This is a genomic window from Rhizobium sp. WYCCWR 11146 (genome assembly GCF_013591995.1).
Taxonomy (GTDB): Bacteria; Pseudomonadota; Alphaproteobacteria; order Rhizobiales; family Rhizobiaceae; genus Rhizobium; species Rhizobium indicum.
In genome coordinates this window covers 56,151-171,493 of record NZ_JACCEY010000011.1, presented here as the reverse complement: position 1 = coordinate 171,493, position 115,343 = coordinate 56,151, and the positions used below count along the sequence as shown (strand labels likewise).

The window sequence follows — 115,343 nt, the reverse complement described above, 5'->3', positions numbered from 1 at the left end:
AATCTCACCGTCGCATCGAAGGGGGAGGTGGCCGCCCTTGCCGAGACCATCAACAACATGACCAACACGCTCGCGACCTTTGCCGATCAGGTGACCACGGTTGCGCGCGAGGTGGGCGTGGAAGGCCGTCTCGGCGGTCAAGCGAATGTTCCGGGTACTGCGGGAACCTGGAAGGACTTGACCGGCAACGTCAACCTGCTTGCCGCCAACCTGACGACGCAGGTGCGGGCCATTGCCGAGGTGGCGACCGCCGTCACCAAGGGCGACCTGACGCGCTCGATCAAGGTCGACGCGCGCGGCGAAGTGGCCGAGCTCAAGGACAACATCAACACGATGATCGACAACCTCAGGCTCACCACCGAGCGCAACACTGAGCAGGACTGGCTGAAGACCAACCTGGCTCGCTTCACCAACATGCTGCAGGGGCAGCGCGACCTGACGCTGGTCGGCAAGATGCTGCTGTCGGAGCTGGCGCCTCTGGTCGGCGCCCATCAGGGGGTCATCTACCAGGTGGATTCCGACGAGCGGCAGCCGATCTTGTCGCTGCTCTCTGTCTACGCGAAAGGGGGCGAGGCGGCGCACCCGGCGCGGCTCGAATTCGGCCAGGGACTTGTCGGCCAGTGCGCCAGCGACGCCCGCCGCATCCTGGTCACCGACCTTCCCGACAATGTCGTTCCGATAAGCTCCGGCGTGTTCACGACCTTGCCGAGGAGCGCCATCGTGCTGCCTGTGCATTTCGAGGGACAGGTGAAAGCAGTGATCGAGCTAGCCTCCGTCGGCGAATTCACCGAGTTGCAGCTCTCCTTCCTTGACCAGCTGACGACATCGATCGGCATCGTCCTCAACTCGATCGAAGCAACCATGCAGACCGAAGGCCTGCTCAAGCAGTCCCAGCAGCTTGCCGCCGAGCTTCAGACCCAGCAGCGCGAGCTGCAGCAGACCAACGAGCAGCTCGGGCAGAAGGCGCAGCAACTGGAGGAGCGCAACGTCGAAGTCGAGGCGAAAAACCAGGAAATCGAGCAGGCCCGGCGCGCGCTCGAGGAAAAGGCAACCGAGCTGGCGCTGACATCGAAGTACAAATCCGAATTCCTCGCCAACATGTCGCATGAGCTGCGCACGCCTTTGAATTCGATCCTCATCCTCGGCCAGCAGCTGGGAGAAAATCCGGATGGCAACCTCTCGGGCAAACAGGTCGAGTTCGCAAAGACGATCCACGGTGCGGGAACCGATCTGTTGAACCTCATCAGCGATATCCTCGACCTGTCGAAGATCGAGTCCGGAACAGTCTCGGTCGATGCCGAGGAGATTTTTGTCAGCAACCTGCTCGAGATGATGGCGCGGCCATTCCGGCACGAGGCCGAAAACCGGGACCTGTCGTTCTCGGTCGATGTCGGCGCCGATGTTGCAAAGAGCCTCATCACCGATTCGAAGCGACTGCAGCAGATCCTCAAGAACTTGCTGTCGAATGCCTTCAAGTTCACCGCGCAGGGCGGCGTGACACTTCGCGTCGCGTCGGCAACGAGCGGCTGGTCGTCTGATCATCCCTCGTTGAGGCACGCGCCGTCTGTCATCGCCTTCGAAGTCGTCGATACCGGCATCGGCATACCGCCTGAAAAACAGCGCATCATTTTCGAGGCGTTCCAGCAGGCGGATGCTTCGACGAGCCGCAAATATGGCGGCACCGGCCTCGGCCTGGCGATCAGCCGCGAATTGGCGAACCTCTTGGGCGGCGAGATCCAGCTGCGCAGCACCCCCGGTGTCGGCAGCACCTTCGTCCTCTACCTGCCGCTCACCTATGTCGGCGCCGGCGCGGCTGCGCCCAAGACCGTTCCGTCGGCAAATGTCGTGGAATTCGCCGAGGCGGCAGCAAACCGCCGCGCCGAAAAGCCGATCGAACATGTCGAAGACGATCGCCATCAGATAGTGGCCGGCGACTCGGTGCTGCTCGTCGTCGAGGACGATGCGCATTACGCCCGCGTGCTGGTGGATCTCGCCCGCGACAATGGATTCAAGGTTTTGGTGGCGATGCGCGGCAGCGATGCGCTCGCACTCGCGCAGGACTACAGGCCGGCGGCGATCTCGCTCGACATCTTTCTGCCCGACATGCTCGGCTGGACGGTGCTGAGCCAGCTCAAACAGAATCCGCAGACGCGGCACATTCCGGTCCAGATCATCAGTCTCGACGAGGATCGCCAGCATGGGCTGACCCGCGGCGCCTTCGCTTTCATGAGCAAGCCGACGACGCCGGAAGGTCTCGGCAAGGCGCTGTCGCGATTGAAGGCCTATGCGCAGCCGCGCCGCAAGCATCTGTTGCTCGTGGAAGACAACGAGGCCGAGCGTTTGAGCGTCACCGCCCTTCTCGGACACGACGACATCGATATCACCAGCGTCGGCTCCGGATCGGAGGCTCTCGCCGCTCTTCGGCAGAATGCAGCCGACTGCGTGGTGCTCGACCTCTCCCTTCCCGACATGTCCGGCTTCGAAGTGCTGGAGCAAATACGCGACGACACTGAGATCGGCGAGGTGCCGGTGGTCGTGTTCACCGGCCGCGAGCTTTCCGCTGAGGAAGATGCGACGCTGCACAGCATGGCCCGCAGCGTCGTGGTCAAGGGGGTCGAATCGCCCGAGCGTCTGCTGGATGAGACCGCCTTGTTCCTGCACCGGGTTGTCGCCGACCTACCGGCAGCAAAACAGGCGACGCTGCAGGACCTGCACAGCTCGGACGAGGATCTGGTCGGCGAGACCGTCCTGCTCGTCGACGACGATGCCCGCAACATTTTCGCGCTGAGCAGTGTTCTCGAACGCCGGGGAATGAAAGTCCTGACCGCGACGACCGGCAGTGAAGCCATCGAGGTCATCAACAACGAACCATCCGTCGCCATCGTGCTGATGGATATCATGATGCCTGGGATGGACGGCTACGAGACGATGCAGGTCATCCGTTCGGAGCCCCGGTTCCGGCGGCTGCCGATCCTGGCGTTGACGGCAAAGGCGATGAAGGGTGACCGCGAGAAATGCCTGGAAGCGGGCGCGTCCGACTATCTGGCGAAGCCGGTCAATACCGAACAGCTTCTGTCGGCTCTTCGCATGTGGCTGCATCGCTGAGGATCTGGCCATGAACCCCGTCAACATCCTCCTCGTCGACGACCAACCGGCAAAACTCCTCAGTTACGAGGTCATTCTCGAAGAACTCCAGGAAAACCTCATCAAGGCGCAATCCGCTCGCGAAGCCTTCGAGCACCTGTTGCGCACTGAAATCGCGGTGATCCTCGTCGATGTCTGCATGCCCGAACAGGATGGATTCGAGCTCGTCAGCATGATCCGGCAGCATCCGCGCTATCAGAACACGCCGATCATCTTCGTTTCCGCCGTGATGCTGGCGGAACCGGACCGGCTGCGCGGCTATGCTGTGGGCGCGGTCGACTACGTCTCCGTCCCGATTGTCCCCGAGGTGCTGAGAGCCAAGGTGCGGGTCTTTGCCGATCTCTACAGGAAGACGAGGGAGCTCGAACGCCTGAACGCCGAGCTGGAGGCCCGCGTTCACCAGCGTACCGCCGAACTCGAGGCCTCGGCAGCGCAGTTGCGGGAGCTCAACGAAGAGCTCGAGCACCGGATCGATCAACGGACACGGGAGCGCGAAGAGGCGCTCGCACAGCTGTTCGAGGCGCAGAAGCTCGACACGATCGGCCACCTGACCGGTGGCGTGGCCCACGACTTCAATAACCTTCTGATGGCGGTTCTCGGCAGCCTGAACCTTCTGAAGAAGCGGCTTCCGGCCGATGAACGCAGTGAACGCCTGGTGACGAACGCGATCCAGGCGGCCGAACGCGGCACCGCGCTGACCCAGCGCCTGCTTGCTTTCGCACGCCGCCAGGAGCTCAAGCCGCAGGCGGTCGACTTCTTCAGGCTGTTCGAAAATGTCGAGGATCTTCTCGCCAAGGCGGTGGGGCCGCGCATCGAAATCCGCAAAAGCATCCCGGCGGATCTGGCACCCCTTCTGGTCGACAGCAACCAGTTGGAACTGGCGCTGCTCAACCTGTTCGTCAATGCCCGGGATGCGCTCGAAAGCGGCGGAGCCGTGACGGTTGCCGCGGCGGCAGCCGAAGACGCCCGCCCGGCCGGGCTCGCGGGCGGAAATTACATCCGGATATCGGTGTCGGACGATGGCGAGGGGATGGACGAGGCAACGGTCTCGCGTGCCGCCGAACCGTTTTTCACCACCAAGGGGGTCGGCAAGGGCACCGGTCTCGGCCTGTCGATGGTGCATGGCCTGGCGGCGCAATCCGGCGGCTCTATCCAGATATCGAGCGTCAGGGGCAAGGGCACGACGGTTTCGCTTTGGCTGCCCGTTGCCGAGGCATTCGTCAAGGTGCAGCCTCCTGTCGAGCTGCCGGCGACGGAGCCTTTGAAGCCGGCGTCGCGGCCGCTTGCCATTCTCGTAGTTGATGACGATGCCCTTGTCAGGACCGGGACCGTGGCGATGCTGGAGGATCTCGGGCACCTGCCGCAAGAGGCGTCTTCCGCTTCCCAGGCCTTGGAATTCTTTGCCGACGGGCAGGATTGCGATCTCGTCATCACCGATCATGCCATGCCGGGCATGACGGGCGCCGAGCTTGCGCGTCACCTTCGCTCCTCCTTTCCAGGCCTGCCCATCATCCTTGCCTCGGGATATGCCGAGTTTTCCGAGGACCATGGCCTCGGCCGGATGCTGCGGATGAAGAAGCCATTCACGCAGGAACAGCTTCAGACGGCCATGGATCAGGCGCTCTCGGGCAAAGTCGCGGTGGCCTGAGGGTCGAAGCGTAACGATGCCAAGGCGAACGGCGCGGCTATCCCGGTGATAGCGGCCGCTTTCGCGCGTCCGCGTGCGGACGAAACTTTTCGCTCCCGCAAAAGTTACCCAAATCCCATCCCATTTTCATCGAAGGCTTTCCCTTGACCAAAATGACGTTCGGACCGGCATTCACTGAAGAGGGCATTCTATTCCGCCTCTGGGCTCCGCTGCATGAAAGCGTGTCGCTGAAACTCGAAGGCGCTGATCCGCGGCCGATGCAGGCGGTCGGGAACGGCTGGCACCACTATACGGTCGCGGATGCCGGTGTCGGTACCCGCTACCGCTTCGTCCTGCCGGACGGTCTCGAAATACCCGATCCCGCCTCGCGGTTTCAGCCGCAGGATGTGCACGGACCGAGCGAAGTGGTCGACCTTTCCTTCTATCGCTGGAAGACGAGCGACTGGACGGGACGGCCTTGGGAAGAGATGGTCATCTACGAGATGCATATCGGCTGCTTCACGCCGGAGGGCACTTTCAAGGCCGCGATCGAGCGGCTCGACCATTTGCAAGCGCTGGGCGTTACGGCGCTGCAGATGATGCCGCTTAGTGAATTTCCCGGCCGTTACAGCTGGGGTTATGATGGCGTGCTTCCCTATGCTCCGGACAGCAGTTACGGCCGGCCGGAAGATTTCATGGCGCTGGTGGACGCAGCGCACCAGCGCGGCATCTCGGTTTTCCTGGACGTGGTCTACAATCACTTCGGCCCCGACGGGAACTATATCCCCTCCTATGCGCCGCTCTTTACCGACCATCACAAGACGCCCTGGGGCAACGGCATCAATTACGACGGCGACGGATCGGAGATGATCCGCGAGTTCATCATCGAGAACGCCATCTACTGGATCACCGAGTTCAGGCTCGACGGTTTCCGCTTCGATGCCGTCCACGCCATCAAGGACGACAGCGCCGAGCATCTGCTTCACGCGCTTGCCCGCCGCGTCAGGGACGCGGCCGGCGACCGGCATGTTCATCTGATCGTCGAAAACGAGGAGAACGACAGCGACCTGTTGACGCGTGACGAAAACGGGGAGGTGAGGCTGTTCACCGCCCAGTGGAACGACGACGTACACCATGTGCTGCATATCACTGCCACCGGCGAAACCTTCGGCTATTATGCCGATTACGCTGGTGATGCCGGCAAGCTCGGCCGGGCGCTGGCGGAAGGTTTCGTCTTTCAGGGGGAGCACATGCCCTATCGCGGCGGAAGCCGCGGCAAGCCCAGCGGCCATCTCCCGCCCACCGCTTTCATCTCCTTCATCCAGAACCATGACCAGATCGGCAACAGGGCGCTGGGGGATCGGGTTCTGGCTTCGAGCCCGGCTGATGTCGTCAAGGCCGTCGCCGCAATCTACCTGCTGGCGCCCGAGATCCCGATGCTGTTCATGGGGGAGGAATGGGGTGCCAAAGAGCCTTTCCCCTTCTTCTGCGATTTCGACGAGGATCTGAACGAGAAGGTCAGGAAAGGCCGTCGCGAGGAGCTTTCGCGTCTGCCAGGCTTCGACGCCGACGACCTTCTCGACCCGACGGCGCCATCAACCTTCGCCGCCGCCAAGCTGGACTGGTCGAAACTCGCCTCTTCCGAGGTCCTTGGCTTTTACGGGACGCTTCTCGACCTCCGGCACCGCAGGATCGTGCCTTTGCTGAAAGGCGCTGGCGCCGGGAACGCGGTCTATCGCTCGGCGGGAAGCGCGCTCGCGGTGGATTGGACCCTGGCACAAAACCGGCGTCTTCAGCTGCACGCCAACCTCGGCGCCGAGGCGGCGCCGCCCGTCTCGCAGCAGGACGACGGCGAGACGATCTTCCGTCTCGGCGGCAACGATGGCGGCGATCTCGCACCCTGGACGGTGATCTGGAGCATCGGCGAGGCGTGACGGCGTGCTGACAGGAAGGCGATCGAACGATGAAATCTGCTGAGCTCGACAAGCTCGCCCGCCGGCACGGCATCAGCCTGACCAGGCCCAGTCCCGACAATCGGGAGGTGGCGATATCAGCCGAGACCAAGCGCAAGATCCTCTCGGCACTGAAGATCGACTTGCCGGGAGCGGCCGATCCCAAGACCGGCGCGCAGCGGCGGGAGTCCAAGCTGGCGGCTAAGAAGATCGCCAGGTCATTTCTGCCCGATTTCCTTTCCTGCACGCGCGTCTGGGGCTTAAGCCTGCAGCTCTACGAGCTCCGTTCGGCACGCAACTGGGGCATAGGAGATTTCGAGGATCTGTCGGATATGGCGGATCTCGCGAGATCGCTGGGCGCCGATTTCATCGGCCTGACACCGCTTCACGCGCCGTTTCTCGCCGATCCCGACCGTTGCAGTCCCTACGAGCCGTCGAGCCGCCAGCATCTCAACCCGCTCTATATCGCGGTCGACCGGTTGCCGGGTTTTGCCTGCAGTCTCGAACTCGAACGGCAATTGGAAAGCCTTCGCCAAACCGATCTCGTCGACTACGTCGGCGTCGCACAGATCAAGCTGAGGGTCCTGCGCGATCTCTGGCCGGCCTGGCGACAGCGCAGCGTGATCGACGAGGCCTATGATCCGGCCGATTTCGATGCATTTATCAGGCAAGGCGGTGACAGCCTGCGGCTGCACGCGCTTTTCGAATGCCTGTCGTTTTCCATGGTCGAGCGCGGGTTGGGCGCCGGCTGGCAATGTTGGCCGTCGGATCTGCAGCGCGTCGACAGCGCTGCGATCGCCGAATTCGAGCGCGGCCACGCAGACGATGTCGCCTTCCACATGTGGCTGCAATGGCTCGCTCACCGGCAGCTGATGCAGGCGGCGGACCGGGCGCGAAAGGCCGGCCTGCGGATCGGGCTCTATCTCGATCTTGCCGTCGGGGAGGCGGTCGATGGCTCGGCGACATGGAGCGAGCCGGATACCTATGTCTCCAAGGCCACCATCGGCAGCCCACCCGATCCCTTCGCCGTGGATGGGCAGGACTGGCACCTTGCCGGATATCTGCCTTCCGCGATTGCCGCAGGAGAAATGTCGCCATTCCGGCGCATGGTGACCGCTGCCATGCGATATGCAGGCGCCATCCGCATCGACCACGCCGCAGCGCTTCGCCGCCTCTTCCTGGTGCCATTGGGCAGCAGGCCGGACGGTGGCGCCTATGTCCGCTATCCCGCGGATCGGCTTCTGCAGATCCTCGCTGAAGTGTCCGCCGAGCATCGCTGCCTCGTTATCGGAGAAGACCTGGGACTGATCCCCAAGGGATTGCAGGACGATCTGGCGGCGGCCCACATTCTCTCCTATCGCATCCTTTCCTATGAACAGGACGAGAAGGGCTTCAAGCCGGCGGACGTCTATCCCGTCCTGGCTTTGGCCTGCATTTCGACGCACGACCACCAGACCCTTGCCGGCTGGTGGCGCGGCGCCGACATTCAGGCCCGGTGCGAGCACGGCATCGTGCCGCCCGATCTCACCGAGATACATCTCGAAGACCGCAAGCGCGAGCGGAGGAACCTGAAAGCGGCGCTGAAGGCTGCCGGCCTCGAACTGCCGGCCAGGCTTTCCCAAGCGCGGGCAACCGACGAGACGCTGAGGGAATTGACCGTCAGCGCCTATCGCTTCATCGCCAGGACGCCCTCGCTTCTCGCCGCGGTCCGTCTCGCCGATCTCACCGACGAGAAAAGGCCGACCAATGTGCCAGGCACCAGCAACAGCTATCCGAACTGGAAGCCGAAGCTATCGGTTTTGCTCGCGGATCTGATGTCGAGCCCCCTGCTGAACAGCGTGACGGCGGCAATGCGGGAGGAACGGCCGCGGGAGTGATTAAGGCCGGGCGAGCCGTCCGCTTCACCATTGTCGTTCGATAGGGCCTGCCGCGCATATGGAAATCGCTTCGCGCAGGGAACGAATAGGAAGCCGGCGAATTTTGAAGGAATAGGGACAGGCATTGCCGAGATGAGGACCCGTCCGCTTTCGCCGCGTCGGATGCGGCGACTATATTGATGGAAAAAAGACCATGACCAGCGCATTCATCCTTATCGCATTGGCTCTGATCATCATCTACGCCGGTCCGACATTGCTGTTCATCTGCGTCGGATATGCCGATTATATGCTGGAGCGGCGAAGGCATATGGTGGCGTTGAAGCACGCCGTGAAGCGTCGCAGCGACGAGTTTTGAGCCTTTCGCGGGAAAACCGCTTCGCACTTCTCCTGGAGTGGCTAGAGGTGGTGGACACCTTTCGTCGGCTTGGATGTTACTCTGATTTCCCAGAAAAGGGATGCAGAGGCAGGTTGGCAAAACCCGCCTCCGGCAGCCGGCGTTCGTGAAGCGCCTCTGCGAATAGTTAGTCGTTCGCCGTGACCTTGACGCCAAGCACCGAAGGAATGGTGTTCGGTGCGCCCATGGCAGCGCCGATGATCATCGGGACGGGAACCGGCTTTTCCGGCGCGGCGCTGATCGTCAGGCTTTTCGGTCCGTCGAGATAAGTGTTGACGGCAGCCGCCACCTGGTTTTGCAGCTCGGGCATGTTGAGCTGCGCCATCATCATCGGCACTAGACCTTTCAGCGATTGCGCCAGCTGGTCGCCCGTCACGCCCTGCTGCGAGCCGGCATAATCGAGCGCCTTCTTGGTGATCGAGGCATCGTCGAAGCGGATCGAGGCGCTGTTGATCGTCAGCTGCTGCATCAGCCCCAGCATCGCAAGGCCGGTGGCCTGGTTGGCTTCTTCCTTGTTCGGATTGGCCTCGGCAGTCTTCACCGCCTCCTGCAGCGATTTGATGAAGCCCAGCGTGTAACCGGAGAAATCGACGGCGAAATTCAGCCGGCCGACATTCTTGAAGTCGAAAGCATATTCGTCGACAGCGACCTTGCCGCTTTCGATTTCCCAGATGCCCTTCATCGTCACCGTGCCGTCGAGCGTCGTCAGGCCCAGTTTCTCGATGGCCTCCTTCGCATTCGAATCCTCGACCTGCGACAGGTCGGCCTTGAGACCGGCGACATTGGCGTCATAGGCAAAGCCGCCATCCTGGCGTTCGAGGTTCGACTCGATGCTGTCGATCGCGAGCACGTCCTTGCCCTTGATGTTGAGAGCGATCGGGCCGGTGCTGACGGTTTCATAGAGGAGGATGTCGTTCAGCGTATCGCCCGTCGCATTGGCGGGAATCGTCAGGCCTGTGATCTGGATCTCGTTTGCGGAAAAACGTCCTTCCTCCTGGCTGATATCGATATCCGGGAAGGAGACGGTCTTGGCGTGATAGCCACCGCCTTCGATTTCCTCGACGCCCTCGAAGGTGAGGTCGCCGATCTTCAAAATGTCGCCGGGCAGGCTCGAGGATCCCACCTGGACACCGGTCGCCGTTACCGTGTCGCCATCGGCTTCCGCCTTTTCGAAGGTGATGACCGTACCGCCGGCACTGGTTGCGGCATTGAGCTTCTTCATCATGTCCGTGCCATCAAGGGCAAGCGCCGGGCCGGCCAGCGTCAGGAACGCGGTGCTTGCCATCATCAGGTGGAGATTACGCATATGCTTCATGGAGATGTCCTTATGTAGAAAATAGATGCGAGGATTTCGAAATTTCCAGACGGGCCGAGTCCCGCTCTCAGGTCAGAAAAGGCGGTCCACGAAGAGCGCCGCTCGATTTCACGGCTTTCATCTGGTCAGCTAATTTGGGGGCGGTGAGGTCAGGATCAGCCGGAACGCTGCGGCTGAAGAAACATAGATATCCCTCCGCCGGTGAGGGGCGGCAATATTTTCTCTAGCAGGGGTAGCGTTGAGACTCATCCATTACACAAAAATTGTATTTCTTCGATTCTTGCAACCCTTCGAAGTTCGAATGCCGAGATGGGAGTCGCTCGTCCGCGGGGCGCTGCATGATTCAATTGCGCATTTCCGACACTCGCCCGCGCAACAAGTAGGCGAGCGCAAAGACCACCAGGAAGGGGTAGACGAGCACGATGATCGGCAGACCGGCAGCCAGCGCATCGTCTTGCATATAGATGTTGAGGATGCCGGCTCCGAGCACTAAGGGGTACAGCGGCGCAAATCTGTCGAACCACATCCTGAAAGGCCCAGCCAGGAGCAGAACGAGCGCCGGCAGAATGAAAATGCCGAGATTTCTTGCAACATTCATGAGCTCGGGACCGAACGGTTCGGTGGAGGAATAAAGTCGGCCCATCTGGCGGGCCGCCCACAGAGCAGCGATTGCGGCCCCGGCATATCCGGCTGGTCTTGCTAACATCGCCGAACTTCCTTTTGTTCACGCGCCGCGTTGGTAGGGTCGTCCTCTGACTATTATGGCCGCATATTGTCTGCGGCGTCGACGCATTCAAGAATTGTCGTGCGGCAAACGCCGGCCTCCTGCTGCATGAGAGGTTGCGCGCGCCAGGCTCGGTAGGCGATCCGGAATTCGATGTCCTTGTAAAAATAGGTCTTGGCTTTTGGTCGCACGCGGCTCCTGTCCAAAGCGTCCGCCGTTACGACAACATGTGCGGCAAGCCGTTTGAATTGCCATGGCGGCGAAGCTCGCTCCTTCTCGATCACCTCGACATGGTAGTAAAGATCGTGATCGGCAGGCTCCGGATGTTTGTGGACGGTGGCCCAGCGAACGGTCCGTGGTGAGAGGGAGAGAACGACGGTGGAAACATCAGGTGGTTTCACAGCGTCGGCACGCGCGAAGACCGCTGCGCCCAAAATGGTCGCGACAGCAAGAAGGATAGCTCCAGGACTTATGCGCATGTGCGATCGCTATAGGTAGGATTTTCGCTTCGGGTCGAATATCGGCGGATAATCCTCTTCGTCCAGCATGTCGAGAAAAGGGTTCAGTCCCTTCTCCTTGATGAAGCGGTACTCCGCATCGGAAATCAAATTCACCGTGAGGATCTCGACCGGATCATTCTCGACCATAAGCGCTGCCGCAATGCGCTGGTCAGTTTCGATGATCGGCGTGAGAAAGAGAAATGTCCTGAAATCGCATCCCTCGACCGGTGGGGTCGGCATCGGCACCCGATGGCCGAAACCGAACCAGGTCGCATCCATGAATGGAAGTTCGGCAAGCCAGCGCAGATTGACGATAATTTCGGGCGTCGGCTCACGCACGTACCACATCAGTTCGGCTCTGGGCTTTTCGCCCTTTTCCCGGTGCGAGGTCGGCAGCGTCATTCGCCGATCGCTCATGCCGTTGGTCAGGAGCACGTAACCTTCGTCCGTACCGACCGGCGCGAAGTCGCGTCCGAACGCATGAATTTCAATGCCGTCCGATCGGTCGTCTGCGAAGGAATATTCCGGTTCCTCCAGTTCATTCTCATAAACGGTGCGACGGTATGCGTTGAGAGATGTCGTTTCTGCTCCTGGCATCGTCGCCGTCTCTCCATTCTTTCCATTCCACGCAGACCTGGCAGGCCGGGCCGGCGCAGCACTACAGGCCAAGGTCATGGCCAGAAAACGCCTTCGACTGCATGCTCTGAGAAGTGGGAACATATTTAGAAGCACAACCACGCTTTGAATGGATTTTTAATGCCACCGGCCTCTGAAAAATTCAACGTCAACGTGAGGGGATAGACGACTGCTTGCGCTCCGACCGAGCGACGCGATGGCGCGGTCGTTCCGGTTTCGGGCCGAGGTCTCGCCTGCACTGATGTCTCCGGCCAAATTCTGGAACAATGTCTGTCGTCCCCTGTTACATTGACGATAAAAGCGGGTGTCGCGTGAAGACGAGGCAGTTGGAGGGATCGATGAAGCGGAGCATAGCAGTTGTGCTGGTATTTGCGCTTGTGCTGACAGGCTGCACGACCAGCGCAGGCAGTTATTCGTCGGCAGGACTGGCGCCCATTCCCGGCAGCATCACGTATAGTGGCCAGCCTCGCACGAAGTTGACGAAATCACCCGTGGGCTCTTCCTTCCCCCACACCTTCACAGATCAGTGGGGACGCCAGGTCGAGGAGATCTACATCATCCAGCCCGACCGGAGCTTGCTGATCGCCGCGCGTCACTACCGGCCCGTCTTCTCGCTCGACGACGACTAGAACAGGATGATTTCAGGCCCGGTGGGCCCAAAAAATCTGAATCTTGTTCTACATTAGATAGTTAGCAGGATGTCGGCTGAAGACCGCTTACACCTTTCGGCATCAAGTTCTAGGAAGGAGAAATGATCATGCCGCGCCGCAAGAGCACTGAGACGACGACCCTCGACACCAAGGGAGCCAAGATCGGCGAGCCCGTTCCGAAAGCCGTCATCGATACGAATACGGCCTCGGTCGGCGTTCCCCGGCAGACTGATCATAACCTGGCCGAAGAGCTCGGCGCGCTGCGACAGCAGATCGGCGCGCTCCAGCAGCAGGTCCTCGATGCCGCCCGATCGGCAAAGGGAAATGCCGGGAAAGCCATGCGTCAGACGGAGGCAGCGGTGAAGCTCTACCCGGCCTCAACGCTGCTGCTCGTCGCGGCGGTCGCCGGCGCACTTGCCTTTGCCGGACGCCGCGCCGCCCTGCCGCGCCGTAGGCATCAACCGGCACTGCGGGAGTTAAGGGATCTCTACGACACGATCCGCGAACGCCTCTGACAAGATTTCAGGATTGTCAGCATCGCGATTATGGCCGACGCTTCATTATCGAAGCGAGGGGATAATCATGTTCGATATCATCTTACGCAGCGCTCTTGATATCGTTGGGCGGACTGAGCGCCTTATCGAAGCAATGAGGCGACTGCTCCAGAGCGACGACCTCGACGAAGTCGAGGTCTACGATCTCGATTATGAGATCGAGCGGCTCGGGGACGTGGTTTTCAACGTGGACGAAGCCGTTCGATCGTTGGCGCGCACGGTCGAATGCTGGCCGCAGGCCACTCTCGCACACGGGATCCGTCGGACATTGCATTGACGGTTGATGGCCGCCTTGGCAACTGACGCGCCACCAATTCCGCCCTGAGTTGGCAGTGTCGATTCTGCGTGTCACGCCGATGTCACGCGACCGTCGCAGCAATATGTGCTTGATAGGCACCGTTAGGCTCACACCAGGGCGCGGTGGGGCTAAAATTGCTTTTTTCGTTGGGGCATCGCAATGACCTTGAAAACCTCGGGGGAGAAATCTCAACCCCATGAATTCATCTTTCCGGTTCACACCCGGACGATCGCAGAGATCAGGTACAATAGTCTCAGCCGCATCATGACGGTGGTCTATCACGACGGCCATTCCTGCACGACTTCCGGCATACAAGGCCCCGCAATGCTGAGGATCCTCGCCCAGCGTCCGTTGGAGAGCTCTCCGTTTCTGTTGCAGACGGTCATCTAAGGGGAAAGACGTTGCCGGCCCTTGCCGGTACGGCGCTGCTGGGCATCGGTTTTAATCAGCATGGTCGTGCATCTATTTCCCCTGGGCTGCGTTCACTCCCAACAGCCAGACCTATGGAGGGAACGCCGATGACCTTTCCACCACCGAAGACCGAATCCCCTGCGCAGCGCTTCGAAGAGGCGACCGCAGCTGCGCGCGACGCTTTGGAAAGGCTGATTGCAGCCGCCAATGAAGCCGGCTGGGGCACCGAGGAGGTGACCGCGGCACTGCTTAAGGCCGCGCAGTTTCTGAGCGATGCCAACAAGAGAGATCCCGATCCGGCCGACGATCCCTCAATCAGCGATTTGCCTGCAAGGGAGCAGATTGGTCACGGCGAACTCTACGATTAGACGGCGTAGCACTGGTTTTCCAACGCAATGAGACAAGGGTTGCCGGAATTCATGTCGAGTGTCGCACGTCTTTGCGCTCGGAACCCGTTCGCAATATGCAAAGGCTCGCTGGCCACGCGGGCGGTAGGGACGAATTTCAAGGCGTTGGTCAGCGCATGAGCAGCGCAACCAAACCAACCCGGGAGTTCACCCCGAGCTTGGAATAGATGTTTCTGAGGTGGGTTCTGACTGTTTCGTAGCTGATGTGATCGGCTATGGCCACCTCCTTTGGAGAATGGCCCGAGGCAATGCTTGATGCGATCCGAATCTCCGTCGCAGTCAGTTTGTAGGCTTCCATTAGGAAATCTCGCCGCTCATTGAGTGGCGTGGCCACCATCGGCTCGACAATGACGGCCACGGTCGGCCCCTCCAAGAACTCAGTGAACGCATCGGACTGGAGCCGGAGGAGTGTGATGCGATAGCTAGCCTTGTCCTTCGCTTTTGCAATCGCCGTATGCGGCCTTGTTTGCATACCCCTTCTGGAAGTCAGGAAATTAAGAACGGCAGTCGACCTCTCGCATTGAAGTTCGAGCTTGCCGCTTGGAGCGACTTGCACAGGAAAGCCAGCCTCCATTAAGCCTTCCGCGCTCTTATTCCATTGACGTGCTCGCCCTTGCTCCGAAACGTAGATCAGTCCGACGCCGATGCTATCAAACAGGGTTTGCGTCGTCTGTCTTTCCGGGGCGAGTAGATCGCGCTTCCGGATGAAGTCGAAAGCTCTTTTCAAATGAGGCGCGAGTATCGTGTAACGCCCGGCTGCCTCTTTGTTGAAATCGGTGTCGGCTGACGACGTGCAGGTCGATAGCACGAAGGTGCGGGTTTCCTCCCGAATGATCGAGACACCGATGCTCGTCTCGCATTGGGCCTGTCCCTTCAGCCAATCATTGTAGAATTCCGATTTGAGCAAGTCTTCGCGTGGAAAGATTTCGTCTCCGCAGACACCTTGACCAACCGGCACAAAGCTCAATCTCGGAATCCAGGGGTTCACTGCGGCAAAGTGGCTGCTGAACTGGTCGACCTCATTCCTCGAAAACCCCGATACGTAGGGAACATGGGCCACAGGCGAGGCCAGATCGTGGTAATGGAGGGCAGCCTTTCCATTCGGCGAGGTTTGCGCAACGCGATCCAGAAAATCCTGCCAGTTGCACTCACCGAATAGACTTCCATAGATCAAATCTATCAGCTCAGATGAAGCGTCTTTTGACTGGAGCATGATCTTTCTGAAAATCCCACAGCGAGTATTTTTGGGTATTAAATAACGTTGGTCAGGCAAAGACAACAGCAACCCCATGTAATATCAAATCGGCGACGATGGACATCAGTTGCGATCGCAATGCGGTACTACTCGCTGCTTCAAGCGATGCGGGTATGGCCAACTCAATAGGTTTTACTGGCCGATCGCCGCGACGGAGCCGCGCAGGATGAGGCTGGTGCTGACGCGCAGGCGTTCGACGGCAAGAGGGGTGCGTTCGATACGGGCGATGAGCCGCTCGCCGGCGAGCTTGCCCATCTCGTAGACGCGCTGGTCGACGATGGTGATCGGCGGAACAGTGACGCTGGTCCAATCGGCGTCGAGAAACGAAATCATCGACACGTCCTTGGGGATCGACAGGCCGAGCGATTGCAGCGACTTGAAGATGCGCAAGCCGACGAGGCTGTCCGATGCCAGCAGCGCCGTCGGCGCAGCGCTGTCGGCGAGCAGGCGTTTGATCACGCCGTCCGTCTGATGCTGATCCGTGGCGCCGAGCCTGACATAATGAAGAGGGTTCGGCAAACCCGCCTCGGTCAGGACGCTGACAAAACCCTCCACGCGTTCACGCACGGCGGAATTCGAGATCCGCCCGATATCGGTGAGCCCGCCGCCCTCGGCATCCATGGCAGAGACGTAGGCGAGGCGGCGATGTCCTTGCCCGATCAGATGCCGGGTCGCCGCGATGGCCGCATCCCGGTCGTCGCCGGTCACGGCGTCGACATCGAGTTCGGGGATCGCCCGGTCGAACAGGACGAGCGGCACGCCGGCACGGCGGACGTGGTGGAGATGATCGATACTGTCGCAGCGGGCCGGCGTGACGATCAGGCCATCGACGCGTTTGCCGATCAGGAGGTCGACGGCCGATTTTTCCGCATCGAGCTCTTCGCCCGAATTGGCGATGATGACGTTGAAGCCCGCAAGACGGGCCGCATCGCTAATGCCGCGCACTGCCAGGCTGAAGAAAGCGTTCTCGATGTCGCCGACCACGACCCCGATGATGCCGGATCTTCCGGTGCTCATGCTGCGGGCGAGTTCGTTCGGGCGATATTCGAGGGCGGCGGCCGCCGCCATGACCTGATCTGTGATCTTGGCGCTGACCACGCCGTAGCCGCCGAGAACGCGGGCGGCCGTGGCCTTCGAGACCTTTGCGGCCTTCGCGACGTCGGCGACCGTGACTGAACGTTTCGGATGAGCGGAATCTTCCATGGGCCGAGGACTACAAGAGTTGTTGACGACCGGTCAATTGACGGATATCAAATATGTTGTGAGACCGGTCTCTTTATATCAGAGACCGGTATCTTGTCCATAAATCTCTACCGCAACTGCGCGGCAGGGCAGGGCGACCGACAATGCCGACAAGAGCATTCCTTTCAGAGTGGAGAACGACGATGAAGCCTTTTCTATTTTTTCCGACCATCACGGCCCCGTTGCGGGCCGGCCTTGTCACATGCCTTCTTGCGATGGGCGCAAGTTCTGCGGCCGCCGTCGACAATCCCTATAACCTGATCGAGCCCGGGACTATCAGCGTCGGCACGATGGGCGATTCCAAGCCCTATACGTTTGCCACGGCGGACGGCCAGTTCACCGGTTTCGATATCGAGCTGTTTCTCAACGTCGTCTCCCGCCTCGGCTTTCAAAAAGACAAGGTGACGTTCACGGGTCAGGAATTTTCAGCACTCCTGCCGTCGGTCGCAAACGAAAGGTTCGACGTTGCCGTTGCGGCGATCGGAACCACCGAAGCCCGCAAGAAGACCATCGACTTTTCCGACGGCTATCTTGCCGGTTATCTCTCCGTCCTGACCCCGGATGCCGGTATAAAGGATGCCGATGGCCTCAAGGGCAAGCGTCTCGGCGTCGTGCAGGGGACCTTGCAGGAGGTCTATGCAGCCAAGAATTTCGGGGGAACCGATCTGGTGAAATTTCCCGACAACAATTCCGCGGTGGCCGCCCTCAACAACGGAACGGTCGATGCGCATTTTCTCGACTACGAGGCCGCCAAGCAATATGGCGAGCGCTATCCCGCGCTGAAGGTTGCCGTGAATATCCCGTCCTTCGATGCGCCTGCTGGCTTCGTGGTCCGAAAAGGAAATGACGCCTTTCGCACGGCGCTCAACGGCGCGCTTCACGATGCGATGCAGGACGGCACCTGGAAGACCCTTTACGAAAAGTGGTTCCCCGGCTCGCCGATGCCGGAACAGTATCTTCCCAAGAAGTGACGCCGCAAGCCGCCCGCTCATCGCGGGCGGCTTACCAAGGCTCTGCCGGACGGCGGCGTCCGCGCCGGGCAAGAATTCATGGGGATCTGAATGAACTGGCTTGAAAATCTGCGCCGCAGCTTCCTGGACTGGGACGCCATGGCGGAAGTTCTGCCGAGCATGATCAGCGTCGGCTTGAAGAATACCCTGATCCTCGCCGCTGCCTCGACCGTGCTCGGCGTCATCATCGGCATGGCGCTTGCCGTGATGGGCATCTCGCAGTCCCGCTGGCTGCGGCTGCCGGCACGCATCTACACCGATGTTTTCCGCGGGCTACCGGCGATCGTCACGATCCTGATCATTGGCCAGGGTTTTGCCCGGATCGGGCGTGAGATCTTCGGTCCGTCGCCATTTCCGCTCGGCATCCTGGCGCTCAGCCTGATCGCCGGAGCCTATATCGGTGAAATCTTCCGGTCGGGCATCCAAAGCGTCGAACGCGGCCAGATGGAAGCCTGCCGGGCGCTCAGCATGAGCCACGGGCAGGGCATGCGTCTGATCGTCATTCCACAAGGCATCAGGCGCGTTCTACCGGCGCTGGTCAACCAATTCATCGGAAACGTCAAGGATTCCAGCCTTGTCTACTTCCTTGGATTGCTCGCCTCCGAGCGGGAGATCTTCCGTGTCGGCCAGGATCAGGCCGTCGTCACCGGCAATCTTTCGCCGCTGCTGCTGGCAGGCGTTTTCTATCTCGTCATCACCGTGCCGCTGACCCACTTCGTCAATTATATCGATGCGAGACTGCGGCTCGGAAAACAAGGCCGCGGCTCGGGTGCCGCGAGCGGATTGGTCGAGGTGAGCGAACTGCGGGCCGCTGCCGGCAAGCATCCCACGGTCAAGGCGGCCGAGGAGAGTACGCCGCGCTTCAAAGGCGGCGCCCTGAACATCCGGGACCTCACCATGGCCTATGGCGATCTCGACGTGCTGAAGGGTGTCGATCTCGACATCGCGGCCGGTACCGTCACCTGCATTATCGGTCCTTCCGGCTCGGGCAAATCGACGCTGCTGCGCTGCATGAACAGGCTTGTCGAACCGAAAGGCGGCGACATCCTGCTCGATGGCGAGAGCATCCTGGCGATGAAGCCGGAGAGGCTGCGCCGGCGTGTGGGCATGGTGTTCCAACACTTCAACCTGTTTCCCGACCACACGGCACTCGAGAACGTCATGCTTTCGCTGACGAAGATCAAGAAAATGCCGAGGCAGGAGGCGCGGCGCATTGCCGAGGCACGTCTGGCCGATGTCGGTTTGGCAGAGCGCAGGGATCATCGGCCGGCAGGTCTGTCGGGCGGGCAGCAGCAGCGCGTCGCCATCGCACGGGCGCTGGCCATGGATCCGGAGGTCATGCTGTTCGACGAAGTGACGAGTGCGCTCGATCCCGAACTGGTGAAGGGCGTGCTCGACCTGATGGCCGCTCTCGGGCGCCAGGGCATGACGATGGCCGTGGTGACGCATGAGATGGGATTTGCGCGCAGGGTGGCCGATCAGGTCGTCTTCATGGATGAGGGCCGCATCGTTGAGGCCGGCTGCCCGCAGCAGATCTTCGACAATCCCCGAAGCGAGCGGCTGAAGCGCTTCCTTGCGGAAGTTCTCTGAAGCGCCTGAGGCAACGCATGGTGCCCCGGTCGTCCTCACGCCGGGCGTGCCGGATTTCATTCGATCTAGCAAGAGTAGAAAAACAAGGTTATCGACATGAATGCTTCCATCAAACCGTCGAAGGTCGTCGTCATCGGAGGCGGGATCTTTGGCGTCTCGACCGCTGTCCATCTGGCACGGCTCGGGGTCCGCACCGTGCTCATCAATGACGGCCCGCTCGCCAACGGCGCCTCCGGCCGTTCGCTCGCCTGGCTCAACTCGGCGCGTAAACGCACCGACGCCTATCATCGGCTGCGGTTGGCCGGCATAGATCGCTACCGCACGCTGGCCGTCCGGTATCCCGATGCGCCGTGGCTGCGATTCGACGGCGGCGTTACCTGGGATGCGGACGACGCCGCCAACGAGATCGCCGAAATCTTCGACTATGAGCGCGATCTCGGCTATCACGCGCAATGGTTCGCCCCGGAGAGAATTGCCGCGGCGACGCCGGGTGTCGACGCAAGCGCGGTGACTCGGCAAGGCGCGATCTTCAACCCCGGGGAGGGCTGGGTCGATCTTCCGTCCTTGATCGGTAGGCTCGCGGAGGAATTCCGCACGCTGTGCGGCGAGATCGTCACGGACGCGGGTCGCGCGACGGTCGATGTCGAAGGCGGGCGTGCCCGTGGCGTGATCACGGCGGACGGCATGCGCCGGGATGCGGATGCCGTGCTGCTTGCTGCCGGCGGCGACGTTCCCGCAATCGTGGCCGAGGTCGGCCAGCATATCGAGGACGCAACACCTGTCGCGCTTCTCGTGCGGACCAAGCCGATCCGCCATCCGCTGAAGGCCGTACTCAACACCCCTCGCATCGCCATCCGCCCCACGCCCAACGGCGGCTTCGCGCTCGATTCTGCCTGGTCCGAGGAAGAGGTCAGCGTAAGGCCCGACGGCAGCTATGATGTCAGGCAATCGACGTTGGAGGGGCTGCTGCGTGAGGCCTCCAGGGTTCTCGAGGGCAATCCGGCGCTGGAGATCGAAGATTATGGCGTCGGCCCGAAGCCCATCCCAGGCGACGGCGAGCCCGTCTTCGGCGAACTGCCGTCGATCTCGGGTTATTTCGTCGCTTTCAGCCATAGCGGCGCCACTCTCGGCCTGATTGCCGGCGAACTGCTGGCGGACGAGATCGCCACCGGACACCGCCATCCGCTGCTGGCGGACTTTCGGCCGGAGCGTTTCAGCGCGTCGCGAAGATGAAGGCAGGAGCGGAGGCCGATGCATCCTTCTGAGCCGTCGAGCGTTCTATCGCCAGGAACAACTGGAGACGCATCATGTTCAAGGACGAACTCGGGGACACCGGCACAAACAAGGATATGCGCGACGGTGTGGAAACCGCGCAGGCCTCCTTCGAAGAGGCGAGCATCAACCCTGATCTTATCAGACGTGAGGGTTTCGCCAGCGAGGCCGAATATCGGGCATATATTGCGACGCTCGGTGGTCATGCTTTCGTTGGAGACACCGTCGAGGAGCCTCTCCCGATCTACGAAGGTCATGTCCTGGAAGGCCGTCTGCAAGAACTGCGAGAAGAGCTCGAAAACCTCCGCGCTCGCCTTCATGTGATCCAACATCAGGCCGCGACCGTCGTGACGGAGAACGTCCGATGGGCCGATGCCAGCGCCCATGCGCAGCTCGGCAATCAGCCTTGGCTCAAGCTGGCAGGTGCAATGGCGGCGACCTTCGTCGTCACGAGGGGCATCATGCGTTTGCCGCTGGGAGCCGTGGCGACGACGGCGCTACCGTTGGTGGCGGCGGCGATGAACCGGAAGCTTGCCCGGTGAAAGCCGTCAGACGACGGATCAGGCGAAGCCGATTTCCGCGAGCAGAGGCAGGTGGTCCGAGGCAATCCTTGTCAGGCGGTTTTCGAGGACCGCCGCCTGTTTGACGATGAGATCGTCAGTGACGAAGATGTGGTCGAGGCGCATCAGCGGGTAGCGCGAGGGAAAGGTCGCTCTCGGCGCGGCGCTGCCTGCGAGCTGGGCGTCTTTCAACGACCGCGCGGCAAGTCGGTAAGTCGCCGATGACGGAATGGCGTTGAAATCGCCGCAGAGGATGGTCGGAAGAGGTTCATCCGCCGTGCCGCGCAGCCAGCCGGGGTTCAGCAATGTCGTCATCTGCCGGATGCGCTCGCGGCCGCGAAGGCCGAGATGGGTGTTGACGACCAGCAGTTTTCTGTCGCCGACCACTATTTCGACGGAAATGGCGCCGCGCTGTTCGCCGATGGATGGCAATGGTCCGACCTTGACCGCGCCTGTCGGCAGCGAAGTGATGATCGCATCGCCATACTGCTCCTCGGCAATCGACAGCGCCGGATGGAAATGAGCCTGCATCTTCAAAAGCGAGGCGATAGCATGGGCCTGGTCGACGCCGCCGGTCCTGCGCCGGAGGACATCGACCTCCTGAAGAGCGACGATATCAGCCTCAGCCTCGGCGATGACAGAAGCGATGCGGCCGGGATCGAGCTTCCGGTCGCCGCCGATACAACTGTGCACATTATAGGTCAGGATTTTGATTGATTGATCCGGCATAGGCCCTGCTGGCTCGTTCCCCCCGGGGAGAACATAGAAGTTCCCCCGGAGAACATAGAACTTGGTCTCCAGGGAACACAAAACTCGTTTGATCGTTCCCGATTATCGAACCATCGCGCTCGCACTCCTGAGGACAATCGATGAGCTTCAAAAGCATGATATGGAATGGACTGCTCGTTGCTGCCCTTTGTCTTGCGGTCTTTCTCCTCTATCGAATCTTCCAACAATATAGCCTCGATCAGATCGTCCAATCGGTTCGCAGCATACCTCTTTCGACCTTTTGCACTGCACTTCTCTTTGCTGCGGCGTCCTATCTGTGCCTAAGCTGCTTCGATCTCCTGGCAATCCGTTCGCTCGGCAAATCCTTGCCCTATTCCAGGATTGCGCTGGTGTCCTTCATCAGTCTTTCGCTCGGCCACAATATCGGCTTTGCGGGCCTCAGCAGCGGCGCCTTTCGCTATCGTTTCTATTCGCGCTGGGGGCTGACGGCGGAGGACGTGGCGAAGATCATCCTGTTTTGTGGTGTCACGGTGGGGCTCGGGCTGATCACACTTGGCGGCATCGCCATGATCGTCAATCCCGGCGATGCCGGGCGCCTGCTGCGCATCGATCCTGCCAGCGTCCGCATCTTCGGTTTGCTGGCGCTGGTCGTGCCGGCGGTCTATGTGGGCCTGGCGTTTTTCATCCGCGGCACGTTGCGGCTGTGGCGCTGGTCGTTTCAGTTGCCGCCATTTTCGATCGCGGTCGCACAGGTTGCGGTCGGGACGATCAATTTCATGCTCGTCTCCGCCTGCCTGCACCAGATGCTCTCGGCCTTCGGCGACGTTGCCTTCTTCAGGTCGGTGACGGCTTACGTGCTTGCCAATTCGGCGATCCTCGCAACGCATGTTCCGGGAGGTCTCGGCGTGCTCGAGGCGACGGTCTCCTATGTCGTGCCGAAGGAGGCGTCGATCGGCGCGTTGATTGCGTTTCGCTGCGCCTATTTCTTCATTCCGCTGGCGCTCGGCACGACGCTTCTCGTCATCAGCGAGGTCGTTTTCCGACGGACCTCACGCGGGGCGGATGAGGAGGCGGACGAGCGCGCCGAAGCCCAGTCGGTCTAGGGGCGCGAAGGGTCGAACCGGGTCGAAGATCGCCGTGCCAAAAATCGGTGAAATGCTGCCCGACAGCTCGACGGTGAATTCCCGTAAACCCCGAGGCCCGTCATTGAGCGCGTCGACCGCCCCGATCAACGAGCCGCTTTGCATAAAGGCTGCGGCAAAGCTTTCCGGTGTGGTTCCGAGATATTCCGAAAGCAGGCGATTGCGCAGGTCCGCGATCGCGCGGCGATGCTCGTTGTTGCCGGCCTCGAACAGCATGTCGCATTCGCCATCCATCCCTTCCGAGCGATTGTTGAGGTTGGAGGAGCCGATGCGGACCAGCTCGTCATCGGCGATGATCAGTTTGGAATGGACGAGCACCTCCACGTCGCCGCTCTCTTGCGGCGTGACTGGCCCGGGCACGATTGGCCCGGGCACGACGGCATAGTAGACGCGCAGGCGATCGGCGCGATCGGCTCGTTTGAGGCGGCGGATGACCCGGTCGCGATTGCCGCCCATGACAAGCTTTTCGATCAGCCCGTGAGAGCTGCGCGTGCAGATGATGACGACTTCAGGCCCGTTCTCCTCCTGCAGCCGCGCGGCAATGGCGTCGGCGACGCGGAAGGAGGCGAGATATTGCGCCTCGATGTAAAGCTGCCGCCGCGCCCGGGCGATGACATCCAATGTCATGGCGATGCCGTCGCTGATGCCGGAGCGAAAAGCGGTCGACGGCTCCGTCAGCGCGAAGCTGACCGCGATCTCCCTCATCGAAACGGCGAGATCGTCCGGCCAGGAAAAAGGGACATCTTCGGCCAACGGCAGGTGGCTTTCACTGGTGGCGTTTTCCCAGCGCCGCCTGGCGATATCGCCGATCAACCTGGCAGCGTCTCCCGTGACCATTGCCTGAACGTCGTGCAGCGGATCATAGGAAACGCCCTTGGGGTCACGTCGCAATTTATCCTTGGCACGGTGGAGCCAGGTGTCCCACCGGCGCGACGTCAGGTCTATGCCGCCGATGAAGGCAACGGCATCGTCGATAGAGACGAGTTTCTGATGGTGGCAGCCGCGCAATGTCGGCTGAAGCTCGAAGCGCAGATCGATCTGCGCATTTCTGGGAAAGTTCTTCTTCCGCAGCGGCTGCAGGGACTTGCCGGAATAAACGGGACCGAGTGCCCAGATGAGGATGCGTATTTCGAGTTTCGGATTTGCCGCTGCCAGAGCATGCAACAGGTCGGCCAGCGTTTCGTCGGACTTATCGGGTTCCAACCGGATGTCCGGATTGAAATCCCACCCGACGATCCAGATGGTGCGCCGCGCCTGCCGCAATGCGCGCGCCAGCTCGGCGAAATAACTGTTGCCGTTGATCAGGAAGGCCGCCTTGGCAGCGCTCCCTTCCAGACACAAGGCGTTGCCCTCCTGTTTTTGGCGGGCGCCCGGCCGTTGTGATTTTGTCTGGGGCAAGCTCGGGTTATTGAAGATGGTTTCGAATGTCGTCATGATTGCCTCGGCCTCTAACTGGGAGAGCAAACGCTTGGAATATTTTTGGGTTCCATGCGGCGCCAGATGAGGCGGTCGGGTTGGTAGGGCCGGCGATACGAAGTGCAAGGATGCGAAATGTCACAACGAGCAGGCAGCGCCGATCTTCCCCTTCACGGGGGACGCGTACCGCATTGGCTGGGCGACCGGATGACGCGGTTGGGGACGCTGATCACTGAGGCGATCGTCCATCACTATGGCCGCGACGAATTCCTGCGGAGGCTCGCGCATCCCTTCTGGTTCCAGTCCTTCGGCGCGGTCATGGGCATGGACTGGCATTCTTCCGGTATCACCACCAGCGTTCTCGGCGCGCTGAAGCGCGGGCTTAAGCCGCGCGCCGGAGAGCTCGGGCTGCATGTCTGCGGCGGCCGCGGCGCGCATTCGCGCAAGACCCCACAGGAGCTCGTCTCGATCGGCGAGCGTGTCGGTCTCGACGGGGAGGGGCTCGCGACCACGAGCCGTCTTATTGCCAAGGTCGACAGCGCCGCCCTTCAGGATGGGTTCGATCTTTATCTGCACGGGTTCATCGTCGCCGATGACGGCCATTGGGTGGTCGTGCAGCAGGGCATGAACGGCGACAGGCGGCAGGCCCGGCGCTATCACTGGCTGTCCGAAGGGCTGGAGAGCTTCGTCGACTCGCCGCATGCGGCAATCGAGGGAAGGAGCCAGGGCGAGATCATCAATCTTGCCGACCGGCGCGCCGAACGCTCGCGGCGCGGTTAGCTCGATCTGCTGGCGACCCTCGGGCCCGACCGGATCATCCGCGAAGCCGCCGCCTTGCAGCGTGCCGAAGCGCCGGCGCCTGAACTGGCCGAACAGCCGATGCTGCCGCACCTGATCATGCCTGCTCATCACGATGTCCGCGAGAGCGACGTCAACATGCGGCGCTTGCATGGAAATCTCGCTGCCGCTGCCGACCGCGGGCCGGCGGATTTCGAAGAGCTGCTGCTCGTCCCAGGCGTTGGCGCCCGCACGGTTAAGGCGCTGGCTATGGTGGCGGAAGTCGTCCATGGCGCGCCCTGCCGCTTTTCCGATCCGGCGCGCTTCTCGATCGCCCATGGCGGCAAGGACCGTCATCCTTTTCCGGTTCCGCTCAAGGTCTATGACGAGACGATCGCCGTGATGAAATCGGCGGTGCAGAAGGGCAGGCTCGGGCGTGAAGAGGAGTTGCAGGCGTTACGGCGGCTGGACGACCAATCCAGGCAGTTGGAACACTACGTGACCGGTCCCGACCTCAAGGAAATCATCGCCGGTGAATTTCGCCAATCCGCCGATTTCGGCGGCCGGAGCGTCTTCGGCTGGGAGGAGCCGTCCGCAGAGTAGGGCACCCTTTTATGCCACTAGCTTAACTCGTTGTGCCAGGCAGGGCGACCTCGCCGTTTTCCTCACCATCCCAATACCGGATGGAGGACGCTGAAACCTTGATAAGAACGATCCCTGGGGTGTCCACTCCTTCAGGAAACCACCGCTCGAGATCGGGGATCCAATGTTCTTCGAGTGCCGCCTTGTCCCGTACCAGCGATGCGACGCCCTCGACAACGATGAAAATCCCGGGCTTGCCGAGGAGGCTGGGAGGCGCCGTGAAGGTCAGGGAGACGGTGTCGATGCCTTCGATCTCCGTGATTTTCCTGCTGTCCTCATAGGAAAAGAACCAGGAATCCCCGTCATATTCGACGTCGCCGTTGTTGCTCATCGGTCGGGCCGAGATGCGGCCCGACCCGGCATTTGTCGACAGCATGCAGAAATCGATCTTCTTCAGTTGCGAGGATAGGTCTTCGAGGGTCATGGACATTGCAATCTCCCAGGTTTGTACGCTCGGGAGTAGCGTGCAAGCGTCCAGATTGTTCCAAGATGAACAGCCCGGCATTCCGCTTTATGGTGCGACGACCACTTTCCAATCCTGTTTCATGCTGACGACGTGAAATCCATATTTGCTCGCTGCATTGAGTGAGTAGCCGCCAGGCTCAGCGTAGGCGAATTCCCGGTCCGCATCGTCGTGGTTTATAAGAAGCTGGAAGCTCGGACCTTTCCGGTCTTTCGACCAGCGCATCATCGCAATGTCGCCACCGCCACCTTCATTGCCTGCGACGAAGACGGGACGCATTCCGAGAGCAAGGTTGATTGTCGGCGGCTTGCCTTCGCGGTCATTGACGTGATCGACGCTGCCATCGAAGACGAGCACGGTCTTGCCGCCACGCTCGTCAAGCCTAGTGCCGGCGGTACTGCCCATGACACGCTGCGGCGGAATGCCGAGCATGGCTTCGGAAACCGCCCGGGTGAACAGGATCGGACTTCCGCTGCAGATCCAGTTCTGGAACCCGTTGGCTTCAAGATAAGCGAGCAGTTCACGCATCGGCTGATAGACAGCACGCGTGTAGGGAACGCCAAATCTCTTTTCCGGCGTCTTCTCCATCAGCGGCAATACCTCCGCAGAGAACTCTTCCGTGGTCTTTCCGTCCGTTGCCGCCGCGATGAGCTCGTTGAGGCCCTGTTCGCCGGCAGCAGCGAGTGCCGCCTCGTCCCCGCGTAAGAATGCCTGGATGCCAGGCTTTTCGGCGAGCATCGGTTTTGCGGTGATCGCGGCCTTGATATCGATGATGATCGGGATGAGTGCCGCAGGAACAGGTTTTTCGGGAATGAGTGTTCCATCCATGTCGAATACCGCCACGCGCTCTTCCTCAGGCACGAACTCGGGACCGGCGGGTGTCGTGACACGGGCGACAAAATCAATGATGGCCGCCTTGGTGGGGGTATCATTCCAGGAAGCCAGCGGATCGGACTGAGCGAACCCTTGCTGCACGGCAAAGACGCAAAAATAAGCGGCAAAGAGACTGGCCAGAACTGAACGGCGCGTCAGTGGCATTGCTCCGAAGATGGCGATAGGGTTTGCGGGAGCGACGTGGTCTTCGCCGCCGACAAGCGGCAACGATACGAGCATGGTATCGGAGGCCTGCAAACGCCTTCTCATTTCGCTTCTCCTTCGATGCGCCTGACGCAGCGGAATCCGACATGGCTGGTGGAAGTATCCTCGGGTTCGGCGTGGCGAGCGGCAGGACGGTAGCGTCTGCAGTAGTTTGGGGCGCAGAGATGGGAGCCGCCCTTCAGCACCCGCCGCGCTATCCGGATTTCCGGCTGGCGCGGATCGTAGCTTGCCTCGGCGTCACTGCCGCGCGGGTTGCTCGGAATACAGCACGAGTGTTTCGCCGGTTCGGGATGCCGGGTCGACCAGTAGTCGCTCGTCCATTCCCAGACGTTGCCGATCATATCGTAAAGGCCGAAGCCAGTCGGCGGGAACGATCGCACAGCCGAGGTGCGTTCTTGGCCTTTCGGCTTCGTCGCGTGGGTAGGGAACGTTCCGCTCCAGGTGTTTGCCATCGGGACGCCGCCCGGCGCGAACTCGTCGCCCCATGCATATTCAGCGTCATCAAGCCCGCCGCGGGCGGCAAGCTCCCATTCGGCCTCCGTCGGCAAATCGAGGCTGGCCCAGTCCGCATAGGCAGCGGCGTCCGCGTAGGCGACGTGCACAACCGGATGATCGAGCTTGCCGCGCAGATCGCTGAGGCCGCCGAGGGGGCGGCGCCAGTTCGCACCGAACTTGAATGTCCACCACTGGGAGATGTCGGCGCCGTTCACGGCTTTCGGCTGCGTGAACACCAGCGACCCCGCCCTCAGCATCTCAGGCTTCGCACCGGGATAGTGCTTCGGATCGGGAGCTTTCTCCGCGACGGTGACATATCCGGTCGCCTCGACGAATTGCTTGAATTGCCTGTTGGTAACCGGCGTCTGCGACATCCAGAAGCCGTCTACCTTGACCGGGTGGGCCGGGGCCTCCTCCGGATAGTGATGGTCGGATCCCATCGTGAACGTCCTGCCGGGAATCCACACCATGCCCTCGGACTCGCGCCGGGCTTCTGTCGCGCTGTCGAATGCCAATGCCATCGCGGCCTCCAGAACCGATGTCCCCGACCTTAGCTCCCGCGCGCTGTCAGGAAAGAATGTTACTGTTAACTCGACGTAACAACACGTTCGTCATGCCACCGGATTGAGGTCGGGCAGAGCGGATTTTCGTGCTCGTCCCTTGTTCGTCGCTGCCAAGGTGATGGCGTCGGCGAACTTGCCGCGATCCAATTGCATGTCGCGCGACCGGAAAAGGCGCCGCTCGAGAATGGTGACCTGTGCCGAAAGCCGGGGATTGCCCTGCGCTTCAGCCCAGTCGGAAACCGACCGGAATCCGAGACTTCCGCTCCAATCCTGAAGCGCCCGATAGATTGCCGGATCGGGCCCGACCCTGATGATGGTTCGAAGGCGGCGAAGTCTTCTCCGTGGAGAGTTTCGGCGGCTCATTCGACGCCGCTCCGCCCATGCGCGGATTGCCGAGCCCTTTTGCCACGCGACAATTGCCGCGAAGCAGGCGAGCACGGCCGCGCATGATAACAGCACTACCTGCCAAGCATTCTTTCCTTGATCTTCGCCAGGGGGATCGAATTTCGGATCGATGCGCTCGGTTGAGGCCGCCTTCGCCACGACGATATCGACGGCCGGAAGGGTCGCCGTCGCTCCGGCATGGGCATCGAGGTCGAACCATTGGTAGGAAACGGCCGGCGCCTGGAAGCTGCCTTCGGCCGAAGCCGTGTAGACCACCGTTTCGGTCCGGGTACTTCCGGTCTCGACGCTCCGGCCGATCCCGCGCTGTTCGACGCCGTCCGTCAGTGACGGCGGCTTCAGATATTGCGCGACCCCGGCTGCCCGTCCCAGATCGACCGGCGGGATCAGCATGGCCTGCGTGTCCTCGGCAAAGGCGACGATCGTCCGCACGACAGCGTCGCCGGCCTTCAAGGTTGACGGGCTTCTGTCGAAGGACTGGGTTACCGTCAGGTCGCGGGCGGCGAAGGGCCTGGCGGTCTGGTCGGGAGCGGCCACGACCTCGAAGGCGGGAAGGGCTACATGCAGCTGCGCCTTGATCGCGCTTCCGTTCGCCGAATAGCCAAGATCGACCGCGATTTCGGGCAGCACGAAGGATCCGGTCTTTTCCGGGACGATCACGTAGCTCCTGCGTATTCCCGAATATTGGACGTCCGCGATCGTCTGGACGAGGTTCTGGGCACGATCGTCGGGAAGCGTGACAAGGGCATCCGGGACCTCGAACAGCGGATATTGCGGCGGCGACGTGAAGAATTCCGGCGCGAAAATGTCGACGACGACGTGGACCTGCTGGCCGGGGACAATCCCATCTGCGCCTTCGATGGCGGCGCGTCCGAAGGGCTCGGCGGCGATGGCCTGTCCGCATATGAACGCCCAAAGAAGAGTGGCTGGAAGTCTCACGGAGACTGCCTCCTCGCTTCGAGGGAAAACTTACGGGCCATCAGGTCCGCCGGGCTGACATTGATGTTCTTCATCCACATCTCCGAAGTCTGCTCGGCGATATCAATCTGACCTTCCTTGCCCTCCTTTCCCTTCTCGTCGAACTGGAAGCTGTCGGGATCCTCGCTCGGCTGTTCGGGCTGTTCTTCCTGCTTTTCCTTCTGTTGCTTCAGGAGTTGCCGTGCGACGGCGAGGTTCGCCTCGGCCTCCGGCCATTCGCTTCGTTTATCGAGAGCCTTCTGATAGGCCGCGACAGCCTGCTCGAACTTCGATAGCTGGAGAAGAGCATTTCCCTGGTCGTACCAGCTCTCTGCCGTATCGATGGAGGCAAAGGCATCGACCGCCTGCTGGAATTTGCCGGCTCGATAGAGAGCGACGCCCTTCCACATCGGATCGACGAAGTGGTCTGCGGCCTCGTCGTAGTTGCCCCGTTCGAAGGCAATGCGGCCCTGCTGATCGGAAGTCAGCCACATATCGATCAGTCCCTCCGCATGGGCGTTGCCCGGCGACAGCATCCGCAGAGCGAGCAGCAGCGTGGCGATCCGTACCACCCAGCCCTTGCGGAACGACAGGGCCATCGCGACCGCGACCGGCACGACCAGCCACCAGCCGAGATCGCGCCAGCGGTCACCCTCCGTCTCCTGCTTCTGCGCGAAGTTGCTGCGGATACGCTGCATGATCCAGCGAACATCAGCGTCGTCGTCCGTGATTGTCGCGACATCTGCCCCGGTTTCATTGCCGATCGCCTCGAGCCCGGCGACGTCGAGCTTGGGAAAGAGGCGTGTGCCGGATGCATCCGAGAGAAATCCGCCATCCGGCGTCTTGACCGGCCCGCCCGCCGAAGTGCCGACCCCGAGAATGACGACGCCGTCGCCGCTCGACTTGAGTGTCTGCACGGCAGCGGCTGCCACTCCGTCGGTCAGCAGAAGGATCGTTCCGACGACACCTTCTTTGTCCAGGAGGCTTTGCCCGAGCCGCAGCGCGGCTGCCGTCTCCTTGCCCGGCATCGGCATGATGCGCGTCGCCAATGCCTCGGAGTAGCTTTCAAGCAGCGCCGCATCCTCGGTCGGCGGCAGGACCAGATGGGCGGTGCCGGCATAGGCGACGATCGCCGTGCGCGCGCCCTGTCTGGCCTCGATCACGTCCTTGATCTTGAGTTTCGCCCGCTCCAGCCTAGACGGGGTCACGTCGATGGCGTCCATTGTCTGCGACAGGTCGACGGCGATGACGAGAGGCGCCGTGTCCTCGACGAAGGGCGGCGGCTCGCGCTGCCATGTCGGCCCTGCCGCTCCAGCGATCCCGGCGGCGAGGACGGCGGCCAGCAACCAGGACGGTCGCATGCGTGAGCGCCCTGAAGTGTCGACGACGAGGCGGTCGAGCAGATGCGGCGCGATCATGCCCTTCCATTGTGCACGGATGTCGCCTGAGCGTGAAACCAGCCAGAGGATTGCGGCTGGTAGCACGAGAAGGAGCAGGAGCCAGGGACGCAGGAAATGAAAATCCGCGATCATGCCGCCGCCCTCCGCCTGAATGCGGCCGCCGTTCCTGAGGCGAGATAATAGGCCGCCAGCAATGCGACGGCGGCCAGCAGCGGCCAGTGGAACAGCTCGACCCGCGGCCGCCAGGACAGGTTCTTCTGATCCTCCGGCGTGATCTGGTCGAGCACCTCGTAGATCGCTGCCAGCTGCGACTGATCGCCCCCGAAGAAGTAGCGACCGCCGGTGCTCGCCGCGATCTTCTGCAGCGTCGCCGTGTCCAGCTTGTCCTCGCCCGTTGCAGCTGGGTCGCCGATGCCGACGGTGTGGACGATCACGCCCTTCGATTTCGCGATCTCGGCCGCCTTCAGGGGCGGCATCCTGCTGGCCGTGTCGTTGCCATCGGTCAGAACGATGAGCACCTTCTCAGGCAGCGTCATCTTCTCGAACATCTTGATCGCAAGGCCAAGAGCGTCTCCCAACGACGTCCGCGGTCCGGCCATCCCGGGAACGGTGTCGGCGATCATCGTCCGGACGAGTTGGTGATCCATCGTGAAGGGTGAGAGCGGATAGGGCGCGTCTCCGAAGACGACGAGGCCAATCCGATCGCCAGGTCTTTTCTCGACGAAGTCGGCGACCACCTGCCTGACGGCCTCGACGCGGGCGAGGGGCGCGCCATCGGCGCCAGGGAAGTCTCGTGCATCCATCGACTGCGACAGGTCGAGGGCGAGAAGGATATCGCGCTGCGGCTCGATCTTCTCGATCGGCGGCTCCACGAACTGCGGGCGTGCGAGGGCGAGCACCACCAGGCCCCAGGCCAGGGTCTCGCAGAAGAGCTGTGGCCATGTCCTGCGTGTCACCACCGATCCCTCCGTCGGACGAACGCCAGCCGCTTCGGCGACCTGCGAGAAGAAGGGCAGTCTGACAGAGGCGGACGTCTCCCGATGAGCCGGCAGCAGCCACCAGACCAGCACCGGCAACGGCAGCACAAGCAGAAGCCAGGGCAGATCAAGCTGATACATGATGTTGCTCGATCCATTTGCGGGCGGCGATGACGAGATCGCCGCAGACATTCGACGGCAGATCCGCGATGATCTCTGCGCCATGATATTCGAAGTCGTCCAGGAGGCGTCCGAGCGTGTCTCCGGCCCCATCGTCGTCATGCGCGTCGAGAAATCGAACCCAGCCGTTACCGGAAAGGGAGGCGACTTCACCGCGCGGCCAGGCTGCCAGCGCTGTGCGCTTCAGAACTTCTGCGAGATCCTTTATGGCGTCGGGGCGCGTGGCGGGGTGTCGAAGTCTGTCAGAGATCCCTGCCAGCAAGGTCAAGGCCTCGCGCCTGTAGGCGTTGGCGCGGTAACGCCTGATCCGCCGGAAGATCGCCAGGAGAACGGCGAATGCAAGCAGGGCTGCCAGCAGAGCCCAGCCCCAGGTCTGCGGCCACCATGAGACCGGCGCCGGAACCATGATGTCGTGCAGCGAACGCAGCGCCATGTCCGTCATCGGATCAAGCTTTGCTGCCGGCTCCATCAACGCCTCCGTTGCCGCCACGCAGACTGCTCCAGCAGACGTCTGAGCTGCGGAGCGGTTTCCTCGGCGGCCGATATGGGCAGCATTGGAAGCCCGAGCTGACGCTGCCACGCTCTCAACTCCCGGCCGCGGTTGCGTGCGAACGCGTCGATCGACGATCGGACGCTTGCTGTTCGCAGAACCAGCTCGGCCTGAGGGCCGCCGCCGCTGACGACGATGTCGCCCGATGTCGGCAGGTCCAATAGAAAGGGGTCGTAGACGAGCAGGCAGATCACGTCGTTGTGGATGGAGAGCCTCAGCAGGATGTCTCGTGTCGTCGCGGTATGGCCGTCGAAGTCGGAGACGACGACCACGAGATGGTCGTGGTGGGCGATATTTGCGACCGCCGACAAAACCTTGTCCAACGCTTGCGGGTCAGGTTCGCCCTTGCTGTCTGCGCGCAGGCTCGCGTTCTGCCGTGCGATTTTCTCCGCAAAGGTAATCACCGCATTGCGGCTGCGATGCGGTTTGACCTCGCTCGTTGCGCTTTCGCCGAAGACGAAGCCGCCGACCCGGTCGCCGGAACCCAGTATGCGCCAGGCGCAGAGCATCGCGGCTTCCGCTGCGGTTACCGATTTCATCGATCGCCTGCTGCCGAAGAACATATTGATCCGCTGGTCGACGATGATCAGCGCGGGCCGCTCCTTTTCCTCGGAGTAGACGCGGACCACCGGTCTGCTGGTTCGCGCCGTGACGCGCCAGTCGATGGAGCGGATGTCGTCACCGGGCAGATAGTCGCGAAGTTCTTCGAAGATCAGTCCCCGGCCGCGCATCGCCGATTGCATGCGGCCTGCAAGCTGCTGGTGGCTGCGCGCCTTCTGGACGAAGCTCAGATCTCGGGCTCTCGCTTCGAGCGCGACCAGTTCGTCCGTCGAAACATAGACGCCCGCATGGCTCATGAGACCGCCACCAGTTCGACGATGCGGTCGATCACCTTGTCCGGCGTGGTGTTCGACGCATGCGCCTCGTAGGACAGGATCAGCCTGTGGCGAAAAACATCGTGGACGATCGCCTTGACGTCATCAGGGGTGACATAATCGCGTCCCTTCAGCCAGGCATAGGATCGCGAAACCTTGTCGAGGCCGATCACACCGCGGGGGCTGGCGCCCACCTGCAGCAGCGTCGCGAGATCCTTGTCGTAGCGGTCGGGATAACGCGTGGCGAAGACGAGCGCCACCATGTACTTCTCGACGGGTTCGGAAACGGTCACAGCGCCGATCTCCTTGCGGGCGTCGAATACGGCCCGTGGGTTCAGCCTTTCCGGCGACAGCGACTTCGCGCCGCCATGCGCCTCGTTTTCTTCATTGCGGTTGAGCCGCATGATGGCTGCCTCCGACGCCTCGTCGGGATAGCCGACTTCGACATGCATGAGGAAGCGGTCGAGCTGGGCTTCGGGCAGGGGGTAGGTGCCCTCCTGCTCGATGGGATTTTGGGTCGCCATCACCATGAAGAGCGGCGGCAGGGGATAGCTCTTGCCGCCAACGGTGACCTGGCGTTCCTCCATGGCTTCGAGCAGCGCGGACTGCACCTTGGCCGGCGCGCGGTTGATCTCGTCCGCCAGAATGAGATTGGCGAAAATCGGCCCCTGCTGGAACCTGAATTCGCCCTTGCCGCCCTCGCTGAAGTAGATCTCGGAGCCGGTAATGTCGGCCGGCAGCAGGTCGGGCGTGAACTGAACGCGTGAAAGCTCTGAATCAAGGTTCTTTGCCAGGCTCTTGATTGCTCTGGTTTTTGCGAGACCGGGAAGTCCCTCGACCAGCAGATGGCCATTGGCAAGCAGCCCGAGGAGGAGCCGCTCGACCATGGTCTCCTGACCGATGATCGACCGGCCGATACGCGTGCCGAGATCGAGGATGTCGTCGCGAGCCGTCATGGGAGCCTCGGTGAGAAGGAGAGGGGCGCGCAGGCCGCCTGCGCGCCTTGGTGCGTTGCCTACTTCTCGATACCGCGGTCCTTGAAGGACTGGTCAATCGCCTTGTCCACCTCGGCGCGGACGCCTTCGATGTTGAAGCTGGCGACCCGCTGGCTGGGCGGATACTTGACGAAGGTTTCGAGGAAGGCAGCGCCCTGCAACTGACCTTTCACGAGCAGATAGTCGTTGCGGGTGAGCCAGTCATTATATTGGTCCGAAACGGTGTCTGCGCGCTCGTATGGATCCATCCGCAGGTTGAACAGCTTCGGAATACGCCAGGTGACGAATGGAGTCTGCCAGACGGCAAAGCCGCCCGGAGCCGGTTGTTCCTTGAAGACGACCTTCCAGTCGTCGTAGCGCGTCGCCACCAACCCGCCGTCGTCGTCGAAGTAGTAGAAGTCGCTGCGGGCGCTCTTATCGGTCTTGCCGGTGAGGTAGTCGAGCTGGTTATAGCCATCCAGATGGTTGCGGAAGCTGTTGTCGCTTCCATCCGGCTTCCAGCCACTCAGAAGGCGGCTTTTCACGTCGGGATCACCCGCGGCCGCAAGCAGCGTCGGGAACCAGTCGAGACCGGATATCATTCCATTCGAAACCTGGCCGGGCTGGATGTGGCCCGGCCATTTCACCATGGCCGGGACGCGGAACGCCCCCTCCCAATTGGTATCCTTCTCGCTGCGGAACGGCGTCGTCGCCGCGTCCGGCCAAGACCATTGGTTCGGCCCGTTGTCGGTGGTGTAGACGACGATGGTGTTGTCGGCGATCCCGAGTTCGTCGAGCTTTTTCAAAATCTTTCCGACCATCTCATCGTGCTCGACCATGCCATCGGCATATTCGTTTCCGACCATGCCGCTCTGGCCCCGCATCGACTCCCGCACGTGCGTAAAGACGTGCATGCGCGTCGCGTTCATCCAGGTAAAGAACGGCTTTTTCGCCTTCACCTGACGGTCCATGAAGTCCATCGCCGCAGAGCTGGTCTCGTCATCGATGGTCTCCATCCGCTTCTTGGTCAGCGGACCGCTATCCTCTATCTTGCCGTCTGCCGACGCCTTGATGACGCCGCGCGGCGAATAGGCTTTCAGAAACTCGGCGTCATCCTTCGGCCAATAGGGTGCCTCGGGTTCCTCTTCGGCGTTCAGATGATAGAGATTGCCGAAGAACTCGTCGAAGCCGTGCTTCGTCGGCAGGTATTCGTCCCTGTCGCCAAGATGGTTTTTGCCGAACTGGCCGGTCGCATAGCCAAGTGGCTTCAGCGCCTGGGCGATTGTGATGTCGCCGGCTTGCAGGCCGACCGGAGCACCGGGTGCGCCAACCTTGCAGAGACCGGTGCGCAGGCATGTCTGGCCGGTGATGAAGGTCGAGCGGCCCGCCGTGCAACTGTTCTCGGCATAGTAATCCGTGAACATCATGCCTGATTTGGCGATGCTGTCGATGTTCGGCGTCTTGAATCCGACGACACCGAAGGAGTAGGCGCTGATATTTGTCTGCCCGATGTCGTCGCCGAAGATGACAAGAATATTCGGCTTGGAGGTATCGGCTGCGGCCGGTGCTGTTGCCGCCTGCTGTGCGAATACCGGGGGTGCGATCGCGGCCGAGGTCATAGTCATCGCGACGGCGGCCGTGGCGGCAAGGAGTCGTCGATAGATGGGCGTACTCATCACGGGTTTCCTTTTTGCTTGCGGTTCGACATTTCGGTCTGCTTTTTGATCGGATGACTTGGCGGGGATACTGCTTCAGGCCCAGCCAGGTGGTAAGCTTGTAACTGTTACTTCGAGGTCGGCCGGAGGTAACAATCGCCCGCCCAAGCCGGCTATTGCGTCAGGGGCTTCGACTGGCGGTCGTTGTGCAGACTGTCTTCCAGCTCCGTTCCTGTCGGCTGCCGCTTTCTTGCCGGCTGTTCGATGATCACAAGTGGTGCTGCAACTGCAGCGCCTGCGATCGTGCCGACGGTGCGCGCTGTCCCGCCCACGACGGCGGCGACGCCCTGTCCGAGAGAAATGTTGGAATCCGTCAGCGTTTGCCCGGTCATCAGACGCTGGCCGATGAGCTGGACGATGCCGGGACTTTCGGCGAACTTGCCATGATGGAGGCTGTCGCCGGTCTCGATGTCGCCCGGGGCATGGTCGATCCTTATTGTGCTGCAATGTTCATCGGCTTGGTGATCGACAAGGGCATCGAGATCGTCAGATAGACGGCATCTCCCTCGGCGCGGTTTTCGGCGGCGAACTCGTGAAAATACTTGAGACGGGTCGATATCGGCACTTCGCCCGCTTTGAACGTCCAGCCTATGGTCGCGCCTATGGCCGCGACGCGCCCCTTGAAATCGCCGGAGGCGCCGGCGCCGCTGTCGCCGCTCACCTGGTCGTAGTAGTAGCCGATCAGGCCGGCGTCGAACTGCTCGTTGAAGTGCTGGACGGCGGCCCATTCGACATGGAACTCGTTGCCCGTGCGGTAGTCGGTGGCGGGGTTCTCGGCATTGAACGTCATGCCGACCACCGCCGACAGGTCGAGGCCGATCGTCGGATCGAGCCAGGTCACGCCGGCCGAGACGTCCGCACCCCAGTGGTGGAAGGCGATGTTCGATATCTCGCCGTCCTGATAGTCGCCGATCGGAACGTTGACCAGAAGGCTGGTCTGCCAATGGAAATTCCCGGCCTCCCAGCCAAGCAGGGCGCCAATGACCGGATCGCCCACGGTGAAGACCGGATCGGAGATCGATCCGGACGCTGTCCCACCTCGCGGTCCCGCCAATGTCACATCGGCGTCCGTATTCTTCCAGCCGACGGGGACGGTCAGCGACAGCCCGAGGTGACCGCCCGCAACATCTTCCGGAAGAATCCAGAGCACGGTCGGCACCTCGATGACTGCCTTGCCCTCCACGCCGACGGCCAGACGTCCGCCGGTCGGCAGGACTTTTCCGCCGCCGAGATCGCCCGTGTAGAAGTAAATATCGTTCGAGAAGAAGACGCCGGGCGGCGGCGTGATGGCCGCGGCGGGCCCCTTCGATCCAAGAAGATAAAAACCGGCGCCGCCCTCGGCGGCGAAGGCCAGCGAAGGCAGCAGCGTCACAGTCGCGCCTGCGAGAAAGGTGGAGGCGACTGAGAAGACAAGCAGCTTGCGCATCGTGGCGGCCCTCGACATCATCACCCGCAATCTGCGGACAGATCGAAGGAAAGCCATCGAAGGCTGCCGGACAAGGATGTTACTGTTACATCGAGCCATTGCTGGCGAGTTCGGGCGATTTTAGGCCCGCTTCCAGAATGCCTGTTCGAAGGGCAGCTTTGAGACTGCTGTCATAACGCGCTCCGGAGAACATGGCTGCGACTGTCCGGTCGAGATCGGGATGCTGCTGACGGGCTGCGGCTATCTCCTGCTCCGTCACCGGCCGGTCACCGAGGCGAGCGATCGCGGCCAGCTTCAACACGGTCGTCGGCGTATCGGCTGCCGGGACCTGTCGGGCAAGGAAGACCGCTTCGGCATAGTGCCCTTGGCGGTAGGCGTCGAGGATCATGACGAAATTCGCGTCACGTATCGTCTGGCCGACAAGGTCGGTCGCCTCTTGTGCAAGGCGGACACCCTCTTCCCAATGCCCGCTCAGGAAGAGGGCCATGGACAGCTTGGCCAGAAGTTCGGCATTTTCCGGGTTCAGGGCGACGCCGCGACGGCCGGCTGCGATCGATGCGTCGTTCTGGCCGACCTGGTATTGCGTCGCCAACTGGGCGAGCGCCGCCCTTGTCGAGGCGGGCGAGACCGTGGCAGCCCGGTTCGCGAGGTCGAGACCGCGGCCGAAGTAGCTATCGTCGCCGGTCGTGCGACCGGTCCACATGAAGACGCGCGCAAGTGTCGCCATCGCGTCGGCGTCAGCGGGATCCGCGGCGATCGTTGCCTCCAGGCAGGGGCGGGCCGCCTTCAAGGGGGCCAGATGCCGCTGTTCGACGGCGAATTCGCCCCTCAGCACGCAGATGTTGCCGGTCGTGGAGGCAGGCAGATTGCGCCGCAGCTCCATGGTGTTGACGACGCCGACCGGTCCCGCGATCCTGCGGGACACGCCGTAGACGAGCGCACGTATCGCACCATCTCGCGTCCCTGTTCCGGTTTGGCGTCGATCCTGGTCGGTCCAGACGGCCTCTCCTGTGGACGCTTCGGAAACCTGCCACCACAGGGAGACGGATGTCGCATCCTCACCATAGCGCATCCTGACGTCGTACGTCGTCTGCTCAGCCGGGTCGACGCCCGGCCTCGCCGCCCCGACATCGGACTTGAGACGGACGGTCCCAAATCGCGCAAGTGATACGGCGAGATCTTCCATGACCGCCTCTCCGGCCACCGTATCCTTCTGCGCCGCATTCAGCGACAATGAGACCAACGGCTTTTGTGTATCCAAGGGCACCGGCATCGCGGCGCGGAAGACGGCGTAGCCTCCGGCCAGGGCAATGGCGGCAAGGCCCGCCAGCGCGAGGGCAGCGTAAGGCTTTCGGCTGACGGTGGACCTTAACGAAGCGGTCGCGTCTTCGGCTGCCGGGACGACCTCCTCTTCGACATCGGAAACATCGTCGCCTTGGCATGGCGGCTGCTCCCGCTCGACGAAGACAGGAACATATCGTCCGCGGGGAATGTCCAGGCGCGCGCCAGGCTCGTTGCCGAGCTGCTCGTAATATTTCGCCAAGGTCTCACGAAGGCGCGTCGCCTCTATGCGCACGATCGGATCGGATGAGGGATCGAACGACGGAGGCCGGTTGAAGACGTCGATCGCGATGGAATAGGCCTTCACCGCGTCGCCGCGACCTTCGAAAACGGCGTCGACGATGTACCTGAGAAACGCTCTATGGCGATCGGAGACATGAAGCCGTGGGTCGGCCAGAAGCCGCTCCGCTTCCGACCTTGCCTCGCTCTCACAGACCGCCTGGCCCCCGCTGCTCACGCCGTTCGCTGCCATTACGCACCTCACGCCCGCCCGTCCATAAGCTGTCGCGAATATGCGTCATGTCACTGAAAGTTGCAATCCTGTTCCCTTGCATGGTGAACGATAAGTTAAGAATGCCGGTCCGGCCGTGTCCGCGCCATGCGTGAACGGCAGCGGAGGACAACGTCGGACTCAAGCGCCTGGCACACGCCCCGGTACTCTTCGACGAGCCCGTCCTCTCCGTCGCCGGGGCGCCGGACAAGGCGTTCCAGCGTGGCGGTCGCATCTTGATAAGCCTCGCAGAGAGCTTCGAAGGACGGATCGTTCGGCCAGAGGCGCTGAAGCTCGCCACGCAACGACGGCAGCCGCAGCATCAGCTTCAAAAGTCCGCGGTGGGCGGCATCTCTGACAGTGTCCATGGCGAGCAAGCGTTCCTTTCGGACAGGAGGCGTGCAATGAAGCGCGAGGCGCCTCGGTCCATTCTCGCGCCGGTCAACCGCAAAAATCGAGAATGTTACTGTAACAATCGTACGATAGCGCCCGCCTTCCGGATCACGGTAACCGTTACAGCCTGCGGCCGAAGACAGTTTCGTGCTGAAGTGCCTGCGGTCGATAGAGGAGGCTTCCGTGCGCCCGTATGCTCCAGCATTCCCGCTACTGCTCGCATTGGCTTGCCCCGCCGGTGCGCAGGAGGCGCACGACGCCGTCAACGAGGCCAACAACCCGCTCACGCCGAAGATCACCATCAACCTTCAGGACTATTATATTCCGAGCTTCAGCGACACGCCGGGAGAGCCCGAGGCGAACCAATTCCTGCTGCGCGGCCTCATCCCGTCGGACATGTTCGGGCTGCCGCAGCTTCTTCGCTTTACACTCCCGATCGCGACGTCCCCCGACGTTCCAAACGGATATGTCACGGGGCTCGGGGACCTCACACTGATGGATCTCTTCATCCTGCCGAAGCATGGAGACGTCACCCTCGGCGCCGGTCCGCTGCTCGTCGTTCCCACAGCCACGGACGAGTCCCTTGGAAGCGGCAAATGGCAGATCGGAGCGGCGGGCGTCGTTGTCGCACCTCAAAGCTGGGGCCTCCTCGGAGCCCTCGCGACCTATCAGACGTCCTTCGCGGGCGTGGACGACCGGGAGGATGTGAGACTTTTGACCATCCAGCCGATCCTCAACATCAACCTGTCGGACGGCTGGTATCTGCGTTCGTCGGCGACGTGGAACTTCAATCTCGAGAATGGCCACTCCTACATCCCCATGGGCGCGGGCGTCGGCAAAGTGTTCCAGCTCGACAAGGGCGTGACGATGAATGCCTTCGTCGAGCCTCAATATACGGTCTGGCACGACGGACCGGGTGCGCCTCGTTGGCAGATCCTCGCCGGCGTCAACTTCCAGTTACCGGTCGGACGGTGATCGACCGGCAAGCAGGGCGAGATGACGTTCCTGCTATTTTGATCGTTTAATGACCGTCGGGCGGGACGGCCTCAGTCGGAACCGACTCTTTCAGATTCTTCCGATGGAAGATGAAGAGCCCCGCAACGACGATGATTGCGGCGCCGACGATGATCTGCGTATCGGGAACATCGTTGAACAACAGGTAGCCGAGGACGATCGCCCAGAGCAGCAGCGTATATTGCAGCGGCGCGAGCAGTGATGCCGGTGCGAGCTTCAGCGAGCGGGTGATGAGCAGATGCGCACAGGAGGCGACGATGCCAAGCAGCAGCATGCCGGACCAATCGATGAGCGTTGCCGGCTGCCAGTGGCCGACGCTCAAGACGATGCCGGTGACGAGCGCGGCGATCGTCTGCCATGTCACCAGCGTCGTGTCGCTGGTCGAGCGCAGATAGCGGCTCATCACCAGCGACAGCGCAAAGGCAAGGCTGCCGGCAAGACCGAAGAACGATGGAAGCGACAGCATCGCCGTGGACGGACGCAACGCGATGACGACGCCGGCAAAGCCGATCAGAACGGCGAGCCACCGGCGCCAGCCGATCTTCTCTCCGAGAAAGAAATGCGAAAGCGCCGCGATATAGATCGGTCCGGCCATATAGAAGGTCATGACGTCTGCGAGCGGCAGATAGGCGACGGCAGCGTAGAATAGTGCGACATCGCAGGTCGCCATGAAAACACGGATGAACTGCAGGCCCTTCTGCTCGACGCGGAACAAGGCCATCGGCCCTTGCCTCAGGATCATTGGTCCGAGCACGATGAAGGCGCCGACCGAGCGGATCACCAGCACCTGGCCGACGGCAAAGCTCGCGACCAGCCACTTGCCCATCGCATCGTTCAGCGCAAAGAGCAGATCGCCGAGCAACATCAGCACGACGCCGGTCATGATCAGGTTTCCGGCGTTGGCGGCAGCCGTCTTGGTCTTCATCTCTCGTATCCTCGCAAAACGGCCGCGCATGCGCGGCCGAGTGCGGCTTCTGCCTTAACAATGCCAATGTCAAGCGCATCGATGATGCGATGAAGCCGCCGGTATAAGGTCAGCGGTGTCCCCGCCGCACCTTAACCAAGATACTTAGATAATTTCGAGGATTGCTGCCATAACGGGACGGCTGCTTCGCGCCAAAGGGAGATTTCAGCTAAATGAAAAAGGCATCGTGAGATGTCCATCGATCTGGCACAATTCGCCTGTTCGCCGCGAGGTGCACAGGTTCGAGTTTGAACTTCGAAAACCAGCGTCAATTGATGGTTTCGAAATCGCCTGGCTTCCAGCCGTCAAATGCCAGTGGCTGCGGACCGTAGATACGGAAGTAGACGAACCATCCTTTGCCCGGAAGCGTCTTGATCCAACGGCCTTCGCTGCCAGGCGGTCGCTCGGGGCCGAAATACAGATCGATCGTCTCGCCCTGTAGGTCCTTCAACTCAAACAGGGAGCGCAAAGCCGCATTCTCCTGATCGGTCTGTATCTGACTGCGCGTCTGGGCATCGTAAACGGTGATAGACCAGAACAGTCTGTTTGGTACCGGTAGCGGGACCGTCAACTTGTAGGTCTTGCCGCCGTCCAGATAGGCCCCCGCCTTGTCCGTCAGTCCAAGCCAGTAGAGTGAGCCGGCAGCGGGATCGCGCCGGAACATGGCAGGTGACGTGGCGATGGCCTGATAGAACCATTTGTCGAGGGCGTAGTTATCCCTGTAGTCCTTGGCGTCGAAAGTCCCGTTCTCGTAGCGCAAGGCCGCCCATTGCCATTGCCGGTCATTCCAAACAACTCGATCCGGCCTACGGTCTGCGAGTGCTTCCACCCGCATCTGTGCCGATGCCATCTTCGCCGCCTGTACCAGAATGTCCTTGATACGTTCATCGGGAGCAAAGGGCTGGCCTTTCATGATGCCGAGCGCGGCTAGATCGCCATATTGGCTTCGCGAATCCTCCAACGGCGGCTCGCTCTCGATGACGGTATGGAGCACTTCCCAAAATTTTATACTTGCCTCCCACGCCGTCGGTGTCTGGTTCTGGGGTTCGGGTGTCTGATCGTACCATGTGGGGGCGACCCAGCCGGCAGCGGGATTTAGTGGATGCACCTTGATGGTCTTCAGGCGCTCGACTGCACCCTTGACGTCGCCCCCCTGAGGGATGGCGCGCAGGCCGGCGATGACGCGATAGGATGTGGCCCGACCGACAAAATATCCGTCGGGGACTTCGCCTTCATATCCGGGAGGGAGCAGAAGATGCTTGCCGCCCTTGCCGGCGTCCGGGCCCGGCAAGCCCATGTCAATGATCCAGCGCTGGTTTATATCCAGGGCAGCACCCAGCAGCGGACCTGGAGGCACTTCGATGACAAGTGGGCCATCCTTCAGGTCGAGTATCATGCCGCCATAGGGCGTGTCGGAGTTAAGCGTGAAACCGACATGCTTAGGCATGGTTTCCAGAAAGCCAAAAGTCTGGTTGGGCTTTGCCCCAACGCGGATCATTTCTTCGTAGATCGCAGCGCTCGACACCGTCGGATAGAAAAAGCGATAGGCATGAATCGCACGGTTGAGGTCCAGTTCGTTGTAGACCTTCTCGACGGTTTCCGGTGTCGGATAGCCGCCCGTGAACTTGTACTCCTGCGCGACGGCAGTGTTGGCGAACAGGAGAGCCGCGATGGCGGAGATCGCCAGCGGTCGTCTCGTCGAGCCCATGTTGATCATAACCCATCTCCTTACGCTTTACGGCGCGCCGTCCGACGCCGCGATATTTGCGCCCCCTGTTTATTGTTCGGCAACCTTCTCGACGTCCGGCAGCACCCACGCCTTTTCGAAGAACTCCTTCTTCGGGCCGTAGGCGCGGAGCATCAGTTCGAATTCCCGCAGCGGATCGGTCGGCACCCAGTTTGCTTCCTTGCTCGCAGGCGGGGTCGGGCCGAAGTACAGGTCGACGGAGCCGTCGAGATTTTTCCGGACCTCGGCATTGTTGGAAGCCCTGCTTGCGCGCGTCATGTTTCTCACCAGACCGTGCGTCTGGCGGTCGTAGACGGTGACAGACCAATATTGGTCGACCGGAGCGTTCGCGGGTACCGTCAACTTGTAGTTTCGCGCACCATCGAGATTTTCGCCGTCCTTATCCTTCGGCGCAAGCAGGTAGAACTGGCCGGCACCGAGACGCTTTATACCGATGTAGCCCAGCGTATAAATCATGCCGCGGACATCGGTTGGATAAAGGCTCGTGTCGGCATATCCGTTCGAAACGGCCTTGGCGAGCGCCGGCACGCCAGCCGGACGCCATTGCGTTCCTTCGTAGAACGGCTCCCATCCCGCTTCATACTTCGCATCGAGAAAGGCTTTCGCCTCCACTGCGCCGGCATCCAGCAGAGACCGGGTCTCGGCATCAGGCTTGAAGGGTTTGCCTTTCTCGATGCCGAGCGACTTGAGCGTGTCGATCATCGCCATGTCGCGAGCAAGCCACGGTTCGTTCTGCACGACACGGTTCAGGTGCTCGAAGAAGGTCGAATCGAAGCGGATGGTGGAGTCGAAGAGAACATCCTGCGCGTCGGTGAACACCGTCTGTGACGGGTTGTCTGCCTTTGAGAGCGGGTAAACCTTAACCTTCTTGCCATACGCGACGGATTTGTCGACATCGTCGCTGCTATGGCTGGCTAGGTTCGACCTTACCAGCGCGTAGCCGCCAAAGGTGTCCGATTGCAGCGGCGTAAAGCCCTTCGGAACGGTCCCCAAAAAGCCTGGCGGCAGGACGACGAACTTACCACCCGCGCCCTTGTCCACGCCGAGGAGGCCCACATCTTCGAGCGGCATTTGCCACGCGGTGACGATATTGCCGTTGAGCGAACCTTCTTCCGCAGCCGGCACATCGATAACGATGGGACCATCATGCGTATCGAAGAAGGTCATGAAATATATCGTGTCGGGATTGGGCGTGAGCGTCTGATTCATCCAGTCGAGCGCGCGGCCCCAATAAACGATCTCGTGCTGTCCGGCTTTGGTTGTGGTCAGCATCTCCTGGAGCATCAAGTCATAATTGACCGCCGGCATGCCCCAGATCACGGCCTCAACCGCGCGGCGCTCGATGGCACGGTTCTGAAGTGCCTGCTGCGAAAGATTCTCTGCCAGCGAGGGCATCGCAAGAAAAATCAAACAGACGATCGCGGCAATTCTCTTCATCATGGCGGTTACCTCCAGATTGAGGTGAATCTTGCGCGCCACGTGAAAAAAAGGAAGTACGTTACAGTTACATGGCCGTAAACTGACACAATTTACAGCGAGGAGGCTTCGGCAAGTTCGCCTTGAATTCAATGATGGCGACGACCGCTACGGGCCGACGGGAGCCTTTAGGCACGTATCATCCTGAGGGGCAATTCCACGGCAAGAGATCCTCAATCTGGCACTGCTTATGGCCGTTGACGATGGCAGTGAGCGTGGCGGTCAGGTCTAGAGCGCCCAATCATCCCAATTCTGGACTTCGGCAGCTTTATCCTCGCGGCAAATCGTTTCCAGCGCCAGCGAGGCTCGACTGGAGTGCCTTTGTTTATGCCGCAGGATCGCAAATTGGCGGGACGGCAGAGGGAAGCGCGCCTTTACCAGCAGGCCTTGCGTCAAGAGCGGCGCGGCCACGGCTCCCGAAACGACTGTCGCGCAGAGGCCCTCTCTTGCTGCCGATATGACCGCCTCGTTCGACGGCAGCTCAAGCGCGACAGCCAGATCTGCGGGGACTATGCCGAGATTGGAAATCGCCGCCTCGAAAGCCGACCGGGTTCCGGACCCCTTTTCCCGCATGACCCATTTTGTGCCCGAAACCAGCTCTGCCGGTGCAATTGGTTTGCCACGCGCCCAGGGATGGCGCGGACCGACGACGACAAGGAGTTCGTCCTCGGCAAGCGGCTGAACATGCAGCGCCGGCTCATCAACGCTGCCTTCGACGAAACCGACTTCGGCCAATCCATCGAGAACCGCTTTCGCCGCCGTGGTCGTATTGCCAATCATCAGCTTCAGGTCAATGCCCGGGTAGCGGATCTTGAAACGCATCAGCATCGCCGGCAGCCAGTAGCTTGCGATCGTCTGGCTCGCAAAAACGACCAGTTCACCCTTTTGCAAGCCGCCGAGATCGGACAGGACGAGCGCTGCGGCCTTTGCGCGCGCCAGCGTCGCTCTAGCCTCCCCCAGAAACACCCGTCCTTCATATGTCAGCTCTATACGGCGTCCGACGCGATGGAAAAGCTCGACACCATAGGAAGTCTCGAGATTGCGGATAGCCGAGCTGACGGCCGATGGCGTCAGCCCGATCGCAAAGGCGGCCTTGGTCAGATGCTCGCGTTCCGCAACCGCGACGAAAATGGAAAGCTGTTCAAACGTCATTGATTCAATCGTTCGATTTTAGCGAATGAACCATACTAAACTATTCAATGGAAGTCGACAATTGAGTGTGGGAGATTGCAGTCCTCCGCAAGGTCTTGCCGATGCTCGTTTCCGCCTCACGTTCCCTGTCGCTTCCTGCCGTCCTACCGGGACTCGTCCTGTGTGCAGCAGTCACGCTCTCTGCCTATTTCGTTGAACAGCTGCAGATGATGGTTTTTGGCGCGCATTGGATCGAGAGCCTCGTGCTCGCCATTCTGTTCGGCATTGCCGTGCGCTCCTCAGTCTGCTTGCCGCAGACCTTCATTCCCGGCATACAATTCGCCGCCAAGACACTGCTCGAGATTGCGGTCGTGTTGCTCGGCGCCTCGCTCAGCACGGCTGCCATCAGGCAGGCCGGACTGCCGCTTGTCGGTGGAATTGCCGTTCTGGTTGCTCTGTCTTTGGTCGGCAGCTTTGTTATCGGGCGGCTCTTCGGGCTGTCGGCCAGCCTGGCGACGTTGGTTGCTTGCGGCAACTCGATCTGCGGCAATTCTGCAATTGCCGCCGCAGCGCCGGTGATCGGCGCCAAACCCGACGATATCGCGGCGTCGATAGCCTTTACTGCGCTGCTCGGCATCGGTGCAGTGCTGACGCTGCCGCTTCTTCACCTGCTCTTTGGTCTCAGCGCTGTACAATATGGCGTTTTCGCAGGAGTGACAGCCTATGCCGTCCCGCAGGTCTTGGCGGCCACGGCCTCTGCCGGAGCCGTCAGCACCCAGGTGGGCACGCTCGTCAAACTGATCCGCGTGATGATGCTCGGACCCGTCATCCTCGTGCTCGGCGCAGTTCATGGCCGCCGTCCTGGCGGTTCGCCAGTCAATCTCCGCCATGTTCTCCCATGGTTCATCCTCGGTTTTGCAGCCATGGCGACGCTTCGTTCCCTCGACGCGATCCCGGCGCCGCTGCTGCCCGGGATGGCGACTGTCTCTGCCGCCTTCACCGTCACCGCCATGGCCGCTTTGGGCCTCTCCGTCGATGTCAGATCCGTCGCTCATACCGGCGGTCGTGTCCTCGCAGCGGCTGCGCTGTCGCTGCTGGCGTTGGGGGCTCTAGGGCTTTGCCTGATCGGGCTGCTGAATATCGTCTGATCGAGGTGATGTGCCCAAAATACTTGCAAAGATTCCGGTTGCCTTCCAAACGATCAGCGGCTAGCCTGTATATACAGGTCAGACGGAAGCAAAGATCGTCATGCGGGTAATCTCTTCACAGCAAGCTGCGGATCTGCTCGAAGACGGGATGACTGTCGCAGCTTCGGGTTTTGGAGGATGCTGCCATCCCGAGGCCATCACGGCCGCTGTCGAGGAGCGTTTCCTCGCCTCTGGAAAACCCCGCAACCTGACACTTCTGTTTGCTGCCAGCACGGGCGATCGTCAGACGCGCGGCATGGGGCACTTCGGTTATGAAGGCCTGGTCGCCTGCGTGATTGCCGGGGGATGGCGCGGAACGCCGCGCCTTGGAAAGCTTGCGATCGAGGAAAAGATCGAAGCGCATTGCTGGCCGCAGGGCGTCATCGCGCAGCTCTATCGGGCGATTGCCGCCGGTCAGCCTGGCGTGGTTACCCATATCGGGCTTGGCTCTTTTATGGATCCGCTTCATGGCGGCGGCCGCATGAATGCGACGACACTGCGTCCGCTTGTCGAGCGTGTGTCGTTGCGCGGCAAGGAATGGCTGCTTTATCCGTCGATGCCGCTCGACTGCGTGCTCTTGCGCGGAACGACGGCCGACGAAGACGGTAACATCACCCTCGAGGATGAGGCCTTCCCGCTCGACGTGCTCGCCATGGCGCAGGCGGGCCGAAACTCCGGTGGCATCGTCGTCGTGCAGGTCAAGCGGATTGCCGAGCGCGGCTCGCTGCAGCCCAATGACGTTCGTATCCCGGCGGCGTTGGTCGATTATGTGGTCGTCTGCGAGGATCCGGCCCTGCACGGCATCAGTTTCGCCGAGACGGATAATATCGCCTATACCGGACGCGTCCGGATGGCGGCGAGCCGCCTGCAGCCGGCGCCGCTGTCGGTCGATAAGATTATTCAGCGACGTGCCTTCCTGGAACTGGCGCCGCTGAACCGCCCGACGATCAATCTCGGCATCGGCATTGCCGCCGGGATCGGCCGCATCGCCAGCGAAGAGGGATTCGACGATTATACGGTGACGATCGAATCCGGCGTCATCGGCGGCGTGCCGGCCGAGGAGCTGTCCTTCGGCGCCGCCGTCAATCCGACTGCCATCGTCCCACAGGCATCGCAGTTTGACTTTTACGACGGCGGCGGCCTGGATATCGCCTTCCTCGGCATGGCAGAGGTGGATCGGCATGGGGCGGTCAATGTCAGCCGCTTCAATAATTCCATCGTCGGGGTCGGTGGATTCACCAATATCTCGCAGACGGCCAAGCATGTTGTCTATCTCGGCGCGTTTTCGGCTGGCGGCGCGCAAATTGCGGTTGCCGACGGCAGGCTCGACATCATCCAGGACGGCCGCCTTTGCAAGATCGTCGAGGCTGTCGACCAGATCAGTTCGAGCCCGGCCTTTGCGCCGGAGGGACAGTCACAGCTCGTCGTTACTGAGCGGGCGGTTTTTCGGGTGATCGGCGGATGCTTGACGCTGACGGAGTTTGCCCCCGGCATCGATCTTGCCGCCCATGTTCTCGACCGCCTGCCGAAGGGCATCGCGGTGTCGGACCAGCTGAAGCAGATGGATGTGCGCCTGTTTTCGACCCATGCCATGAAGGACTTTGCCCCATGAAAATCGATGGATCCGCCATCATCGTCACGGGCTCGGCAACGGGCGTCGGGGCTGCATGCGTGAAGCAATTCGCCGAGGGCGGCGCCCGGGTGGTCATCAACTACAGCCGCAGCAAAAAAGAGGCCGATGAGACCGGCGATATCTGCCGCAGTCTGGGCGCGGAGGTCGAGATCGTCCAGGCCGACGTTGCCGACGACGCGGCTTGCCGCCGGATGGTCGCGACTGCCGTCAATCGATGGGGGCGGCTCGACGCCTTGGTGAACAATGCCGCAATGACGGTCAAATCCGATCCTTTCGATCTGGAGACGCTGTCGGCCGAAGATTTCCAGAACGTTTTCGGCGTCAACGTCATCGGCGCCTATCAGATGTGCCGGGCGGCGGTGCCTGCGATGCGGGACAGCGGCGGCGGTGCGATCGTCAATGTCTCATCCAACGTTGCCTTTACCGGTGGCGGCAGCTCGCTTGCCTATACGGCTTCCAAGGGCGCGCTCAATGCGCTGACTTTGGCTTTGGCCCGCACCTGCGGTCCCGATATCCGCGTGAACGCGGTTTGTCCCGGCATCATCGATACGCGCTGGATGCGCGACACGCTCGGGCCGGATGCCTATGGAGCCATTGCCAAGCGATTTTCGGAAACCGCGCCGCTCGGTCGGGTTGCGACACCGGAAGACGTTGCCGGCGCGATTGTCTGGCTTGTTCAGGGGGCAGACTTCGTCACCGGCGAATTGCTTTCCGTTGACGGCGGCATCCGCCTGTCCGGTGGCGTTCGCAAACCCGTAGCATCCGGGGGAGCCGCTTCGTGACGCTATCGGCCCAATCCATCCTCGATTTTCCGGTGCCGCAGGCAACACATGTGGTCACCGCAAGGGATGCCATCCTTTACGCCCTGTCGGTTGGCTACGGCACCAACGCGCTCGACGAAAAAGCATTGAACTACGTCTATGAACGCGATCTCGTGACCGTGCCGACCCTTGCCAATATCGTGGCGCATCCGGGGCCATGGATGAAGGACACAGGCGTCGACTGGGCGCGTCTGGTGCATTCCGAACATCGCCTGACGATCCATCGGCCGGTCCCCCTCGATGTGCCGCTCATCTCCCGCTCGCGCGTCCTGTCGGTGATCGACCGCGGCGTTGAGAAAGGAATGTTCGTCAGCTTCGAGCGCTTGATCGCAACCGTGGACGGTGATGAGCCGATCGCGACCATCGTTCAGACGAATGCGTGCCGCGGCGACGGTGGATGCGGCTCGGCGGGATCTGCGCCCGAACCGTTGCCGAAAGTCCCGGACAGAGAGCCGGACCTTGAATTCAATATCGACATCCCTGACAACGCCGCACTGCTCTATCGCCTGAACGGCGATCTCAATCCGCTGCACGTCGACCCGCAGGAAGCCGGCAAAAGTGGCTTTGACCGGCCGATCCTGCATGGGCTCTGCAGCTTCGGTTATGCGGGCTACGCCATTGTCGCTGCTATCGATCCAAGCATGGCCAGCGGCTTGAGCGCCATCGCGGCGCGTTTCAGCGCGCCGATCTTTCCAGGCGAAACGATCACCGTGCAGATGTGGCGGAACGATGCCGAGATTCGCTTCCGAGGCCTCGCTGCTTCTCGCGGCGCGACCATCCTCGACAATGGCATGGCGAGGTTGTCATGACGAAAGCGGTCAAACCGGCCGCCGGCGAGGCGCGCCATTATATCAGGATCAAGGAGCAGATCCTGGCCGAGATCGCCGAGGGCAAGCTGCAGCCGGGAGACCGGGTATCCTCTGAGAGCGAATTGGTGGCGGCATTCGGCGTCAGCCGCATGACGGCGAACCGGGCGCTGCGGGAGTTGATGTTCGAGGGTGTTCTCAAGCGATCCGCCGGGGTCGGAACCTTCGTTTCACCCAAGCACCTCGACGTCGATCTGCTTCAGATCCGCAACATAGCCGACGAAATACTGGAACGGGGTCACAAGCATCAGGCAGCTGTCGTCGCGGCCGGCTTGATGAAGGCGGATGCCAACGTCGCCGATGCGCTCGAACTCATCCTCGGCGCTGAAGTGATGCATTCGCTGATCGTGCACATGGAAAACGACCGGCCCATTCAGGTCGAGGAACGCTATGTCAATCCCCTGGTCGCGCCCGACTATCTCTCGACCGACTTCCGCAGCATGACGCCGCACGAATATCTGACGAAAGTGGCGCCGATAACGGCGTTCGAACATATCGTCCAGGCCGTCAAACCGGATACGACGATACGCAAATATCTGGGCCTCAGGAATGATCACCCTTGCCTGCGCGTCTTTCGAAGAACCTGGTCAGGCGAGGCCGTCGTGACCTGCGCGCTGTTATACTATCCCGGCGCGCAATATCGGCTGGAAGCACGGTCCACCAAGGGTCCCTCCAGGCCCGTCGCCATTCTCGGAGAGAAACAGTGAGCGCTACCAATTCTCCGTCGATCATCTTCAGTGCGGCGCCGCCGACGATCGAGGACATCGCAGCAATTGCCCGTCGTCAAGCAAGGATCGAGGTATCAGCCGAGGTCGAGGCCCGAATTGTGGCCGCACGCGCCGTCGTCGACCGTTATACGGAAAGCGATCTGCCGGTCTATGGCCTGACGACGGGACTTGGAGCGGGGGTCGATACACGACTTGCAACGGAAGATCTGGTGGCGTTCCAGATGCGTGTGCCGCAAGCCCGCGCGGTCGGTGTCGGACAACCGCTAGCACAGGAATCCGTGCGGGCGATGATGGCCGTCAGGGCCGCCGGCATGGCAGCGGGCGGTTCCGGCGTTTCGCTGAAAGTCTTCCAGGGTCTGATTGCCGCCATCAATGCCGGTGTCCATCCTGTCGTCCCCTCACTGGGCTCGATCGGTGCGGCGGATTTGGCTCCGCTTGCCCATATGAGCCGGGCGCTTCTCGGCTTCGGTGAGATCGAGCTTGGCGGCGACGTGCTGCCGGCCGCCATCGCCCTTGAAAGGGCCGGCCTGAAGCCTCTCGAATTCGCGCCGAAGGACGGGCATGCGCTTGTTGTGGCCAACAGCCTCTCCATCGGCCTCGCCTGCTTGACGCTTGTGGATATCGAGCAGCTCTTCGATTGGTCCCTGAAGGCGATTGCCGTTAATTTCGAAGCATTCCGGGCTAATGTCAGTGCCTTCGACGACCGCGCTCTGGCTGCAAGACCGGCCTTTGGGCAGCGCCGCGTCGCGGCTCAGCTGATGGAGCTTCTTTCGGGCAGCTCCTTGCTTGCCGCCGATGCAGCAAGGCGTCTCCAGGATCCTTTGAGCTACCGCTGCACACCGCAGGTCTGGGGCGCGTTGAGGCATGCGATCGATGAGGCAAGGCAGGCGACTGAGATTGAGCTCGTCAGTTCCAGCGACAATCCTGTTGTGATCGCATCCGAAGGCGTCATTCTTTCACACGGCAATTTTGACATGACCGCGTTTGTGCTCGCCTGGGAAAGGCTGGGGCAGGCGATGGCACATTGTGCGGCAGGCACCGCCTATCGGATCATGAAGATCATGTCGCCTGCTATGTCCGACCTGCCACGCTTTCTGACCCCGATGGGCCAGAGCCGTACCGGTTTTGCGACCGTGCAAAAGACCGTCTCTGCCATGGAGGCCGAAATCCGCCATCTGGCCATGCCGGTTTCGCTTTCGCCCATTCCTGTCGCCGATGGCGTCGAAGACCAGGCATCGATGGCTCCGAGTGTTTTGGCAAAGGCGCAGGCAATCGTCGAGCGCCTGCGCTATCTGGTCGCCATTGAACTGATCGCATCGGTACAGGCCGTCGAACTCAGAGGCGTCTCGGGCGAATTGGGCAAGGGATCGGCGCAAGCCTATGCTTTCGTGCGCAACCACGTCCCGGCGCTTGAAGAGGATCGCGCGCAAGGGCCGGATTTTGCGACGATTGCCGCATTGATCGGGCTCGGCCCGCAATAAGCCGGTTCGCCACTGCCCCGGCAAGAAGGGCAGGGCGCCGACCGGTCATGCCGACGGTTATTCCGGGGAATGCCGTCGGTTCGTTCATTGAAAAGTCAACAAGAGGGAATGACTATGAAAAATTGGACAAAAGGCATTTTTGCAGCCGGCATCATGGCAGCCGCCATGTTCCAGCCTGCATCCGCAGAGACCATCAAGGTCGGCAGCAAGAATTTCACCGAGCAGTTTATCCTCGCCGAAATGTATGCCGCCGTTTTGGAAAATGCCGGCATCACCGTCGAGCGCAAGATCAATCTCGGCGGCACGCTGATTGCTCACCAGGCATTGGTGGCCGGCGAGATCGATCTCTATCCGGAATATACCGGCACGGCGCTCGCTTCCGTCGTCAAGGGTGAGATGTCGACCGATGCCGAGAAGGTCTACACGCAGGTCAAGGATTTCTACGCCAAGCAGTTCAACCTCACCTGGCTGAAGCCGAGCGGCATCAACAATGGCTATGTCATCGTGGTCCGGCAGGAAACGGCGCAGGCCAACAATCTGAAAAGCCTGTCGGACCTCGCCAAGGTTTCGAAGACCCTGGTCTTCGGCGGCGGCGCTGAATTTCCGGACCGCGCCGATGGCCTGCCCGGCCTGAAGCGTGTCTACGACGCCGAGTTCAAGGAGTTCAAGCAGTTTGCCAAGCTTGGCCTTCGTTATGACGCGCTGGAACAAAAGGACATTGACGTCGCCAATGGCGCCGCGACCGACTGGCAGATCGGCTCGAAGAACCTCGTGCCGTTGGCAGACGACAAGGGTCTGTTTCCGCCCTACTACGTGGCCCCGGTTGTCCGCCAGGACGTGCTGAAGGCCAATCCGAAGGTTGCCGAACTGCTGGAAGCGGTCGGCACCCATCTCGATAACGAGAAAATGCGGGTCCTCAATGCCAAGGTCGAGACCGATCACGAGGAAGCCAAGGACGTGGCGGTCGAATTCCTCAAGGAAAACGGCCTGCTGCCGAAATGATTGTCACGCCCGCGGCCGGGTATCGATCCGGCCGCGATCTGGCGTGGCGATCTCTTTAGGGTGACTGTTCGAAAATCCGTCCGTTCAGCAGCCGGACAGGAATGTGGAGAAGCGGGAAATGCAGGAAATCTGGATCGATTATCTCAACGCCCTCGATGCCAAGGCGCTGGCGCTGACGAATGACGAGATTCTCGATGCGGTGTCGAAAGCGCTGGATGCGCAGGGCAGGGGCGAAACCGTCATCGAGCCGCGTGTTCATCTTGTGCCGGAGAGCTCCGACAAAGGCCATTTCAACGTGCTTCGCGGCTATGTCAAAGCGCTGAACTATGCCGGCGTCAAAGTCGTCGGCGACTTCGTCGACAACTACAAGGTCGATCTGCCCTCGGAGCTTGCGGTTCTCAACCTGTTCGACCCGAACACGGGCGTGCCGAAGGCCATCATCGACGCAACTGCTATCACCGACATGCGCACCGGCGCCGTGACCGCCCTTGGCGCAAAGTATCTCGCCCGCAAGGACAGCAAGATTCTCGGCCATATCGGTGCTCGCGGAACCTCTTACTGGAATGTCCGGCTTCTCGACCATCTCTTCGATTTCGATGAAATCCGCGTGCATTCGCGCCGCCCGGAAAGCCGTGATGCCTTCGCAAAGCGTCTTGAGGCGGATCTCGGCAAGAGGATCATCGTCACCGACAATTGGCAGGATTGCCTCAAGGGCGCCGATATCATGGTCGAGGCCAGCCGCCTGCCGGAACCGGCGCCGCTGTTCAAGACGGAATGGGTGAAGAAGGGGGCCTTCGTCGTGCCCTATGGCACGATGAGCGCGCTTGAATTCGATCTCACCGATATCATGGACAAGGTCGTCGTCGACGATTGGGGACAATGCGGCCCCGGCAAGCCGTTCGGAGCACTTCGCCGTCACGTCGATGAGGGCAAGGTGACGGTCGAGAACCTGCATGCCGAAATCGGCCAGATCGTCTGCGGCATGAAACCCGGCCGCGAGAGCGACGAGGAGACGATCCTCTTCTGGCATCGCGGCCTCAGCACAACCGACGTGGCGCTCGGCGCCGCCATGGTGGCGAAGGCCAGGGAGATGAATATCGGCCAGCGCCTGCGGTTCGCATAGTTGCCATGGTCATGTGCAAGCCAATCGCCTGTTCGAGAATGTACAATCTCAGTCCGCGCATTCGCGGCCTGTGGGATACATTGTTTGCGCTGGTCAGCGTGCATTCCGGCATCGAGCTCGAGATCATCGCTCATGCAGCACCGGCGCCGCTGTCGGAGCTATGGGCGAGGCCGGACATGGGTCTGGTCTTTATGTGCGGCTATCCGTTTTCGCACATGCCTGAGGGCTTACGACCGGCTGCCCTTGCTGCACCCGTTTCGAGCGAAGCATGGTCTTTGGACCAGCCGTTCTATGCCAGCCACATCCTCGTCGCCTCCACCGGGCCGGTGAACGCGGTGGCGGATCTCGCTGCGGCACGCTGGGGCTGGACCGTGCGCGATTCCCAATCGGGCTACCACGCGGCGCGCTCCTACCTTGCCGGCCGATTTGCGGGCACGATGAAGCAGAGCACGACGGTCGGACCACTGCTCAATCCCTCAGGCATCGTCGCAGCCCTCAAGGATGGCAGGATCGATGCGGGCGCGATCGACGCTTATGCCTTCCAATTGTTGTCGATGCACGAACGCGACGCGATCGATGGCCTTCGCATTTTGGCGACGACCGATCCGCTTCCCGCGCCGCTGTTGGTTGCCGCGCAAACATTACCCGCAGACATCGCCACAGCGTTACAGCGGAGCCTCGTGACGTTGCATGAAACGCCTGAGGGAGCGGCGGCTTTGGAACGGCTCGGCCTCAGGCGATTTTCGTCGGTCGCTCCGTCGGCCTACGATGTCCTGTCGCAGAGAGCCGACGACGCCGATCGCAGATTGGGGATCTCATGGTAGACAGGCGAACGAGCGCCCGGACGCGGAGGTCTCGACAATGAAATGGGTCCCTAAACACCTCGACCGGCTATTCGAAGCGCTGTTGGAGCACCTGTATCTCGTTTTTTCCTCGGTCGGCATTGCCCTGGTGATCTCGCTGATCGTCGGGATATGGGCGGCAAGGCGGCCGCGGAGCTTTGCGGTTATCATCATCTTCACCGGTATCCTGTTCGCCGTGCCGAGCCTGGCGCTGTTTGCGCTTCTCATTCCTGTCATGGGGATTGGGGCGGCACCCGCCATTACCGGTCTTGCCGCCTACTCGCTGATGATCCTGATCCGCAATATCGGCATGGGGTTTCAGGCAATTCCGCGTGACATACTCGAAGCTGCCGATGGCATGGGCTACGGCACCGCGCGCCGGATCTGGGAAGTCGAGCTGCCGCTGGCGATGCCCTATATCGTCGGCGGTATCCGCATTGCCATGGTGACGGTCATCGGCATCGCGACCGTTGCCGCCTATATCAATGCCGGCGGGCTCGGCGTCATCATTTTCGAAGGGATCGACCAGCGGTTTCCCGAAAAGATCATCGCGGGCGGGCTGCTGACGTCATTTCTGGCGCTCTTTGCCGACTACTGCTTTGCATCGTTCGAAAAGCTGCTGCGCCGGCGCAGTGGAGGTAAAGCAGCATGATCGTTATCGATGCATTCAGCTGGATCTTCAACAACTCCGGTACCTTCTTCAACGCTTTCAATCGCCATCTTCTGATGTGCGTCCTATCGCTCGGCATCGCTTTCGTCATTGCCGTGCCACTCGGATTTGCCGTTGCACGGGCACCGCGCGCCGCCTTTGCAGTGGTCAATATTGCCGGCGCCTTGCGCTCCATACCGAGCCTTGCGATCCTGTCGGCGGCGATGCCCTTTCTCGGCATCGGATTGTTGCCGTCGGTGGTCGCCCTCATCGTCCTTGCCGTGCCGCCACTGCTGTTGAGCACGATCATCGGCATCCGCGAGATCGACGCTTCGGTGATCGATGCGGCCGATGGAATGGGCATGAGCGGCGGGCAGATGCTGTGGGAGATCGAACTTCCTCTGGCCGTTCCGTCGATTCTGTCAGGCGTCAGGACGAGTGCCATCCAGGTCATCGGCGGGGCGGCGCTGGCCTCCTTCATCGGCGGTGGCGGGCTTGGCGATTTCATTAATGCCGGCATTGCGATCATGAACATGCCGCGCCTTCTCGTCGGAGCGGTCCCGATCGCGTTGCTCGCGATCTTTGCGGAACTGGCGTTCGGCGCACTGGAGCGCGTCTTCACTCAACGGCGCTAAGCGGCCGAAAGCGGATATCAGGATGATTCATCTCGACCATGTTACGAAGAATTACGGCGGAAGCGGCTCGCATGCGGTCGACAATCTCGATCTTCTGATCGAGACCGGTACGACGGTTGCCCTGATCGGCCCTTCAGGCTGCGGCAAGACCACGACCATGCGCATGATCAATCAGTTGGAAACACCCACGACGGGACGTGTGCTGGTCGATGGCAGAGATATCGCCCGGGTCGATCAGAAAGAGCTGCGCCGCAGCATCGGCTATGTCATCCAGCAAGTCGGTCTGTTTCCGCATATGTCAATCGCGCGCAATGTCGCGACCGTGCCGCGGCTTCTCGGTTGGGAAAAGGCGCGCAGTGATCGCCGGGTCGACGAACTGTTGGATCTCGTCGGACTTGATCCGGCCATCATGCGGCAGCGCCTGCCACACGAATTGTCGGGCGGGCAGCGTCAGCGCGTCGGTTTCGCGCGTGCGCTCGCCGCCGACCCTGCCATTATGCTGATGGACGAACCATTCGGCGCGATCGATCCGATCACCCGCGTTCGGCTTCAGGACGAATTCCGCGATATTCTCAGGAAGGTGAAGAAGACCGTCGTCATCGTCACCCATGATCTCGATGAGGCGATCAAGATGGGTGATCGCATCGCCATCATGCGGGATGGCCGCCTTCTTCAATATGATACCCCGCAGGAAATCCTCGCTCGTCCCGTCAATGAATTCGTCGAGAGTTTCCTCGGCCCCGACCGAGCCATAAAAAGGCTGAGCTTGATTGCCGTATCGATGATCATGACCGCGCCGGAACCGTCGAACGGCGATGCCGAGATCGACGCTGACGCCACGGTTCACGACGCCTTGGCGCTTATCCTCTCCGGTGAGATGCCGGGTCTGCACGTTAGAGCCGCGAATGGGACGCTTGCGGGATATTTGTCTCGTGACACCTTGTTGCGCGCCAATCGGCTGTAGAGCATCCAGCAAAGTGCGCAGCGGTCTTGCGCCCGAAATTGCACAAAACCAAAAAAGATAAAGCGTTTCCATGGCGCGGGGAAAGCGGAAGTGCTCCGGCTGGGTCGTTTGCGGAGCAGGACGACATCGCCAGTCGCTATGACGACCGGTATTAACCTTTGAGCGCTTGCAGGCAGGCATCGACCGCCACACGGGTGGATAGTGTTGAAATATATTTCATAGCATGAATTATATTGACAGCGCTCTGCCGTTGCGATTATCTGCCCATACCGGACTTCGAGGAGGAACTCCGGTCTTCAATGGATCATCGGCAGCTGCTGAGGCGCCGCCGGATATTTGGGAGGGGCTTCGGCCTCGAGGAGGAAACTTGCGCAAATTTCTAAGCACGACCGCATTGGCGGTTCTCGCATCGACGCTTTATGCCGGCATGGCCAGCGCGGACACGGAAAATCCGTTCCGCTGCAAGCCCGGTGAAAAATACGTCATGAACGTCATGGTATCGGGCGTCGAATATTGGTTCCCGGTCTATGAAATGTTCAAGCAGGCCGGTCAGCAGCTCGGTTGCGAGACTGCCTATACCGGCACGCCGGAATATGACGTCAACAAGCAGATCGCCACTTTCGACCAGGCGCTGGCCCAGAACCCGGCCGGTATTCTCGTTCACCCGATGAACTCCGACCCGTTCATCGAGCCGATCAACCGGGCGATCGACCAGGGCACGGCGGTCGTGACCTTCGCAGCCGATGCGCCGCTCTCCAAGCGCATCTCGTTCGTCACCTCGGACAATACCCGCGAAGGCACCTATGCGGCCGACGCGATTGCCGAAAAGATGGGTGGCAAGGGTGAATATGCCGTTCTGGAAAATCCGGGCCAGGACAACCACGACAAGCGTATCGCCGCCTTCATCGCCCGTATGGAGGAAAAATATCCTGATATGAAGCTGGTCGGCCGCGCTGCGTCCAACCAGGACCCGAACAAGGCCTATCAGGGCCTGATGAGCCTGGTGCAGGCACATCCGAACATTGGCGCCGTCTTCATGCCGGAAGCGAATTCGGCCATCGGCGCTTCGCAGGCCAACAAGGAAAGCGGCGGCAAGATCCTCGTGATGTGCGCCGACGTCAACGCCAACATCCTCGACATGATCAAGGCGGGCGAAGTGTTCGGCTCGATCAACCCCAACCAGGGCATGCAGGGTTACATGGGCTTCATGCTCCTGTGGCTTGCCAAGCATCCAGAACTCATCGACCCGATGAACGACGCCAAGCGCGTTGGCTTCAACCCGATGAGCATTCCGTTCGTCGACAACGGCCTGTCTATCGTCACGGCAGCCAATGCCGACGATTTCTACTGGGACAAGTATCTGAAGCGGCGGGGCACCAAAGGCATCGAGGAATAGACCTTTGTGCTGGCTGTCCGGGGCACGAAGCTCCGGACAGCCACCGCAAGCGTGAGGAGGAGACGATGATGGCGTCGGTGCCGGTTCTGGAAATCCGCAATGTCAGCAAGCACTTCGGTGCGGTGAAGGCGTTGACGGAGGTGAGCTTCAGCTTGGAAAAAGGCGAGGTTCATGCGCTTTGCGGCGAAAACGGCGCGGGCAAATCGACGCTGATGAACATCATTGCCGGCGTGTTGCAGCCGACCGAGGGCGACGTTCTCGTCGATGGCGCGCCGGTAAAGGTGACGTCGCCGGCCGTGGCGCAATCGCTGGGGCTTGGCCTCGTGCATCAGGAAATCGCGCTCTGCCCCGATGCGACGGTGGCCGAGAACATGTTCATGGCGGCGACCAACCGCCGCCGCTCGCCTTTCATGAATTATGGCCGGCTGGAGCGGGATGCGCAGGTCGTGATGAACCGTCTGGCGCCGATCGACGTGCGCCGCAAAGTCGGCGACCTGTCGATCTCCAGCCAGCAGCTTGTCGAGATCGCCAAGGCACTGACGCTCGATTGTCGGGTGCTGATTTTCGACGAACCGACGGCGGCATTGACGGAATCGGAGACGCAGATCCTCTTCGGAATCATCCGCGACCTCAAGGCGCAGGGTATTTCGATCATCTATATCAGCCACCGCATGGCCGAAATCTTCAGCCTGTGCGACCGGGTCACCGTGTTTCGCGATGGCCGTTATGTCTCGACGGAGAAAGTGGCGGACGTGACGCCGGATGATGTGGTGCGCCGCATGGTCGGACGCGAGATCACCCAGCTCTATCCGGAAAAGCAGGCGCCGACGGAGCGGACCGACGAGATCATTCTGAGCGTCAGCGATCTCGGCGACGGCAGCCGCTTCACGAATGTGAGCTTTGACCTGCGCAAGGGTGAAATTCTCGGCGTCGGCGGGCTGATCGGCTCGGGCCGCACCGAGATAGCCGAAGGTATTTGCGGATTGCGGCCGGTAACCGGCGGCGAGGTGCAACTGCATGGAGAGCGGCTGCGGGCGCGCTCTTATGCGCAGGCCGCGCAGACGGGCGTCGTCTATCTGTCGGAAGACCGGAAAGGCTCCGGCATTTTCCTCGATCTTTCCATTGCCCAGAACATTGCCGTTCTCGATTTGAAATCGCTGACCGGACCACTGGGACTGTTGAATTCCAAGGCCGAGGCGGATCGTGCCCACAACCTGGTCCGGCGGCTCGGCGTGCGGATGGGTGGCATCGACATGCCGGTCTCGTCGCTGTCGGGGGGAAACCAGCAGAAGGTGGCGATTGCCAAGCAACTGGCGGTCGATCCCAAGGTCATCCTGATGGACGAGCCGACCCGCGGCATCGATGTCGGCGCCAAATCGGAAATCCACCGGCTGCTGCGCGATCTCGCGCGCTCCGGCATCGGCATCGTCGTCATCTCGTCGGAACTGCCGGAGCTTCTCGGTCTGTGCGACCGGGTGCTGGTCATCCACGAAGGCACCGTTGCAGGCGAGGTCGAGGGCGAGGCGATGACGGAGGAAGCGATCATGCGGCTCGCCTCGGGGATCGGCGGCCACAACAATTCAAAGGCATCAGAGCATGCCGCGTAGGGAAAAAGCAGGGGCAGGAGACAGGGTCATGGCGGACGCTACATTGGCAACGGCACATCAGGCGCGCGCGCCCGGCTGGAAACGGTTGGGGACGATGCGCGAGGCGGGACTGATCGCGATCATCCTGGCGCTCTGCATTGTCATGAGTTTTGCCTCGCCGCATTTTCTGACGCTCGGCAACTTCCGGGCGATGCTGATGTCGTTTTCGGTGGAAGGGATCGTCGTCGTCGGCATGACCATCCTGTTGATCGTCGGCGGCATCGACCTGTCGGTCGGCTCGGTGGTCTGCTTCTCGATGGTGCTGTCGGGTTCACTGTTCCTGATGGGGCTCGATCCGTGGAGCGCATCCCTGATCGGGATCATTGCCAGCGGTCTGATCGGCTGTGTCATGGGCTTCTTCGTCACGGTTGTCGGGCTCAACCACTTCATCACCTCGCTTGCGGCGATGGTCATCGTGCGTGGTATCTGCCTGATCATCACCAAGGGCACGCCACTGTCGCTGTTTACCTTGCCGCCCTCGTTCAAGGCGGTCGGGCAGGGCACGTTCTATGGCGTCCCCTATGTGATCCTGATTTTTGTTGCGGTCGTCGTGCTGTTCGATTTCCTGCTGCGCCGGGCAACCGCCTTCCGCAAGGTGTTCTACACCGGCAGCAACGAAAAGGCGGCGCTCTATTCCGGTATCAAGACCAACCAGGTAAAGTTCTGGGTGACGGTGCTCTGCGCCACGCTGTCCGGCGTTGCCGGGGTGATCTATATGTCCCGCTTCGGCGCCGCGACCCCGACCTTTGGTGTTGGCATGGAGCTCAACATCATCGCGGCGGCGGTGATCGGTGGTGCGTCGCTGAATGGCGGCTCCGGCACGATCCTTGGGGCTATTCTCGGTATTGCCCTGCTGTCGGTCGTAACAAGCTCGTTGATCTTGCTTGACGTGTCCGTCTATTGGCAAGACATGATCAAAGGCTGCATTCTGCTTGCCGCCGTCTCGATCGACCATTTCCTGCACAAGCGGAAGGCTGCCTGATATGCCGATAGCCAAGCTCAAACCCGCAAATGCGCCGCGCGAGGAAATCGTCATCGCCCGGCAGATGCACCAGGCCCTGGTCCTACATTTCCTCGAGGGACTGACACAGGCGCAGATAGCCGATCAGCTCGGCATCTCGCACGCCACCGTCAATCGCCTGATCAAGCGCGGCCGCCAGCTCGGCCTGGTCGAGATCAAGATCAAGTCGCCGGTCGAGCCGCTGGTCGATATGGAAGAACGGCTACAAGCGCTTGGCGGCATCGGCCGCGCCGTGGTGGTGCCGACAGTGTCCGACAATCCGCAGACGGCGCTTCAAGCCGTCGGCGAGGCAGCAGCAAGGTTGCTGCTGGAAGAGATCACCGACGGCGATACGATCTGCATCACCGGCGGCAAAGGGGTGAGCGCCGTCGTGGCCGGTCTGCAGCCGCCGCGTCGGTTCAATGTCGAGGTCATTCCGGCAACCGGCTGCGTGCAAGGTAAACACTATACCGATGTCAACCATGTCTCGACCTTGATGGCTGACCGGCTTGGGGGGCGTTCCTACCAGATCCATGCGCCCCTCTTTGCCGATGATGCCGAGCAGCGGGCGATGCTGATCAACATGCGTTCCGTTGCAGAAGTTTTCAAACGGGCGCGCGAGGCGAAAGTGGCGGTGGTCGGCATCGGCTCGATCCTCTCGGACGATTCGAGCTATTACGACCTGCATCCGTCCTCGAGCACCGACCGCGCCGCGATCGAGCGCTCCGGCGCCTCCTGCGAATTGCTGGCGCATCTGCTCGATGATCATGGCCAGGTCTGCGATTACAGCCTCAACCGTTCGCTGGTGTCCCTGACTCTGCCGGAATTCGCCTCGATCCCCACCAAGATCGGTGTGGCGAGCGGGCCGAACAAGGCAGGGCCGATCCTCAGCGTTCTGCGCGGCAATCATCTCGATACGCTGGTGACCGATGAGGCGACGGGTGCCCGCGTGCTGGCACTGGCGAATGGCGAAGGAAAATGGGCATGAGCGGACAGCAATTGACACGTGAGATCGGCAAGTCGGGCGTTTCCGCTTCGGCGGTGGGACTGGGCACCTGGGCGATCGGCGGCTGGATGTGGGGCGGGACCGATGAGGCCGAATCCATCGCCGCGATCCAGGCATCGCTCGATGCCGGCGTGACGCTGATCGATACGGCACCGGCCTATGGGCTTGGACGTTCCGAGGAGATCGTCGGCAGGGCGTTGACCGGGCGACGCGACAAGGCTGTCATCGCCACCAAATGCGGCCTTGTCTGGCATACGCAGAAGGGCCGTCATTTCTTCGACCAGGACGGCAAGCCGGTGCACCGTTATCTCGGCCGCGACGCGATCCTGCATGAGGTCGAGGAAAGCCTGAGGCGGCTCGGAACCGACTATATCGACCTCTACATCACCCATTGGCAGGACCCGACGACCCCGATTGAGGAAACGATGCGGGCGCTGGAAGACCTGCGCATATCGGGCAAGATCCGGGCGATCGGCGCAAGCAATGTCAGCCCCGACGACCTTAATGCCTATATCGCTGCCGGTGGTCTCGATGCGATCCAGGAGCGGTTCAGCATGATCGACCGGGAGATCGAGGCGGAGCTTCTGCCGCTGACCGAGGCCAACAGCATTGCGACGCTGAGCTACTCGTCGCTGGCGTTAGGATTGCTGTCCGGCACCATCGGTCCTGACCGGGTGTTTTCCGGCGACGATCAGCGCAAGGGCAATCCGCGCTTTTCAGTCGGCAACCGCCAGAAGGCGACGGCGCTGGCCGACGCCATCCAACCGATCGCCGAAAAACACGGCGCCAGCATCGCCCAGATCGTGATTGCCTGGACGCTGGCGCAGCCGGGCGTCACCTTTGCACTTTGCGGGGCGCGCAATCCGGCACAGGCGCTCGACAATGCACGGGCCGGGACCATCCGGCTGGATGCGGTCGATCTTGCCGCCATCGATACGGCCATAGCGGCGAAACTGACTGACATGGACAGGTAGCGGATCGCCATCATGAAACGGCAAGAGATATTGGACGGGCTCCGCCAGAGCCCGAAGGTGGACGTCTGCGTCATCGGCGGCGGCATCAACGGCATCAGCGTCTTTCGCGAGCTGTCGCTGCAGGGACTGAACGTGCTGCTCGTCGAGAAACACGACTATTGCTCCGGGGCCAGCTCGGCGCTGTCGCGCATGGTGCATGGCGGGCTTCGCTATCTTGAAAACGGCGAATTCAAGCTGGTGCAGGAATCCCTGGTCGAGCGGGACCGGCTGCTGCGCAACGCGCCGCATTACGTCGCGCCGCTGCCGACGACGGTGCCGGTGTTCGATATATTTTCCGGCCTTGGCAATGGCATCGTCCGCTTCCTGGGCCTCAGCCGCCGCCCGAGCCGGCGTGGCGCCGTTGCCATCAAGGCGGGCCTGAGCATCTATGATTTCCTGACGCGCAAGCGGGCATTGATGCCGCGCCACCAGTTTCGCGGCCGGCGCACGACGCTTGCCAAGTGGCCGGCGCTCAATCCCGACATCAAGAGTTCCGCCACCTATTTCGACGCCTGGGTCAGCCACCCGGAGCGGCTGGGCATCGAGCTTCTGCAGGACGGTCTTTCAGCAAAGTTTGGGGCGATGGCACTGAACTATGCGGAACTGCGTCGGACAGAGGATGGCCAATATCGTGTCGAAGACCAGATCGGCGGCGCGTCGGTTACCGTCGAACCGGCGCTGATCGTCAACGCCACCGGCGGCTGGATCGACATCGCCAATCAGACCCTGCTTTCGCCAGAAGCGCGGCCGTCACCGCTGATGGGCGGCACCAAGGGCTCGCATCTGATCATCGACAATGCCGACCTGCGCGACGCGCTCGCTGATCACATGATCTACTATGAGAACGAGGACGGGCGGATCTGCATCCTCTTTCCCTATCTCGGCAAGGTTCTCGTGGGTTCCACCGATATCCGCGTCGATGATCCGGAAACGGTGCGCTGCGAGGCGGACGAGCGGGATTATATCCTGCAGTCGCTCGCCTTCGTGCTGCCTGATATTGCCATCCGGCCGGAACAGATCGTTTTCCAGTTTTCCGGCGTGCGGCCGCTGCCGGCCAGCACCGACAGTTTTACCGGGCGCATTCCGCGCGATCATTTCTGCACGGTCGTAGAGCCGAAGGATGGTGGCCCACCGGTTCTGTGCATGATCGGCGGCAAGTGGACGACATTCCGGTCCTTCGGGGAACTGGCGGCCGACATGGCGCTGGAAAGGCTAGGCAGGCAGCGCCGTATTATGACAACCGATCGGCCGATCGGCGGCGGGCAGGCATTTCCCGCCAACGCGCCTGTCTGGCTTGCGCAGGCGGCGGCCAGCAAAGGCCTTTCCGTCCGGCGCATGTCTGAGCTGTTTGTCCGATACGGCACGGATGCCGAGGCGGTTGCCGGTTTCATCGCGGCGGGTCCCGATGCTTTGCTGCCGCACGACGGCTACTCGATGCGCGAATTGCAGTTCCTGATCCGCGGTGAAGCGGTGGAACATCTCGACGACCTGCTTTTGCGGCGCACGACGCTGGCCGTTTCGGGCGAGCTTTCGCTCGATATGATGGATGCCGTACTCGACCTGCTGACGCAGGAAAAGCACTGGACGCTCGCGCATCACGCCCGTGAGCGCGATCGTTTTCTCACCCTTCTCACGGAACGCCACGGCGTCGACGAAGACATGCTTTCGGCAAGGAACGAACCAAGGAGCACAGAATGCGACACAACTGCAAAGTCCGGATGAACCGGCTGTTCGGCGGCGGCCGCTGCCTCGACGTGGCGATCGATCACGGCGTCTGCAACGAACCGTCCTTCCTCAACGGGCTGGAGGATATTCAGGCCGTCGTCAAGGCGCTGGTTTGTGCCGGGCCGGATGCGATCCAGATGAATTACGGCCAGGCGGACCTGCTGCAGGAGGTGCCCGGCAAGGACAAGCCGTCGCTGGTCATGCGCATCGACATGGGCAATCCCTATAACCGGATCCGCCACCGCGACATGTGGGCGGTGCTGCAGAACGAGGCCGAACCGTTGATCGGCGCGATCGAAATGGATGCAGCCTGCGTCGTCGTCAACCTGTTCATGCTGCCGGACGAGCCGGACCTGTTTCGCCAATGCGTGCAGAACATTTCCCGTGTGCGGGCCGATTGCGACAAGTATGGCATGCCGCTGATGATCGAGCCGCTGGTGATGCAACCGGTCACCGAAAAGGGCGGTTACATGGTCGATGGCGATGCCGACAAGATCGTTACGTTGACGCGGCTCGCCCGCGAGATGGGGGCGGATATCGTCAAGGCGGATCCGACCACCAATGCCGAGGATTTCCACAGAGTGGTGGAAGCAGCCCGTTGCCCGGTTCTGGTGCGCGGCGGCGGCAAGGAAGATCTTCGTGCCGTCTTCGACAAATCCGCTGCCTTGATGCGACAGGGCGCAATGGGCATGGTCTATGGGCGCAACATCTATCAGCACGCCAATCCGAGTGCCGTGGTGCGCGGGCTGATGGCGATCGTGCACGAGGATGCGAGCGGCGAACAGGCCTTTGCGCTCTACCAGCAGGGCTGAGCAGCGATTTCGAATCTGGGGAGGGGTTCTGCATGGGAAACTATCTTTTGGGGCTCGACGCCGGAAACACCGTCATCAAGGCGGTGATTTTCGACCGCGCGGGTAACGAGATCGCGGCTGCGTCCGAAGAGGGACACAGCCGCATGCCAAGCCCGGGGCATGTCGAGCGGGGGCTGGACGAATTATGGGCGAATGCACGGCAGGTCATTCGCGCCTGCATCGAAAAGGCAAAGATCCAGCCGGAGGAAATCGCCGCAATCGGTTGCGCCGGGCACGGCAACGGTCTCTATGCGCTTGATCGCGACGGCGCTCCGCTCATCGGCATCCAGTCGCTCGACACGCGGGCGGCCGGGCTGGTCGACGAATGGCGAGAGGCCGGCGTTGGAGACCGGACCTATCCCATTGCCCGCCAGCGCCCGTGGCCATCCCAGACGCCGACATTGCTTGCCTGGTTGAAGCGTCACCGGCCGGAACTGTTCAATCGCATCGGCACGGTGTTCTTCTCCAAAGATTTCGTCGTCAACCGTCTGACAGGCCGCCGCGTCAGCGAGGTGTCCGACATGTCGGGGGCCGGCCTGCTCGATCTTGCCGCGCGCCGCTACGACAAGGCACTGATGGAAGCCTATGGACTGGGCGATTGCATGGACCTCTTGCCGCCGCTCATCGAAAGCGCCGACATTGCCGGTACGGTAACGGAAGAGGTCGCGACGCAAACCGGGCTCGCCGCCGGTACGCCTGTGGTCGGCGGGCTGTTCGACGTCGTCGCCTCGGCGCTCGGCTCGGGCGTTTCGCGCACCGGCAGCGCCTCTATCATTGCCGGCACATGGAGCATCAACCAGGTCGTTATAGACAGTCCCGACCTCGACGGGCCGGTCTTCATGTCCTCGACCTTCGATCGCAGCCGCTACATGGCGATGGAGAACAGCGCCACCTCGGCTGCCAATCTCGAATGGCTGGTGAGGGAGTTCTTCGAAGGCGAGCATGCGGAAGGCGTTTCGCCCTTCGATGCCTGCTGCGCGCTGGCCGGGGCGATCGAGCCCGCGGCAGACGACCCGCTCTATCATCCCTATCTCTATGGCGCCCAGCAGGACGGTCACGCACGCGCCGGCTTCTACGGCATTGCCGGCTGGCACACCAAGGGGCATCTCGTTCGCGCGCTTCTCGAGGGTGTCGCCTTCGGTCATCGCCAGCACATCGAGACGATCCGAAAGGCCGGCGCGGTGTTCAACGAAGCGGTGCTCTCCGGCGGCGGCTCGCGCAGCCTGATCTGGCCGCAGATCTTTGCCGATGTGCTCGGCGTACCCGTCACTGTCGCCCGCTCGCGCGAAACCGGTGCACTGGGGGCGGCGATTGCGGCCGGAACCGGCGTCGGCATTTTCGCGGATTTCGGCGCCGGTGCTGCGGCCATGGTCCGAACCGAGCGGCATTATCGCCCGGATGTCTCGCTTGAGGCGCATTATGCGCGGCGCTACGCTCTCTATCAGGATATCGCCGAAGCGATGGCACCGCTCTGGCGGCGTCTGACGGCGGTCCTGTCGGTGGCAGAGGGGGCGGCGGCGTGAATATGCGTGTGGATGACGCAGCCATTGATGCGGGACGCTATGACTTCATCATCGTCGGCGCGGGATCGGCGGGATGCGTTCTGGCCAACAGGCTGTCGGCCGATCCGAAAACCCGCGTCCTGCTGCTCGAAGCCGGCGGCAGCGACCGCTATCATTGGGTGCATGTGCCGATCGGCTATCTCTACTGCATGGGCAATCCGCGCACCGACTGGATGATGAAGACGGCGGCGGAAGCCGGCCTCAACGGCCGGTCACTGCCTTATCCGCGTGGAAAAGTGCTGGGCGGCTGCTCGTCAATCAACGGCATGATCTACATGCGCGGTCAGGCGTCCGATTACGACGGCTGGCGGCAGGCTGGCAATTCCGGCTGGGGCTGGGACGACGTGCTGCCCTATTTCCTGAAATCCGAGGACAACTATCGTGGCAAGTCGCGGATGCACGGGGCTGGCGGCGAATGGCGGGTGGAAAAGCAACGGCTTTCCTGGCCGATCCTCGATGCCTTTCGCGTCGCGGCTGAAGAACTCGGTATCCCGAAGACCGACGATTTCAACGATGGCGATAATGAGGGCTCGGGCTATTTCGAGGTCAACCAGCGCGGCGGCCTGCGCTGGAATACGACCAAGGCCTTTCTGCGCCCGGCGATGAAGCGGCCCAATCTTCGTGTGCTGACCAGCGCCGAAACCGAGCGGCTGGAATTTGACGGCAGGATGGTGACCGGGGTGCGGTTCCGGTTGAACGGGCAGAACCATCTGGCTCGCGCCGGTCGCGAGGTCATCCTGTCCGCCGGTGCGATCAATTCGCCGAAAATCCTGGAGCTTTCCGGGGTCGGTCGCCCGGATGTGTTGTCCGCTGCCGGACTGGACGTCGCCCATGAACTTCCGGGTGTCGGCGAAAACCTGCAGGACCATCTGCAAATCCGGACGGTCTTCCGCATCGAGGGCGCAAAGACGCTGAACCAGCTCTATCACAACCTGCTCACCCGAGCGGGCATGGGGCTTGAATATATGCTGCGCCGGTCCGGGCCGTTGTCGATGGCGCCGAGCCAGCTCGGTATCTTTGCCAAGAGCGATCCGGCCGTTGCAACCGCCGATCTCGAATATCACGTGCAGCCCTTGAGCACCGACCGGCTCGGCGAGCCGCTGCACAAATATCCCGCCGTCACCGTCTCTGTCTGCAATCTGCGGCCGGAAAGCCGGGGGACGGTGCATGTTGGCGGCCCGGACCTTTCCGTGGCGCCGGAAATCCGCCCGAATTATCTTTCGACCGTCGGCGACCGGTTGGTTGCGACGAAATCGATCCGACATGCCCGCCGGCTCATGGAGGCCGGTGCCATCGCCAAGTACCTGCCGCAGGAGATGCTCCCGGGCACGGAATACCGGACTGACGAGGAGCTGATCCGTCGCGTCGGCGATATCGCCACGACGATCTTCCATCCGGTCGGTACCTGCAAGATGGGCAGCGACATGATGGCGGTTGTCGATCCACAATTGCGGGTGCATGGGCTGGCGAAACTGCGGGTGGTTGATGCCTCGATCATGCCGACGATCGTGTCGGGCAATACGAACTCGCCGGTGATCATGATTGCCGAGAAGGCCGCGGAAAGCATTCTATCAGGGGTGTGATGAGTTCTTCGCCGTGATGAACTCTCGCATTGTCTAAAGCGAATGCGTGGAACATCCTTTTGTCAGAGACAAAATGCTCAGTTTGCCGCGACTGCGCTGGCGTGAGCGTCGTCACGCGTAATATTCGGAATTTCCAAGGTGCTGACGTCAAACGACACGCTCAGACCTCGATTGCCGTCGGTTCGGCTTAAAGCATATCGCACAAAACCGTGCAGCGGTTTTGCGACAACGACGTGCGTAGCACAAAGACCTAAAGCGCGAGAGCGAACCTGAAAGATCGCGACGCGCTTTAGAGTACGAAGGCATTCGCGCCCACGACTCGTGAGGATGAGCCCAACCCGCTCAACGCAGGCTGGGCCACCTTCGATTTCGATCAGATGGTCGAGACGTTCTCAGCCTTCGATTTCCCAGTCTTGCGATCCTGTCCAACTTCGAAGCTGACCTTGTCGCCTTCGCGGAGCGACCCGCCGCTCTGCAGTGCAGACACGTGAACAAAAACGTCCTGGCCGCCACCCTCAGGGGTGATGAAGCCGAAGCCCTTGTCGTCATTGAAGAATTTAACGGTACCTGTCGGCATGAGATAACTATTTCCTTGTATCGTTCGACGATTTGCGAAGGCGAAACTATAGCTTCGGAGCTTCTCTATCAACCCTTTAGCACGCTAGAGGCTCTTTGAACGCAAAAAGATATCAGCTCCGACGAAGGTCAATGCGGCTCGTAACAACCGATCGACCTGTAGCGGGGTCTGTGTCGACGGTTGTGAGGCGCATGCCGGATGCCCCGGTTTTTTCAATCGTCATCTGCGCACGTCGGTCACCATTGACCTCTTTCGCCCATTTGATCGCGAGGCTTATGGCATTACCAGCGCGCTTTCCGCCTAGACCCGCAGTGCCGGTGCCCGCGCCCACATAGGAGCCGGTGTAGCTGTCACCGCTGGCCTTGAGTTTAGCGCTGATGACACGGGAAAAAACGACGAGACTGGTGCAGCGTCCATTGAGTGCAAGGGAACTTGCATTCGCGTCCGACTTGAAACGGCAAGTGACTTTAATCGTGGGTGCATTTGTCCGCACTTTCACCGTACCGTTACCGCTCCAGTTTCCCGCCAGTGTTTTGAGGAAGGCGGATTCGTCGGCGTGGGCGGCGCCGGCCGTGAGCATTGACGCCGTAGCAGCGGCGATGGCGCAGGCGAGGATCTTGATCATCTGAGTAACTTTCGGGCCACATAACATCCGCATCATGACGCTTGGCTCTTCGAGGAGGAGGGGTGTCATATAACCGCTCGGCGATGGTTTGGTTCCGTAGGGGAGGGATTCGATCGCGTTCTCAACGCAGTGCGGACGTTTTCAACAAGATCAACGTACAAATGATGCCCACGCACGCTGAAAGGGATTGCCGATCTCCCGCCTCAGGCTTTAGATCGGTCTTACACAATGAGATTGTGCAAGCCGGCCGCAATGACGTCAATTCCGCTATAGCGCCGCGCGTTGCGCAAAGGACGCGGCAGCGCTTTGAATTGCTGCCTCATTGGCCGCTGCCTGAGCTTGCCAGCCCATTGCGCTGTCACATATGAGGGGTCCGACGCCATTGCCTTCACTTGTTCTTCCTGGTCGCCCGCTTTCGTTGGCGCGCAACGTCATCTCCACGCCGAATGCTTACTTCTGGGCAACGCCCATCATCCTCGCACTGGCTGTCTTTCTATTCGTCTCGGAAGCGCCAGGGGTAATCCGCGATTTCCAGATCAGCCAGAACCCTTTGACGCTTGAAAATGGCGACGTGCAAAACGGGCGATGCACGACACGCAAGGCAGTCTTTACCGATTGCGAGGCACGCCTGGTCTACAGCTACGGTGGACGAGACTACGACACCGAAGTCGAGGTCATGTTCGTCGATTTCCATACCGGCGACTACGAAACGGGTCTGGTGATATCAGCCGATCACCCGGAACTTGCGACGATGAGCCTGGGTCTGGACATGCTCTGGAACCGGATCATCACGCTTACTGTGTTCGCCGTTCTGCTTGGCGGCATGGGCCTGGGGATGATTTTTCTCGCTATCCGCATTTGGCGGGTCAAGGGCCAACTGCTTCGGCCTGCCTTGCTGACCCCTGTCCCGGTCGAGATCACCGCATTCGACCGCAAACGCGGCGTCCTTTCCATCACCTATAACGACAAGATCGCCGACGACAAAACGGGACGATCGGCTTACACGCGCATGAAGAATGGAGAGGAGCCTCTGATCGTCGGTGAAGCCAATGGCAAGGCGATCGGACTGGCCGTCAGGCACGGCAATACGGCCCTGCCGGTGCTTCTCGACGATCGTCTTCAGCGCGTGGAGCTTACGGATAATGAGCGCACCGCAGCTCTTGCACCTTTCGCGTATCAGCAAGAACGCGATCGGAATGCGCCGATTTTGATTGAAGAACCAAAAAGGACGGTATCGATCTGGAAGCGGCTGCAGCTTTTCTTCGGTGTGTTGCTTCTGATCGTCGTGGGTGTGGTCGGCTTCTGGCTTTGGTACGTCACGACCTCCACGACAGCGTTCCAATCGCCTGGCATGGACATCAACAATCTCATGCCAGCGCCGTTGAACGAGTGGGGATGCGAGCAGTTGAAGAAGCGGTTCGGTCAGAATCGCGCGCCGTTTGGTTGCGTCGCCGACGATTATACGAGCTGGAAATAGAAAGATGGCCCCCGCTGTCTGACCGAGCCTTCACGGTCGGTGGCGGACCGGAGCGGCACGAAACCGCGTCACTCTGGTCTGCGAGCGTAAAACGTGTTCCACCCATCGCCGTCACGGTTGATCCTGTGTGCGTCCCATTCAAGAGCGAGCCCCGCCTCCTTGATGCACAGCGCGAAATCGTCCCGGCGCCAGTAGGACATATGGTAGGCGCCGCTTGTCTCCCCGTCCCCATCGCGCATCGACACCAGGAAGACGCCTCCCGGGCGTAGCGCAGCGACGATCTTTTCGAGAACCGGGCCGGTCTGGTCACGAGGCACATGAATGAGGACACAGAGAGCGACCACCGCGTCATAGGGGCCGTCAAGGTCGTCGGTGATGACGTTGAGGAGCTCGCCCTTCTTGCCGCGCGCCGCCTGCAGTTCCAGAAACCGTCGCGTCGCATCGGTTCGCCTTACCGAAACGCCCAGTGTCTCCAGGAAATCCGCATCCCATCCGGCCCCCGAGCCGATCTCAAGGATCTGGCCGCCCTTGCCGGCGGCGCTGGCGACCTGACGCAGTGCCGCCTCGAGGCTCGGCCAGGGAAACTGATCAACGATGCGACTATAGTCATCGGCACAACCTTCATAAGAATCGATCGTGCGTTGGGTGTTGGCCAAGGTGGCGGAAGAGATGTTCATTTGACCTCCGGATGTTCGCATTTGGGCGCCGCTCGGCGCGCGCTATATGAACACCCTCGGCCTAAGGCCGGCATAAGCACATCAGGCAACATACCTAGACAATCAAATAGGAATGCAATGACTGTATCGTGCGAACGACAGACACCGGAAGGGCATAGCCAGACAAGCGAACTTCAGGCGGGATCTACGATCCGGAGCCGGTGGGCCATTGCGGCCGCGGCGCCGCGGCTGGGGACGGAGAGCTTGCTCAAGATGTTGGAGACATGAACGCTCGCCGTTTTCGAGGAAATGAACAGATGGACGGCGATCTCGCGATTGCTCTGTCCCGCGGCGAGAAGCCGGAGCACCTCGAATTCCCGATCCGTCAGGCCGAGGGGTGCCTTCGGCATGCCACCCTCCTTCCCGTTTCCAAGATCAATGCGGGCCTTTTCGGCGAGGGTCTCGATCTGATTGCCCAGGAGGGAAGCGCCGGTCGAATGGGCAAGGTCTGCGCCTCGTCGGAAATGGCCCGCACCCTTCGCGCGCTGGCCGGCATTCACCGCAGCACAACCGGCCTGCATAAGAGCATATGCCTGCCGAAAGGGCCGGCTCAAATCAGCCCAGCTTTTGGCAACCGCTTCCCACGCCTCGAGGTCGGAACCCGTCGAGCGCGACATCTCGGCCAGGATGCCCAGCAGCTCGGCTTCCTCCACCACATTGCGGCACGAGGACCGAGCGGCAAGGTCGGCAAACCGCCGCGCCACATCTTTCTGGTTCGTATCAACGGCAACGCGCATCGCCGAGGCCAGGAGTGGCCAAGAGACGCGTCCTTGTTTTTCGCAATGGGTCAAGACGGATCTTGCCAGGGTCGCAGACTGATCCATGTCACCCGCCAGCGCGCGGCTTTCGATGTCAAATCTCAACAGATTGGCCGCCATGCGGCTCGCAACCTGAGGGCCGGGTGGCAGACTGCGCAAGGATCTCGCCGCAACGGCAATTCGATCCGAATTCCCCAATACCAAGGCGATCTCCGCCTGGCATTCGAAAACATGAACGAGCCCGAGCGGCAGCGGATCCAATGCCGCCATCCGCTCGCATGTCTCAATGGCTTCGGAAACGCGGCCCAAGGCGAGGAGAGCGCGGCATAAAGGCGAACCGATTATCGCCCCGATATAGCGCGCCTGGCCGAACTCGACCGTCCGCGCAAAGATCGCCGGTCCGATTTCGGCGACCTGAGGATATTTTCCGGTCTCAAGCAGGGCTCGAAGCAATGCGGCGCCCGCCAGCACCTCGACTCGTCCGATGGAGGCCTGCCTGGCGCGGTCAATGACGCTCCAGAGGCTATCGATGTGGTAACTGCCCGATGCCATCTCCAAAGACTCGGCGACGATCAGTGCCTCTATCCGGTACTCCTCGTCATCGAGCCTTTCAGACAGGTCCTTCAGTTCGTCGCCCAAGCGGCTGGCGCGATCAAACTCTCCCCTTAATATCAGTGCGCGGGAAAACTGTCCCAGTCCGTCCGCGCGCAGCCTTGTGGAATCGGGCGCATGATCGAGCGCGCGCTCCAGGTCGGCGATCTCGCCTGGGATAAGCGCGTGTTGACGCATCACCGCGCGCTGCAGAAGAAGTGCTGCCAGTTGCTCCTTGTCGCGACCGACGTCCACTTCGGCGAGTGCGCGTTCGACAAAAGCCAACCCCTGTTCCGCCTCCGCTGCCCAGCAGGCCGCATCGGCAGCGAGTTCCAACACCTTGCAGTGATCCGCGCCGATCACTACAATCGCATCATCGACCTCGGGCCATACTGCCAGCACGAGCTTCAGCATTTCCATCTGGTCTGCATAGGCGAAAGTAGCCGCGGCCTCAGTGGCGGATTGCCAGGCCCATCGCAGGCAATTCTCGGCTTGGCCGGCGCCGTACCAGTGGCGCGCGAGCGCTACGGAATGCCAAACTCGGTAGCTTGGAACCGGTCCGCGTTCGAGCACGTCCGCATAGGCGCGATGGATGGCCACCTTTTCGCCGGCGATCAGGTCACGCCGCACCGCTTCGTGGATCAGTGCGTGGCGGAACGCATATCCATCATGATCAGGCACCAGGATCCCAGCCAAAATCGCTGGACGCAGCCATTCCGCTAATTCAAGATCGGCCTTGTTCGCGACGCTGCGAAGAAGCGCATGAGTGATATGCGGGCCGCCGAGCGCCATCACCTTCAAAAGCTCGGCCGTCGACGCCGGCATGTCCCTGACGGCTCTCAGCAGGTAGTCGTTGAGCGAACCAGGAAAATCTCTGCGCAAGCCTCCGCTCGCATCGATGAGTGCCTCCGTGAAAAGCGGGATTCCGCAGCACCGCGCATGGACCTCGTTGATCAGCGCAGGTGTTGGGGGGCGTCCCAGCAGCCCCTCGAGCTGCACGGCGACCTCCGCGCGCTGAAGGCGGGGAAGCGTCAACACCTCGGCACCCTCGGAAAGTGAGAGGTCCGCGATGGTCGTCCGCAGGGCGTTGGTGGCGCTGGTCTCCTCGGGTCGATAGGTGACGATCAGCATCAGCCGAATTTTCTTCAGCCGTGTCGCGAGGAAACGAAGCAGATCGCAAGTTGCCTGGTCGGCCCAGTGAATGTCCTCGAAGACCACCACGAGCGGTGTCTCCCGTGCCAGCTCCTCTAACAGCTTTCGCAGCACCTCGAACAGCCGCGCTCTTGCGATGCCCGCATCAAATCTTTCGGAGCTCTCGCCGAGTTCGGGAAGAAGCCAGGCCAGTTCTCGCGCACCCTCGGCGCCGACAAAGGATTTGACTGCCGGCGCGCCGCGCAGCTGAACAAGTTCATGCAGAACAGCCGTTACCGGCGCGTAGGGCAATGCCGATTCCCGCTGCTCAATGCACCCGCCTTTCAAAATCAGGGCGCGGCCGGACAGTCGGTTGGCAAACTCTTCAACCAGCCGCGTTTTGCCGCCGCCTGCTTCTGCCCCGACAAGAAAGGAACGTTGCCGCCCGCCGGACACATCTCGGAAAGCGGACTCCATCGAATCGAGTTCTACTGCACGGCCTGAAAACCGAGACCTTCTGAGGGATGTCGACACAAGATGCTCCGAAACCTGAAGTTCGAGATTAGCAGAGATGAAAACATAGTCATCCCGACGGTGCAGAGTAGCGATGCGGAGATCCCAAGTGCCGGCGATGTTCAGCCCCCCGGAACCTTGACCTGGATCCGACTGGATCACCTGATGCTGCCAAAGTGGATTTTAGGCCCCGTCATACTCAAAATGCCCGATGCGACACCACCCGCCTTAGCCACAGGGTGGGGAATATGCGGACGTCGAGTGGCGTTCGCGTGGAAGCCTGCGGATACGAAGGCCTGCGACTTTCGCCGCTTCACCCAAGCCAATAAAGGATGCCGCCAAGTGACTGAACGTATGATCAAGTTTGACGACGTCGAGATTGCCACTCAGGCTTTCGGCAATCCGGCGCATGAGCCGATCCTGCTCATCATGGGCGCCATGGCTTCAATGTTGTGGTGGCCGGACGGATTCTGCCAAAAGCTTGCTGATCACGAGTTCTATGTCATCCGCTACGATAATCGAGACACCGGCCGCTCGACGATCTACCCGCCGGGGGAGCCGCCCTATGCAATGGACGACATGGCCGAGGACGCCATAAGGGTACTTGATGGCTACGGCATCGACCGCGCCAATCTGATTGGAATGTCGTTGGGTGGCACGATCGCCCAGATCGCCGCACTGTCAAATCCGAAGCGCGTCAAGACACTAACGCTGATCTCCACCACGCCGGTGGGCGTTGATACCAGTGCTCTACCCCACACCACAAACGCCTACATGGAGCACGCAGCGACGGGTGAGCACGTCGATTGGACAGACAATGCCCAAGTGATCGAATTCCTCCTCAAGGATACCCAGATGATCGCCGGTTCGGCGCACCCTTACGACGAACGGCAGGCGCGCGCCTTTGTTGAACGCGACGTCAAACGGGCCAAAAACTTCGTCAGTGCTAACAATCATTTCATGCTGAAGGGCGGCCAGGCCTTAAGGGGCAAGTTGGGTGAACTTGCCGCGCCCCTCCTTGTCATACACGGAACCGCTGATCCGATTTACCCCTTTGAGCACGGTGAATTGCTGACACGAACCGTCAAGGGAGCGAAGCTCATTCGGCTCGAGGGCGGTGGCCACGAAATTCATCTCCAGGATTGGCAGGAGATCACTTCTGCTATCGAAGCTCATTGCGGTCGGTAGCTTGTGGCGTCAAAAAGCAGGCAGGGCGTGCCGAACAACAGCTACGCCCTTCCGTACATCCGGCTCGCGCGCAGTAGGCGTTGCGAGTAGGGGTGTTCGACCGCACCTCTTCGGAGTGCGCCGACATCGACCTGTTCGACGATCTCGCCCGCTTCCATGATGGCGACGCGGCTGCACATATGCGAGACGACGGCGAGATCATGGCTGACGAGCAGATAGGTCAGACCGCGATTGGTGCGCAGATCCTGGAGGAGATTGAGGATTTCGGCCTGAACGGACACATCGAGCGCCGATGTCGGTTCGTCGAGAAGCAGAACGTCCGGATCCAGCATCAGCGCGCGGGCGATCGCCACGCGCTGCCGCTGGCCCCCAGACAGCTGGTGCGGAAATCTGTAGCTCAGCGCCGGGTCGAGGCCGACCGATCTGAGGACCGCGTTCATGTCGACAGAGTTCGTATCCAGCCCCTGGTTGCGCAACGGTTCCTTCAGCTGCGAGCGAATGGTCTTGCGGGGGTGAAGTGATCCGTAGGGGTCCTGGAACACCATCTGCACCCGGCGGAAGAAAGGTCGGCTGCGCTGTTGACTTAACGGCTCGCCGTGGAGCTCGATCCGGCCGTCATAGTTGGCGTTGAGGCCGGAAAGCGCCCTCAGGACAGTAGACTTCCCGCAGCCGGACTCGCCAACCAGGCCGAAAGCAGTTCCTTTTTCGATGGCGAAGCTCACGTCTCGGACGACAGGCCGCTGCCCGGGCCCGAAACGGACCGTAAGATTGTCGATTTTAATCACCGCGGCGGCTCCAATGCGAATTCTTCAAGCCAGGCCGGATCACGTTTCAGGATCGGCAGACGGGAAGGCGGATCTTCGATCGTCGGCAAGGATGCCAGCAACCCTTGCGTATAGGGATGTCGGGCCTTGTCGAGATCGCGCGCCTCGAGCACTTCCACGACCCGCCCCGCATACATGATGAGGACGCGATCGCAGAAATTCCGGATGAGATTGAGATCATGACTGATGAAGATCAGCCCGAGATTGCGGCGCAGGACGAGCTCGTCGAGCAGGGCCAGGATCTCGAGCCTCACCGTCACATCGAGCGCTGACGTCGGTTCGTCTGCGATCAGCACTTCGGGTTCGGCAATCAGCATCATGGCGATCATCGCCCGCTGGCCCATCCCGCCCGAGATTTCGTGCGGATAAAGGCGGGCCACACGCTCCGGATCGCGGATCTGGACGGCCTCCAGCATATCGAGCGCCTGCTTCCAGGTCTTTGCCCTGCTCGTCCTCGGATGATGGAAGCGGTAGGTCTCGGCGATCTGTTCGCCGATTCGCATGACGGGATTGAGCGAATATTTCGGATCCTGCAGGATCAGGCCGATCCGCCGGCCCCTTATCGTCATCATCGTTTTTTCGTTCGCCTTGAGCAGATCGACGTCGCGAAAGCGCATCCGCCCGGCATTGACGATGGCCGTCGGTGGCAGCAGCTTCATGATCGCGCGGCCAACGGTCGACTTTCCCGACCCGGATTCGCCGACGATCCCGAGCTTTTCCTGTCCAAGGGAAAAGCTCACGCCGCGCACGGCCCGCACCTGTCCGCCGCCAAAGGCGATTTCGAGATTTTGAATATCGATCAAGGGCTCTGTCATTCTGAACCTCGAGGATCGAGAACATCGCGAAGCGCATCGCCGACGAGGTTGAAGGCGAGGCTGACGAGCGCAATGGCAATGCCGGGTGCTGCGATGACCCAGGGGCTGTCGAGCATGAATTCACGTCCGCTGGCGGCCATCGATCCCCATTCCGGCCATGGCGGCTGAGCGCCGAGGCCGAGGAAGCCGAGACCGGCGGCAGTGATGATGATGCCGGCCATGTTGAGGGTGACGCGGACGATCACCGAGGGAATGCACATCGGCAGGATGTGGCGAGTGATAATCGCGAGTGATGTCGCGCCCTGCAGGCGTACGGCGGCGATGTAATCCGCCTTGCGGAGGCTGAGCGTCTCTGCGCGCGCAAGGCGCGCGATCGGCGGCCAGGCCGTCAGTGAAATCGCGATGATCGCATTGGTGATGCCTGGACCGAGCGCTGCGGCAAAACCCAGCGCCAGCACGAGGCCGGGGAAGGAGAGAAAAATATCGGTGACGCGCATCAGGATTTCATCGACGATGCCGCCGAAATAACCCGAGACGGTGCCGATCAGCAGGCCGAGCGGGGCGACAATGACCGTGACGAGCATGATGATGTAGAGCGTCGTACGGGCACCATAGATCACCCGTGAAAAGACGTCGCGGCCGAAATTGTCGGTGCCGAGCCAATGGCTCGCCGATGGCGCGGCAAGCCGCCCGGCCATGTCCTGAACGATCGGATCATAGCTCGTCAGCACGGGTGCGGCCAGCGCCACCACGATCAGCAGCAGGATGATGGCCAGTCCCGCCAGACCAAGCGGATGCAGGCTGAATTTCCGCCAGCCCTGATGAATTTGCTGCGCCGATGACTGGAACCAGCCTCGGGGCTCCGGTGCGAGCAGCCAGTTGCGAAGGCCGCCGGTGTTGACGCTGTCTGCGTGCTCAGAGGAGATCGTCATGGCTCACCGTGTCCTCGGATCAAGAATGCGATAAAGGAAGTCCGACAGGATGTTGATCGTCAGGAAGACGGCGCCGATCGTCAGCACCGAACCCATGACCACGTTCATGTCGTTCATCTGCAGCCCCCGGGTCAGGTACTGGCCGAGCCCCGGCCACCCGAAGACGGTCTCGATAAGCACCGCGCCTTCGAGCAGCCCGCCGAAGGTCAGCGCCATGATGGTCAGAAGCTGCACGCGGATGTTCTTGAAGGCATGGCGCCAGACCACCTTGCGGGTGCCGAGCCCCTTGGCCCGCGCGGTGATGATGTATTCCTGGCTCAGTTGCTCCAGCATGAAGCTCCGCGACATGCGGCTGATATAGGCGACGGAATAGTAGCCGAGGATTGCCGCCGGCAGGATGATGTGGCCAAGGGCGTTGTAAAACACGTCCCATTGGCCCTGAATCGCCGCGTCGATCAGGAGAAAGCCCGTCATCGGCGTGACGAGGCCCTCGTAGAAGACATCGATCCGGCCTGAGGCGCCGACGAGCTTCAGCTTCGCATAAAAGACGAAGAGCGCCATCAGTCCGGTCCAGAAGATCGGGATGGAGTGGCCGGCAAGGGCGACGATCCGCGCGATGTGGTCGATAATGGTTCCGCGCCTGACCGCAGCGGTGATCCCTAAGGGAATGCCGACGATCGCCCCGATGATCATGGCGATTATCGCAAGTTCGATCGTCGCGGGAAAGATCGTCAGGAGATCGGTGAGGATCGGCTGGCCCGTCGTCGCCGACATGCCGAGATCGCCTGTGGCGATCTTGCCGACGTAGGAGAGGAACTGCATCCAGATCGGCTGCCCAAGACCCAGCTCGTTATAGACGCGATCGTAAACCTCCTTGCTGACTTCCGCCCCGGTGATGGCGAGCACCGGGTCGGCGGGCAGCAGGCGGCCCATCGAGAAGGTCAGGAAGAGCAGGCCGAGCAGCGTCGTCACGACTGCCACGACACGTCCCGCCAGGCGCCGCAGCAGGCTCAGTGCCGGGTGAGGGGCCGCCTCGGCGAACCCGCCCGCCGGGGAGGGCAGGCTGCTCCCCCCCTTCGATGTCATATCGGCGCTCGCCACGGCGTTCTACTCCTTGGTCACGTCATGCCAGCGCGTCGACCATGTCGTATGCCCGTGATAGCCCTTGACGTTGGCGCGCATGACATAGGGGTCGGTTCGCTGGAAGAAGATGACCAGCGGCGAAGCCATGCCGGCATAGATGCCGTCCATCTTCTTGAAGATGTCGGTGCGTTTTTCCGTGTCGCGCTCCTTCATCGATTGGTCGATGAGCGTGTTGAGCTCGTCCACCTTCATGCCCGTGCGCCAGAGGTAATAGCTGCCGAGGCGGGCCTCGTCGCTATTGTCGGGGTTGAAGGCATATTGCGTGGCCACGGCGAAGGGATCGGGCAAGCGGGCGCCGGAATTGCCGAGCAGCACTTCGAATTTGCGTTCGCGGAAGGCGGGCGTGAACTCGCCGGGCACGAGCTCGAGATCGAGGCCGGCGGCGCGCGCACTCGCCTGCAGCGCTTCGGCGAAGGGCAGGGTCGGGGCTCCCGACGGATTGAGCACCTTCTTCAAGCCATTGGGATATCCGGCTTCCGCCAGCAGCTGCTTGGCCTTGGCGGGATCGTAATCGTAGCGGACCGCCGCCTCATCGGGAGCGCCGATCATGCCGCGCGGGATCATCGACTGCCAGGGAAAGCCCGTATGGCGCATGATATTGCCGGAGATCGCTTTCCAGTCGAATGCATGCTGGAAGGCCTCGCGAACCTTTGGCTTCTGCAGATCCGGGTCTTTCTGATTGAGGGCGATATAGTAGAAGCCGAGACCCGGGACATTCTCGATGACCATGTCCTTCTTGGTGGCGAGCGCATCGAGGTCGCCGCTTGCAACATACTGGCCGACATCGACGTCGCCGGCTTCGAGCTGCAGCCGGAGATTGCCGGATTCAGGGATGTGACGAGCGACAACGCGCGCCATGGCCGGCTTGCCGTCCCAATATTTCGGCTGCGCATTGAAGATCGCGACATCGTTCGGCCGCCACTGCGCCAGGCTGAATGGGCCGCTGCCGGCGGAATTGGCGGAAAGCCAGGCGCCGCCGAAATCGCCGTTTGCCTCGTGCGACAGCACCGTCTTCTTGTCGACGATGCCGATCGACGAGCCCGCCAGCGAATAGAGCACCAGATCGGTATTGACCGCTTGCGGCAGCTCGATCTCGAGCGTGTGTTCGTCTTTTGCGCGAACGAGCTTTTCGACGTTTTCAGGTGTGAAGCCCCAGAGCGCGATGTCCGTGGAGCCGACCTGGCCCATCTTGATGACGCGCTGGATCGACCAGGCAGCATCTTCGGCGGTCACCTTGTTGCCGCTCTGGAAGACCGCGTCGTCGCGTAATGTCAGCGTGATGATCATGCCATCCGCCGAGACGCTCCATTGCGTCGCGAGCATTGGCTTCAGCGTTTTAAGATCGTCCGGCGACAACTGCACGAGGTTGTCGTAGAGATTCGAGATCAGCTCCGAAACCGTGCGGGCATTGTTCTGGGCCGGATCGAGCGTCCTTATGCCGGTGAGATTGGTGCCGATCACCAGCATGTTGGGCGGCGACGCCGCGAAGCTGGGCTGCGCCGTCGTCAGGGCGCCGGCAATTGCGATCGTTGTCAGTACTTGTCTCAGCATCTCAAGACCTCCCAATCCTGTTGTTTGTGGATAGTGTCGAAATCAGCCGGCCGCCTTTACGGCCGGCTGGTCTGAATGAGTTTGAATGTCGCCTTCGGCCTCCCAGCCTTGAAGCAGCCGATGAAGCTCCTCGCGGTCATGCTGGTCGAGCTGCGGCAATCCCGGCACACGCACGGGACCGACGTCGAGACCGGAATAGGTGACGGCTTCCTTGACGACGGTCACGTTCGCACCATTGCGGAATTTGGTTCGCATCCGCTCGAATGGCTCGAGCTTGTTGACGATCGCCCTGGCGGCGGCAAAATCGCCTTTTTCAAGCGCAGCGTGGACCCCAAGCGAGAGCTTCGGCGCGACATTGACGAGGCCGGATGTGAAGCCGCGCGCACCCGCTGCCGTAAATGTCGGCGCCCAGCTCTCCGCCAGGCCGCAGACGAACAGCGCGCCGCCGGGGCTCGCCGCCGGGATCGCCCTCGACAACAACATCAGATCGGTCGTGGCGAATTTGATGCCGGCAATATTGCCGTGATTTGCGAGGCGGACGATATCAGCGACGGCGAAGCCGTCCGCCCTGACATAGGCGATGAGCGGCAGGGCGGAAGCATCCGCAAGATTGCAGAAATAGTCGATCTGGGCTGCAGGTGCTGCGAAGGGATCGACGGGTTGATGCGACATGACGGCGGACGCGCCGATCGCCGCCGCATCTTTCGCCATCCCGATCGCCTCGCGCAGCGACCGGCCGATCGCCGCCGTCACCGGCGCCTTGCCGTTAACGCCTGAAACCGCCGCCTCGTGGACGATCCTAATCTCCTGCGGCGTCAGAGCATAGAATTCCCCGGTATTGCCGGCAGCGACGATGTTGTGAATACCCGCTGCCGCCACCCGCTCATAGACCTTCGCCGTGATCCGGGGTTCGACTTCACCCTGGCTGTCATAGGCGGTGACCGGAACACCCGATACGCCTGTAAGCGCCTTGCGCATGGTTGCGATGCTCATCTTTCTCCCCCGTTATCTTTCCATCAATCCGCCGTCACCCGGAGGGTGATCGGCACGTTGTCATCCGACGGGATGCTCCCCGAAGCGGAAGGGCGGCAGGCCCTCTGCATCCACGTCGAAGGCGATCACCGTCCCCGTCTCGAAACGTCCGCTGCGATCCGTCGACAGGCTCGTGACGAAGAGGGTGCGTAGATCCGGCCCTCCGAAACACGGCATCGTCGGTGCGGGGACCGGCAGAATGTAGATTTCGACGACTTCGCCTTCGGGCGATATTCGGTTGAGGCGACCGGCGGAAACGCCGGCACTCCAGTAGAACCCGTCACGATCGGTTGTCGCTCCGTCCGGCCGACCCTCGTCTTCAGTGAAGCTGCGGAGCCGGCGCCCATCGCCGAGGTCGCCCGTATCAGGATCGAAGTCGAATGCCTGCAGGAAGCATTGCCGGCTGTCGGAATGATACATCCGCCGGCCATCCGGCGACCAGGCAAGGCCGTTGGAGCTCGTCAGGTTCGTGGCCACGGTCCGCGTGCTGCCGTCGGCGCTCACGCGGAAAAGTGCGGCCTCATCGATCTGCGGCTTGGATTCACTGATCGAGCCGATCCAGAAGTGCCTGTCGGGACCGACCTTTCCATCGTTGAGGCGGCAGTTGATGTCGCGTCCGACCGGATCGCACAGAAATTCCAAATCTCCTGAGACGGGATCGAAAAGATGGACGCCCGTCTGAAGCGCCACGACGATCCTGTGATCGCGGCAAAGCCCGAGGGCGCCGATTGCAGCCGGCATGTCGAAGCGGTCGATCTTTCCAGAAGCCGAGAGCCGGACGAGTGCCGGCGCCAGAATATCGACGAACCACAAAGTGCCGGTCTCTTCGTCCCATACCGGTGATTCACCGACCGTCAGCGGCTGCTGGAACACCGGACGGACGTCCGGGCGGATGATCCGAGGCGCAGTCATTCGACCGTCTCCAGGCTCTTGGCCAGGCCCTCGGCATCGCGCATGCGGATGGTACCGTCGTGATTGATCTCACAGAACCCGCCACCCTGGAACGCCAGCGCGACCGGCCCCTCGGATCCCTCTTCGATGCGGGCGTGATCACGCGGCCGGTCCTGTGGCTGGTAGCCCAATCGTGCCGCCAGATCGTTCTCCCACCACATCTCCTCGGTGTCAGAAACGCCGTAGACCACTGTTGCTGCGATCAACGGGTGCGAAAGGCCGATCCTGACCAATTGCGCCAGGTCTCGCGCGCTGATCCAGATCGCAACCGATCGTTCGCTGTTGGGATAGGTGCCCGCATTGCCGATGCGGATGGAAAGAGAGCGAATGCCCGACGTGTCGTAGTAGAGCCCCGCCACAAGTTCGCCCCAGCATTTGGAAAGTCCGTATGGGCTGTCGGGGCGCATCGGGTCGAGCGGCGACACCAGCTGGCCGCGCGGATAAAAGCCCGTGGCATGATTGCTCGATGCATAGACGACCCGCTGGACCTTGTTGATCCGCGCGGCTTCGTAGAGATTGTATGTTCCAAGCACGTTCGCGTGCAGAATGGCATTCATGTCCGTGCCGCTTGCGATACCCGCCAGATGGACGACGCCATCGATATCCTTCAGCGCAGCCGTCGCCTCGTCGAGCTTTGTAAGGTCGGCCTTGACGAAATTCTCGTTTTCGCCAAGCCCGTCAGGTTCCTGGAGATCGATCAGGCTGAGGTGCTCGACATGCGACCGAAGAAGCGGGCGCAGTAGCGTCCCTACACGTCCGGCAGCACCCGTCATAGCGACCCGTTTCATCGTCTCTCCTCCCATATCGCTCAAACGCCCTGGAACATGCGGGCACGAGCATTCAATATGTGTTTTTTCATCGCATCATGCGCTTCGGTTTCCCGGTGCGCGAAGATCGCCTCAACGATCACCGCATGCTCATCCTGGACGCTGCGGATCTGTTCCGGCGTTCGCTTCAAGCTCAAGCTTCGCGTAACGGAATGCCCGATGGCGAAATGCGGCTTGAACCACTCGCGCAGGGTGATGTGGAACTGGTTCCCGGTCGCCATGGCAATTGCATCATGCAGAGCCTGGTCCTCCTCGGCGCCAAGCTCCCCGTTGCGCAAACATTGCTCGATCGACAGAAGCGCTGCCGTTATCCGCTCCCTGTCGACCGGTTGCCAGTTTCGCGCTGCAAGCTCCGCCGCCTCGGCTTCGAGACCGGCGCGGAATTCGAAGAACCGCTGGACATCGGCCAAGGAGCCGACCGGCACCATTTTCAGCATCGACGAATCCGGCCTTTGTCTGACATAGGAACCGGAACCCTTGCGCGAAACGACCAAGCCATCGGCTCTCAAGCGTTCGAGCGCTTCGCGCACGACGGGTCTCGATGCGCCGAAATCAGCGGCGAGCTTCGTCTCCGGCGGCAGCCGTTCGTTCACCGGAAAGTTGCCGTCGGCGATCATCCCCACGATCTTCTCGTAGATGATGTCGCTGAAGCGCGTTGCGCCCCTGTTCGAAACGGCATCGACGGCGAGTGTCATCATGGTCCTTTTCTCTCAAGGCCGCGTGCGCCGGGTCAGCGGCCACACCTTGGCTGTCGCCGGCCATGATGTTCAGGGCGGCGACAGCATCTGACAGATCCAACGTTTTTCGTCCTGCTGGCCGTATTTCAGCGGCACAACGTCGCATTTCAATGCAGCATGGCTACAAAATTTGTAATTATCTGTCAACTCTTGTAATCATTTGAGAACGTGTCTATGGTTTCGATCGTAGCGCCGAGGAGGGCGTCAGCGTCGGGTCGGGAGCCCGTCGCATCAGCCGGCGCAAAGGCTGCGCCGGCACAAAAGGGAGGAATTCGATGGCCAAAGAAATACTGTCGCGTGGCGTCACCCGCCGCGCCGTGCTTGGTGGCATGGCTGGTGTCGCGGCGCTGTCTATCGCCGGTCGCGTGTCTGCCGCAGGCGGCGAAGCGCCGGCCCTTGCGCAGCTCGCCAAGGATGGAAAGCTGCCGCCGCTGGCTGAGCGCCTGCCGAAAAAGCCGATGGTCGTGACGCCGTTCGAGAAGGTCGGCACCTATGGCGGTTCGCTGCGCCGCGGCCTTCGCGGTTCATCCGACCATAACGGCATCCTGCGTATGGTCGGCAACCAGAGCCTTGTGCGCTGGAACCTCGATTTTACCGCCGTGCAGCCGAACCTTGCCGAGCGCTGGGAAGTCAGCGACGACGCAACACAATTCACGTTCCATCTGATCGAAGGCGTGCGCTGGTCCGACGGTCATCCCTTTACGGCCGATGACGTCGTTTTCGCGATCGAAGACTGCGTCAAGAACACCGAGCTCTACAGCTCGACACCGGCGCAGCTTGCCGTCGCCGGCAAGCCGGTCACCGTCGAGAAGATTGACGACTATACGGTGAAGTTCACCTTTGCTGCGGCCAACGCGCTTTACCTGGAAAACCTCGCCACACCGCTTGGCCAGCATCCGACGCTGTTCCCGAAGCATTACTGCAGCCAGTTCCTGCCGAAATATAATCCCAATATCGAGGCCGATGCAAAGAAGGCCGGCGTCACCAGCTGGACGGAGCTCTTCCGCAGCCGTTGCGGCGACATCGAGATCCCGTCGCGATGGGGCAATGTCGACAAGCCGACGCTCGATCCATGGGTGGTCAAAGAGCCCTATGCCGGCGGCGCGACGCGCGTCGTCATGACCCGCAATCCTTATTTCTGGCAGGTCGATACCGAGGGCAACCAGCTCCCCTACATCGATGAGATCAACTTCGGCATCTCGCAGGACGTCGAATCGCTGATGCTGAACGTCATCTCTGGAAAGATCGACATCCAGGAACGTCACATCAGCGTTCTCGCCAACAAGCCGACGCTGTCCAAGAATATGGAAAAGGGCGATTATCGGCTGCTGACGCTCGTGCCTTCGGCCTCGCAACAGTGCCAGATCTATTTCAACATCACCCACAAAGATCCTGCCATGCGCAAGATGTTTGCCGACAAGGCGTTCCGGCAAGCGCTGTCGATCGGCATCAATCGCCAGGAGCTCATCGACATCGTCTATTTCGGACAGAGTGAGCCCTATCAGGCCGGGCCGCGTCCGACCCATCCCTGGTATAACGAGAAATACGCGCGCCAATTCACCGAATTCGACGCCGACAAGGCAGGCGCGATGCTCGATGAGGCCGGCTATAAGAAAGGCAGCGACGGTTTCCGCCTCCGGCCTGACGGCCAGAAGGTGTTCTTCTCGATCGACGTCATTCCGACGCTTTATCCCGACCTCGTCGATGCCCTGGAACTGGTCAAGGCGCATTGGGCTCAGATCGGTGTCGACATGAAGGTCAACACGATCGAGCGGGCGCTCTATTACACCCGCGGCGACGACAACGCCCATGACGCGGCGGTGTGGCCAGGTCCTGGCGGTCTCGATCCAATGCTCGATCCGCGCGATTTCTTCGCCTTCCATCCGCAGGGTTCGCGTTACGCCATTCCGTGGACGCTTTGGTACACCTCCAACGGTGCACGCGGCGAAGAACCGCCGGAAAGCCAGAAGAAGCGCATGAAGCTCTTCGACGAAGCGCGTTCGACGGCCGATCTCGACAAGCGCGGCGCGATCATGAAGCAGATCTTCGACATCGCGGCCGAGGAGTTCGAGACCGTCGGCCTTTGCCTTGCCGTCGGCGGTTTCGGCATCATCCGCAACAATCTGCGCAATGTTCCCGAGAAGGAGCCGGATAGCTGGTCCTGGCCCAATCCCGGCCCTGCAATGCCGCAGCAATTCACCTTCACGAGCTGATTTTCGTCATAAGCGCCGTACCATCAGGTACGGCGCTTTCTTTCAGTTCGCCCTCCGAGATGCCTTGCCGGCCCTGACGGCCGACAAGGCCCGGAAGGCGGCGTTCAATGCAAGAGGCGCCTCATGCTGGTCTTTATCGCCAAACGCTTCCTATGGATGATCCCATCGCTGTTTGCCGTCAGCTTCCTGGCTTTCGTGCTGATCCAGCTGCCGCCGGGCGATTATGTCACGACCTATATTGCGACGCTGGCAGCCTCCAACGAGATCGTCGATCAGAACACGGCGGCGCAATTGCGCGAGCGCTTCGGCCTCGGCGACCCGATGCTCGTCCAATATTTCAAATGGATGTGGGGCATTCTCACGCGCGGCGATTTCGGCATCTCCTTCGAATGGCAGCAGCCGGTCTCGGACCTGATCTGGGAGCGCATGGCGCTGACGCTGGTTCTGGCCCTGTCGACATTGATCGCCACCTGGGCGATCGCGCTGCCGATCGGCGTCTATTCCGCCGTGCGCAAATATTCGATCGGCGACTATTTCTTCACCGCCTTCACTTTCTTCGGCCTGGCCGTTCCGTCCTTCCTGCTGGCGCTGGTGCTGATGTATGTCGCGGCGGTCGAATTCGGGCAGGATGTCGGCGGGCTCTTTTCGCCGGAATACGAGAACGCGTCCTGGAGCTTCGCCAAAATGGTCGACCTCTTCTCGCATCTCTGGCTTCCGGTCATCATCCTTGCCGTCTCCTCGACGGCGAGCCTCATCCGCGTCATGCGCGCCAACATGCTCGATGAGTTGCCGAAGCCTTACGTCACAACGGCCCGGGCAAAGGGTCTCTCTGAGTTCCGGCTGCTGATGAAATATCCTCTGATGATCGCGCTCAATCCGTTCATCTCGACGATTGCCTGGCTGCTGCCCAACCTCATTTCCGGCTCGGTCGTTGTCGCGATCGTCCTCAATCTGCCGACGGCCGCACCTTTGCTGCTGCAGGCGCTGATGGCCCAGGACATGTATCTGGCCGGCGCCTTCGTCCTGCTGATCTGCGCGCTGACGCTGATAGGCTCTCTGATCAGCGATATCCTGCTTGCGCTGGTCGATCCCCGCATCCGGTTGGAATAGGAGCCCCACGTGGCCGACATCACCGTTACAAACATTCCCCCGGATCGCGCCGCCGTTGCATCGCAGTGGCAACTCATCTGGTGGGCTTTCCGCCGGCACCGGCTGGCCATGGTGGCGCTTGTCGTCACTGTGCTGATGTATATCGTCGCCCTGCTTCCCGGCTTTTTCGCCATCAACGATCCGTACCTGCAAAATGCGCGGGCGACCTTTCACCCGCCGCAGAAATTGCATCTGATCGATACTGAGAACGGGTTCTCCTTCGGCCCGCATTATTATCCGATGAAGCTCACCCGCGATCCGGAAACGCTGGCCGCCATCTACAAGGAAGACACGACAAAACGTGTCGACGTCCAGTTCTTCGGGCGCGGCTATGAATATTCCGTGTTCGGCCTATTCAGGACCAACATCCATCTGATCGCCTCGCCCGACAAGACGACGCCGCTGCTTCTCTTCGGCGCCGACAGGCTTGGACGCGATGTCTTCAGCCGAACTGTGCAGGGCTCGCAGATATCGTTGTCGATCGGCCTCGTCGGTGTCTTCTTCTCGTTGATGCTCGGCATCGTGCTCGGCGGCATCTCGGGGTATTACGGCGGCCGCATCGATTTCTTCCTGCAGCGGGTGATCGATTTCGTGCTGTCGCTGCCGACGATCCCGATCTGGCTGGCGATGGCCGCGGCCCTGCCACAGGACTGGCCTGCGACGCTACAATATATGATGATCACGATCATCCTGTCGCTGACCGGCTGGGCGCAGCTCGCCCGCGTCGTTCGCGGCCGCTTCCTGTCCTTGCGCACCGAGGAATTCGTCGCCGCCGCCAGGCTCGACGGCGTTCGCGAAAGACGCATCATCTTTCGCCACATGCTGCCGAGCTTTGCCAGCCATATCATCGCGTCGATCACGCTTGCGGTGCCGGCAATGATCCTTGCCGAAACCTCTCTTTCCTTCCTGGGGCTCGGTCTGCAGCCGCCGACCATCTCCTGGGGCGTGCTTCTGCGCGAGGCCCAGAACATTCGCTCGATCGCCACCGCGCCATGGCTCTTCATGCCGGGCTGTGCCGTCGTGGTCGCCGTGATGGCGCTCAACCTTCTCGGCGACGGCCTGCGCGATGCAGCCGACCCCTACAACAAATGAGGCCGGCATGACCGATACCCTTCCTATTGCCGGCAGGCCGCTGCTCCAGGTGAAAAATCTGACGGTGGAGTTCCCTCTGCGCACCGGCGTCTTTCGCGCCGTCAGCGATCTGTCTTTCTCGATCGAGCCGGGCAAGACGCTCTGTGTCGTCGGCGAAAGCGGATCTGGCAAATCGGTGACGGCGCGTTCGATCCTGCAGATCGTCGATGCGCCTGGCCGTATATCCGGCGGATCGATCATATTGAACGATCAGAACGGCGGCTCGATCGATCTAACCAGCCTCAATCCGCGCGGGCGTCAGATCCGGGCGATCCGCGGCCGCGACATCGCCATGATCTTCCAGGAGCCGATGTCGTCGCTGTCGCCGATCCACACGGTCGGCAACCAGATCGTCGAGGCGCTTCGCCTTCACACCCGGATGAGCAAGGCAGAGGCGCGCGCTGAAGCCATATCGCTGCTCAGCCAAGTCGAGATTCCCTCACCGGAAAAAGCGCTGGACCGATATGCCTTTCAATATTCCGGCGGGATGCGCCAGCGCGCGATGATCGCCATGGCGCTCGCCTGCAAACCGCAACTGCTGATCGCCGACGAGCCGACCACGGCCCTCGACGTGACGACCCAAGCCGAAATTCTCGACCTGATCGCCCGGCTGCAGAAGGCCAAGGGCATGGCCGTTCTCTTCATTACGCATGACATGGGTGTCGTGGCGCAGATCGCCGACGATGTGCTCGTCATGCACAACGGCGTCGCCAAGGAATATGCGCCGGTCGAGCAGATCTTTCATGCGCCGAAAGACGACTATACCCGCATGCTGATCGGCTCGGTGCTGAAGCTGGAAGCGAAGGCCGAAATCCGGCTGGCGCGCCCGCCGCTCGACACGACGGCGCCACCGATCCTCGAACTCCGCAATGTCTCGATGGATTTCGGCGAGGTGAAAGCGCTGGACGATGTTTCCATTTCGCTTCTGCCGGGCGAGACGCTCGGCATTGTCGGCGAGAGCGGATCCGGCAAGACGACGATGGGTCGCTCGATCATGCGGCTGATCGATCCGACTGCCGGCGAAATCCTCTATCGCCGCGCCGACGGCGACATCATCGATCTGGCAACGGCAAAAGGGCAGACGCTTGCCGCCGCAAGGCGGGAATTGCGGATGGTGTTTCAGGATCCTTTCGGCTCCCTCAACCCACGCATGACCGTCTCACAGATCATTGGCGAGCCGCTGCTCGTCAATGGCGTTGCAAAAGGGCGGGCGCTGGAAGAGCGGGTTTGTCACCTGATGGAGCAGGTTGGCCTGGACCCGAGGGCACGCGAACGCTACCCGCACGCATTCTCCGGCGGCCAGCGCCAGCGCATCGGCATTGCCCGCGCCATCACCCTCAATCCGCGCGTCATCGTTGCCGATGAGGCGACCTCGGCGCTCGACGTCTCGGTGCGCTCGCAGGTGCTTGATCTGTTGATGCGCCTGCAGGACGAACTCGGTCTCGCCTATATCTTCATCAGTCATGACATCGGCGTTATCCGCTACATGTGCGACCGTGTCGGCGTCATGTACAAAGGCCAGCTCGTCGAAATCGGCGACGCGGAGAAGGTCTGCCGCACACCCGAGCACGCCTATACGCAGGCGCTCATATCAGCGATTCCGCGCCCTGATCCGCGTGATCGCGATCAATCGCGGCGCTTCCGCTACGTCGCGCCGGACATTTTGAAGAATGGGAGTTTTCAGCGATGAAAATCACCGGAATCCGCACTTTTCTCATGCATGTCGGTCAGCCCGATCCCGCGAACTGGGCTTCCGACCAACGCTCCAGTAGTGGCGTCTCGAAACAGTTCGGCGGCACCAGAAACTGGCTCTTTCTGAAGGTCGATACCGACGAGGGCATCACCGGCATCGGTGAATGCTCAGGCTGGCCGCGCGTCGTCGAGACGGCGATCCATGATCTCGCCCCACTCCTCATTGGCGAAGATCCGGCCCATATCGAACGGCTATGGCAGAAGATGCATATCGCGATGATGGGCCATGGCATGCTCGGAACGGTCGGAGGCGGTGCGATGACCGGCATCGACATGGCTCTATGGGACATCAAGGGCAAGGCGCTCGGCGTGCCTGTCTGGATGCTGCTCGGCGGCAAGGTGCGCGACCGGATCCCGATCTATTCGCATGCGAATACGCCCGAGCGTGCGCTTGCCATCAAAGCGCGAGGCATAAAGGCGATCAAATGCGGCGGCGTCGCCGATCCGGTCCGCAAGGTTGCTGCGCTGCGTGACGCCGTCGGTGACGACATGGACATCGCCATCGATCTGCATGGGCCGCCGTGGCTGACGCCTGCGGATGCCTGCCGGCTGGTGCGGGCGCTCGAACCCTATGAATTGATGTGGGTGGAAGATCCGATTGCGCCGGAGAATATCGACGGCTACCGGCGCATCCGCGACGCAGCACATGTGCCGCTTGCCGCCGGCGAGCGCTCGGCGACCATCTTCGGCGAGCGTGAGCTCATAGAGAAGGAACTGGTCGACATCATCCAGCCGGACACCGGCCGGGCCGGCGGCATCACCCAGATGAAGAAGATCGCGGCCATGGCCGAAGCCCATCATATCCAGATGGCGCCGCATTCGGGTTCGCTCGGGCCGGTGGCGGAATATGCGGCTCTGCATCTGCTTGCAGCGATCCCCAACGCCCTCATCCTTGAGCGGCTCGACGACGACTGGGACGGCCGCCGCCAGACGATCGTGCCGCACCCGCAACAGGTCGACGGCTTGATCGCCGTTCCCGATGGCCCGGGACTTGGCTGCGATATCGACGAGGCCTTCGTGGCGCGCTTCCCCAGCAACGGCAATGTCTCGGTGCCGCAAAGTGCCGGTGCCTACAATCCCGGAACCGACAACGAGCATCTCTACGTGCAGACGCGCCAGTCGCGCCGCACCTATTTCAATCGCTAGAAGGACAGAAAGATGAAGATCGACCGCATGCGGGTTTTCATGACCCGCGACAAGGACCGTCCGCGCGTGATCGTCGCGCTCGACACCGATGACGGGCTGACGGGTTGGGGCGAATGCTACAATCACGGCCCCGACAAGGCGCTGCCGCCGCTGCTCGATTATCTCTACGGATTTGTCTCCGGCCAGGACCCGACACGCGTGGAGTATCTCGTCAATCTGCTGATCCAGCAGAGCCGCTTTCCGCCGGGGGCGCTTGGCCTTGCCGCGATCTCCGCGCTTGATCACTGCCTGTGGGACCTTGCGGCCAAGGCGGTGAATGTCCCGGTCTACAAGCTGCTCGGAGGCGAAGTGCGCGACCGCATCAAGGTCTATGCCGGTGTCTATACCGCGCCGGATGCGCCGGCGGCCCGCGACGAATTCGATCGCCTGAAGGAGGGATGGGGGTTCACCGCCTTCAAGCTCAGCCCCTGGCGGATCGACATGCACTCCAACCGCTGGGGTAATGTCGTCAAAGCCTCGGCGGATTATTTCCGCTCGCTTCGCGAAACGGTCAATGACGAATACGAAATCGCCTTCGATGCCCATGCGAAGATTTTCGAACCGATCGCCGCTCGCCAGCTCGGCAATGCGCTGGCGCCTTATGACCCGCTGTTTTTCGAGGAGCCGCTACGTCCTGAAAATATCGAGGCCTGGGGCGATCTGAAACAGGGGCTCAACTGCACACTTGCGACCGGCGAGTCGCTCTATAACAGAAACGAGTTCCTGCGGCTGCTGCAGGTTAAGGGCGCCGACCTCATCCAGCCCGACATCTGCGTCGTCGGCGGCATCAGCGAAATGCGCCGCATCGCCACACTCGCCGAAGCCTTCTTCGTCGGCGTGGCGCCGCACAACCCGATGGGCCCGCTTGCGACGGCGGTCAATGTTCATTTCTCGGCGGCGGCACAGAATTTCCGCATCCTCGAATACCGGCTGCCGAAGGGACAGGCCTATGTCTATGGCGGCCTCGATATCGAGAAGCGGGAGGGAGAAACCCGTTACGTCGTCGATCCCTATCTGCCGAAGGACGGCTATCTGGAACTGCGTCCCGACCGGCCGGGCTGGGGCGTCGAAATGGACGAGAAGGCGATGGAAGAGGAGGGCTACATCCATTGGCAGCGACGCGTGCCGAAGCGGCCCGACGGCTCCTACGCCTTCGCCTGAGGGCATTGCCCGTTTAAAAAACAGGAGCTGACCGCCCGGATGGCGCGGCCAGCTCCTGCAGGGCGACGCTTCTAGAGCATGATGCCGAAAAGTGTGAGCGGTTTTCGGGTGACATCATGCTCTAACTATTTAATTTAGAACAGGATTCAAATTTTAGGCCGGTCGGCCTAAAATCATCCTGTTCTAGGCATCTTTCGGCAGCACTGAGCGAACCCTTGCGATGAAGACATGGAAGTCCTGCATGTAAGTGCGAAGGAAATCGGCGGTTTTGTCGTTGGTGACCTCGCCGTCATCGGTGATCAGCCCCGGTGTGAACTGGATGTAGGCTTCCGGGGCATTCATCTGGGGAGAGTTGCAGAAACTGAGCACACTGCGCAAATTCTGCTGGGCGACTGCCGTGCCAATCGCGCCCGGCGACGTGCCGATCACCGCTGACGGCTTGCGTGTGAACGAGTTGGTGCCATACGGGCGGCTCGCCCAGTCGATGGCGTTTTTCAGCCCGCCGGGTATGGATCGATTGTATTCGGGCGTGACGAACAGCACGGCGTCGACGGCCGCGATTGCCGCCTTGAATGCCTTGCCAGCCGGAGGGTAGTCGGCGTCGTAGTCGTAGCTGTAGAGCGGCAGGTCCTTGAAGGATATCTCCGACATTTCAAGTTCCGGCGGGGCGAGCCGCACCAACGCCTTGGCGAGCTTGCGGTTGATCGAGCCCTTGGCGAGGCTGCCGATGAGATAGCCTACTTTATGCGTGGTCATGGCGTTCTCCAATATCTCGCATGATAAGGGACGTATCATACGCAAGAATCATAGAAGGGGTGTCTTGTCCTTCGTTCGCAGGTCACTAATCGCCGAGGAACGTGACCGTCTCGCCGAGCGGGGCGCGGCCCGTACGGGCGTAACTGACCGTGGGATCTTCGTACCCGATCGACATGCCGCAGAAGAGGATGAGCCCGTCCGGGGGTGATAGGACCTCTGCGACGGTCTCGCGAACCTGCGACCACGCCATCTGCGGGCAACTGTGCAGACCTTCGGCGCGGAGCAGCAGCATGACGGTCTGCAGATACATGCCGACGTCGGCCCATTGCGGTAGGCCCAGGTCACGGTCGATGTAGCAGAACAGGGCGGCGGGCGCGCCGAAACAGTTCCAGTTGGCGATTGCTGCCCGCTGGCGCGCCTCCCAGTCCTCGCGCGCAATGCCGAGCGCGCTGTAGCGCTCCTTGCCGAAGGCGGACCGGCGCTCGCCGTAAGGGGGCTTCAGCCCGGCCGGGTACATCTCGTACTGCCGCTTGTCCCAGGCGTCGCCATGGGCCACGCGCTCGACGGCGGACGTTTTGAGCTCTGCCAGCGGTGCGCCGGTCATCACGTAGGTGTTCCACGGCTGGATGTTCGATCCTGACGGCGACCAAGCTGCGGCGGACAGCACACGCTCAAGCACGTCCCTCTCCACAGGCTCGTCTTTGAATCCGCGCACCGACCGTCGACTTTTGACTGCCTCATATACGTCCATGATCGCCTCCATGGCGCTGGCCGTTCGTTACGTCCATACTCATGGCCGCTTCCTCCTGACTGTTCCGTTCCTGATGTGGTTCATTATCTCCATTCGCAATGGAGGCGTAATCACACCGTGGTCTAGGAGGCGTACATCAAACGTACATCAGGGATCGATGCGTTCGGGGGGGCATGTGGGCGAAGCATCGCGGGGCTCCCGCGCCACGGGCGTCCCGGCCTGGAATGACGCCCCTGAACGGCCTCAGCTTGGCGCTTACGCTCAAGCCGCAGTCATCCTTTTCGCCGGTCTTCGCCATTGCGCTGCTCTTCGTTGCCGCGGCGCCGATCCCGAGTTGCCTACAAGATCATGCTCCAATCATGAGCCGCAAGAGCAACGCTTCGTCGTCTCGTCAGGTGCCTACGGCTTGGACGCGTTCCACTGGGGGGCGAGGGTGCCATCCGAAGATGTCGGCAAGCGTATCGAGCATCGCCGTGGCCGCGGCGGATTGAAGTGAATAGTAGATCGTCTGGGCAGCCCTTCGGGTCTGCACGAGTTCCTGCTCTCGAAGAATTGCCAAATGCTGGGAAGTCGAAGATTGGCTCAATCCCACCTCGTCGGCCAGGACGCTCACGGACATTTCTCCTTCGGCCAGCAGATGCAGAATGTGAAGCCGTTTGGCATTCCCCATGGCCGACAGGAAGTTTGCTTCGTTGTCGAAGACGTTGGTTTCAGGGGAAGGCGCGGCTGACGATTGATTGTTCAAAGCGAGATCTCCTTGGGGAACCAAAGCCGGGCATCTGGTCATATCCCCGAGCTTTAATTTAGAGATAACGCATGGGTGCGGGGCCGAAACCCATTATCGGCGCCGCATCGTCTTTTCCGGCGCAAATCGGATACGGCGCGCATCAAATGGACAGCGGCGGCAGATCATCTTCGAGGCCGGCATCCTTCGCCTACTAGCGCGGGCCGACCTGGCGCATTTGTGCGGGCAGTGTTTCCCAGGCCCGGATCAGTTCGCCGATGGAGGCCGCCTCCATCTTGTGCATGACATTGCTGCGATGCAGCTTGACCGTCACCTCGCTGATGCCGAGATCGAAGGCGATCTGCTTGTTGAGGCGGCCGCGCGCCACTTCATGCAGGACCTCGCGCTCGCGCTGCGTCAGTGTCTCCAGGCGCTTGATATTGCGCTTGGTGACCGCCGCTTCGGCTCGCCGTTCGGCGTCCATCGCAATGCCGGCAGTCACGGCGTCGAGCAGCGTCTGGTCCCGCACCGGTTTGGTGAGAAAATCCACGGCGCCGGCCTTCATCGCCTGGACGGTCATCGGGATGTCGCCATGCCCGGTCAGGAAGATGATCGGCTTGGAAATGCCGTTTTCGGCCAGATGGCTCTGCAGGTGAAGACCGCTTGCGCCTGGCATGCGCACGTCGAGGATCAGGCAGCCGGGGCTATCCAATATATCGGCGTCAAGCAGTTCGCGGGTTGAAGCAAAACTGGTCGACGGGAAGCCCGCCGACAGGATCAGCTCTGACAGCGCCTCGCGGACCGATGCGTCGTCATCGACGATAATGACAAGCGGCTGATTTTCTTCATAACTGCGCTGCAATGATAACGGCGCCGATCTCCGCGGCAACGGCTGGTCAACTCTCATGTCACCCTCCATCTGTCGATTTATGCAAAGCGTTGGCAATGGCCGTCAGCAGGGCCTGGGCATCGAATGGCTTGCGGAAAAATCCGCTTGCGCCTTGAGCGCGTCCCTGATCGGCTATCTCGTGGCGGCCCGTGATCATGAATACCGGCAGCTCCGGACGCGACTTCCTCACCAGGTCACGAAGCTCGAAGCCGTCGATGCCAGGCATTCCGATATCGGTGATGAGCAGGTCGAGGTCCGACAGCCCGTTGACGAGCAGCGAGCCCGCTGATGAGAAGCTGCGGGCCACATAACCCGCAGATTCCAGAAGGTCGCCCATCGATTCAAGCAACCTTGGATCGTCATCGACAATTGCCACGACGTGTCTTGTTTTGTTCATGTTTCAATTCCCTCCCACTCGGCGTGAGTGGGTTATCGGTATTTCCAATCTCTCCGCGATCCGCACCAGATCGGCGAGTGATGCCGCCGCCATTTTGTGCATCACGTTTCTTCTGTGGATCTGCAGCGTGACTTCGCTGATCCCCAGTTCGGCTGCGGCCTGCTTGTTGAGAAGGCCGCTGACGACCAGCGGCAGCACCTCGCGCTCGCGCGGCGTCAGGTCGAGATAATGTTGTCTGAGCATGTCGATCTCGGCGCGCTCGGCTCTCTTTTCCCGATCCTGAGCAATCGCCGCGTGGATTGCCGCCATGAGATCCGCATCGCTGAACGGCTTGGTCAGGAAGTCTACCGCGCCATGCTTGATCGCACGCACGGAGGAGGGAATGTCGCCGTGTCCCGTGATGAAGACGATCGGCGGATGATCCCCGTCTGCGATCTGTCTCTGCAGATCGAGACCGTTGATATCAGGCAGCTCGATATCCAGCACGAGGCAGGCGGGCACGTCCGGCTTGTCCGCTCTCACGTAGTCGCAGGCCGATTCGAAGGCGATGGCGTGCATGCCGTGCGAGTCCAGCAGCTCGCCAAGCGCTTCCCGGATACGTTCATCGTCGTCGACGATGAAGACGATATGGTCGTCGGCCGTCATGGCGCCGCCTTCGTTTCAATAGGCAATGTGAAGATCAACGTTGCTCCGCACGGATTGTTCTTCTCGGCCCACAATCGTCCGCCGTGCAGTTCGACGATCGAGCGGCAGATGGCCAGCCCCATGCCCATGCCGTTTTCCTTCGTCGTAAAAAACGGCTCGAACATCTTTTCGGGAAAGTCGATGCCCTGGCCGCGATCGCTGATCTCGGTCTGGAGGATATTCCCGATCTGGCGCACGCGGATTTCGATGACCCTGTCGCCTGTCGTGGCGTCCATTGCCTCGATGCCGTTGCGGATGAGATTGATCAGAACTTGCTGGATCTGAACGCGGTCGATTGCGATGAGCGGAAGGGTGGCGTCGGCCTCCACCTCCATCCGAACGTGACGACGCCAGGCTTCGTCGGCCATGAGGTTGCGCGCTTCGTTGACGATACCGGAGAGCGTCGATGGGATCCTCCTGTCTACGGATTGCTTGAACAGAGCGCGAATGCGGCTGACGACATCCGCCGCCGAGTTGGCATCCCGGATGATGCGCTCGACAGTCTTCTGTGCCCGTTCCATATTCGGCGGCTCGGCCATGAGCCAGCGCTGACAGGCGTGCGAGTTGGCCACGACGGCCGCAAGCGGCTGGTTCACCTCGTGCGCGATGGAGGCTGAAAGCTCGGCCAGGCTCGCCACCTGGCTCGCCCGTGCAAGACCCTCTCGCGCTCGACGCAGATCTTCCTCCGCGTGAACCTCACCGTCGATATCAAGGCAGATGACATTCCACTGGACGATGACGCCTTCAGCATTGCGCATCGGTGCCGCACGCGTCTCGACCCAGCGATATTCACCATCATGGCGCCGCAGACGGTGCCTGCGCGCATAGGGCTCGCCAGTGGACAATGAATGGGCATAGTTTTCTTTGACCCCTGCCACATCGTCGGGATGAACACCGGCATCGAGTGTGCCGTCCAGCCGGGTTTTGCCCGTTCCATCCAACTCTTCGAGATTATAACCGAGGAAGTCGCGCAGTTGCTGGCTGCGATAGATCGGCTCTCCATCAGGTGCTGCGCAATCGATCATTGCCGGCAGCGTTTCAACGAGCTGCCAGAGCGATCGTTCTCTCTCCCGCAGTGCCTCCTCGACGCGCAGTTGATCGTCGATGTCATGCGACAGACCATACCATTGGACGATCCGGCCGCTCTGATCCCGCAGCGGCTCCGCGCTGCCTTTCACCCAGCGGTAGACGCCATCGGCGCGCCGCAGACGATACTGGCTGGAAAAGCGCTCCCCGGTGGCGAAGGAATGGTTGAGCGCTTGCTCGAGGCTGGCTGCATCGTCGGGATGGACGGCGGCCTCGATGAGCGCCGCTAGCCGGCCGACGCCGGGCCTTTCCATATCGGCGATGTCGAGACCGAGAAAATCGATCAGGCGCTGGTTGAAGAAGGTTGGAGCGCCTTCCGGATTGAGCCGCCAGAGCAGGCTCGGAACCATGTCCACGAGTTGGGAAAGCTCCCGCTCGCGGTCGCGTAGCGCTTCCTGCGCGCGCATCTCATCGTCGATGTCGACTGATATGACATACCATTGCATGATCGCGCCGCTTTGATCGCGTAGCGGCTCGGCTCGGCCATCGACCCAGCGATAGGCTCCGTCGAAGCGGCGCATGCGATATTTTATCGAGAAGGGATCGCCGCTGGCGAGGGAATGATGAACCGTCTCCAGTAACCTCGATGCGTCATCGGGATGGACGAGGGTGTGAATGACCGAGGAGAGGCGGCTCATCCCGGGCTTGTCCATATCGCCAACATCGAGACCGAAAAAGTCGATCAGGCGCTTGTTGAAGAAGACCGGTTCGCCTTCCGGCGTCAGGCGCCTGATCTGGACCGGGACCATGTCCACGAGCTGCGACAGCTCGCGTTCGCGGTCGCGCAACGCCTCCAGCGCGCGCACCTCCTCGTCGATATCGAGGGAGACGCCGTACCATTGCACGACCGTTCCGTCGTCATCGCGGCGCGGCTCCACCCTGCATTCGGCCCAGCGATAGACACCATCCTTTTCAAGCCAGCGAAACCGCATGACGGAGCCGCCGCCGGTTTCGAAACAATTGCGTAGCGTGCGCTGCACATCGGGCGCATCCTCGGGATGAACCAGCTGCTGCAACAGCTCGTCGATACGCGGTTCGGCCCGCTCGTCGAAATTGGCGATGACGGCACGGAAATGATCCTGGTAACGTTTGTTGAAGTAGGTCGATCCGCCTGTCGGTTCCACGCTCCATATGCGGACCGGCACGGCGTCGATCATCTGCTGAAGCTGTCTTTCGCTCCGCCGAATGGCCTCTTCGGCACGCATCTGATCGTCGATATCGTGACAAAGCCCGTACCACTGGACGATGTTTCCGGCCTGATCGCGCATCGGCTCGGCGCGGCTCGACATCCAGCGATAGAGACCGTCAGCGCGCCGCAGCCGATACCGCATAACGAAGCTCTCGCCGGTGGAAAGGCAATGGCGAAGGGCGTCCCTGAACCCAGTTGTATCATCGGGATGAACGGTGGCCTGCAGGACCGCCTCCAGCCGGCTCATGCCTGGCCTGTCCGAGTCCGCCACGTCAAGACCCAGGAAATCGACCATCCGCCTATTGAAGAAGGTTGGCTCGCCCTCGGGCGTCAGACGCCAGACATGGCTCGGAACCATGTCCACGAGTTGCGAGAGCTCCCGTTCCCGGTCGCGCAACGTCTCCACGTTTTGGCGCAATGTGAGTACTGCCAGCTGGTGCTGTCGGGATATGGCGGCGACAATCAGCGCCGAAAATGCCGAGATGGCCAGAAACAGCTGCAGCATGATCTGATTGTGTTTCTGGGATTCGGGATCACCGGCAAACTGGCTGGCGCCTGTTATCGTGAATACCGCCGTGATCAGAGCAAGCAGAGCGAGCGATACCGCAGCGCCCTTGAACTCGAAGCGGACTGCGGCCCAAAGGAGAGGCGGCATGATAATATAGGCGAAAGGAAGGTAGCCGCTCAACGAAAGAGCCGCGACACCGAGAAAGATCAGCGCCAGGACGCAGGCTTCCACCCATTGCGCGGCCGAGAACTGCGTCTTGCTGCGCCAGCTGTGAAAGAGGACCAAGGCCAGCGGCGAAACGATGAGGACACCGGTTGCGTCTCCGATCCACCATAGCGGCCAGGCCGTCGCGAAGGATTGCGATTGAATCGCGAACCAGGCAAGCGTGGCACTTCCCACGGTCGCGCTGACAATCGGTGCAATTCCGGCAGCCAGGATGACAAATGTGAGAACTTCCTGCAGAGTTTCCAACTGAACTGGGTGCTTCAAGGTCCGGTTCACCAGCCATGCCGCGACCATTGCTCCAAGAGCGTTGCCGACATAAATCAGGAAGGCCGCAGGCACGGGGCTGTAGAACCACAGGAAATTGCTGAACATCTCTGCCAGGCAGCCCGCCAGGATCCACCATGGCCAGCTGCGCCTGGAGGCGAGGATGAGGGTCGCGACGAAAAGCCCGCCCGGAGGCCAGATGGAAATACCCGTTCCCGGCACGATTGCCAGCGACTGTGCGAAGCCGCAGGCGAGTACATAGGCGAGGAAGAAAAGCCCCAGATGTAGGAAACGGGGACGGTGCGACCAGACGCTCAGCATCAACTGCTCCTGCCGGACAGAGAAAACCGGGGGATCATCAGCATTTCCTGCAGCAGTCGTTCTCGATTTCGGGGCTGGCGAGCTCATGTTACAAAGCGTAATCCCGCCGCACCACAACCGCAACTCATGGAAACCCATGCATCGCGCGGGAACGTAGCCGGAATTTTCGGGCGGACGACGGATCGGAAGACTGTCCTGTTTTCCCGATGGCGCATCCTAGACGTCAGGCTGGTACCGCTATGCCCTTCGGCTAGGGCGCCAGACCTCAAGAACGATGGAAGGCGTCCGGCTTTCCGGTCATTGTCGATCGGCGTGAGGCATTGTAGACGACATGCAACAGAGGATGCCGATATGAAAGTCACGGTGGTGGGAGCAAGCGGTCTCATCGGAACGCGGCTCAGCGAGAAGTTGCGCCGATCGGGCCACGACGTCGCGGCCGCATCATTGTCGCTTGGCGTCGACACGGTTACCGGCAAGGGTCTGGACGTGGCGATGGCGGGAACCGAAGTCGTTGTAGACGTGACCAATGCCGCATCGTTCGGCGACAGTTCGGCGTTCGATTTCTTCAAGGCGTCGACGAAGAACTTGCTCGCAGCTGCGGCGGAAGCCGGCATCAGACACTATCTCGCACTCTCGGTCGTTGGCACGCCGCGCCTCGTGGAAAGCGACTATTTTCGCGCGAAAATGGTGCAGGAAAATCTCATCCGGGCTTCAGGTCGACCCTATACGATCCTCCGCTCCACGCAATTTTACGAGTTCATAAACGGATTGATCGACATCGGGGCCGAAGGCAATGTCTTTCGATTGCCATCGGCCTTGATGAGACCGGTCGCAGCCGGGGATGTCGCAGCATTCCTGGCGGAACTGACAGCCGGTGCTCCCTCGGGCGATGTCGTCGAAATCGGCGGCCCGGAGCAGTTCGGCATCGATGAAATCGCCCGGATCTATCTCGCCGCGAACGAAGACGAACGGCAGGTGATAACCGATCGATCCACGTCGTATTTCGGCGTCGAACTGACCGACGACGCTCTGGTTCCCGGCGCCGGTGCGCGCGTGGCGCGCCAGACGCTTTCCGACTGGCTCTACCAATCGATGGCCGCTTAGCAACCGACTTCTGCAGCAAGGCATTGGGCTTGAAATTTTACAATGCAGGTAATACTCTTCAATAGGAAAGTATTACAAAGGCGCCCAATATGGCCACGACCGTTACCGCGAAAGGGCAGGTGACCATTCCAAAGCGGGTCCGGGATCTGCTTGGCATCGTTCCCGGCAGCCAGGTCGATTTTCATCGCGCTGCCGACGGCAGTGTGGTTCTGACGCGCGCTGACAGGAAGCGGCCGGCCAGTCGCTTCGAGAAGCTGCGCGGCCATGCCGGCAAGGGCCTTGATACCGACGCCATCATGGCTTTGACGCGTGGCGAAACGTGACGCTCGTCGACACCAATGTTCTTCTGGACCTCGTGACCGATGACCCGAAATGGTCGAGTTGGTCCATAGCCCAGCTCGAGACGGCGAGCATCGAAGGTTCCCTGCTGATCAATGATGTCATCTATGCCGAACTTGCGGTTCGGTACGACAGGATCGAAGCGCCCGAGACTTTTCTGGAAGAGGCCGGCCTCGAGATGAGGCCGATGCCGAAGGCCGCCCTGTTTCTTGCGGGCAAGGTCTTCACGCAATATCGCAAGGCAGGTGGGTCACGCACCGGCGTGCTTCCCGATTTCTTCATCGGCGCTCACGCAGCCGTAGAACAACTGCCGCTGTTGACCCGCGATGTCGGCCGCTATCGGTCCTATTTCCCGTCATTGAAACTGATAGCGCCTGTTTCCTAAGCTCATTGATACGGCGTGTGTCGAAGCATTCAATAAACCTTCATGAAGCTCAGGGTTGAAATGGCCGCGCCCAGCTCCAAATCCCGTCGGCGGTAGTCGAAACGCGAGGAGAGGGCGCATGGGCAACGCGCATATCGATCGGATCGGCCGGGGCAAATCGGCCTTCGGCTTCGTTCTCGTCATTTTCTGCCTCCTGTCCTACTCCCAGGCATTGGCGGCGCCCGCTGACATTGGCGGCCTGACGGTGACCCTGCCCGATTCCGCTTCCGGCTCGAGGAAAGCCGGCAAGGGCAATCTCTTCATGCTGCAGAAAGATTTTCCGGAAACGGAGGACGACAAACGTGGCAGTGCTCTGATCCAGATCACCAAGCCGCTCCCGGCAGCGCGCAATTCCCTGCAGGCCGGCATGGAGACCTTCGTCGCGACGCTTCCCGACATGGCGAAGGAAGATATCCTGATCAAGCATTATGGGGTCACGGTGAACGGTCACGACATCCGTTTGGAAGAACGCTGCTGCGTCCATCAGAAGAACGTGACCATCAACCAGATCGTCGTCGGCATCGCCGGCGACAAGCAGCAGGCCTATCTACAGCTCGTGCTGCTGAATGTGAATGGTGACAGAAGCAGTAGCGCCGAGGCCGATTTCACAACGCTCGTGCGCTCAGTGAAGCTTGATCCTTCCGACAAGGATTTCGATCTCGTGCCGGCGAGCGACGACGGCGGGCTGGACGGCGTCTTCACCCATCTCGATACCGGACTCCGGCCGAACGTCTTCGGCGGCATGGATTTTTATTCTGACAGCACGATCACCATGTTCGATCCGAAGGGCCTGTTCAGCACGGAGCTGCCGAAGGGCGGCCGGAGCATTGCCGAACATTGCAGGGACACCCCGACCGATTGCGGCCTCTACAAGCTTGCCGGCGGCGGGTTCTTCTCCTCTGCCGGATCGATCGAAATGCGCAGCGTCACCTCTGCCTACGGCACGATCGAGATCGAGACGAAACCATTCTCGAAAAAAGGCGAAGACCTGGAGATTGCCGACGCAGACTACCGTGCCGTGCCGCCATTTGATGAGAGTGCGACGCTCGACGGCGAATGGGTATCCACCTTCGCCTCGAGCGGCATGACCGCGACCTCATCGGGATCGATGGCGTCCAGCCATACGCTGACGCTTCATCGAAACGGTACTTTCGAACGCACAGGCTGGTCGGGCGCTTCGATGACGAACGAAATCGGCGGATCGCAATCGGGCGTCACCACGTCAAGCGACCGACCGGGCGCAAGCGGACGCTACAAGCTTTCCGGCTATCGCCTCGAGCTGACCGACGCCAGTGGCAAGATCGAGACCATGAGCATATTCGAACCGGACAAAGGTTCCGACGGGCTTCTGGTGATCAACGGCAACAACTACCTGAAGGACGATGGGAAATAGAGAGAAAGCGCCCAAGCTATTGATACATTAGGCTTATATGGCGACGCGGTTGACCTCCCGGTCGGCTGGAAAGCCACCGTGGTTAGTCACTTCGAGTGATCGGCAATGCGCGAATCACTTGAAATCTGGCTCATGTCGCCAGCCGCCGCGATGGCGCTGAAACGGACGGTTTGGTTAAGCATTTGTAAATTGGTAACGAATCGAGGCATATAGTAACTGCGCAACTGAAGCGCTTTCGTTCAAAATTGCGCAGTTACTTGGGAAAAAGATCATGCAGCCGAGCCTTGCTCTTCAGGACGATCAAGAGCATCTCCCGTCGCTTCTGGCAACAGATGCGAAGGAGTTATCCTATCAACTTCAGCAGCATCAGGCAAAAATCTTTCCCCCGCTCTCGCAAAAGACCATCAGAACATTTTCGCCGGCGGAAGCTGCGGCCTTCATCGGTATCGGCGAAGGTTATCTCCGCCAGGTGGCCGCCGACGGCCATGGGCCTGATCCGCTCGCAAACGGACGGCGGCTTTACAGTGCAACCGATATGGACCGGATTCGCCGGGTCCTCGACGAGCGAAACGGAACGCCGAAATATGTGCCGGCCCGCAGGCCGGGGGAAAAGCTCCAGATCGTCTCCGTCATGAATTTCAAGGGCGGCTCGGGCAAGACCACCACCGCGGCCCATCTGGCGCAGTTCATGGCGCTCAGGGGCTACCGCGTGCTCGCCGTCGACCTCGATCCGCAAGCCTCCTTGTCCGCCTTGTTCGGCCATCAGCCGGAATTCGATGTCGGAGAGGGCGAAACGATCTACGGTGCGATCCGATATGAGGAGCCGCGCCCCATCGCCGACATCGTGCGTGCCACCTACACGCCCAATCTGCATCTCATTCCGGGCAATCTCGAGCTGATGGAATTCGAGCACGAGACGCCGAAGGCGATGGCGTCGGGTACGGCGGAGACGATGTTCTTTGCCCGCATCGGCGAGGTCCTGACGGAGATCGAAAGCCTTTACGACGTCGTGGTCATCGACTGCCCGCCGCAACTGGGGTTCCTGACGATGTCGGCGCTCTGCGCGGCAACCTCGGTCTTGATCACGGTCCACCCGCAGATGCTGGATGTCATGTCGATGTCGCAGTTTCTGACGATGACGAGTGAGCTGATGTCGGTCGTGGAAAAGGCCGGCGGGCGTACTAGCTATGACTGGATGCGCTATCTCGTGACGCGGTTCGAGCCGAACGACGGACCGCAAAGCCAGATGACCGGCTTCATGCGGGCGATCTTCGGCAATCGAATGCTCCACAACGCCATGGTGAAGTCGACGGCAGTCGCCGATGCCGGCGTCACCAAGCAGACACTCTACGAGGTCGAGCGGTCGCAATTCACACGCGGAACCTACGATCGGGCACTGGAATCCCTCAACCTCGTGAATGGCGAGATCGAGGCGCATATTCGCTCCACCTGGGGGAGGAAATAGATAGATGGCGCGCAAGAACCTTATCGAAATTTCCGCTCCGAATCCGGCAAGGGTGGACGCAATCGCACCGCGCGACAATCGTCCGATCGCCGGATTCGTGCCGCAGGAGCGCAGTGCCGCGCCGGTCGGCGGCATTACCAAGACTCTCGGCAACATTACCGAGAAAATGGAGCGGGCGAGTGAGCTGGAACGGCAGCTTGCCAGTGGCCAGACCATCGTCGAACTCGATCCCGGACTGATCGACGCTTCCTTCGTCAGCGATCGATTGGCGATCGACGCGGCCGAACTTGCGCAGCTTGTCGAGCAGATCCGCGAGCACGGGCAGCAGGTTCCGATCCTTGTCCGCCCGCATCCTGAAAGCAGGGGACGCTACCAGGTCGCCTACGGCCATCGTCGCCTGGCTGCCACCCGAGAAATTGGCATCAGGGTGCGTGCGGTCGTCCGCGATCTCACCGACGGTCAGCTGGTCGTCAGCCAGGGACAGGAAAACAGCGCTCGAACCAATCTCTCCTACATCGAGCGCGCACTCTTCGCATCGCGGCTCGAGGAACGCAGCTTTGGCCGCGATGTCATCATGGCGGCTCTCGGCGTGGACAAGGCGGCGCTGTCGAGAATGCTGATCGTCATACGACAGGTCCCCCTTGATCTCGTCAACGCCATAGGTGCAGCACCTGATATCGGCCGCCGGCGATGGTTGGAACTGGGCGAGCGGCTTGAGAAAGCCGACGTCAAGAAGATCATCGCGGAGTTGTCCGCGGACGACGCGCGCAAAATTTCGAGCGACGAGCGGTTTCAGCGGGCACTCGTTCTGGCAACGAAGAAGACGGCTGCGCCGAAGCCGGCGGTGGCCAAAGCCCAGGTTAGTGGCGTGCCTGTCATGATCAAGAAGACAGCATCCGGTGCGACCTTTATCTTCGACGGCAAGACCGCGCCCGGTTTTGATCAATTCGTCCAGGAAAGGCTGAAGGGCCTGTTCCAGGAGTTCAACAAGGACAGAGGAGCGTAGCGCGCAAAAGAAAAAGGCCCCCAACGACGACGCCGTGGAAGCCCTTCTCAGATCTTAAGCACATCGAGAATCGCATTTCCCCGAATCACAGTCAAGCGTCTTAGGCACCAAATTGGTGGATGGATTTCTTTTGCCTGAACGAAGGTGAAGGCGAATGGAGAGTGGATATGTGACGACGCCCTTTGGGCGGCGGCCGATGTCGCTTGGCATGCTGGCAAGCCAGCAACTGGCCGAGACCATCGAGCCGGGGATGAAACGCAGCAAATGGAAGCTGTTCAGGGCGATCTGCGAAGCGCGGCCGGCGCTTGGCGTCACCGATCGGGCGCTGACGGTGCTCGACGCGCTTTTGACCTTCTACCCTGACGACGAAATCTCCGAGGAAAAGGGACTGATCGTCTTCCCGTCGAATGCGCAGCTTTCGTTGCGCGCTCGTGGCATGACGCCGGCAACCCTCAGGCGGCATCTTGCCGTCCTGGTCGAGGCCGGCCTGATCCTGCGCAAGGACAGCCCGAATGGAAAGCGTTATGCGCGCCGCGACAGGGCAGGGGCTATCGGCGATGCCTTCGGCTTCAGCGTCGCACCGCTTCTGGCGCGTGCTGTCGAAATCGAAAGCCTGGCTGCTCAGGCGGTTGCCGACCGGGAGCTGTTGCGGGTGACCAGGGAACGCCTGACGCTGTGCCGGCGGGACATTTCCAAATTGATCACGACAGCGCTCGAAGAAAGGGTTTCCGGTGATTGGGAAGGGATTTCGACAATGTTTCGAACGCTTCTCGCCCGAATTCCACGGGTGGCGACCGCCGAAGACCTGGCACCGCTGCTCGACGAGATGGGGATGCTGCGCGCAGAGGTCGTCAACATGCTGGAAAGACGGATAAAAACAAAAAAAATAGACGCCAATGAGTCTCAAATTGAGCATCACAAACAGAATTCAAATCCCGACTCCATTTATGAACTTGAACCAAGCTTCGAAACGAAGCAGGGCGAAAAGGCAGCGGTCGATAACAACCCGAACGCCGGGCCGCTGGAGGAGCGAAGATTGAAACAGCAAAAGCCTTCCGTCGGGATGAACAACAGGGCGGGAGGCGCGGCCGATCCGGGCGCCGGACCAGGCCTGAAATCCTTCCCGCTCGGCCTCGTCCTCCAGGCCTGCCCCAGTATTCTCGACTATGGGCTCGGCGGAACCATCGGTAATTGGCGAGACCTGATGTCGGCCGCCGTCGTCGTGCGCTCGATGCTCGGCGTCAGTCCCTCGGCCTATGAGGAAGCCTGCTCGGGCATGGGGCCGGAAAACGCCGCCACCGTGATCGCCTGCATCCTGGAAAGGGGAGGGCACATCAACTCGCCCGGCGGTTATCTCAGAGATCTGACCCGAAGGACCGAAAAGGGCGAGTTTGCAATCGGCCCGATGCTGATGGCGCTCGTGCGGGCGAATGGGCCGACGGCGAGGCATGCCAGTTGATCGTGAGAAAGCGACTGCCTCGACATTCTTGTAGCAGTGCGCAATCACCTCTTTACAGCTAACATGTTAGTTTGCTACATCTGATCCGTTCATTGGGAGGAAGCATATTTGACACAAAAATTCGGGCTCTCGGTTGCTCTTGCCACGCCGTTCGACAGCAATGGCGATATCGCGATCGAGGCGATGATCGAGCAGGCACGGCGCAGCCTCGCGGCCGGCTGCTCGAGTGTGACCCTGTTCGGGACGACGGGTGAAGGCTCTTCCCTCGGCACCCAGGAACGTGAGCGTATCCTCGCTTCCATGCTCGACAGTGGGATAGCCGCAAAGCAGATCATCGTCGGTGTGCTGGTCGACGCTGCCGAGGATGCGGCGATGCAGGCCGGTCATGCGCTCTCCAAGGGAGCCCGCAATATCCTTCTTGCGCCACCGTCCTATTTCAAGAACGTGAGTGACGACGGCGTCTTCCAGTGGTTTTCGGCTGTTTTCGCTATTCTGGGCGACAAGGCGCGAGACATAATCGTCTACAACATTCCTTCGGTCACCATGGTTCCGCTGAGTGTATTGCTAATCGGCCGGCTACGAACCGCCTTTCCCAATGTCGTTACGGGCGTCAAAGATTCCTCCGGCGACTGGCCTTTTACGGAAAAGCTGCTGAAGGCGCATGGCGATCTCGTCATCCTGGTGGGCGACGAACGTCACCTGGCGAAGGGCGTGCGGCTTGGCGGCCAGGGTGCGATCTCCGGCATGGCGAATTTCGTACCTCGCGAAGTCAAGCTGATGGCGGAAGAGGGCAAAGACGATTCTCGCATAGAGGATTTCGTGGCCGAATTGTTGAAATTTCCGGTGACCGCTGCCGTGAAAGCGATGGTCGCTCACTTGACGTCGGATGAAATCTGGCTTGCGGTTCGCCCACCACTCGTTTCAATATCCGACGAAGGGCAGGCGCAACTCGCTCTTGCGTTCGACACTCTTTTCCGCTCGAAGGCGGCATAGGTCGGAGATGTTTCTGGGAGAGGCGATGGACGGAACGGACGAGCAGCCGACACTGCGGGAAAAGGCGTATGAGAGCTTCACACGCCATCTTCTTGCGCGTGACGTGCGCCCCGGCCAGTTCGTTTCGCAGCGGCGCCTCGTCGAGCTGACAGGGCTGACGCTTGGCGCCATCCGCGAACTCATCCCGAGGCTCGAAGCCGAAGGTCTGATCAAGACGGTGCCCCAGCGGGGGTTGCAGATCGCGCATATCGACCTGAACCTCATTCGCGAGGCGTTCCAGCTGCGCGTCTTCCTGGAGAAGGAAGCGGTCGCGCTTTTCACCCACTCCGCGTCTGACGAGACGGTCGCCGGGCTTGTGAAGCAGCATCGGGATATCGCCGACGCCATTCGAAATGGCGATGGATCGCACGAATTGGAAGTACACGCGCAAGCTGTCGATTGGGGCATGCATGACGCCTTTATCGATGCTTTGGGAAATACCATCATCTCGAACGCTTACCGGGTGAACTCGATCAAGATGCGCCTGATCAGTCAGGACCGTTTTCGCATCGATGGTCACGTCGGACCTGTCATGGTTGAGCACCTGAAGGTGCTCGAGGCAATCGAACGACGATCGGCGGAGGACTCCGTCAACAGCCTTGTCGCACATATCAATCATGCAAGAGATCGTGCGCTCAGGATATAATCGGAAATAAACAGCCGGGGATGAGGAGATCGCCGGCAAAAGGAGGAGGAATCACATGTCATCGTTTTTGAACCCGACGAGACGCGGCTTTCTGGCAGGTACGGCCGCTTTTGGCGCCAGCAGCATGCTCGGCGTCCGGTTTGCATCGGCTGCCGTCGATTGGAAGCGCTTTGCCGGCACGACGCTTGAAGTCAACCTGGTCAAGAGCCCGCGCAGCGAAATACTTCTGAAGTACCTGTCCGAATTCGAGGAGCTCACCGGCATCAAGGTCAATGCCGAAGCGACACCCGAACAACAGCAGCGCCAGAAAACGACCATCGAGCTGAGCTCCGGCAAGCCGAGCTTCGATGTCGTGCACATGAGCTATCATGTCCAGAAGCGGCAGTTCGAAAAGGGCGGCTGGCTTGCCGATATCGGCGGGTTTCTCAAGGACCCCTCGCTGACCGACCCGTCTCTGGTTGAAACCGACTTTGCCGAAGCCGGCCTGACTTTCGCCAAAGATCCGGACGGCGTTCTGCGTTCGCTTCCATTCTCGGTCGATTACTGGATCATCTACTGGAACAAGACGCTGTTCGAGAAGAAGGGGCTGGCCTACCCGACGACGTTTGAAGAACTCGCCAGTGCTGCGGAAGCGCTCACCGATCCTTCGAGCAACACCTACGGCTTCGTCGCCCGCGGCCTGAAGAACGCCAATACGCCGGTCTGGACGTCGCTGCTGCTCGGCTATGGTTCGAGCCCGCTCGGCCCTGATGGCAAGCTGCGCACGACATCGCAAGAAGCGATCGATGCAGCCAAGCTGTATCAAAAGCTGATGACCAAGACCGCCCCTCCCGGCGTCTCCGGCTTCAACTGGGCCGAGGCGCAGTCGGCCTTCCTGCAGGGCAAGATCGGCATGTGGCTGGACGGCGTCGGTTTTGCGCCGCCGATCGAGAATCCGGAAAAGTCGCGCGTCGTCGGCCAGGTCGGTTACGGCATCATGCCGAAAGGTCCGAAGGCACAGGCCGCGGGCACCTTCGGCGACGGGCTCGGCGTCGTCGCGGCAAGTCAGAAGAAAGAAGCCGGCTACCTCTTCTGCCAATGGGCGATTTCGCATGAAATGGGCGCACGTCTGCTGCAGGCCGGCGCCGGCGTTCCTTTCCGCCAGTCCGTCCTCGAGGATGCGAAGGTCCGCGAAGGCGTCAAGATGCCGGGCGCCTGGCTTGATGCCGTTGTCGGTTCCGGCAAGATCTCGCAGCTCGCGCTGCCGGTCATCATTCCGGTCACCGAGTTCCGCGACGTCTATGGTGTCGGTCTCACCAACATGATCGGCGGCGCCGATCCCGAAACCGAGCTGAAGGCAGCGACGGCGCAGTTCGAACCCGTCCTGGCGAAAAGCGAGGGATAATGGCCTCGACAAGCATCGAAACGGCCGCAGTGGCCAAGACGTCGAAAGGAAGGAGCAAACCGGATCGGTTTGCTCCCAACTACTGGCCTTTCGTCATCCCGGCGCTCATCGTCATTGCGGCCGTCATCGTTTTTCCATGGGTGTTTACCCTTTGGATGAGCGTCAACAGCTGGACGCTTGGCCAGTCCCAGGTCTTTGCGGGACTGGACAACTATGCCCGCCTGGTCGTGGACATGCGCTTCTGGGACTCGCTGTGGCATACGGTGCTCTATACGACGCTCTCCGTGGTGGCGCCCCTTTTCCTAGGGACGCTCGCCGCGCTGATCTTCGATACGCAATTTCCGCTGCGCGGCCTTCTGCGTGGCATATTCGTGATGCCGATGATGGCGACGCCCGTCGCCATCGCCCTCGTCTGGACGATGATGTTCCACCCGCAGCTCGGCGTCCTCAACTATCTTCTCTCCCTCATCGGCATCGGCCCGCAGGAGTGGATCTATAATCAGAACAGCGTCATCCCATCGCTGGTGCTGGTCGAGACTTGGCAATGGACGCCGCTTATCATGCTGATTGTGCTCGGCGGTCTGGCGGCGGTTCCACGCGAGCCCTATGAAAGTGCCGAAATCGACGGAGCCAATGTCTGGCAGAAATTTCGCTATCTGACGCTGCCGATGATCGCGCCATTCCTGATGATTGCCGTGATGATCCGCAGCATCGATGCGGTGAAAAGTTTCGACATCATTTACGCCATGACCCAGGGCGGCCCGGGCACGGCGTCGGAAACGATCAACATCTATCTCTACAACACTGCTTTCGCTTACTACGATATTGGCTATGGATCTGCGATGGCGGTTGTCTTTTTCATCCTCATCGTCCTGCTCGCCTTCGTCCTGATGATGCTGCGGCAGCGCGCGAACTGGTCCGACGGGGAGGCACGCTGATGAAGCGCAAGACGCTCGATCGCATCGGCTTGCTGTTTGTTGCCCTGGTGATGATATCGCCGGTCGTCCTGTTCTTCCTCTGGATGATCTCGCTGTCGCTGAAATATGAAATCGACAACGGCGCTTATCCGCCGATCTTCATCCCGGAGCGCTTTGCCTGGTCGAACTATCTGAAGGTTTTCGAGGAGAACAACTTCTTCCTCTATCTCTGGAATTCGGTGCTGGTGACCGGTGCCGCCACGCTTCTGGCGCTGCTGATCGGCGTACCGGCCGGATATGGCATCGCGCGCCTGAAGGCTGAGAAGTCTGCGTTGGTCATCATGATCGCGCGCATGACGCCCGGCCTTTCCTTCCTGATCCCGCTCTTCCTGCTGTTCCAGTGGCTGAATCTGCTCGGCACGCTGCTGCCGCAGATCATTATCCATCTCGTCGTCACTGTGCCGATCGTCGTGTGGATCATGATCGGTTATTTCGAGACGACGCCGATGGAGCTGGAAGAGGCTGCAAGCATCGACGGCGCAACACCCTGGCAGGTTTTCCGGCTGGTCGCCTTGCCGATCGCCAGGCCAGGCATTGTCGTCGCCTTCATCCTCTCGGTCATCTTCTCGTGGAACAACTTCGTCTTCGGCATCGTGCTCGCCAGTCGCGAGACGCGCACGCTCCCCGTCGCCGTCTACAACATGCTCTCATTCGAACAGGTCAGTTGGGGTCCGCTGGCGGCGGCGGCATTGATTGTCACCTTGCCGGTGCTGATATTGACGGTGTTCGCGCAACGGCAGATCGTAGCGGGCCTGACGGCCGGCGCCGTCAAGTGAGCGGGTGAGACTACGGTTTTGACGACTTCTTCTATTTCTATCTTCGACCCGCCTCCCGGTCAGGCGCGCCGCGTTTTGTGTGTCGGCGCGGCGGTTA

Annotated in this window: 103 protein-coding genes and 2 pseudogenes (2 of these 105 cut by a window edge); 59 read left to right on the top strand and 46 right to left on the bottom strand. The window is 61.1% G+C overall.

Going from position 1 to position 115,343, the window contains the following annotated elements; translation table 11 throughout:
* From HX899_RS07385 to HX899_RS07365, 5 genes are all read left to right on the top strand, one after another.
* Positions 1-3,105: the 3' portion of a HAMP domain-containing protein gene (locus HX899_RS07385; RefSeq protein WP_181292016.1), read on the top strand. 3,195 nt of this gene lie to the left of the window's left edge; the window shows 3,105 of its 6,300 coding nt (coding positions 3,196-6,300); its start codon lies off the left edge, out of view; its stop codon occupies positions 3,103-3,105.
* 10 nt (positions 3,106-3,115) lie between these two features.
* Complete coding sequence (locus HX899_RS07380) at positions 3,116-4,792, top strand: response regulator (RefSeq protein WP_180195545.1); 1,677 nt, start codon at positions 3,116-3,118, stop codon at positions 4,790-4,792.
* A gap of 152 nt (positions 4,793-4,944) precedes the next feature.
* Entirely contained in the window at positions 4,945-6,705 is a 1,761-nt protein-coding gene (gene treZ, locus HX899_RS07375) for a malto-oligosyltrehalose trehalohydrolase (protein ID WP_246697080.1), read from the top strand.
* 29 nt (positions 6,706-6,734) lie between these two features.
* A complete protein-coding gene (malQ, locus tag HX899_RS07370; RefSeq protein WP_181292014.1) occupies positions 6,735-8,600 on the top strand; it encodes a 4-alpha-glucanotransferase in 1,866 nt (621 codons plus the stop codon).
* Positions 8,601-8,793: 193 nt separating this feature from the next.
* Entirely contained in the window at positions 8,794-8,955 is a 162-nt protein-coding gene (locus HX899_RS07365; RefSeq protein ID WP_012755472.1) for a hypothetical protein, read from the top strand.
* A gap of 166 nt (positions 8,956-9,121) precedes the next feature.
* Here HX899_RS07365 and HX899_RS07360 read toward each other — a convergent pair whose 3' ends face one another.
* From HX899_RS07360 to HX899_RS07345, 4 genes are all read right to left on the bottom strand, one after another.
* A complete protein-coding gene (locus HX899_RS07360) occupies positions 9,122-10,309 on the bottom strand; it encodes a hypothetical protein (protein WP_181292013.1) in 1,188 nt (395 codons plus the stop codon).
* A 343-nt stretch (positions 10,310-10,652) separates the two neighbouring features.
* On the bottom strand, positions 10,653-11,015 hold the full coding sequence (locus HX899_RS07355; protein WP_138388788.1) for a hypothetical protein: 363 nt from the start codon (positions 11,013-11,015) through the stop codon (positions 10,653-10,655).
* A 53-nt stretch (positions 11,016-11,068) separates the two neighbouring features.
* Positions 11,069-11,467: a DUF5086 family protein gene (locus tag HX899_RS07350; protein WP_246413294.1), complete on the bottom strand. Its 399-nt coding sequence runs from the start codon at positions 11,465-11,467 to the stop codon at positions 11,069-11,071.
* 54 nt (positions 11,468-11,521) lie between these two features.
* Positions 11,522-12,271, bottom strand: coding sequence for a suppressor of fused domain protein (locus HX899_RS07345; RefSeq protein WP_348647906.1), 750 nt, complete (start codon positions 12,269-12,271; stop codon positions 11,522-11,524).
* Positions 12,272-12,507: 236 nt separating this feature from the next.
* Between HX899_RS07345 and HX899_RS07340 the strand changes: the two genes are divergently transcribed.
* From HX899_RS07340 to HX899_RS07320, 5 genes are all read left to right on the top strand, one after another.
* Entirely contained in the window at positions 12,508-12,798 is a 291-nt protein-coding gene (locus HX899_RS07340) for a hypothetical protein (protein WP_138388791.1), read from the top strand.
* 128 nt (positions 12,799-12,926) lie between these two features.
* Positions 12,927-13,334 (top strand): hypothetical protein, encoded by a 408-nt coding sequence (locus tag HX899_RS07335; RefSeq protein ID WP_138388993.1) that lies wholly within the window; start codon positions 12,927-12,929, stop codon positions 13,332-13,334.
* A 67-nt stretch (positions 13,335-13,401) separates the two neighbouring features.
* Positions 13,402-13,650 carry a hypothetical protein gene (locus tag HX899_RS07330; protein WP_138388792.1) on the top strand — a complete coding sequence of 83 codons (249 nt, stop codon included), beginning with the start codon at positions 13,402-13,404 and terminating at the stop codon, positions 13,648-13,650.
* Positions 13,651-13,830: 180 nt separating this feature from the next.
* Positions 13,831-14,061, top strand: a complete 231-nt coding sequence (locus HX899_RS07325) for a hypothetical protein (protein WP_138388793.1) — start codon at positions 13,831-13,833, stop codon at positions 14,059-14,061.
* Between the two features lie 128 nt (positions 14,062-14,189).
* Entirely contained in the window at positions 14,190-14,450 is a 261-nt protein-coding gene (locus tag HX899_RS07320) for a hypothetical protein (RefSeq protein WP_138388994.1), read from the top strand.
* Between the two features lie 148 nt (positions 14,451-14,598).
* Here the strand turns inward: HX899_RS07320 and HX899_RS07315 are convergent, their stop codons facing one another.
* Positions 14,599-15,702, bottom strand: a complete 1,104-nt coding sequence (locus HX899_RS07315; RefSeq protein WP_181292209.1) for a helix-turn-helix transcriptional regulator — start codon at positions 15,700-15,702, stop codon at positions 14,599-14,601.
* 174 nt (positions 15,703-15,876) lie between these two features.
* A complete protein-coding gene (locus tag HX899_RS07310; protein ID WP_171600451.1) occupies positions 15,877-16,947 on the bottom strand; it encodes a LacI family DNA-binding transcriptional regulator in 1,071 nt (356 codons plus the stop codon).
* A gap of 182 nt (positions 16,948-17,129) precedes the next feature.
* On the opposite strand from HX899_RS07310, the gene HX899_RS07305 reads away from it, so the two are divergent.
* From HX899_RS07305 to HX899_RS07290, 4 genes are all read left to right on the top strand, one after another.
* On the top strand, positions 17,130-17,957 hold the full coding sequence (locus HX899_RS07305; protein WP_138388796.1) for an ABC transporter substrate-binding protein: 828 nt from the start codon (positions 17,130-17,132) through the stop codon (positions 17,955-17,957).
* A 90-nt stretch (positions 17,958-18,047) separates the two neighbouring features.
* Positions 18,048-19,586 carry an amino acid ABC transporter permease/ATP-binding protein gene (locus HX899_RS35440; RefSeq protein ID WP_180195540.1) on the top strand — a complete coding sequence of 513 codons (1,539 nt, stop codon included), beginning with the start codon at positions 18,048-18,050 and terminating at the stop codon, positions 19,584-19,586.
* Positions 19,587-19,682: 96 nt separating this feature from the next.
* The gene (locus tag HX899_RS07295; protein ID WP_181292012.1) at positions 19,683-20,819 is read left to right on the top strand and encodes an FAD-binding oxidoreductase; all 1,137 of its coding nucleotides are present in this window, start codon (positions 19,683-19,685) and stop codon (positions 20,817-20,819) included.
* Between the two features lie 74 nt (positions 20,820-20,893).
* Positions 20,894-21,400, top strand: a complete 507-nt coding sequence (locus HX899_RS07290; protein WP_138388799.1) for a hypothetical protein — start codon at positions 20,894-20,896, stop codon at positions 21,398-21,400.
* A gap of 18 nt (positions 21,401-21,418) precedes the next feature.
* On the opposite strand, the gene HX899_RS07285 is transcribed toward HX899_RS07290, so the two are convergent.
* On the bottom strand, positions 21,419-22,147 hold the full coding sequence (locus HX899_RS07285) for an endonuclease/exonuclease/phosphatase family protein (RefSeq protein ID WP_181292011.1): 729 nt from the start codon (positions 22,145-22,147) through the stop codon (positions 21,419-21,421).
* Positions 22,148-22,287: 140 nt separating this feature from the next.
* On the opposite strand from HX899_RS07285, the gene HX899_RS07280 reads away from it, so the two are divergent.
* Positions 22,288-23,250 (top strand): lysylphosphatidylglycerol synthase domain-containing protein, encoded by a 963-nt coding sequence (locus HX899_RS07280; protein ID WP_181292010.1) that lies wholly within the window; start codon positions 22,288-22,290, stop codon positions 23,248-23,250.
* On the opposite strand, the gene HX899_RS07275 is transcribed toward HX899_RS07280, so the two are convergent.
* Positions 23,197-24,723: a phospholipase D-like domain-containing protein gene (locus HX899_RS07275; RefSeq protein WP_181292009.1), complete on the bottom strand. Its 1,527-nt coding sequence runs from the start codon at positions 24,721-24,723 to the stop codon at positions 23,197-23,199. The genes HX899_RS07280 and HX899_RS07275 overlap by 54 nt on opposite strands.
* Before the next feature lie 117 nt (positions 24,724-24,840).
* Between HX899_RS07275 and HX899_RS07270 the strand changes: the two are divergent.
* Positions 24,841-26,085: pseudogene (locus HX899_RS07270) on the top strand (DUF763 domain-containing protein).
* Between the two features lie 22 nt (positions 26,086-26,107).
* Here the strand turns inward: HX899_RS07270 and HX899_RS07265 are convergent.
* The 14 genes and pseudogenes from HX899_RS07265 to HX899_RS07200 form a co-directional block, all read right to left on the bottom strand.
* On the bottom strand, positions 26,108-26,554 hold the full coding sequence (locus HX899_RS07265) for a pyridoxamine 5'-phosphate oxidase family protein (protein ID WP_181292008.1): 447 nt from the start codon (positions 26,552-26,554) through the stop codon (positions 26,108-26,110).
* An 81-nt stretch (positions 26,555-26,635) separates the two neighbouring features.
* Complete coding sequence (locus HX899_RS07260; protein ID WP_181292007.1) at positions 26,636-27,730, bottom strand: HAD family phosphatase; 1,095 nt, start codon at positions 27,728-27,730, stop codon at positions 26,636-26,638.
* Positions 27,727-28,701, bottom strand: a complete 975-nt coding sequence (locus tag HX899_RS07255) for a formylglycine-generating enzyme family protein (protein ID WP_181292006.1) — start codon at positions 28,699-28,701, stop codon at positions 27,727-27,729. Before HX899_RS07255 ends, HX899_RS07260 begins: the two co-directional genes overlap by 4 nt.
* Positions 28,702-28,791: 90 nt before the next feature.
* Positions 28,792-30,084 (bottom strand): BatD family protein, encoded by a 1,293-nt coding sequence (locus HX899_RS07250; protein WP_181292005.1) that lies wholly within the window; start codon positions 30,082-30,084, stop codon positions 28,792-28,794.
* Positions 30,081-31,634, bottom strand: coding sequence for a VWA domain-containing protein (locus HX899_RS07245; RefSeq protein WP_181292004.1), 1,554 nt, complete (start codon positions 31,632-31,634; stop codon positions 30,081-30,083). The genes HX899_RS07250 and HX899_RS07245 overlap by 4 nt, the downstream gene beginning before the upstream one ends.
* Complete coding sequence (locus HX899_RS07240) at positions 31,631-32,620, bottom strand: VWA domain-containing protein (protein WP_181292003.1); 990 nt, start codon at positions 32,618-32,620, stop codon at positions 31,631-31,633. Before HX899_RS07240 ends, HX899_RS07245 begins: the two co-directional genes overlap by 4 nt.
* Positions 32,607-33,128 (bottom strand): DUF4381 domain-containing protein, encoded by a 522-nt coding sequence (locus tag HX899_RS07235; RefSeq protein WP_181292002.1) that lies wholly within the window; start codon positions 33,126-33,128, stop codon positions 32,607-32,609. Before HX899_RS07235 ends, HX899_RS07240 begins: the two co-directional genes overlap by 14 nt.
* Entirely contained in the window at positions 33,128-34,066 is a 939-nt protein-coding gene (locus HX899_RS07230; RefSeq protein ID WP_181292001.1) for a DUF58 domain-containing protein, read from the bottom strand. The genes HX899_RS07235 and HX899_RS07230 overlap by 1 nt, the downstream gene beginning before the upstream one ends.
* Positions 34,063-35,040, bottom strand: coding sequence for a MoxR family ATPase (locus HX899_RS07225; protein ID WP_181292000.1), 978 nt, complete (start codon positions 35,038-35,040; stop codon positions 34,063-34,065). Before HX899_RS07225 ends, HX899_RS07230 begins: the two co-directional genes overlap by 4 nt.
* A gap of 59 nt (positions 35,041-35,099) precedes the next feature.
* Positions 35,100-36,734 carry an arylsulfatase gene (locus tag HX899_RS07220; RefSeq protein ID WP_181291999.1) on the bottom strand — a complete coding sequence of 545 codons (1,635 nt, stop codon included), beginning with the start codon at positions 36,732-36,734 and terminating at the stop codon, positions 35,100-35,102.
* Between the two features lie 152 nt (positions 36,735-36,886).
* Positions 36,887-37,183, bottom strand: a pseudogene (locus HX899_RS07215) (esterase); the annotation flags it as partial.
* A gap of 23 nt (positions 37,184-37,206) precedes the next feature.
* Positions 37,207-38,199 carry a transporter gene (locus HX899_RS07210; RefSeq protein ID WP_181291998.1) on the bottom strand — a complete coding sequence of 331 codons (993 nt, stop codon included), beginning with the start codon at positions 38,197-38,199 and terminating at the stop codon, positions 37,207-37,209.
* An 85-nt stretch (positions 38,200-38,284) separates the two neighbouring features.
* Positions 38,285-40,012, bottom strand: a complete 1,728-nt coding sequence (locus HX899_RS07205; protein WP_181291997.1) for a hypothetical protein — start codon at positions 40,010-40,012, stop codon at positions 38,285-38,287.
* A gap of 95 nt (positions 40,013-40,107) precedes the next feature.
* Positions 40,108-40,398: a hypothetical protein gene (locus HX899_RS07200; protein ID WP_180195526.1), complete on the bottom strand. Its 291-nt coding sequence runs from the start codon at positions 40,396-40,398 to the stop codon at positions 40,108-40,110.
* Between the two features lie 208 nt (positions 40,399-40,606).
* Between HX899_RS07200 and HX899_RS07195 the strand changes: the two genes are divergently transcribed.
* Positions 40,607-41,398: a hypothetical protein gene (locus HX899_RS07195; protein WP_181291996.1), complete on the top strand. Its 792-nt coding sequence runs from the start codon at positions 40,607-40,609 to the stop codon at positions 41,396-41,398.
* Positions 41,399-41,444: 46 nt separating this feature from the next.
* Here HX899_RS07195 and HX899_RS07190 read toward each other — a convergent pair whose 3' ends face one another.
* From HX899_RS07190 to HX899_RS07175, 4 genes are all read right to left on the bottom strand, one after another.
* Entirely contained in the window at positions 41,445-42,362 is a 918-nt protein-coding gene (locus HX899_RS07190) for a DMT family transporter (protein ID WP_181291995.1), read from the bottom strand.
* 307 nt (positions 42,363-42,669) lie between these two features.
* Positions 42,670-44,118 carry a DUF1254 domain-containing protein gene (locus tag HX899_RS07185; protein WP_246697073.1) on the bottom strand — a complete coding sequence of 483 codons (1,449 nt, stop codon included), beginning with the start codon at positions 44,116-44,118 and terminating at the stop codon, positions 42,670-42,672.
* Positions 44,119-44,178: 60 nt separating this feature from the next.
* Positions 44,179-45,627, bottom strand: a complete 1,449-nt coding sequence (locus HX899_RS07180) for a DUF1254 domain-containing protein (RefSeq protein WP_407073869.1) — start codon at positions 45,625-45,627, stop codon at positions 44,179-44,181.
* A gap of 225 nt (positions 45,628-45,852) precedes the next feature.
* Positions 45,853-46,776: a LysR family transcriptional regulator gene (locus HX899_RS07175; protein WP_029871245.1), complete on the bottom strand. Its 924-nt coding sequence runs from the start codon at positions 46,774-46,776 to the stop codon at positions 45,853-45,855.
* A gap of 65 nt (positions 46,777-46,841) precedes the next feature.
* Here HX899_RS07175 and HX899_RS07170 point away from each other — a divergent pair, with 65 nt between their 5' ends.
* From HX899_RS07170 to HX899_RS07070, 21 genes are all read left to right on the top strand, one after another.
* Positions 46,842-47,903, top strand: a complete 1,062-nt coding sequence (locus HX899_RS07170; RefSeq protein WP_181291994.1) for a putative sulfate exporter family transporter — start codon at positions 46,842-46,844, stop codon at positions 47,901-47,903.
* A 100-nt stretch (positions 47,904-48,003) separates the two neighbouring features.
* Positions 48,004-49,554 (top strand): acyl CoA:acetate/3-ketoacid CoA transferase, encoded by a 1,551-nt coding sequence (locus tag HX899_RS07165; protein ID WP_181291993.1) that lies wholly within the window; start codon positions 48,004-48,006, stop codon positions 49,552-49,554.
* Complete coding sequence (locus tag HX899_RS07160; protein WP_138332768.1) at positions 49,551-50,357, top strand: SDR family NAD(P)-dependent oxidoreductase; 807 nt, start codon at positions 49,551-49,553, stop codon at positions 50,355-50,357. The genes HX899_RS07165 and HX899_RS07160 overlap by 4 nt, the downstream gene beginning before the upstream one ends.
* Positions 50,354-51,205 carry a MaoC family dehydratase gene (locus HX899_RS35560; protein WP_181291992.1) on the top strand — a complete coding sequence of 284 codons (852 nt, stop codon included), beginning with the start codon at positions 50,354-50,356 and terminating at the stop codon, positions 51,203-51,205. The genes HX899_RS07160 and HX899_RS35560 overlap by 4 nt, the downstream gene beginning before the upstream one ends.
* On the top strand, positions 51,202-51,969 hold the full coding sequence (hutC, locus tag HX899_RS07150; protein WP_181291991.1) for a histidine utilization repressor: 768 nt from the start codon (positions 51,202-51,204) through the stop codon (positions 51,967-51,969). Before HX899_RS35560 ends, hutC begins: the two co-directional genes overlap by 4 nt.
* The gene (gene hutH, locus HX899_RS07145; RefSeq protein WP_181291990.1) at positions 51,966-53,471 is read left to right on the top strand and encodes a histidine ammonia-lyase; all 1,506 of its coding nucleotides are present in this window, start codon (positions 51,966-51,968) and stop codon (positions 53,469-53,471) included. The genes hutC and hutH overlap by 4 nt, the downstream gene beginning before the upstream one ends.
* A 114-nt stretch (positions 53,472-53,585) precedes the next feature.
* Positions 53,586-54,473, top strand: coding sequence for a glycine betaine ABC transporter substrate-binding protein (locus HX899_RS07140; protein ID WP_032990827.1), 888 nt, complete (start codon positions 53,586-53,588; stop codon positions 54,471-54,473).
* A 118-nt stretch (positions 54,474-54,591) separates the two neighbouring features.
* Positions 54,592-55,596 (top strand): ornithine cyclodeaminase family protein, encoded by a 1,005-nt coding sequence (locus HX899_RS07135; protein ID WP_171600428.1) that lies wholly within the window; start codon positions 54,592-54,594, stop codon positions 55,594-55,596.
* Positions 55,597-55,601: 5 nt separating this feature from the next.
* Positions 55,602-56,420 carry a phosphate/phosphite/phosphonate ABC transporter substrate-binding protein gene (locus HX899_RS07130; RefSeq protein WP_171600427.1) on the top strand — a complete coding sequence of 273 codons (819 nt, stop codon included), beginning with the start codon at positions 55,602-55,604 and terminating at the stop codon, positions 56,418-56,420.
* Positions 56,421-56,457: 37 nt separating this feature from the next.
* Complete coding sequence (locus tag HX899_RS07125; RefSeq protein ID WP_065283107.1) at positions 56,458-57,090, top strand: ABC transporter permease; 633 nt, start codon at positions 56,458-56,460, stop codon at positions 57,088-57,090.
* The gene (locus HX899_RS07120; protein ID WP_029871235.1) at positions 57,087-57,722 is read left to right on the top strand and encodes an ABC transporter permease; all 636 of its coding nucleotides are present in this window, start codon (positions 57,087-57,089) and stop codon (positions 57,720-57,722) included. Before HX899_RS07125 ends, HX899_RS07120 begins: the two co-directional genes overlap by 4 nt.
* A 22-nt stretch (positions 57,723-57,744) precedes the next feature.
* On the top strand, positions 57,745-58,686 hold the full coding sequence (locus HX899_RS07115) for an ABC transporter ATP-binding protein (protein ID WP_138388830.1): 942 nt from the start codon (positions 57,745-57,747) through the stop codon (positions 58,684-58,686).
* Positions 58,687-59,053: 367 nt separating this feature from the next.
* Positions 59,054-60,082, top strand: coding sequence for a substrate-binding domain-containing protein (locus tag HX899_RS07110; RefSeq protein ID WP_138388831.1), 1,029 nt, complete (start codon positions 59,054-59,056; stop codon positions 60,080-60,082).
* A gap of 68 nt (positions 60,083-60,150) precedes the next feature.
* Complete coding sequence (locus HX899_RS07105) at positions 60,151-61,689, top strand: sugar ABC transporter ATP-binding protein (RefSeq protein WP_181292206.1); 1,539 nt, start codon at positions 60,151-60,153, stop codon at positions 61,687-61,689.
* A gap of 28 nt (positions 61,690-61,717) precedes the next feature.
* Positions 61,718-62,710 carry an ABC transporter permease gene (locus HX899_RS07100; protein WP_018480686.1) on the top strand — a complete coding sequence of 331 codons (993 nt, stop codon included), beginning with the start codon at positions 61,718-61,720 and terminating at the stop codon, positions 62,708-62,710.
* 1 nt (position 62,711) lies between these two features.
* On the top strand, positions 62,712-63,716 hold the full coding sequence (locus HX899_RS07095; protein ID WP_181291989.1) for a sugar-binding transcriptional regulator: 1,005 nt from the start codon (positions 62,712-62,714) through the stop codon (positions 63,714-63,716).
* Positions 63,713-64,708: an aldo/keto reductase gene (locus HX899_RS07090; protein ID WP_180195512.1), complete on the top strand. Its 996-nt coding sequence runs from the start codon at positions 63,713-63,715 to the stop codon at positions 64,706-64,708. The genes HX899_RS07095 and HX899_RS07090 overlap by 4 nt, the downstream gene beginning before the upstream one ends.
* Before the next feature lie 12 nt (positions 64,709-64,720).
* Positions 64,721-66,469, top strand: coding sequence for a glycerol-3-phosphate dehydrogenase/oxidase (locus tag HX899_RS07085; protein WP_181291988.1), 1,749 nt, complete (start codon positions 64,721-64,723; stop codon positions 66,467-66,469).
* Positions 66,442-67,284: a class I fructose-bisphosphate aldolase gene (locus tag HX899_RS07080; protein WP_246697071.1), complete on the top strand. Its 843-nt coding sequence runs from the start codon at positions 66,442-66,444 to the stop codon at positions 67,282-67,284. The genes HX899_RS07085 and HX899_RS07080 overlap by 28 nt, the downstream gene beginning before the upstream one ends.
* 32 nt (positions 67,285-67,316) lie before the next feature.
* Complete coding sequence (locus HX899_RS07075) at positions 67,317-68,846, top strand: FGGY-family carbohydrate kinase (protein ID WP_181291987.1); 1,530 nt, start codon at positions 67,317-67,319, stop codon at positions 68,844-68,846.
* Between the two features lie 2 nt (positions 68,847-68,848).
* Positions 68,849-70,468, top strand: a complete 1,620-nt coding sequence (locus HX899_RS07070; protein ID WP_210273719.1) for a GMC family oxidoreductase — start codon at positions 68,849-68,851, stop codon at positions 70,466-70,468.
* Between the two features lie 373 nt (positions 70,469-70,841).
* On the opposite strand, the gene HX899_RS07065 is transcribed toward HX899_RS07070, so the two are convergent.
* Positions 70,842-71,045, bottom strand: a complete 204-nt coding sequence (locus tag HX899_RS07065; protein ID WP_018480679.1) for a cold-shock protein — start codon at positions 71,043-71,045, stop codon at positions 70,842-70,844.
* 112 nt (positions 71,046-71,157) lie between these two features.
* On the bottom strand, positions 71,158-71,670 hold the full coding sequence (locus tag HX899_RS07060; RefSeq protein WP_138388837.1) for a hypothetical protein: 513 nt from the start codon (positions 71,668-71,670) through the stop codon (positions 71,158-71,160).
* A gap of 364 nt (positions 71,671-72,034) precedes the next feature.
* Between HX899_RS07060 and HX899_RS07055 the strand changes: the two genes are divergently transcribed.
* Complete coding sequence (locus tag HX899_RS07055) at positions 72,035-73,147, top strand: hypothetical protein (RefSeq protein ID WP_181291985.1); 1,113 nt, start codon at positions 72,035-72,037, stop codon at positions 73,145-73,147.
* Positions 73,148-73,215: 68 nt separating this feature from the next.
* Here HX899_RS07055 and HX899_RS07050 read toward each other — a convergent pair whose 3' ends face one another.
* Both HX899_RS07050 and HX899_RS07045 read right to left on the bottom strand, forming a co-directional pair.
* A complete protein-coding gene (locus tag HX899_RS07050) occupies positions 73,216-73,824 on the bottom strand; it encodes a class I SAM-dependent methyltransferase (protein ID WP_138388839.1) in 609 nt (202 codons plus the stop codon).
* Between the two features lie 173 nt (positions 73,825-73,997).
* Positions 73,998-76,877: a helix-turn-helix transcriptional regulator gene (locus tag HX899_RS07045; protein ID WP_181292204.1), complete on the bottom strand. Its 2,880-nt coding sequence runs from the start codon at positions 76,875-76,877 to the stop codon at positions 73,998-74,000.
* Positions 76,878-77,198: 321 nt separating this feature from the next.
* Here HX899_RS07045 and HX899_RS07040 point away from each other — a divergent pair, with 321 nt between their 5' ends.
* Positions 77,199-78,044: an alpha/beta fold hydrolase gene (locus tag HX899_RS07040; RefSeq protein ID WP_181291984.1), complete on the top strand. Its 846-nt coding sequence runs from the start codon at positions 77,199-77,201 to the stop codon at positions 78,042-78,044.
* A 41-nt stretch (positions 78,045-78,085) separates the two neighbouring features.
* Here the strand turns inward: HX899_RS07040 and HX899_RS07035 are convergent, their stop codons facing one another.
* The 9 genes from HX899_RS07035 to HX899_RS06995 are packed head-to-tail and all read right to left on the bottom strand — an operon-like array spanning position 78,086 to position 86,814.
* Entirely contained in the window at positions 78,086-78,829 is a 744-nt protein-coding gene (locus HX899_RS07035) for an ABC transporter ATP-binding protein (protein ID WP_138388842.1), read from the bottom strand.
* On the bottom strand, positions 78,826-79,683 hold the full coding sequence (locus tag HX899_RS07030; protein ID WP_138388843.1) for an ABC transporter ATP-binding protein: 858 nt from the start codon (positions 79,681-79,683) through the stop codon (positions 78,826-78,828). Before HX899_RS07030 ends, HX899_RS07035 begins: the two co-directional genes overlap by 4 nt.
* Positions 79,680-80,615 (bottom strand): ABC transporter permease, encoded by a 936-nt coding sequence (locus tag HX899_RS07025; protein WP_138388844.1) that lies wholly within the window; start codon positions 80,613-80,615, stop codon positions 79,680-79,682. Before HX899_RS07025 ends, HX899_RS07030 begins: the two co-directional genes overlap by 4 nt.
* A 3-nt stretch (positions 80,616-80,618) precedes the next feature.
* On the bottom strand, positions 80,619-81,716 hold the full coding sequence (locus tag HX899_RS07020) for an ABC transporter permease (RefSeq protein ID WP_138388845.1): 1,098 nt from the start codon (positions 81,714-81,716) through the stop codon (positions 80,619-80,621).
* A gap of 6 nt (positions 81,717-81,722) precedes the next feature.
* The gene (locus HX899_RS07015) at positions 81,723-83,309 is read right to left on the bottom strand and encodes an ABC transporter substrate-binding protein (protein ID WP_138388846.1); all 1,587 of its coding nucleotides are present in this window, start codon (positions 83,307-83,309) and stop codon (positions 81,723-81,725) included.
* 42 nt (positions 83,310-83,351) lie between these two features.
* Positions 83,352-84,302, bottom strand: coding sequence for a dihydrodipicolinate synthase family protein (locus HX899_RS07010; protein ID WP_138388847.1), 951 nt, complete (start codon positions 84,300-84,302; stop codon positions 83,352-83,354).
* A gap of 60 nt (positions 84,303-84,362) precedes the next feature.
* Positions 84,363-85,253 (bottom strand): SMP-30/gluconolactonase/LRE family protein, encoded by an 891-nt coding sequence (locus HX899_RS07005; protein WP_180195503.1) that lies wholly within the window; start codon positions 85,251-85,253, stop codon positions 84,363-84,365.
* A complete protein-coding gene (locus tag HX899_RS07000) occupies positions 85,250-86,080 on the bottom strand; it encodes an NAD(P)-dependent oxidoreductase (RefSeq protein WP_138388849.1) in 831 nt (276 codons plus the stop codon). Before HX899_RS07000 ends, HX899_RS07005 begins: the two co-directional genes overlap by 4 nt.
* 20 nt (positions 86,081-86,100) lie before the next feature.
* Complete coding sequence (locus HX899_RS06995) at positions 86,101-86,814, bottom strand: FadR/GntR family transcriptional regulator (protein ID WP_138388998.1); 714 nt, start codon at positions 86,812-86,814, stop codon at positions 86,101-86,103.
* A gap of 317 nt (positions 86,815-87,131) precedes the next feature.
* On the opposite strand from HX899_RS06995, the gene HX899_RS06990 reads away from it, so the two are divergent.
* The 6 genes from HX899_RS06990 (at position 87,132) to HX899_RS06965 (ending at position 95,447) form a co-directional block, all read left to right on the top strand.
* On the top strand, positions 87,132-89,069 hold the full coding sequence (locus HX899_RS06990) for an ABC transporter substrate-binding protein (protein WP_171600416.1): 1,938 nt from the start codon (positions 87,132-87,134) through the stop codon (positions 89,067-89,069).
* 123 nt (positions 89,070-89,192) lie between these two features.
* Positions 89,193-90,179, top strand: a complete 987-nt coding sequence (locus tag HX899_RS06985) for an ABC transporter permease (RefSeq protein WP_027664799.1) — start codon at positions 89,193-89,195, stop codon at positions 90,177-90,179.
* A 9-nt stretch (positions 90,180-90,188) separates the two neighbouring features.
* Positions 90,189-91,310, top strand: coding sequence for an ABC transporter permease (locus HX899_RS06980; RefSeq protein ID WP_129422515.1), 1,122 nt, complete (start codon positions 90,189-90,191; stop codon positions 91,308-91,310).
* Positions 91,311-91,317: 7 nt separating this feature from the next.
* A complete protein-coding gene (locus HX899_RS06975) occupies positions 91,318-93,039 on the top strand; it encodes an ABC transporter ATP-binding protein (protein WP_171600415.1) in 1,722 nt (573 codons plus the stop codon).
* The gene (locus HX899_RS06970) at positions 93,036-94,247 is read left to right on the top strand and encodes a mandelate racemase/muconate lactonizing enzyme family protein (RefSeq protein ID WP_138388852.1); all 1,212 of its coding nucleotides are present in this window, start codon (positions 93,036-93,038) and stop codon (positions 94,245-94,247) included. Before HX899_RS06975 ends, HX899_RS06970 begins: the two co-directional genes overlap by 4 nt.
* 12 nt (positions 94,248-94,259) lie before the next feature.
* Positions 94,260-95,447 carry a galactarate dehydratase gene (locus HX899_RS06965; RefSeq protein ID WP_011649533.1) on the top strand — a complete coding sequence of 396 codons (1,188 nt, stop codon included), beginning with the start codon at positions 94,260-94,262 and terminating at the stop codon, positions 95,445-95,447.
* A 183-nt stretch (positions 95,448-95,630) separates the two neighbouring features.
* Here the strand turns inward: HX899_RS06965 and HX899_RS06960 are convergent, their stop codons facing one another.
* The 7 genes from HX899_RS06960 to HX899_RS06930 all read right to left on the bottom strand — a co-directional run bounded on the left by HX899_RS06960 (position 95,631) and on the right by HX899_RS06930 (position 103,241).
* Complete coding sequence (locus HX899_RS06960) at positions 95,631-96,203, bottom strand: NADPH-dependent FMN reductase (RefSeq protein WP_003550113.1); 573 nt, start codon at positions 96,201-96,203, stop codon at positions 95,631-95,633.
* 85 nt (positions 96,204-96,288) lie between these two features.
* Positions 96,289-96,954, bottom strand: coding sequence for a nitroreductase (locus tag HX899_RS06955; protein ID WP_138388854.1), 666 nt, complete (start codon positions 96,952-96,954; stop codon positions 96,289-96,291).
* 391 nt (positions 96,955-97,345) lie between these two features.
* Complete coding sequence (locus HX899_RS06950; RefSeq protein ID WP_180195499.1) at positions 97,346-97,699, bottom strand: helix-turn-helix transcriptional regulator; 354 nt, start codon at positions 97,697-97,699, stop codon at positions 97,346-97,348.
* 193 nt (positions 97,700-97,892) lie between these two features.
* Complete coding sequence (locus HX899_RS06945) at positions 97,893-98,585, bottom strand: response regulator transcription factor (protein ID WP_180195498.1); 693 nt, start codon at positions 98,583-98,585, stop codon at positions 97,893-97,895.
* Between the two features lies 1 nt (position 98,586).
* A complete protein-coding gene (locus tag HX899_RS06940; RefSeq protein ID WP_168267667.1) occupies positions 98,587-98,964 on the bottom strand; it encodes a response regulator transcription factor in 378 nt (125 codons plus the stop codon).
* A 3-nt stretch (positions 98,965-98,967) separates the two neighbouring features.
* The gene (locus HX899_RS06935; protein ID WP_138332830.1) at positions 98,968-99,609 is read right to left on the bottom strand and encodes a response regulator transcription factor; all 642 of its coding nucleotides are present in this window, start codon (positions 99,607-99,609) and stop codon (positions 98,968-98,970) included.
* Positions 99,606-103,241 (bottom strand): PAS domain-containing protein, encoded by a 3,636-nt coding sequence (locus tag HX899_RS06930; RefSeq protein WP_181291983.1) that lies wholly within the window; start codon positions 103,239-103,241, stop codon positions 99,606-99,608. The genes HX899_RS06935 and HX899_RS06930 overlap by 4 nt, the downstream gene beginning before the upstream one ends.
* 351 nt (positions 103,242-103,592) lie before the next feature.
* Between HX899_RS06930 and HX899_RS06925 the strand changes: the two genes are divergently transcribed.
* From HX899_RS06925 to HX899_RS06865, 13 genes are all read left to right on the top strand, one after another.
* A complete protein-coding gene (locus tag HX899_RS06925; RefSeq protein WP_181291982.1) occupies positions 103,593-104,345 on the top strand; it encodes an SDR family oxidoreductase in 753 nt (250 codons plus the stop codon).
* Between the two features lie 89 nt (positions 104,346-104,434).
* Complete coding sequence (locus HX899_RS06920; RefSeq protein WP_181291981.1) at positions 104,435-104,668, top strand: AbrB/MazE/SpoVT family DNA-binding domain-containing protein; 234 nt, start codon at positions 104,435-104,437, stop codon at positions 104,666-104,668.
* Entirely contained in the window at positions 104,665-105,069 is a 405-nt protein-coding gene (locus tag HX899_RS06915; RefSeq protein WP_181291980.1) for a type II toxin-antitoxin system VapC family toxin, read from the top strand. The genes HX899_RS06920 and HX899_RS06915 overlap by 4 nt, the downstream gene beginning before the upstream one ends.
* Positions 105,070-105,187: 118 nt before the next feature.
* Positions 105,188-106,501, top strand: a complete 1,314-nt coding sequence (locus HX899_RS06910) for a hypothetical protein (protein ID WP_181291979.1) — start codon at positions 105,188-105,190, stop codon at positions 106,499-106,501.
* Between the two features lie 271 nt (positions 106,502-106,772).
* A complete protein-coding gene (gene repA / locus HX899_RS06905; RefSeq protein WP_017991335.1) occupies positions 106,773-107,966 on the top strand; it encodes a plasmid partitioning protein RepA in 1,194 nt (397 codons plus the stop codon).
* A gap of 4 nt (positions 107,967-107,970) precedes the next feature.
* Positions 107,971-108,972, top strand: coding sequence for a plasmid partitioning protein RepB (gene repB, locus HX899_RS06900; protein WP_180195494.1), 1,002 nt, complete (start codon positions 107,971-107,973; stop codon positions 108,970-108,972).
* 154 nt (positions 108,973-109,126) lie between these two features.
* Positions 109,127-110,431, top strand: coding sequence for a plasmid replication protein RepC (repC, locus tag HX899_RS06895; protein ID WP_181291978.1), 1,305 nt, complete (start codon positions 109,127-109,129; stop codon positions 110,429-110,431).
* A 108-nt stretch (positions 110,432-110,539) separates the two neighbouring features.
* Positions 110,540-111,424: a dihydrodipicolinate synthase family protein gene (locus tag HX899_RS06890; RefSeq protein ID WP_181291977.1), complete on the top strand. Its 885-nt coding sequence runs from the start codon at positions 110,540-110,542 to the stop codon at positions 111,422-111,424.
* Positions 111,425-111,431: 7 nt separating this feature from the next.
* Positions 111,432-112,109 carry a GntR family transcriptional regulator gene (locus HX899_RS06885; protein WP_181291976.1) on the top strand — a complete coding sequence of 226 codons (678 nt, stop codon included), beginning with the start codon at positions 111,432-111,434 and terminating at the stop codon, positions 112,107-112,109.
* A 55-nt stretch (positions 112,110-112,164) separates the two neighbouring features.
* A complete protein-coding gene (locus HX899_RS06880) occupies positions 112,165-113,493 on the top strand; it encodes an ABC transporter substrate-binding protein (RefSeq protein ID WP_138388866.1) in 1,329 nt (442 codons plus the stop codon).
* Positions 113,493-114,431 carry a carbohydrate ABC transporter permease gene (locus HX899_RS06875; RefSeq protein ID WP_138388867.1) on the top strand — a complete coding sequence of 313 codons (939 nt, stop codon included), beginning with the start codon at positions 113,493-113,495 and terminating at the stop codon, positions 114,429-114,431. Before HX899_RS06880 ends, HX899_RS06875 begins: the two co-directional genes overlap by 1 nt.
* Positions 114,431-115,246, top strand: a complete 816-nt coding sequence (locus HX899_RS06870) for a carbohydrate ABC transporter permease (protein WP_064655543.1) — start codon at positions 114,431-114,433, stop codon at positions 115,244-115,246. The genes HX899_RS06875 and HX899_RS06870 overlap by 1 nt, the downstream gene beginning before the upstream one ends.
* Positions 115,247-115,264: 18 nt before the next feature.
* Positions 115,265-115,343: the start of a sugar kinase gene (locus HX899_RS06865; RefSeq protein ID WP_138388868.1), read on the top strand. Its footprint extends 926 nt past the window's final position; only the first 79 of its 1,005 coding nucleotides appear in the window; it begins with the start codon at positions 115,265-115,267; its stop codon lies beyond the right edge, outside the window.

Bases quoted from the DNA above. Each gene is read 5' to 3' on its own strand.
- HX899_RS07335 (WP_138388993.1), top strand. From the start codon at position 12,927: ATGCCGCGCCGCAAGAGCACTGAGACGACGACCCTCGACACCAAGGGA.
- HX899_RS07000 (WP_138388849.1), bottom strand. From the start codon at position 86,080: ATGAAACGGGTCGCTATGACGGGTGCTGCCGGACGTGTAGGGACGCTA.
- HX899_RS06960 (WP_003550113.1), bottom strand. From the start codon at position 96,203: ATGACCACGCATAAAGTAGGCTATCTCATCGGCAGCCTCGCCAAGGGC.
- HX899_RS07165 (WP_181291993.1), top strand. From the start codon at position 48,004: ATGCGGGTAATCTCTTCACAGCAAGCTGCGGATCTGCTCGAAGACGGG.
- HX899_RS07380 (WP_180195545.1), top strand. From the start codon at position 3,116: ATGAACCCCGTCAACATCCTCCTCGTCGACGACCAACCGGCAAAACTC.
- HX899_RS06995 (WP_138388998.1), bottom strand. From the start codon at position 86,814: ATGACACTCGCCGTCGATGCCGTTTCGAACAGGGGCGCAACGCGCTTC.
- HX899_RS07010 (WP_138388847.1), bottom strand. From the start codon at position 84,302: ATGAGCATCGCAACCATGCGCAAGGCGCTTACAGGCGTATCGGGTGTT.
- HX899_RS07220 (WP_181291999.1), bottom strand. From the start codon at position 36,734: ATGAGTACGCCCATCTATCGACGACTCCTTGCCGCCACGGCCGCCGTC.
- HX899_RS07115 (WP_138388830.1), top strand. From the start codon at position 57,745: ATGATTCATCTCGACCATGTTACGAAGAATTACGGCGGAAGCGGCTCG.
- HX899_RS07120 (WP_029871235.1), top strand. From the start codon at position 57,087: ATGATCGTTATCGATGCATTCAGCTGGATCTTCAACAACTCCGGTACC.
- HX899_RS06975 (WP_171600415.1), top strand. From the start codon at position 91,318: ATGACCGATACCCTTCCTATTGCCGGCAGGCCGCTGCTCCAGGTGAAA.
- HX899_RS07055 (WP_181291985.1), top strand. From the start codon at position 72,035: ATGAGGGGTCCGACGCCATTGCCTTCACTTGTTCTTCCTGGTCGCCCG.
- HX899_RS07090 (WP_180195512.1), top strand. From the start codon at position 63,713: ATGAGCGGACAGCAATTGACACGTGAGATCGGCAAGTCGGGCGTTTCC.
- HX899_RS07100 (WP_018480686.1), top strand. From the start codon at position 61,718: ATGGCGGACGCTACATTGGCAACGGCACATCAGGCGCGCGCGCCCGGC.
- HX899_RS07125 (WP_065283107.1), top strand. From the start codon at position 56,458: ATGAAATGGGTCCCTAAACACCTCGACCGGCTATTCGAAGCGCTGTTG.
- HX899_RS07065 (WP_018480679.1), bottom strand. From the start codon at position 71,045: ATGCCGACAGGTACCGTTAAATTCTTCAATGACGACAAGGGCTTCGGC.
- HX899_RS07365 (WP_012755472.1), top strand. From the start codon at position 8,794: ATGACCAGCGCATTCATCCTTATCGCATTGGCTCTGATCATCATCTAC.
- HX899_RS06885 (WP_181291976.1), top strand. From the start codon at position 111,432: ATGTTTCTGGGAGAGGCGATGGACGGAACGGACGAGCAGCCGACACTG.
- HX899_RS06925 (WP_181291982.1), top strand. From the start codon at position 103,593: ATGAAAGTCACGGTGGTGGGAGCAAGCGGTCTCATCGGAACGCGGCTC.
- HX899_RS07160 (WP_138332768.1), top strand. From the start codon at position 49,551: ATGAAAATCGATGGATCCGCCATCATCGTCACGGGCTCGGCAACGGGC.
- HX899_RS07245 (WP_181292004.1), bottom strand. From the start codon at position 31,634: ATGATCGCGGATTTTCATTTCCTGCGTCCCTGGCTCCTGCTCCTTCTC.
- treZ (WP_246697080.1), top strand. From the start codon at position 4,945: ATGACGTTCGGACCGGCATTCACTGAAGAGGGCATTCTATTCCGCCTC.
- malQ (WP_181292014.1), top strand. From the start codon at position 6,735: ATGAAATCTGCTGAGCTCGACAAGCTCGCCCGCCGGCACGGCATCAGC.
- HX899_RS07310 (WP_171600451.1), bottom strand. From the start codon at position 16,947: ATGGAAGATTCCGCTCATCCGAAACGTTCAGTCACGGTCGCCGACGTC.
- HX899_RS07315 (WP_181292209.1), bottom strand. From the start codon at position 15,702: ATGCTCCAGTCAAAAGACGCTTCATCTGAGCTGATAGATTTGATCTAT.
- HX899_RS07275 (WP_181292009.1), bottom strand. From the start codon at position 24,723: ATGACGACATTCGAAACCATCTTCAATAACCCGAGCTTGCCCCAGACA.
- HX899_RS06990 (WP_171600416.1), top strand. From the start codon at position 87,132: ATGGCCAAAGAAATACTGTCGCGTGGCGTCACCCGCCGCGCCGTGCTT.
- HX899_RS07255 (WP_181292006.1), bottom strand. From the start codon at position 28,701: ATGGCATTGGCATTCGACAGCGCGACAGAAGCCCGGCGCGAGTCCGAG.
- HX899_RS06945 (WP_180195498.1), bottom strand. From the start codon at position 98,585: ATGAGAGTTGACCAGCCGTTGCCGCGGAGATCGGCGCCGTTATCATTG.
- HX899_RS06870 (WP_064655543.1), top strand. From the start codon at position 114,431: ATGAAGCGCAAGACGCTCGATCGCATCGGCTTGCTGTTTGTTGCCCTG.
- HX899_RS07290 (WP_138388799.1), top strand. From the start codon at position 20,894: ATGTTCAAGGACGAACTCGGGGACACCGGCACAAACAAGGATATGCGC.
- HX899_RS07025 (WP_138388844.1), bottom strand. From the start codon at position 80,615: ATGACGATCTCCTCTGAGCACGCAGACAGCGTCAACACCGGCGGCCTT.
- hutC (WP_181291991.1), top strand. From the start codon at position 51,202: ATGACGAAAGCGGTCAAACCGGCCGCCGGCGAGGCGCGCCATTATATC.
- HX899_RS06880 (WP_138388866.1), top strand. From the start codon at position 112,165: ATGTCATCGTTTTTGAACCCGACGAGACGCGGCTTTCTGGCAGGTACG.
- HX899_RS07060 (WP_138388837.1), bottom strand. From the start codon at position 71,670: ATGATCAAGATCCTCGCCTGCGCCATCGCCGCTGCTACGGCGTCAATG.
- HX899_RS07015 (WP_138388846.1), bottom strand. From the start codon at position 83,309: ATGCTGAGACAAGTACTGACAACGATCGCAATTGCCGGCGCCCTGACG.
- HX899_RS07185 (WP_246697073.1), bottom strand. From the start codon at position 44,118: ATGATCAACATGGGCTCGACGAGACGACCGCTGGCGATCTCCGCCATC.
- HX899_RS07080 (WP_246697071.1), top strand. From the start codon at position 66,442: ATGCGACACAACTGCAAAGTCCGGATGAACCGGCTGTTCGGCGGCGGC.
- HX899_RS07260 (WP_181292007.1), bottom strand. From the start codon at position 27,730: ATGAGAAGGCGTTTGCAGGCCTCCGATACCATGCTCGTATCGTTGCCG.
- HX899_RS07175 (WP_029871245.1), bottom strand. From the start codon at position 46,776: ATGACGTTTGAACAGCTTTCCATTTTCGTCGCGGTTGCGGAACGCGAG.
- HX899_RS06935 (WP_138332830.1), bottom strand. From the start codon at position 99,609: ATGACGGCCGACGACCATATCGTCTTCATCGTCGACGACGATGAACGT.
- HX899_RS07140 (WP_032990827.1), top strand. From the start codon at position 53,586: ATGAAAAATTGGACAAAAGGCATTTTTGCAGCCGGCATCATGGCAGCC.
- HX899_RS07235 (WP_181292002.1), bottom strand. From the start codon at position 33,128: ATGGAGCCGGCAGCAAAGCTTGATCCGATGACGGACATGGCGCTGCGT.
- HX899_RS07285 (WP_181292011.1), bottom strand. From the start codon at position 22,147: ATGCCGGATCAATCAATCAAAATCCTGACCTATAATGTGCACAGTTGT.
- HX899_RS07130 (WP_171600427.1), top strand. From the start codon at position 55,602: ATGGTCATGTGCAAGCCAATCGCCTGTTCGAGAATGTACAATCTCAGT.
- HX899_RS06910 (WP_181291979.1), top strand. From the start codon at position 105,188: ATGGGCAACGCGCATATCGATCGGATCGGCCGGGGCAAATCGGCCTTC.
- HX899_RS07205 (WP_181291997.1), bottom strand. From the start codon at position 40,012: ATGGCAGCGAACGGCGTGAGCAGCGGGGGCCAGGCGGTCTGTGAGAGC.
- HX899_RS07340 (WP_138388791.1), top strand. From the start codon at position 12,508: ATGAAGCGGAGCATAGCAGTTGTGCTGGTATTTGCGCTTGTGCTGACA.
- HX899_RS07030 (WP_138388843.1), bottom strand. From the start codon at position 79,683: ATGACAGAGCCCTTGATCGATATTCAAAATCTCGAAATCGCCTTTGGC.
- HX899_RS06920 (WP_181291981.1), top strand. From the start codon at position 104,435: ATGGCCACGACCGTTACCGCGAAAGGGCAGGTGACCATTCCAAAGCGG.
- HX899_RS07230 (WP_181292001.1), bottom strand. From the start codon at position 34,066: ATGAGCCATGCGGGCGTCTATGTTTCGACGGACGAACTGGTCGCGCTC.
- HX899_RS35440 (WP_180195540.1), top strand. From the start codon at position 18,048: ATGAACTGGCTTGAAAATCTGCGCCGCAGCTTCCTGGACTGGGACGCC.
- HX899_RS06875 (WP_138388867.1), top strand. From the start codon at position 113,493: ATGGCCTCGACAAGCATCGAAACGGCCGCAGTGGCCAAGACGTCGAAA.
- HX899_RS07190 (WP_181291995.1), bottom strand. From the start codon at position 42,362: ATGAAGACCAAGACGGCTGCCGCCAACGCCGGAAACCTGATCATGACC.
- HX899_RS06970 (WP_138388852.1), top strand. From the start codon at position 93,036: ATGAAAATCACCGGAATCCGCACTTTTCTCATGCATGTCGGTCAGCCC.
- HX899_RS07355 (WP_138388788.1), bottom strand. From the start codon at position 11,015: ATGTTAGCAAGACCAGCCGGATATGCCGGGGCCGCAATCGCTGCTCTG.
- repC (WP_181291978.1), top strand. From the start codon at position 109,127: ATGGAGAGTGGATATGTGACGACGCCCTTTGGGCGGCGGCCGATGTCG.
- HX899_RS07105 (WP_181292206.1), top strand. From the start codon at position 60,151: ATGGCGTCGGTGCCGGTTCTGGAAATCCGCAATGTCAGCAAGCACTTC.
- HX899_RS07360 (WP_181292013.1), bottom strand. From the start codon at position 10,309: ATGAAGCATATGCGTAATCTCCACCTGATGATGGCAAGCACCGCGTTC.
- HX899_RS07305 (WP_138388796.1), top strand. From the start codon at position 17,130: ATGAAGCCTTTTCTATTTTTTCCGACCATCACGGCCCCGTTGCGGGCC.
- HX899_RS07050 (WP_138388839.1), bottom strand. From the start codon at position 73,824: ATGAACATCTCTTCCGCCACCTTGGCCAACACCCAACGCACGATCGAT.
- HX899_RS07330 (WP_138388792.1), top strand. From the start codon at position 13,402: ATGTTCGATATCATCTTACGCAGCGCTCTTGATATCGTTGGGCGGACT.
- HX899_RS06965 (WP_011649533.1), top strand. From the start codon at position 94,260: ATGAAGATCGACCGCATGCGGGTTTTCATGACCCGCGACAAGGACCGT.
- HX899_RS07240 (WP_181292003.1), bottom strand. From the start codon at position 32,620: ATGTATCAGCTTGATCTGCCCTGGCTTCTGCTTGTGCTGCCGTTGCCG.
- repA (WP_017991335.1), top strand. From the start codon at position 106,773: ATGCAGCCGAGCCTTGCTCTTCAGGACGATCAAGAGCATCTCCCGTCG.
- repB (WP_180195494.1), top strand. From the start codon at position 107,971: ATGGCGCGCAAGAACCTTATCGAAATTTCCGCTCCGAATCCGGCAAGG.
- HX899_RS07135 (WP_171600428.1), top strand. From the start codon at position 54,592: ATGCAGGAAATCTGGATCGATTATCTCAACGCCCTCGATGCCAAGGCG.
- HX899_RS06955 (WP_138388854.1), bottom strand. From the start codon at position 96,954: ATGGACGTATATGAGGCAGTCAAAAGTCGACGGTCGGTGCGCGGATTC.
- HX899_RS07320 (WP_138388994.1), top strand. From the start codon at position 14,190: ATGACCTTTCCACCACCGAAGACCGAATCCCCTGCGCAGCGCTTCGAA.
- HX899_RS07295 (WP_181292012.1), top strand. From the start codon at position 19,683: ATGAATGCTTCCATCAAACCGTCGAAGGTCGTCGTCATCGGAGGCGGG.
- HX899_RS07210 (WP_181291998.1), bottom strand. From the start codon at position 38,199: ATGCGCAAGCTGCTTGTCTTCTCAGTCGCCTCCACCTTTCTCGCAGGC.
- HX899_RS07075 (WP_181291987.1), top strand. From the start codon at position 67,317: ATGGGAAACTATCTTTTGGGGCTCGACGCCGGAAACACCGTCATCAAG.
- HX899_RS07005 (WP_180195503.1), bottom strand. From the start codon at position 85,253: ATGACTGCGCCTCGGATCATCCGCCCGGACGTCCGTCCGGTGTTCCAG.
- HX899_RS07225 (WP_181292000.1), bottom strand. From the start codon at position 35,040: ATGACGGCTCGCGACGACATCCTCGATCTCGGCACGCGTATCGGCCGG.
- HX899_RS07085 (WP_181291988.1), top strand. From the start codon at position 64,721: ATGAAACGGCAAGAGATATTGGACGGGCTCCGCCAGAGCCCGAAGGTG.
- HX899_RS06930 (WP_181291983.1), bottom strand. From the start codon at position 103,241: ATGCTGAGCGTCTGGTCGCACCGTCCCCGTTTCCTACATCTGGGGCTT.
- HX899_RS07280 (WP_181292010.1), top strand. From the start codon at position 22,288: ATGAGCTTCAAAAGCATGATATGGAATGGACTGCTCGTTGCTGCCCTT.
- HX899_RS06940 (WP_168267667.1), bottom strand. From the start codon at position 98,964: ATGAACAAAACAAGACACGTCGTGGCAATTGTCGATGACGATCCAAGG.
- HX899_RS07200 (WP_180195526.1), bottom strand. From the start codon at position 40,398: ATGGACACTGTCAGAGATGCCGCCCACCGCGGACTTTTGAAGCTGATG.
- HX899_RS07070 (WP_210273719.1), top strand. From the start codon at position 68,849: ATGCGTGTGGATGACGCAGCCATTGATGCGGGACGCTATGACTTCATC.
- HX899_RS07265 (WP_181292008.1), bottom strand. From the start codon at position 26,554: ATGTCCATGACCCTCGAAGACCTATCCTCGCAACTGAAGAAGATCGAT.
- HX899_RS06985 (WP_027664799.1), top strand. From the start codon at position 89,193: ATGCTGGTCTTTATCGCCAAACGCTTCCTATGGATGATCCCATCGCTG.
- HX899_RS07325 (WP_138388793.1), top strand. From the start codon at position 13,831: ATGACCTTGAAAACCTCGGGGGAGAAATCTCAACCCCATGAATTCATC.
- HX899_RS07095 (WP_181291989.1), top strand. From the start codon at position 62,712: ATGCCGATAGCCAAGCTCAAACCCGCAAATGCGCCGCGCGAGGAAATC.